At 64.7% G+C, this 112,194-nt stretch carries 111 protein-coding genes, 3 tRNA genes, 3 pseudogenes and 1 CRISPR repeat array (2 of these 118 cut by a window edge); of the genes and pseudogenes, 64 read left to right on the top strand and 53 right to left on the bottom strand.

Features of this window, described 5'->3' with window-relative positions; genetic code table 11:
- Positions 1 to 148: transfer RNA gene (locus A6E15_RS20895), tRNA-Trp, on the top strand (it extends 27 nt beyond the left edge of the window).
- Between the two features lie 50 nt (positions 149 to 198).
- A complete protein-coding gene (locus A6E15_RS08440; RefSeq protein ID WP_245800548.1) occupies positions 199 to 414 on the top strand; it encodes a DUF7563 family protein in 216 nt (71 codons plus the stop codon).
- Between the two features lie 147 nt (positions 415 to 561).
- Here A6E15_RS08440 and A6E15_RS20890 read toward each other — a convergent pair whose 3' ends face one another.
- Positions 562 to 792: a hypothetical protein gene (locus tag A6E15_RS20890; RefSeq protein WP_076145469.1), complete on the bottom strand. Its 231-nt coding sequence runs from the start codon at positions 790 to 792 to the stop codon at positions 562 to 564.
- Positions 793 to 1,017: 225 nt separating this feature from the next.
- Here A6E15_RS20890 and A6E15_RS08430 point away from each other — a divergent pair.
- Positions 1,018 to 1,230 (top strand): annotated as a pseudogene (locus A6E15_RS08430) (hypothetical protein); the annotation flags it as partial.
- Positions 1,231 to 1,316: 86 nt separating this feature from the next.
- Here the strand turns inward: A6E15_RS08430 and A6E15_RS08425 are convergent.
- Together A6E15_RS08425 and A6E15_RS20345 are read right to left on the bottom strand one after the other, a co-directional pair.
- Positions 1,317 to 1,541, bottom strand: a complete 225-nt coding sequence (locus tag A6E15_RS08425; RefSeq protein WP_076145468.1) for a helix-turn-helix domain-containing protein — start codon at positions 1,539 to 1,541, stop codon at positions 1,317 to 1,319.
- 65 nt (positions 1,542 to 1,606) lie between these two features.
- Complete coding sequence (locus tag A6E15_RS20345; protein WP_006651221.1) at positions 1,607 to 1,744, bottom strand: antitoxin VapB family protein; 138 nt, start codon at positions 1,742 to 1,744, stop codon at positions 1,607 to 1,609.
- Positions 1,745 to 1,946: 202 nt separating this feature from the next.
- On the opposite strand from A6E15_RS20345, the gene A6E15_RS08415 reads away from it, so the two are divergent.
- The 4 genes from A6E15_RS08415 to A6E15_RS08405 all read left to right on the top strand — a co-directional run bounded on the left by A6E15_RS08415 (position 1,947) and on the right by A6E15_RS08405 (position 3,540).
- Complete coding sequence (locus A6E15_RS08415) at positions 1,947 to 2,324, top strand: helix-turn-helix domain-containing protein (RefSeq protein WP_076145466.1); 378 nt, start codon at positions 1,947 to 1,949, stop codon at positions 2,322 to 2,324.
- A complete protein-coding gene (locus A6E15_RS21675) occupies positions 2,321 to 2,446 on the top strand; it encodes a hypothetical protein (RefSeq protein ID WP_277612906.1) in 126 nt (41 codons plus the stop codon). The genes A6E15_RS08415 and A6E15_RS21675 overlap by 4 nt, the downstream gene beginning before the upstream one ends.
- 152 nt (positions 2,447 to 2,598) lie before the next feature.
- Positions 2,599 to 3,033, top strand: a complete 435-nt coding sequence (locus A6E15_RS08410; RefSeq protein ID WP_076145464.1) for an SPW repeat domain-containing protein — start codon at positions 2,599 to 2,601, stop codon at positions 3,031 to 3,033.
- Positions 3,034 to 3,147: 114 nt separating this feature from the next.
- Complete coding sequence (locus tag A6E15_RS08405) at positions 3,148 to 3,540, top strand: SPW repeat domain-containing protein (protein ID WP_076145463.1); 393 nt, start codon at positions 3,148 to 3,150, stop codon at positions 3,538 to 3,540.
- Positions 3,541 to 3,636: 96 nt separating this feature from the next.
- Here A6E15_RS08405 and A6E15_RS08400 read toward each other — a convergent pair whose 3' ends face one another.
- Positions 3,637 to 4,626, bottom strand: a complete 990-nt coding sequence (locus A6E15_RS08400) for a nucleoside recognition protein (RefSeq protein WP_076145461.1) — start codon at positions 4,624 to 4,626, stop codon at positions 3,637 to 3,639.
- Between the two features lie 111 nt (positions 4,627 to 4,737).
- Between A6E15_RS08400 and A6E15_RS08395 the strand changes: the two genes are divergently transcribed.
- The gene (locus A6E15_RS08395; protein WP_076145460.1) at positions 4,738 to 5,331 is read left to right on the top strand and encodes an NADPH-dependent FMN reductase; all 594 of its coding nucleotides are present in this window, start codon (positions 4,738 to 4,740) and stop codon (positions 5,329 to 5,331) included.
- Position 5,332: 1 nt separating this feature from the next.
- Here the strand turns inward: A6E15_RS08395 and A6E15_RS08390 are convergent, their stop codons facing one another.
- Entirely contained in the window at positions 5,333 to 5,974 is a 642-nt protein-coding gene (locus A6E15_RS08390; protein ID WP_076145458.1) for a hypothetical protein, read from the bottom strand.
- A 463-nt stretch (positions 5,975 to 6,437) separates the two neighbouring features.
- On the opposite strand from A6E15_RS08390, the gene A6E15_RS08385 reads away from it, so the two are divergent.
- From A6E15_RS08385 to A6E15_RS08360, 6 genes are all read left to right on the top strand, one after another.
- On the top strand, positions 6,438 to 7,007 hold the full coding sequence (locus tag A6E15_RS08385) for a hypothetical protein (protein ID WP_076145457.1): 570 nt from the start codon (positions 6,438 to 6,440) through the stop codon (positions 7,005 to 7,007).
- 138 nt (positions 7,008 to 7,145) lie between these two features.
- Complete coding sequence (locus A6E15_RS08380) at positions 7,146 to 8,192, top strand: DNA-methyltransferase (protein WP_076145455.1); 1,047 nt, start codon at positions 7,146 to 7,148, stop codon at positions 8,190 to 8,192.
- 75 nt (positions 8,193 to 8,267) lie between these two features.
- Complete coding sequence (locus A6E15_RS08375) at positions 8,268 to 11,432, top strand: PAS domain S-box protein (protein ID WP_076145453.1); 3,165 nt, start codon at positions 8,268 to 8,270, stop codon at positions 11,430 to 11,432.
- A gap of 106 nt (positions 11,433 to 11,538) precedes the next feature.
- On the top strand, positions 11,539 to 11,838 hold the full coding sequence (locus tag A6E15_RS08370) for a HalOD1 output domain-containing protein (protein ID WP_076145452.1): 300 nt from the start codon (positions 11,539 to 11,541) through the stop codon (positions 11,836 to 11,838).
- Positions 11,839 to 11,941: 103 nt separating this feature from the next.
- Positions 11,942 to 12,820 carry a universal stress protein gene (locus A6E15_RS08365; protein WP_076148264.1) on the top strand — a complete coding sequence of 293 codons (879 nt, stop codon included), beginning with the start codon at positions 11,942 to 11,944 and terminating at the stop codon, positions 12,818 to 12,820.
- Between the two features lie 129 nt (positions 12,821 to 12,949).
- Complete coding sequence (locus A6E15_RS08360) at positions 12,950 to 14,383, top strand: aryl-sulfate sulfotransferase (protein WP_076145450.1); 1,434 nt, start codon at positions 12,950 to 12,952, stop codon at positions 14,381 to 14,383.
- Positions 14,384 to 14,482: 99 nt separating this feature from the next.
- On the opposite strand, the gene A6E15_RS08355 is transcribed toward A6E15_RS08360, so the two are convergent.
- On the bottom strand, positions 14,483 to 15,007 hold the full coding sequence (locus A6E15_RS08355) for a DedA family protein (RefSeq protein WP_076145449.1): 525 nt from the start codon (positions 15,005 to 15,007) through the stop codon (positions 14,483 to 14,485).
- 126 nt (positions 15,008 to 15,133) lie between these two features.
- On the opposite strand from A6E15_RS08355, the gene A6E15_RS08350 reads away from it, so the two are divergent.
- Entirely contained in the window at positions 15,134 to 15,586 is a 453-nt protein-coding gene (locus tag A6E15_RS08350) for a metal-dependent hydrolase (RefSeq protein ID WP_076145447.1), read from the top strand.
- Positions 15,587 to 15,616: 30 nt separating this feature from the next.
- On the opposite strand, the gene A6E15_RS08345 is transcribed toward A6E15_RS08350, so the two are convergent.
- Positions 15,617 to 16,087 (bottom strand): metal-dependent hydrolase, encoded by a 471-nt coding sequence (locus tag A6E15_RS08345; RefSeq protein ID WP_076145445.1) that lies wholly within the window; start codon positions 16,085 to 16,087, stop codon positions 15,617 to 15,619.
- A gap of 70 nt (positions 16,088 to 16,157) precedes the next feature.
- Positions 16,158 to 17,177, bottom strand: a complete 1,020-nt coding sequence (locus tag A6E15_RS08340; protein ID WP_076145444.1) for a lysylphosphatidylglycerol synthase transmembrane domain-containing protein — start codon at positions 17,175 to 17,177, stop codon at positions 16,158 to 16,160.
- A 121-nt stretch (positions 17,178 to 17,298) separates the two neighbouring features.
- Here A6E15_RS08340 and A6E15_RS08335 point away from each other — a divergent pair, with 121 nt between their 5' ends.
- The 5 genes from A6E15_RS08335 to A6E15_RS08315 all read left to right on the top strand — a co-directional run bounded on the left by A6E15_RS08335 (position 17,299) and on the right by A6E15_RS08315 (position 22,556).
- Positions 17,299 to 18,894: a sulfatase gene (locus tag A6E15_RS08335; RefSeq protein WP_076145442.1), complete on the top strand. Its 1,596-nt coding sequence runs from the start codon at positions 17,299 to 17,301 to the stop codon at positions 18,892 to 18,894.
- 136 nt (positions 18,895 to 19,030) lie between these two features.
- Positions 19,031 to 19,894, top strand: a complete 864-nt coding sequence (locus tag A6E15_RS08330; RefSeq protein ID WP_076145440.1) for a hypothetical protein — start codon at positions 19,031 to 19,033, stop codon at positions 19,892 to 19,894.
- A 69-nt stretch (positions 19,895 to 19,963) separates the two neighbouring features.
- Complete coding sequence (locus A6E15_RS08325) at positions 19,964 to 20,950, top strand: glycosyltransferase family 4 protein (protein ID WP_076148262.1); 987 nt, start codon at positions 19,964 to 19,966, stop codon at positions 20,948 to 20,950.
- The gene (locus A6E15_RS08320) at positions 20,947 to 22,044 is read left to right on the top strand and encodes a glycosyltransferase (protein ID WP_076145439.1); all 1,098 of its coding nucleotides are present in this window, start codon (positions 20,947 to 20,949) and stop codon (positions 22,042 to 22,044) included. The genes A6E15_RS08325 and A6E15_RS08320 overlap by 4 nt, the downstream gene beginning before the upstream one ends.
- Positions 22,045 to 22,289: 245 nt before the next feature.
- On the top strand, positions 22,290 to 22,556 hold the full coding sequence (locus tag A6E15_RS08315) for a hypothetical protein (protein ID WP_076145437.1): 267 nt from the start codon (positions 22,290 to 22,292) through the stop codon (positions 22,554 to 22,556).
- 909 nt (positions 22,557 to 23,465) lie between these two features.
- Here A6E15_RS08315 and A6E15_RS08310 read toward each other — a convergent pair.
- Positions 23,466 to 23,948, bottom strand: a complete 483-nt coding sequence (locus A6E15_RS08310) for a hypothetical protein (protein WP_076145435.1) — start codon at positions 23,946 to 23,948, stop codon at positions 23,466 to 23,468.
- Positions 23,949 to 24,116: 168 nt separating this feature from the next.
- Between A6E15_RS08310 and A6E15_RS20340 the strand changes: the two genes are divergently transcribed.
- The gene (locus tag A6E15_RS20340) at positions 24,117 to 24,779 is read left to right on the top strand and encodes a hypothetical protein (RefSeq protein WP_139326584.1); all 663 of its coding nucleotides are present in this window, start codon (positions 24,117 to 24,119) and stop codon (positions 24,777 to 24,779) included.
- A 125-nt stretch (positions 24,780 to 24,904) separates the two neighbouring features.
- On the opposite strand, the gene A6E15_RS08305 is transcribed toward A6E15_RS20340, so the two are convergent.
- From A6E15_RS08305 to A6E15_RS20330, 3 genes are all read right to left on the bottom strand, one after another.
- The gene (locus A6E15_RS08305; protein ID WP_076145434.1) at positions 24,905 to 25,099 is read right to left on the bottom strand and encodes a hypothetical protein; all 195 of its coding nucleotides are present in this window, start codon (positions 25,097 to 25,099) and stop codon (positions 24,905 to 24,907) included.
- Positions 25,100 to 25,414: 315 nt separating this feature from the next.
- Positions 25,415 to 25,786 carry a hypothetical protein gene (locus A6E15_RS20335; protein ID WP_139326583.1) on the bottom strand — a complete coding sequence of 124 codons (372 nt, stop codon included), beginning with the start codon at positions 25,784 to 25,786 and terminating at the stop codon, positions 25,415 to 25,417.
- 26 nt (positions 25,787 to 25,812) lie between these two features.
- Positions 25,813 to 26,460, bottom strand: coding sequence for a hypothetical protein (locus tag A6E15_RS20330; RefSeq protein ID WP_139326582.1), 648 nt, complete (start codon positions 26,458 to 26,460; stop codon positions 25,813 to 25,815).
- Positions 26,461 to 26,503: 43 nt separating this feature from the next.
- Here A6E15_RS20330 and A6E15_RS08300 point away from each other — a divergent pair, with 43 nt between their 5' ends.
- A complete protein-coding gene (locus A6E15_RS08300; RefSeq protein ID WP_076145431.1) occupies positions 26,504 to 27,496 on the top strand; it encodes a transposase in 993 nt (330 codons plus the stop codon).
- Positions 27,497 to 27,630: 134 nt separating this feature from the next.
- Here A6E15_RS08300 and A6E15_RS20325 read toward each other — a convergent pair whose 3' ends face one another.
- On the bottom strand, positions 27,631 to 28,092 hold the full coding sequence (locus A6E15_RS20325; RefSeq protein ID WP_139326581.1) for a hypothetical protein: 462 nt from the start codon (positions 28,090 to 28,092) through the stop codon (positions 27,631 to 27,633).
- Between the two features lie 221 nt (positions 28,093 to 28,313).
- Here A6E15_RS20325 and A6E15_RS08295 point away from each other — a divergent pair, with 221 nt between their 5' ends.
- A complete protein-coding gene (locus tag A6E15_RS08295; protein WP_076145429.1) occupies positions 28,314 to 28,505 on the top strand; it encodes a hypothetical protein in 192 nt (63 codons plus the stop codon).
- Between the two features lie 113 nt (positions 28,506 to 28,618).
- Here A6E15_RS08295 and A6E15_RS20885 read toward each other — a convergent pair.
- Positions 28,619 to 28,770: transfer RNA gene (locus A6E15_RS20885), tRNA-Met, on the bottom strand.
- A gap of 102 nt (positions 28,771 to 28,872) precedes the next feature.
- Here A6E15_RS20885 and A6E15_RS08290 point away from each other — a divergent pair.
- Entirely contained in the window at positions 28,873 to 30,012 is a 1,140-nt protein-coding gene (locus A6E15_RS08290; RefSeq protein ID WP_076145427.1) for a DUF7115 domain-containing protein, read from the top strand.
- Here A6E15_RS08290 and A6E15_RS08285 read toward each other — a convergent pair.
- A complete protein-coding gene (locus A6E15_RS08285; RefSeq protein WP_076145424.1) occupies positions 30,009 to 30,404 on the bottom strand; it encodes a DUF5830 family protein in 396 nt (131 codons plus the stop codon). The genes A6E15_RS08290 and A6E15_RS08285 overlap by 4 nt on opposite strands.
- A gap of 189 nt (positions 30,405 to 30,593) precedes the next feature.
- Between A6E15_RS08285 and A6E15_RS08280 the strand changes: the two genes are divergently transcribed.
- Together A6E15_RS08280 and A6E15_RS08275 are read left to right on the top strand one after the other, a co-directional pair.
- A complete protein-coding gene (locus tag A6E15_RS08280) occupies positions 30,594 to 31,565 on the top strand; it encodes a transcription initiation factor IIB (RefSeq protein WP_076145422.1) in 972 nt (323 codons plus the stop codon).
- Positions 31,566 to 31,823, top strand: coding sequence for a hypothetical protein (locus A6E15_RS08275; protein WP_076145421.1), 258 nt, complete (start codon positions 31,566 to 31,568; stop codon positions 31,821 to 31,823). It abuts the gene before it with no gap.
- 148 nt (positions 31,824 to 31,971) lie between these two features.
- On the opposite strand, the pseudogene A6E15_RS20080 reads toward A6E15_RS08275, so the two are convergent.
- The 3 genes and pseudogenes from A6E15_RS20080 to A6E15_RS08260 form a co-directional block, all read right to left on the bottom strand.
- Positions 31,972 to 32,769 (bottom strand): annotated as a pseudogene (locus A6E15_RS20080) (multicopper oxidase domain-containing protein); the annotation flags it as partial.
- Positions 32,770 to 32,979: 210 nt separating this feature from the next.
- The gene (locus tag A6E15_RS08265; RefSeq protein WP_076145418.1) at positions 32,980 to 34,056 is read right to left on the bottom strand and encodes a S1C family serine protease; all 1,077 of its coding nucleotides are present in this window, start codon (positions 34,054 to 34,056) and stop codon (positions 32,980 to 32,982) included.
- A 107-nt stretch (positions 34,057 to 34,163) separates the two neighbouring features.
- Positions 34,164 to 35,525 carry an NAD-dependent succinate-semialdehyde dehydrogenase gene (locus A6E15_RS08260; protein WP_076145415.1) on the bottom strand — a complete coding sequence of 454 codons (1,362 nt, stop codon included), beginning with the start codon at positions 35,523 to 35,525 and terminating at the stop codon, positions 34,164 to 34,166.
- A 179-nt stretch (positions 35,526 to 35,704) separates the two neighbouring features.
- On the opposite strand from A6E15_RS08260, the gene A6E15_RS08255 reads away from it, so the two are divergent.
- On the top strand, positions 35,705 to 36,016 hold the full coding sequence (locus A6E15_RS08255; RefSeq protein ID WP_076145413.1) for a cupin domain-containing protein: 312 nt from the start codon (positions 35,705 to 35,707) through the stop codon (positions 36,014 to 36,016).
- Positions 36,017 to 36,082: 66 nt separating this feature from the next.
- On the opposite strand, the gene A6E15_RS08250 is transcribed toward A6E15_RS08255, so the two are convergent.
- The gene (locus A6E15_RS08250; protein WP_076145412.1) at positions 36,083 to 36,721 is read right to left on the bottom strand and encodes a uracil-DNA glycosylase family protein; all 639 of its coding nucleotides are present in this window, start codon (positions 36,719 to 36,721) and stop codon (positions 36,083 to 36,085) included.
- A gap of 125 nt (positions 36,722 to 36,846) precedes the next feature.
- Between A6E15_RS08250 and A6E15_RS08245 the strand changes: the two genes are divergently transcribed.
- Positions 36,847 to 37,338 carry a metal-dependent hydrolase gene (locus A6E15_RS08245; RefSeq protein ID WP_076148260.1) on the top strand — a complete coding sequence of 164 codons (492 nt, stop codon included), beginning with the start codon at positions 36,847 to 36,849 and terminating at the stop codon, positions 37,336 to 37,338.
- Between the two features lie 50 nt (positions 37,339 to 37,388).
- Here the strand turns inward: A6E15_RS08245 and A6E15_RS08240 are convergent, their stop codons facing one another.
- Positions 37,389 to 38,267, bottom strand: coding sequence for a COX15/CtaA family protein (locus tag A6E15_RS08240; protein WP_076145409.1), 879 nt, complete (start codon positions 38,265 to 38,267; stop codon positions 37,389 to 37,391).
- A gap of 209 nt (positions 38,268 to 38,476) precedes the next feature.
- Between A6E15_RS08240 and A6E15_RS08235 the strand changes: the two genes are divergently transcribed.
- Positions 38,477 to 39,610 (top strand): M24 family metallopeptidase, encoded by a 1,134-nt coding sequence (locus A6E15_RS08235; RefSeq protein ID WP_076145407.1) that lies wholly within the window; start codon positions 38,477 to 38,479, stop codon positions 39,608 to 39,610.
- 12 nt (positions 39,611 to 39,622) lie between these two features.
- On the opposite strand, the gene A6E15_RS08230 is transcribed toward A6E15_RS08235, so the two are convergent.
- From A6E15_RS08230 to cas6, 13 genes are all read right to left on the bottom strand, one after another.
- Positions 39,623 to 40,246, bottom strand: coding sequence for a helix-turn-helix domain-containing protein (locus A6E15_RS08230; protein ID WP_076145406.1), 624 nt, complete (start codon positions 40,244 to 40,246; stop codon positions 39,623 to 39,625).
- A 54-nt stretch (positions 40,247 to 40,300) separates the two neighbouring features.
- Entirely contained in the window at positions 40,301 to 41,383 is a 1,083-nt protein-coding gene (locus tag A6E15_RS08225) for a glutamate--cysteine ligase (RefSeq protein ID WP_076145403.1), read from the bottom strand.
- A gap of 86 nt (positions 41,384 to 41,469) precedes the next feature.
- Positions 41,470 to 43,062 carry a fatty acid--CoA ligase gene (locus A6E15_RS08220; RefSeq protein WP_076145402.1) on the bottom strand — a complete coding sequence of 531 codons (1,593 nt, stop codon included), beginning with the start codon at positions 43,060 to 43,062 and terminating at the stop codon, positions 41,470 to 41,472.
- A gap of 498 nt (positions 43,063 to 43,560) precedes the next feature.
- Positions 43,561 to 44,250 carry a fibrillarin-like rRNA/tRNA 2'-O-methyltransferase gene (locus A6E15_RS08215; RefSeq protein WP_076148258.1) on the bottom strand — a complete coding sequence of 230 codons (690 nt, stop codon included), beginning with the start codon at positions 44,248 to 44,250 and terminating at the stop codon, positions 43,561 to 43,563.
- Positions 44,243 to 45,142, bottom strand: a complete 900-nt coding sequence (locus tag A6E15_RS08210) for an NOP5/NOP56 family protein (protein WP_076145400.1) — start codon at positions 45,140 to 45,142, stop codon at positions 44,243 to 44,245. Before A6E15_RS08210 ends, A6E15_RS08215 begins: the two co-directional genes overlap by 8 nt.
- Positions 45,143 to 46,129: 987 nt before the next feature.
- Positions 46,130 to 54,682: direct repeats of the CRISPR family, unit length 30 nt; unit sequence GCTTCGACCCCACAAGGGTCCTTCTGAAAC.
- Positions 54,683 to 54,794: 112 nt separating this feature from the next.
- On the bottom strand, positions 54,795 to 55,058 hold the full coding sequence (gene cas2 / locus A6E15_RS08200; protein ID WP_076145397.1) for a CRISPR-associated endonuclease Cas2: 264 nt from the start codon (positions 55,056 to 55,058) through the stop codon (positions 54,795 to 54,797).
- 2 nt (positions 55,059 to 55,060) lie between these two features.
- Entirely contained in the window at positions 55,061 to 56,053 is a 993-nt protein-coding gene (gene cas1b, locus A6E15_RS08195) for a type I-B CRISPR-associated endonuclease Cas1b (protein ID WP_076145394.1), read from the bottom strand.
- Between the two features lie 2 nt (positions 56,054 to 56,055).
- Positions 56,056 to 56,616 carry a CRISPR-associated protein Cas4 gene (cas4, locus tag A6E15_RS08190; RefSeq protein WP_076145393.1) on the bottom strand — a complete coding sequence of 187 codons (561 nt, stop codon included), beginning with the start codon at positions 56,614 to 56,616 and terminating at the stop codon, positions 56,056 to 56,058.
- On the bottom strand, positions 56,613 to 59,192 hold the full coding sequence (locus A6E15_RS08185) for a CRISPR-associated endonuclease Cas3'' (protein ID WP_076145391.1): 2,580 nt from the start codon (positions 59,190 to 59,192) through the stop codon (positions 56,613 to 56,615). Before A6E15_RS08185 ends, cas4 begins: the two co-directional genes overlap by 4 nt.
- Entirely contained in the window at positions 59,192 to 59,980 is a 789-nt protein-coding gene (gene cas5b, locus A6E15_RS08180) for a type I-B CRISPR-associated protein Cas5b (RefSeq protein ID WP_076145390.1), read from the bottom strand. The genes A6E15_RS08185 and cas5b overlap by 1 nt, the downstream gene beginning before the upstream one ends.
- A gap of 3 nt (positions 59,981 to 59,983) precedes the next feature.
- Positions 59,984 to 61,036 (bottom strand): type I-B CRISPR-associated protein Cas7/Csh2, encoded by a 1,053-nt coding sequence (gene cas7b, locus A6E15_RS08175; protein ID WP_076145387.1) that lies wholly within the window; start codon positions 61,034 to 61,036, stop codon positions 59,984 to 59,986.
- A complete protein-coding gene (gene cas8b, locus A6E15_RS08170; RefSeq protein ID WP_076145386.1) occupies positions 61,029 to 63,149 on the bottom strand; it encodes a type I-B CRISPR-associated protein Cas8b/Csh1 in 2,121 nt (706 codons plus the stop codon). The genes cas7b and cas8b overlap by 8 nt, the downstream gene beginning before the upstream one ends.
- Positions 63,142 to 63,948, bottom strand: coding sequence for a CRISPR-associated endoribonuclease Cas6 (cas6, locus tag A6E15_RS08165; RefSeq protein WP_076145385.1), 807 nt, complete (start codon positions 63,946 to 63,948; stop codon positions 63,142 to 63,144). Before cas6 ends, cas8b begins: the two co-directional genes overlap by 8 nt.
- Before the next feature lie 393 nt (positions 63,949 to 64,341).
- Here cas6 and A6E15_RS20320 point away from each other — a divergent pair, with 393 nt between their 5' ends.
- Positions 64,342 to 64,701, top strand: a complete 360-nt coding sequence (locus tag A6E15_RS20320; protein WP_139326580.1) for a hypothetical protein — start codon at positions 64,342 to 64,344, stop codon at positions 64,699 to 64,701.
- A 417-nt stretch (positions 64,702 to 65,118) separates the two neighbouring features.
- Here the strand turns inward: A6E15_RS20320 and A6E15_RS08155 are convergent.
- From A6E15_RS08155 to A6E15_RS21670, 5 genes and pseudogenes are all read right to left on the bottom strand, one after another.
- Positions 65,119 to 65,385: pseudogene (locus tag A6E15_RS08155) on the bottom strand (nucleolar-like protein); the annotation flags it as partial.
- A 75-nt stretch (positions 65,386 to 65,460) separates the two neighbouring features.
- Entirely contained in the window at positions 65,461 to 66,588 is a 1,128-nt protein-coding gene (locus A6E15_RS08150) for a DUF63 family protein (protein ID WP_076145380.1), read from the bottom strand.
- A 95-nt stretch (positions 66,589 to 66,683) separates the two neighbouring features.
- Positions 66,684 to 67,481, bottom strand: coding sequence for an inositol monophosphatase family protein (locus A6E15_RS08145; RefSeq protein ID WP_076145378.1), 798 nt, complete (start codon positions 67,479 to 67,481; stop codon positions 66,684 to 66,686).
- Between the two features lie 367 nt (positions 67,482 to 67,848).
- A tRNA-Leu gene (locus A6E15_RS08140) sits at positions 67,849 to 67,931 on the bottom strand.
- A 111-nt stretch (positions 67,932 to 68,042) separates the two neighbouring features.
- On the bottom strand, positions 68,043 to 68,171 hold the full coding sequence (locus A6E15_RS21670; RefSeq protein ID WP_277612904.1) for a hypothetical protein: 129 nt from the start codon (positions 68,169 to 68,171) through the stop codon (positions 68,043 to 68,045).
- A gap of 101 nt (positions 68,172 to 68,272) precedes the next feature.
- Here A6E15_RS21670 and A6E15_RS08135 point away from each other — a divergent pair, with 101 nt between their 5' ends.
- Both A6E15_RS08135 and A6E15_RS08130 read left to right on the top strand, forming a co-directional pair.
- Positions 68,273 to 68,758 (top strand): DUF309 domain-containing protein, encoded by a 486-nt coding sequence (locus A6E15_RS08135; RefSeq protein ID WP_076145376.1) that lies wholly within the window; start codon positions 68,273 to 68,275, stop codon positions 68,756 to 68,758.
- A gap of 84 nt (positions 68,759 to 68,842) precedes the next feature.
- Positions 68,843 to 70,267 (top strand): amidase, encoded by a 1,425-nt coding sequence (locus A6E15_RS08130; protein ID WP_076145375.1) that lies wholly within the window; start codon positions 68,843 to 68,845, stop codon positions 70,265 to 70,267.
- Between the two features lie 24 nt (positions 70,268 to 70,291).
- Here the strand turns inward: A6E15_RS08130 and A6E15_RS08125 are convergent, their stop codons facing one another.
- Positions 70,292 to 70,894, bottom strand: a complete 603-nt coding sequence (locus tag A6E15_RS08125) for a trimeric intracellular cation channel family protein (protein ID WP_175607285.1) — start codon at positions 70,892 to 70,894, stop codon at positions 70,292 to 70,294.
- 196 nt (positions 70,895 to 71,090) lie between these two features.
- Between A6E15_RS08125 and A6E15_RS08120 the strand changes: the two genes are divergently transcribed.
- The 4 genes from A6E15_RS08120 (at position 71,091) to A6E15_RS20315 (ending at position 74,090) form a co-directional block, all read left to right on the top strand.
- Entirely contained in the window at positions 71,091 to 71,927 is an 837-nt protein-coding gene (locus A6E15_RS08120) for an aldo/keto reductase (protein WP_076145371.1), read from the top strand.
- Between the two features lie 104 nt (positions 71,928 to 72,031).
- Positions 72,032 to 72,799, top strand: a complete 768-nt coding sequence (locus tag A6E15_RS08115) for a hypothetical protein (protein WP_076145370.1) — start codon at positions 72,032 to 72,034, stop codon at positions 72,797 to 72,799.
- Between the two features lie 83 nt (positions 72,800 to 72,882).
- Positions 72,883 to 73,071, top strand: a complete 189-nt coding sequence (locus A6E15_RS08110; protein ID WP_076145368.1) for a DUF7333 family protein — start codon at positions 72,883 to 72,885, stop codon at positions 73,069 to 73,071.
- A 152-nt stretch (positions 73,072 to 73,223) separates the two neighbouring features.
- On the top strand, positions 73,224 to 74,090 hold the full coding sequence (locus tag A6E15_RS20315; protein ID WP_139326579.1) for a hypothetical protein: 867 nt from the start codon (positions 73,224 to 73,226) through the stop codon (positions 74,088 to 74,090).
- Between the two features lie 87 nt (positions 74,091 to 74,177).
- On the opposite strand, the gene A6E15_RS08100 is transcribed toward A6E15_RS20315, so the two are convergent.
- Entirely contained in the window at positions 74,178 to 75,149 is a 972-nt protein-coding gene (locus tag A6E15_RS08100) for a phosphoadenosine phosphosulfate reductase family protein (protein ID WP_076145365.1), read from the bottom strand.
- A 358-nt stretch (positions 75,150 to 75,507) separates the two neighbouring features.
- On the opposite strand from A6E15_RS08100, the gene A6E15_RS08095 reads away from it, so the two are divergent.
- Together A6E15_RS08095 and A6E15_RS08090 are read left to right on the top strand one after the other, a co-directional pair.
- Entirely contained in the window at positions 75,508 to 76,620 is a 1,113-nt protein-coding gene (locus A6E15_RS08095) for a glutamate-cysteine ligase family protein (RefSeq protein ID WP_076145364.1), read from the top strand.
- 92 nt (positions 76,621 to 76,712) lie between these two features.
- Positions 76,713 to 77,453 (top strand): SDR family oxidoreductase, encoded by a 741-nt coding sequence (locus A6E15_RS08090; protein WP_076145362.1) that lies wholly within the window; start codon positions 76,713 to 76,715, stop codon positions 77,451 to 77,453.
- Here the strand turns inward: A6E15_RS08090 and A6E15_RS08085 are convergent.
- The gene (locus tag A6E15_RS08085) at positions 77,450 to 77,962 is read right to left on the bottom strand and encodes a hypothetical protein (RefSeq protein WP_076145361.1); all 513 of its coding nucleotides are present in this window, start codon (positions 77,960 to 77,962) and stop codon (positions 77,450 to 77,452) included. The genes A6E15_RS08090 and A6E15_RS08085 overlap by 4 nt on opposite strands.
- Before the next feature lie 117 nt (positions 77,963 to 78,079).
- Between A6E15_RS08085 and A6E15_RS08080 the strand changes: the two genes are divergently transcribed.
- Entirely contained in the window at positions 78,080 to 78,646 is a 567-nt protein-coding gene (locus A6E15_RS08080; RefSeq protein WP_076145359.1) for a hypothetical protein, read from the top strand.
- Between the two features lie 101 nt (positions 78,647 to 78,747).
- On the opposite strand, the gene A6E15_RS08075 is transcribed toward A6E15_RS08080, so the two are convergent.
- The 4 genes from A6E15_RS08075 to A6E15_RS08060 form a co-directional block, all read right to left on the bottom strand.
- Complete coding sequence (locus A6E15_RS08075; protein WP_076145357.1) at positions 78,748 to 79,332, bottom strand: DUF7110 family protein; 585 nt, start codon at positions 79,330 to 79,332, stop codon at positions 78,748 to 78,750.
- Positions 79,333 to 79,453: 121 nt separating this feature from the next.
- A complete protein-coding gene (locus A6E15_RS08070; RefSeq protein WP_076145355.1) occupies positions 79,454 to 79,798 on the bottom strand; it encodes a glutaredoxin family protein in 345 nt (114 codons plus the stop codon).
- A gap of 124 nt (positions 79,799 to 79,922) precedes the next feature.
- On the bottom strand, positions 79,923 to 80,720 hold the full coding sequence (locus tag A6E15_RS08065) for a M14 family metallopeptidase (protein ID WP_076145354.1): 798 nt from the start codon (positions 80,718 to 80,720) through the stop codon (positions 79,923 to 79,925).
- A gap of 109 nt (positions 80,721 to 80,829) precedes the next feature.
- Complete coding sequence (locus A6E15_RS08060; RefSeq protein ID WP_076145352.1) at positions 80,830 to 81,576, bottom strand: proteasome assembly chaperone family protein; 747 nt, start codon at positions 81,574 to 81,576, stop codon at positions 80,830 to 80,832.
- Positions 81,577 to 81,695: 119 nt separating this feature from the next.
- Between A6E15_RS08060 and A6E15_RS08055 the strand changes: the two genes are divergently transcribed.
- From A6E15_RS08055 to A6E15_RS08045, 3 genes are all read left to right on the top strand, one after another.
- Positions 81,696 to 81,947, top strand: coding sequence for a hypothetical protein (locus tag A6E15_RS08055; protein ID WP_076145349.1), 252 nt, complete (start codon positions 81,696 to 81,698; stop codon positions 81,945 to 81,947).
- Positions 81,948 to 82,087: 140 nt separating this feature from the next.
- On the top strand, positions 82,088 to 82,996 hold the full coding sequence (locus A6E15_RS08050; protein ID WP_076145348.1) for an RsmB/NOP family class I SAM-dependent RNA methyltransferase: 909 nt from the start codon (positions 82,088 to 82,090) through the stop codon (positions 82,994 to 82,996).
- Entirely contained in the window at positions 82,996 to 83,511 is a 516-nt protein-coding gene (locus A6E15_RS08045; RefSeq protein ID WP_076145345.1) for a DUF7122 family protein, read from the top strand. The genes A6E15_RS08050 and A6E15_RS08045 overlap by 1 nt, the downstream gene beginning before the upstream one ends.
- Positions 83,512 to 83,549: 38 nt before the next feature.
- On the opposite strand, the gene A6E15_RS08040 is transcribed toward A6E15_RS08045, so the two are convergent.
- Positions 83,550 to 84,002 carry a response regulator gene (locus A6E15_RS08040; protein WP_076145343.1) on the bottom strand — a complete coding sequence of 151 codons (453 nt, stop codon included), beginning with the start codon at positions 84,000 to 84,002 and terminating at the stop codon, positions 83,550 to 83,552.
- Between the two features lie 87 nt (positions 84,003 to 84,089).
- Complete coding sequence (locus A6E15_RS08035) at positions 84,090 to 85,661, bottom strand: DUF790 family protein (RefSeq protein ID WP_076145341.1); 1,572 nt, start codon at positions 85,659 to 85,661, stop codon at positions 84,090 to 84,092.
- A gap of 116 nt (positions 85,662 to 85,777) precedes the next feature.
- Between A6E15_RS08035 and A6E15_RS08030 the strand changes: the two genes are divergently transcribed.
- Positions 85,778 to 86,359 (top strand): diadenylate cyclase, encoded by a 582-nt coding sequence (locus A6E15_RS08030; protein ID WP_076145340.1) that lies wholly within the window; start codon positions 85,778 to 85,780, stop codon positions 86,357 to 86,359.
- Positions 86,360 to 86,476: 117 nt separating this feature from the next.
- Here A6E15_RS08030 and A6E15_RS08025 read toward each other — a convergent pair whose 3' ends face one another.
- Entirely contained in the window at positions 86,477 to 87,943 is a 1,467-nt protein-coding gene (locus A6E15_RS08025) for a DEAD/DEAH box helicase (protein WP_076145338.1), read from the bottom strand.
- Positions 87,944 to 88,022: 79 nt separating this feature from the next.
- Here A6E15_RS08025 and A6E15_RS08020 point away from each other — a divergent pair, with 79 nt between their 5' ends.
- The 9 genes from A6E15_RS08020 to A6E15_RS07985 all read left to right on the top strand — a co-directional run bounded on the left by A6E15_RS08020 (position 88,023) and on the right by A6E15_RS07985 (position 96,396).
- Positions 88,023 to 88,598: a DUF7342 family protein gene (locus A6E15_RS08020; RefSeq protein ID WP_076145336.1), complete on the top strand. Its 576-nt coding sequence runs from the start codon at positions 88,023 to 88,025 to the stop codon at positions 88,596 to 88,598.
- A complete protein-coding gene (locus A6E15_RS08015) occupies positions 88,595 to 89,038 on the top strand; it encodes a hypothetical protein (RefSeq protein ID WP_076145334.1) in 444 nt (147 codons plus the stop codon). The genes A6E15_RS08020 and A6E15_RS08015 overlap by 4 nt, the downstream gene beginning before the upstream one ends.
- A 96-nt stretch (positions 89,039 to 89,134) precedes the next feature.
- Positions 89,135 to 90,226 (top strand): nucleotide exchange factor GrpE, encoded by a 1,092-nt coding sequence (grpE, locus tag A6E15_RS08010; RefSeq protein ID WP_076145332.1) that lies wholly within the window; start codon positions 89,135 to 89,137, stop codon positions 90,224 to 90,226.
- A gap of 229 nt (positions 90,227 to 90,455) precedes the next feature.
- A complete protein-coding gene (dnaK, locus tag A6E15_RS08005; RefSeq protein ID WP_076145330.1) occupies positions 90,456 to 92,435 on the top strand; it encodes a molecular chaperone DnaK in 1,980 nt (659 codons plus the stop codon).
- Positions 92,436 to 92,509: 74 nt separating this feature from the next.
- Positions 92,510 to 92,758, top strand: a complete 249-nt coding sequence (locus tag A6E15_RS20310; protein ID WP_139326578.1) for a hypothetical protein — start codon at positions 92,510 to 92,512, stop codon at positions 92,756 to 92,758.
- Positions 92,755 to 93,939 (top strand): molecular chaperone DnaJ, encoded by a 1,185-nt coding sequence (dnaJ, locus tag A6E15_RS08000; RefSeq protein WP_076145328.1) that lies wholly within the window; start codon positions 92,755 to 92,757, stop codon positions 93,937 to 93,939. The genes A6E15_RS20310 and dnaJ overlap by 4 nt, the downstream gene beginning before the upstream one ends.
- Before the next feature lie 93 nt (positions 93,940 to 94,032).
- Positions 94,033 to 94,710, top strand: a complete 678-nt coding sequence (locus A6E15_RS07995; protein ID WP_076145326.1) for a sensor domain-containing protein — start codon at positions 94,033 to 94,035, stop codon at positions 94,708 to 94,710.
- 158 nt (positions 94,711 to 94,868) lie between these two features.
- Positions 94,869 to 95,462 carry a DJ-1/PfpI family protein gene (locus A6E15_RS07990; RefSeq protein ID WP_076145324.1) on the top strand — a complete coding sequence of 198 codons (594 nt, stop codon included), beginning with the start codon at positions 94,869 to 94,871 and terminating at the stop codon, positions 95,460 to 95,462.
- Between the two features lie 187 nt (positions 95,463 to 95,649).
- Complete coding sequence (locus tag A6E15_RS07985) at positions 95,650 to 96,396, top strand: hypothetical protein (RefSeq protein ID WP_076145322.1); 747 nt, start codon at positions 95,650 to 95,652, stop codon at positions 96,394 to 96,396.
- Positions 96,397 to 96,572: 176 nt separating this feature from the next.
- Here the strand turns inward: A6E15_RS07985 and A6E15_RS07980 are convergent, their stop codons facing one another.
- The gene (locus A6E15_RS07980) at positions 96,573 to 97,781 is read right to left on the bottom strand and encodes an MFS transporter (protein WP_076145321.1); all 1,209 of its coding nucleotides are present in this window, start codon (positions 97,779 to 97,781) and stop codon (positions 96,573 to 96,575) included.
- Between the two features lie 314 nt (positions 97,782 to 98,095).
- On the opposite strand from A6E15_RS07980, the gene A6E15_RS07975 reads away from it, so the two are divergent.
- The gene (locus A6E15_RS07975) at positions 98,096 to 98,377 is read left to right on the top strand and encodes a ubiquitin-like small modifier protein 1 (RefSeq protein WP_076145319.1); all 282 of its coding nucleotides are present in this window, start codon (positions 98,096 to 98,098) and stop codon (positions 98,375 to 98,377) included.
- A gap of 32 nt (positions 98,378 to 98,409) precedes the next feature.
- On the opposite strand, the gene A6E15_RS07970 is transcribed toward A6E15_RS07975, so the two are convergent.
- On the bottom strand, positions 98,410 to 100,080 hold the full coding sequence (locus A6E15_RS07970; RefSeq protein ID WP_076145317.1) for an aldehyde ferredoxin oxidoreductase family protein: 1,671 nt from the start codon (positions 100,078 to 100,080) through the stop codon (positions 98,410 to 98,412).
- Positions 100,081 to 100,190: 110 nt separating this feature from the next.
- On the opposite strand from A6E15_RS07970, the gene A6E15_RS07965 reads away from it, so the two are divergent.
- The 4 genes from A6E15_RS07965 to A6E15_RS07950 all read left to right on the top strand — a co-directional run bounded on the left by A6E15_RS07965 (position 100,191) and on the right by A6E15_RS07950 (position 103,646).
- Positions 100,191 to 100,844 (top strand): HAD family hydrolase, encoded by a 654-nt coding sequence (locus tag A6E15_RS07965; protein WP_076145316.1) that lies wholly within the window; start codon positions 100,191 to 100,193, stop codon positions 100,842 to 100,844.
- A gap of 78 nt (positions 100,845 to 100,922) precedes the next feature.
- A complete protein-coding gene (locus A6E15_RS07960; protein ID WP_076145313.1) occupies positions 100,923 to 101,849 on the top strand; it encodes a hypothetical protein in 927 nt (308 codons plus the stop codon).
- Between the two features lie 123 nt (positions 101,850 to 101,972).
- On the top strand, positions 101,973 to 102,935 hold the full coding sequence (locus A6E15_RS07955; RefSeq protein WP_076145311.1) for a M48 family metallopeptidase: 963 nt from the start codon (positions 101,973 to 101,975) through the stop codon (positions 102,933 to 102,935).
- A gap of 129 nt (positions 102,936 to 103,064) precedes the next feature.
- Positions 103,065 to 103,646 carry a GNAT family N-acetyltransferase gene (locus A6E15_RS07950; protein WP_076145309.1) on the top strand — a complete coding sequence of 194 codons (582 nt, stop codon included), beginning with the start codon at positions 103,065 to 103,067 and terminating at the stop codon, positions 103,644 to 103,646.
- 17 nt (positions 103,647 to 103,663) lie between these two features.
- On the opposite strand, the gene A6E15_RS07945 is transcribed toward A6E15_RS07950, so the two are convergent.
- Entirely contained in the window at positions 103,664 to 103,924 is a 261-nt protein-coding gene (locus A6E15_RS07945) for a hypothetical protein (RefSeq protein ID WP_076145307.1), read from the bottom strand.
- Positions 103,925 to 103,980: 56 nt separating this feature from the next.
- On the opposite strand from A6E15_RS07945, the gene A6E15_RS07940 reads away from it, so the two are divergent.
- From A6E15_RS07940 to A6E15_RS20880, 4 genes are all read left to right on the top strand, one after another.
- Positions 103,981 to 104,340, top strand: coding sequence for a hypothetical protein (locus A6E15_RS07940; protein ID WP_076145305.1), 360 nt, complete (start codon positions 103,981 to 103,983; stop codon positions 104,338 to 104,340).
- Between the two features lie 168 nt (positions 104,341 to 104,508).
- Complete coding sequence (locus A6E15_RS07935; RefSeq protein ID WP_076145303.1) at positions 104,509 to 106,194, top strand: acyl-CoA mutase large subunit family protein; 1,686 nt, start codon at positions 104,509 to 104,511, stop codon at positions 106,192 to 106,194.
- A gap of 64 nt (positions 106,195 to 106,258) precedes the next feature.
- Complete coding sequence (gene mce / locus A6E15_RS07930) at positions 106,259 to 106,642, top strand: methylmalonyl-CoA epimerase (RefSeq protein WP_076145300.1); 384 nt, start codon at positions 106,259 to 106,261, stop codon at positions 106,640 to 106,642.
- Positions 106,643 to 106,724: 82 nt separating this feature from the next.
- Positions 106,725 to 107,018: a hypothetical protein gene (locus A6E15_RS20880; protein ID WP_175607227.1), complete on the top strand. Its 294-nt coding sequence runs from the start codon at positions 106,725 to 106,727 to the stop codon at positions 107,016 to 107,018.
- Between the two features lie 13 nt (positions 107,019 to 107,031).
- On the opposite strand, the gene A6E15_RS07920 is transcribed toward A6E15_RS20880, so the two are convergent.
- Entirely contained in the window at positions 107,032 to 107,673 is a 642-nt protein-coding gene (locus A6E15_RS07920; protein ID WP_076145298.1) for a ferredoxin--NADP reductase, read from the bottom strand.
- A gap of 267 nt (positions 107,674 to 107,940) precedes the next feature.
- Between A6E15_RS07920 and A6E15_RS07915 the strand changes: the two genes are divergently transcribed.
- Together A6E15_RS07915 and A6E15_RS07910 are read left to right on the top strand one after the other, a co-directional pair.
- The gene (locus A6E15_RS07915; RefSeq protein WP_076145296.1) at positions 107,941 to 109,695 is read left to right on the top strand and encodes a 2-oxoacid:acceptor oxidoreductase subunit alpha; all 1,755 of its coding nucleotides are present in this window, start codon (positions 107,941 to 107,943) and stop codon (positions 109,693 to 109,695) included.
- Positions 109,695 to 110,561: a 2-oxoacid:ferredoxin oxidoreductase subunit beta gene (locus A6E15_RS07910; protein WP_006650815.1), complete on the top strand. Its 867-nt coding sequence runs from the start codon at positions 109,695 to 109,697 to the stop codon at positions 110,559 to 110,561. Before A6E15_RS07915 ends, A6E15_RS07910 begins: the two co-directional genes overlap by 1 nt.
- Before the next feature lie 184 nt (positions 110,562 to 110,745).
- On the opposite strand, the gene A6E15_RS07905 is transcribed toward A6E15_RS07910, so the two are convergent.
- Positions 110,746 to 111,408, bottom strand: coding sequence for a DUF6517 family protein (locus A6E15_RS07905; protein ID WP_084177349.1), 663 nt, complete (start codon positions 111,406 to 111,408; stop codon positions 110,746 to 110,748).
- A 146-nt stretch (positions 111,409 to 111,554) separates the two neighbouring features.
- Here A6E15_RS07905 and A6E15_RS07900 point away from each other — a divergent pair, with 146 nt between their 5' ends.
- On the top strand, positions 111,555 to 112,194 hold the 5' portion of the coding sequence (locus A6E15_RS07900; protein ID WP_076145292.1) for a pyridoxal phosphate-dependent aminotransferase. 482 nt of this gene lie beyond the right edge of the window; 640 of the gene's 1,122 nt are visible here — the first part of the coding sequence; the start codon lies at positions 111,555 to 111,557; its stop codon lies off the right edge, out of view.

The raw sequence follows: 112,194 nt of genomic DNA, 5'->3' as shown, positions 1-112,194 counted from the left end.
GCTGACTCCAGAGGCAACGCGCCCGGGACGACACTCCAGACTGATATACTGATCGGGCACCTGATCAGTGTCCGTGTGATGACCCTCTGGAGTTCCGAGGCGCACCGGAGATATCAGTAGATCGGGGGTTCAAATCCCTCCGACCCCATTTCTCGCCGCTCGCAAACTCGTGAGCGGCGCGTATTGGACGAGGAGAATTTGAACGAGACTGATCACTCGACGTGCCAGCACTGCGGAGCCCACGTCACGGATCGATTCCGCCGCGTCTTCGGCGACGACGAGGACCGGGCCCACCGCTGTGGTGACTGCGATACGTACGCCCGACTGAGCCGCGGCTCCGCTGTTGGTATCGACGTGGCGGTTCCCGATCCGGAGACATTCGAAGGCCGCCACGGAGGTGAGGCCGATGCGTAGCGGGTTCGTCCGAGCAAGCGAGTTGTACGATGTCGACAGCCGGACTCCCATCCGGCCCATCGAGCGACCGACGCCGACGTTCGCCGCGCGCTCGAGGACCGAGAGGTCTGTACTGACGGCGGACAGCCCTCGAGCGGTATTGACCGATCAGGGAGCGGATTTCAACCGCTTGAGATTGCTAGCCACGACCAAGAGCAGGTAGACTATCGCGAACCCCATTCCCATCCAAATGCTCTCTATCAGAACTCCCGGATCGTCCATTTCCCCGGCGAGAGAGAAACCAAGAACCGCGAAAGAGCCGATAATAGTGATTACCGTATTACTATACTCGGTAGTCGTAGACTGGTTGGGCTGAGTGGGCTCTTCTTCAGTAGCCATAGAATTAAAACTACACTAGATAGTTATCGATCTAACGCCCCACCTATTAAACTTCTAATAGTAGTTGGTCACTACAACCGGGTAGCGTCCGCACAGACGGTGGTTCTCGATGAACCGACTCGTCGAGGCCGACGAGTGCGAACGATGCGATGATCGCCTCGACGCGCTTCGCCGACTCTGCCCCGAGTGTACGCGCGCGGTTCGGAACGTGCGGGAGGATCCGCTATGAGTTCTCGAGCGTCGGAACTCGAGAGTCCGACGGCCAGCGGTGACGCCCTCGAAGGCACGATCGTCCTGACCGTCGACGCCTTGGAGTACGTCGGTGATCGGACCGCGACCTAGCACGACGCTCGAACCACTGCTGTCCTCGAGCCGGATCGGTCGCTGCCGTTCTACGGGATCGTCCTCGTCGAGCCCAGTATCCCTGTCGAAACCAAGGTGCACAAACTTCGTCAGATCGACCAGGACTCGGTCGGTATCACGATGCCGAACGTTCACTCCGTCCGTCGAGACCAGTAAACCGATCACTCGGTATCCGGCTCGAGGTCGTCCGCATCGAAATCTCCCTCGAGATACTGCTCGCCGAGGTCCGTGATTTCGTAGTATCCGCGTTCAACGCGAGAGACGAGTCCATCGGTTACAAGATCCGAAAGGCGACGTGTTACCTCTTCTCGGCTCCTGTCGATATTCTTCCCAATCACTGCTGAAGAGAGAATTATACCCGACGAGTTCAATGCCTCGAGAATCATAGGTTTTGACCGTCGTCTTTCATCGTTCGAAAGGCTCGAGGCTGAGAGCAGTCCGCGACTATGAGTCAGTCGCCGTCCGTGTCTTCGACTTCGTCGAGCAGGTCGGTGATCACGTCGTCGAAACTATCGCCCGGATCTTTTCGCATCGTAAGCCGCTTCCAGGTCTCCGTCGACACCGTTACCGTCGTCTTCTCATCGGCCATGGGCTAGCTATGAAAGTCCGATTTCAAAGCTTCCCGTATATCATGGCCTGACTATCTCATTGTCCCATGGTTTTATTGACTCATGAGATTATGGTGTATGTGGGGAGCGATATACGGACCCACCGCTTACGGGTCCGAAAGCCGCGGGCCGGTGTTGCACCACCGGCCCGCGATCGGCTCCCAAAACCACCCTTCGGAAGCCATGCACGACGACGATTCGCGGGGCCTTGAAAGCCCCGACAGCGCGACCGCATTGCCCGACGACCACGACGCGAGCCGGCGCTGGATCCAGTGTACCGCCCTCCAGCGCGACTGTCTCGAGGCCCTCGTCCGCCTCGAGCGCACGCGGACGCCGAACCCGATCGACGCGATCGCCGGCGAACTCGAGCGGCGCTATCCGAGCGTCAGTCGCGCCAGGCTCGAGCGGAACCTGCGGGCGCTGGTGGGACGCGGTCTGCTCGACACGTGCGAGCGCGCCTACCGGCTGACGGACGCCGGTCGTGCGCTGATCATCCAGCGGGCCGAACGCCTCGCGGCGGCCTGCGACCTCACGGTGGTCGCTCGAGGGGCCGACCGATGACCGGGGACCGCCAGCGGTGTCCGAGCTGTGGCGTCCCGCTCGAGCGTGACCCGCTGGTGGGCTGGTGGTGCTGTGACGACTGCACGTTGGCGGTCGCTGCGGACGGCCGGCGGCTGGGGTGACTCGACGGATCGAGCGGTCGTCGGGCCGGCGCTTCGTTCTCCCGCACATGACGGTCCCGGTCGGCCCACACTCCCCTGTGACGCTATGAACCGCCCGACGACTGCAGGCGTTGTCGTTATTCCCCGACCTCGGCTACTGAGGGGTGAGACCCATGAGCAACGCATCCGACACCGACCCCGAACGCCGGACCCGCACTGATTACAACTCGCTCAACACCGACGTGATGCAGTGGGTCAGCGCCCTCGCGGCGCTGCTTGGCCTGTATCTGGTCGCGTCGCCGTTCCTGCTCGAGTCGACGGACGCGGCGGTCTGGAACGACACGCTGGTCGGGACGGCGATCTTCCTGACGGCCGGCTACAACTTCTACCGGCTGTCGAAAGGCCGGTTGGCCAGCGTCGGCGTCGCGTCGTTGACGGTCCTGCTGGGGCTGTGGGCGCTCGTCTCGCCCTCGTTCATCGACATGGGCGCCAGCGCGCTCGCGACCGGGACGGCCATCTCGGGGCTGCTCGTCGCGGCCCTCGCGGCGTACAACGCCTACGCCAATAACAAGGCCGACACGCCGGAACGGGCCGGTGCCCGTGCCTGATACGGTCCCGGCCGGCAACCGCCGTGGCTCTGCCGGAGTCCGACGCTACTCCGATGGTCAGTTCCGGGGAACCGTCGCTACCCTCATATATGTGGCCGTCGCTAGTGTCAGAATATGAGTACGCAATCGGCGGACGATGCGGCGGTACTGGTCGAACGAACGGCGGGACTGACCGCGGTTCTGGGGGCGTTCGTCATGGTTTCGACGGCGGTCTTCACGATTACCGACACGCTCGGCATCCACAACGTCGTCGTCGGCGCGCTCGTCGCCCTATTGGCGTCGGTTCACGCCTACCGGACCGGCGAGCAGCGATCGCCGAGTGTCGTCCTCGCCGCGGTGTTGACGCTGCTCGGTATCTGGATCGCGGCCGCGCCCTACGTGATCGATTCGTCACAGACCCTCGCCGTCGGGATCAACGGGCTGGCCGGCGTTTTCATCGCGATCCTGTCGCTGGTCGGGATCTACGGGAGCGTTCGGACCTCGAGCGCCGGCGCGGCGAGCGCGTAAGCCGGCGATGCGATACTGAACTCGCCGAACGATTTTTCAGTGCTATCGTAGCCAGCAGCGGATCCGGTCGACGGCTCGAGTTGCCGGGTCGATCGGTCAGGCGACGAAGAAGACGGCGATGGCGACGACGATGAAGGCGGCTTTCAGTCCGACGTTGACGACGATCACCTTCGCTCCGAACGACGCGCCCCAGATGCCGAACTGGAACGGGATCGAGCGCTTGACGGTACCGATCGTCAGCGACACGAGACTGCCGACCAGCAGCGTGATCACCGCCTGATCGGGGGTCAGGACGTCACCGAGCAGCGGTGCGACCGTGATCGCACCGGTCGTCGGGTCGACAAGCGAGACGAGGATCACCGGCACCGCCGCGCCCGGCAGTCCGAGTAGACCGGCGATCGGGTCCACAATCGCGGCCGGCTCCGTTATCCCGACCTCGGCGAGGGCTTCCAGAAGCCGATCCGAGTACTCGAGCGCGAGAAAGACCAGCGAGTAGACGACGGCCAGCCGGGGGACGATCGAGCGGAGTCGCTCGAGCGTACTCGCGCCGGCGGCGCGGAGCTTGTCGCGGGTCGTCCGGACCTCCTCGTCGGGCGTCTCGGGATCGAGGGCGTGGGGGTCGTACTCGTAGCCACGGAGGAGGACGGCACCGGCGAGTAGGCCCACGAGCGAGATGCCGAGCGAGATCCCCGCACGCGCGCCGACGTACATGAGCCCGACCTGCAGCCCCAGAATCGGCACGAGGACGGGGCCGTAGTAGGTGAAGATGTGCTGTACGAATCCGAAGAAGGTGTTGATGACGACGGCGATCAGCGTCGCGCGGTCGTCCAACAGCCCCTCTTCGCGGAACTCAGCGAGCATGCCGTAGCCCGCGGTCACCGAGACGGTGTTCGTGAGGACGGCGGTGCCGACCTCCGGGGGGAGGTTCGCCGGCTCCGTGAGATAGCGCCCGACCCGGGCGACGACCGTGACGAGACCGTACTCCACCGCGAGGTTCGCCAGTCCGACGCCCGCCCCGATCAACAGCGTGATCGTCAGCACGCGCGGGAGCGCTTCCTCGAGGAGGACCGAGACGACTGCCTGCACGGCGACCGGTTGGGAGTCCGGGAGCAAAGGGCCATCGGATCGCGCGGCCGGTTCCTATCAACGATATTCTCTTTCGGACCGTTTTTCCCACTTCCGGTCGTCCGACGACCCATGAGCGACGACGACGTTCGCGTGATCGCACTGTGTGGCAGCCTCCGCGACGCGAGCCGCACCCGGACCGGACTCGAGCGGGCCCTCGCGGCCGCCGAGGGTGTGGGCGCGAGTACCGAGCTACTGGACCTCCGCGAGTACGAACTGCCGGTCTTCGATGCGGACCGGGACCGGGAAGACGCCGGCGACGCCGCGGCACTGGCCGCGCGGGTCCGGGACGCGGAGACGGTCCTGTTGGGGTCGCCGATGTATCACGGCTCGTACTCGTCGCCGCTGAAGACGGCGCTCGATTACTGCGGGTTCGACGAGTTCGAGGACACGACGGTCGGTCTGCTCGCGGTATCGGGCGGTGCCTTCCCCGTGACGGCCCTCGAGCACATGCGGTCGGTCTGTCGGGCGCTGAACGCGTGGGTGATCCCCCACGAGGCGGCGATTCCGAACGCCCACGACGCGTTCGCGGACGGCGAGTTTGTCGATCCGAAACTGGCCACGCGGGTCGAGACGCTAGGACGGCGGGCGGTCCAGTACGCGACGATCGAGCCGGACCCGGACTCCTTCGAGAGCCATCAGAACGTCGGTGCGGAAGGGAAGTGAATCAGGACTCGAGAAGTCGCTGGAACCGGCGCTGGTGGGCGAGAACGGCCGCGAGTCCGAACGCCACCGCGCCGAAGTGGACGGCCTCGAGTCGGACGACGACTGTCGTGGCCCCGATCGATACTGGCCCCGAGGAGAGCGTCCAGCCGGTGAACCAGGCGGAGGCCAACAGTGCGCCGGCCCCGAGCGCCAACAGCAGGCCCGGGCTGACGAGCCAGCCCGTTCGGTGGCGCGCGTAGCGATCGCAGACGCGTCGCTCGAGGCGACACTGCGCGGTGAGGACCGCGGTCAGGACGATGGTCGCGACGGCGACGCCGATCGCGTCGCCGATCAGTTCGGCCACGAGCAGCCAGACGATCCAGCCGGCGGTGAGAAGAAGCGGCGCGGCGAGTCGGTGCGGTTGCAGGAGATCGCCGAGGTCGCCGATCGTCGCGTCGACGACGACCGTTCTGAGGAGTGCGCCACAGAACAACACCCCGAGCCCCGCGAGCGCGGTCGTCGTCGTTCGCGAGTCGACGACCAATCCGAACCAAATCCCGACCCCGAGCGTTTCGACGGCCGCGGCCGAGAGCGCGGCCGTCACCCCCGCGACGCGTCGTCGCGTCGTCCGGCCGAGAACCTCCGTCCGACGGATAACGCTCATGTCCGGTCGACTTTCGGGGGAGCCCTTTCGTTATGGAACCCGTTCGATGCGGCGACCCGCCGGGAGGCGGCCGGCTCAGTTTTATAGGTCGGGCAGGAACGGCTTTCCCGGCCCCTCGAGGGTGCCGGGCTGACGCGCGGGGACCAGCGCCGCCTTCGCTGGCCGTCGGGATCGTCGTCCGCCGCCTCGCCCGGTCGAGACGTGACCGCGCTGGCGGTCGGCGGTTCGGACGTGACGTGTGCGGGCCGCCTCGCCGGGTGGCAGTCTCGGCTCACTTTTCGAGCCGGTCGCGGTCGCCCTGTCCGTTCGCGACCGTGCGCGAAACGCCGCGGTCGGTCCGGCGGTAGCCACCGGTTGTTTCCCTACTCCGGTCGGTTAGTCGGTGTCTAACGCGGGCGGACCGCGTTCGAATCGAGGGAAACAGTGGATAGAACTATGTACGGCGGAGTGGTCGTGGCGGATTATGCCCGAGACGGAGCAACAGGACAGGACGTTATCGGAACTCGTCGTCAAAGAAGCGGTTACCAAGGGGATGGACTCGCCGATGCGCGAGTCGATCCTCGAGGCCGTCGAAGAGTCGGAGGGCGGACGCTCCGGCGGGCGGCTGCCGCTCGCGGGGGCCCTGTTCGGCCTCGGTGCGGCGCTTGGCTTTCTGGCGGGACGGAACTCGCCCGACCTCGAGGAGTCGCCGATCGAGGACATCGAGGAACCCGAGATCATCGAAGACGTGATGGAGACGACGACCGGAACGAGCGAACCGACCGGGGAGACGGCCGGGACGACGGACGAATCCGATGGCGGCTCCTCGATGCTATCGCGGCTCCTGCTCGGCGTCGGACTGCTTGCTGGGGCCGCGATCCTCCGGCGGCGACTCGACGGCGACGAGGACGCCGAGTGGGAGCCGATCGAGGAGTTCGAACCGGCCACAGGCGACGAGAGCGACGAGGGTAATGAGGGTGACGAGGGCGACGAGGCGGCCGAGGTCGAGAACGCCGAGGCCGAGTCGGAGACGGAAGAAGCGACCGAAGAGTAAGCCGCGAGCCGACCGCCGTACCCGTTTTCGCACGCCGTCCGTTTCCGCCCGCGATCGGTTCGTCAGCCTCGCCGCCGAGGCCTGCGGTCGCGGCGGTGACGAAGGAGCTAAGGGCGCGACGCTGACAGTGTGTAGCCAATGGAAACGACCCATCGCGTGTTCGTCGGCGACGCTCGCGATCTCTCCGCGGTCGACGACGCGTCCGTCGAACTCGTCGTCACGTCCCCGCCGTACCCGATGATCGAGATGTGGGACGACCTCTTTACCGATCTCGATCCGGCCGTCGGGGACGCGTTAGACGCCGGCGACGGGCGGGCGGCGTTCGAGGCGATGCACGCCCAACTCGATCGGGTCTGGGACGAACTCGAACGGGTGTTGGTCGACGGTGGGATCGCCTGTATCAACGTTGGCGACGCCACCCGATCGATCGACGACAGCTTCCGGGTCTATCCGAACCACGCTCGCGTCCTCTCGGCGTTCGAGGAGCGGGGGTTCGACCCGCTGCCGGACGTCCTCTGGCGGAAGCCGGCAAACAGCGCGGCCAAGTTCATGGGCAGCGGGATGATCCCGCCCAACGCCTACGTCACGCTGGAACACGAGTACATCCTGGTCTTTCGGAAGGGCGGACAGCGGCGCTCGTTCGAGCCGGGTGCCGACCGCCGGTACGAGGCCGCCTACTTCTGGGAGGAGCGCAACCGCTGGTTCTCCGACGTCTGGACGGAGGTCACCGGCGAGTTACAGGCGCTCGAGGACGGCGAACTCCGGGAGCGGTCCGCGGCCTACCCCCTCGAGATCCCATACCGGCTGATCTGTATGTACTCGGCCTACGAGGACACCGTTCTCGACCCCTTCTGGGGGACCGGGACGACGACGCTGGCGGCGATGTGTGCCGGTCGCAACTCCATTGGCACGGAACTCGAAGCGGCGTTTCTCGAGACCTTCGACGATCACCTCGCGGAGGTACCGGCGCTGTCCCGGTCGGTCGGCCGGACGCGACTCGAGCGCCACCGCGAGTTCGTCGAGCGCCGCCGGGCGGCGGGCGAGTCCCTCGAGTACGAGGCCGATCACTACCAGACGCCGGTCGTAACGGCGATGGAACGAGCGGTTCGGCTGTGGGAAGTTAGCGAGGTCGTCGACACCGCCGAGGGGTACCGGGCCGAACACGCTCCGCTCTCCCTCGAGTAGGCGAGTCGACCGGCGCGAGCGAACCGGTGTCGTGACCGACACGAGTTTTTTACGCGCTGCGCTCCCAGCAGGAGTATGACACGCGGTTTCGCGGCGTCCGAACCGACGCCGGTTCGCGCGCTCGTCGTCGGTGCGTCCGAGTGGGCCCGGTCGGCGGCGGGGCTCGCGGACGAACGGCTGACGGTATCGGGGCCGGTCACGGCGATCGACGACCTCGCCGACGACCGACTCGAGGCGGCCGACTGCGTCCTGACCGACGATCGGAGCGTCGTCGACGCGCTCGGTGGGTCGCGCCCGATCGTCTACGCCCTCGACCCGACGGGGGACGAATCGATCGACGACGTCCGGCGAGAGGCGACCGACGTGATCGCCGCGACGACCGCCCGGAACCCGGCGCTGCTGGCCCATCGGCTCGAGCGGGCGGTCGCCGCCGACGGGCGGGCAGCGACGGCGGACGGACCGCCCGATCGGGGACCGGAGTGGTACCGGACGATCCTCGAGTGTTCCTCCGAGGTGGTACTCACGATCGACGCCGGCGGGGAGATCTCCTACGCCAGTCCGGCGGTCGAAGTCGCCGGCGGCTACGATCCCGCGTCCCTCCGCGGGGATCACTACCTCGAACACGTCCACGAGGACGATACGGCGACGGTCGCGGCCGAGTTCGAGGCGGTCTGTGAGGCCGACCTGGGAATCTCCCGAACCGTCGAGTACATGTGCCGGCACGCGGACGGCGCGTGGTACGTCCACGAGGCCGTCCTCACCAATCGGCTCGGGGACGGCGTCGTCGACGGCGTCGTCGCGTCGATTCGGGACATCACGGAGTACCACCGCATCGAGCGGGAACTGAGCGAGTCGTTCAAACGCGTCACCGACGCCTTCTACGCCCTCGATTCGGACTGGGAGTTCACCTACGTCAACGACCGCGCCCTCGAGATCCTCTCGGCCGACCGCTCCGAACTGCTCGGCCGACACATCCTCGACGTGTTCCCGGAGATGATCGGGACGGCGTTTCAGTCCGCGGCCCTCGAGGCGATGGACGAGCAGGAACCCCGGACCGTCGAGGGCTACCTCGACGCCTACGACGCGTGGATCGAGGCGCGGATCTACCCGTCGCCGTCGGGGATGTCGGTCTACTGGCGGGACGTCACGGACCGCGTCCAGCGAAAGCGGGACCTGACCGAACGGACCGAGCGGTTACAGACGCTGGTCGAGAACGTCCCGGTCGTCCTGTTCGTCCTCGACGAGGACGGGACGTTCACGCTCTCGGAGGGGCACGGGTTCGCGAACCTCGGCACCGATGCCGGCGAGGTCATCGGCGACTCCGTTTTCGACCGGCTCGCGGACTATCCGGCCATCTGCGACGACGCGAGACGCGCCCTCGAGGGCGAGGACGTCCACGCCCGGCGGGAGCTCTCGGACCGGGTCTTCGAAACGTGGTACCGGCCGATCACCGACGGCGGCGACGTCGACCGCGTGATCGGCGTCGCGAGCGACATCACCGAACGGGTGCAGTATCAGGAGGCGCTCAACGGGCTCCACGAGGCCAGCAGCCGTCTGTTGACCGTCGAATCGAAGGCGACCGCCTGCGAGTACATCGTCGACGTCGCGACCGCCGTCCTCGGTCTCGACAGCGTCGTCTACCGGTTCGACGAGCGCGCGAACGAACTCCGGCCGGCGGCTCACGCCCCGGCGTTCGAATCGACCTTCGGCTCGCCGCCGCGGATCGAGCCGGACGGGAGCGTCGTCTGGGAGACGTTCGTGGCCGGCGAGACGGCGGTCGACGACGACGCTCGGGGTTCGACCGCGGTGTACGACGGGGAAACGACCGCGCGGAGCGTTCTCTCCGTTCCGCTAGGTGAACACGGCGTGATAGTCGCGCTGTCGACCGACCGGGCCGCCTACGACGACGAGACGGTCGAACTCGCGGAACTGTTCGCTCGAGCCGCGGAGGCGGCGCTCGATCGGATCGGTCGGACGCGTCGGCTCCGCGACCGCGACCGCGAACTCGAGGCACAGAACCGCCACCTCGAGCGGCTCAACGACGCTAACGAGATCCGACAGTCGATCGAGGAACTCCTGTTGAAGGCCGACTCCCGGGCCGAAATCGAACGCGGCGTCCCCCGGCGGCTGGCCGCCCTCGAGTCGTGTTCGCTGGTCTGGTTCGGGGAGCCCGACCCCGGCGGGAGCCACCTGCAGGTGCGGGCCAGCGAGGGTTCCGATCGGGGGTATCTCGAGGGGGTGACGGTGACGACGGTCGACGATTCGGCGGCCGAACCCGCGGGGCGGGCGGCGCGAACGCAGGCCCCGGTCTACGTCGAGAACGTCGCCGACGCGGTCCACGACGGGCAGTGGCGACGGGAGGCGCTCTCCCGGAACTTCCAGTCGGTGTATGCGGTGCCGCTGGTCTACGACGGGTTCTGCTACGGCGTCGTCTCGATCTACGGCGAGGAGCGCGACGCCGTCGACGAGACGCTTCGATCGATGCTGTCGGAACTCGGCGAGACTATCGCCTACGCGATCGACGCCGTCAAACGCAAGAACGCGCTGTTTGGCGACGACCGCACCGAGATCGAACTCGAGGTCGCGGCCGACGCGACGCTGTGTCAGTTGGCGGCGCGTCTCGGATCGCCCGTGGGATACGAGGGAGCGACGGCACCGGACGACGGGTCACAGCTCGTCTTCGCAGCGATCGAGGAACCGATCGACGATCCCGCGTCGGCCGTCGACCTCGCCGCGGTCGACGGGATCGGCGAGATCACGACGATCGCCGACCACGAGGGGGAGACGCTCGTACAGCTCCGGATGACCGATTCGTTCCTCGGCTCGATCGCCGGCACTCACGGCGCGCAACTGCGCGAGTTCGCGGTCGACGAGTCGGGCGGTCGCGCCGTCGTCGACGTTCCCGACGCCGTCGAGGTCCGCGAACTGCTGGCCGACATCACCCGCAGCGGCCCCTCGGTGTCGATGGTCGCGCGACGCGAGATCCCGACCGACGACCCCGCGACGGTCGGCGGGGCCGCGCGGACGGCCCTGCTCGAGTCCTTTACCGATCGCCAGCGGGAGGTCGTCCAGACGGCCTATCACGGCGGGTTCTTCGAGTGGCCGCGTCGGGCGACCGGCGAAGAGATCGCCGACTCGCTTTCCATCTCCTCGCCCGCGTTTCACAAGCACGTTCGATCGGCCGAGCGGAAACTCTTCGCGGCGCTTTTCGAGGGGACGACCACGGAGGGGATTAACTGATTAACCACGTCACGAAATCATCATTATACAGTTAACGATCAAGTTCTTTGCAACCACTCGTGAATCGGGGGACGAGTTCCCATCGATCGCGTTGGGGGTACGATACATGACTGAAACGAGTTCACGACCGCAGTCGACCGCACACGGGGATCACTACGCCGTTCAATACGATAGACTCGACGACGAGCCGCTCAGCGTTACCGTCGCGGACGCCGTCGCAACGTTCACGGGGGTCGACGTTACCGATCTCGAGCCGCTTCACTACTCGATCAACGCCGACGCGCTCGAGCGGTTGTTCGAGCCGCGGGCGGACGGCCTCCGCGCCGACGGCTCGGTGACGTTCGAGTACAGCGACTGTCGCGTCACGGTCACGGCGGACGGCGAAGTCCGCGTCGCGTCGGTCTGAGACGCAGTCGATCCGCTTTTTCCCGAGCCATTCGTCCGCTCCCGATCGGCTCCGGGCCGGGAGATCCCACAACGGTAAGCGGATGGCGGCCGAACCCCGACCCATGGCGAGTCGAATCCTCGTACCGACCGACGGGAGCGACGCCGCGACGGCCGCCCTCGACCACGCGCTCGACATCGCGGCCGACCGGGGACTGACGGTCCACCTGCTCTCGGTCGCGGACACGAACCAACCGAGTATCACGCGCCTCGGCACCGAGGTCGTCGACGCCCTCGAGCTGGAGGGGGCGGAGATCGTCTCGGACGCCGCCGAGCGAGCCGACGAACGGGGCGTCTCCTCCGTGAAGGACGTCGCTCAGGGCGACCCGCGGGACGTGATCACCGAGTACGCCTCCGGCGACGAGTTCGACCGCGTCGCGATGGGGACCCACGGCCGGCGCGGCCTCGGGGAGTACGTCCTCGGAAACGTCACCGATCACGTCGTCAATCGCAGCGACGTGCCGGTCCTGACCGTTCGCGCCGCCGAGGACGCGAGGACGACCTATCCGTACGAGACCGTCTTGGTGCCGACCGACGGCAGCGACCACGCCACGGCCGCGCTCGAGGAAGCCGCGGCGGTCGCCGCCGACTGCGGCGCGACGCTGCACCTGCTGTCGGTCGTCGACGAACTCCCGGAGGTCCTCGACACGGGGTCGGCTGCCCTCTCCGAGGCGGTCGAGGAGAACGTGCAGGCGGTCCTCGACGAGGCCGCGGCGACCGCTCGAGAAGCCGGCGTCGACGACGTGACGACGACGATCGAGTCGGGACCGGTCGCCCGGAAGATCACGGCCGTCGCCGACTCCACGGGAGCGGATCTCATCGTGATGGGGACCCACGGACACACCGGCCTCGACCGACACCTGCTCGGGAGCTTCACCGAGCGGGTGATGCGCACCGCACCGGTCCCGGTTCTCACGACGCGCCTCGCTGACGATCGGGACTGACTGCCCGGTCTCTGCTGAATACAGGCCCTGAAATCACGCCACTGGATCGGTTAGAAAAGGTACTAATGCCTCGGCTCTGAACCGGCATTCAATGGTACCCCAGACAGTAGCCGCACTGGTGATCGCACCGTGACCGAGCGCTCGCTGCCGTCGGCCGGCGAGGTCCGTTCGGGACTCGCCGACGCTCGAGCGGCGGTCTCGAGAAACCACGTCCGCGTCGCGTTCGTCGTCCTGATTCTCGTCTCGGCGGCCGTCGTCGCGAGCGCCGCGGGGGAGGGCGTCTCGACGGCGTCGAAGGAAGACGTCCCGGACGCCCCACCGACCGATAACCACACCGTCGTCACCGAGTCCGGCCGCGCCGGAACGATCACGGCGTACCAGCCCGACGGCGAGGTCCTCTACTACAACAACTCGCGGACGAAGTACTTCGACGCCGACCCCGTCGAAGGCGACCCGTTGACCGTCGAGTACGCCGCGACGGACACGCTCCACACGGAGGGGCCGAACTGCGGCGCTCCGCCGTGTACCCGTAACGTCATCGAGCGCGCCGACCTCGAGACCGGCGAGGTCGAGGTCCTCTACGAGCGCTACGACTACAAGGAGTACGCCGGCGAGTGGCACGACGTCGACCGCATCAACGAGAGTCACTTCGTCGTCGCGGACATGGTCGCCGACCAGGTGTTCATCGTGAACACCGAGACCGAAGTCGTCGAGTGGCTCTGGGACGCACAGAGCGACTTCCCGCTCGAGGGCGGCCACTCCTGGCCCCGCGACTGGGCCCACATCAACGACGTCGAGTACATCGAGAGCGGCGAGATGGAAGGGACCATCATGGCCAGCCTGCGCAATCAAGATCAGGTCGTCTTCCTCGATCGGGAGGAGGGCCTGCTCGAGGACTGGACGCTCGGCAGCGAGAACGAGTACGACGTCCTCCACGAGCAGCACAACCCCGACTACATCCCCGAGAGTCAGGGCGGACCGGCGGTCCTCGTGGCCGACTCCGAGAACGCCCAGATCAAGGAGTTCCAGCGCGAGGACGGCGAGTGGACCCAGACCTGGCAGTGGGAGGACGATCGGATCCAGTGGCCCCGCGACGCCGATCGACTGCCCAACGGCAACACGCTGATCTCCGACACCCACGGCAACCGCGTCATCGAGGTCAACCAGTCGGGTGAGATCGTCTGGGAAGTCGGGTCGTCGCTCCCCTACGAGGCCGAACGCCTCGAAACCGGCGACGAAAGCGCGGGTGGGGAAAGCGCCCAGTCGCTCGGCCTCGAGAACCGCACCGCGGCCGACACCGGCGGTGACGGCGGTGACGGCGGCGGTGGCTTCGGCTTCAACCCGCTCGCCTTCCTCGGCGATCTCATCGAGTCGATTCTGCCACACCGGATCTACAACGCCCTCCTGTTCGTGAGCCCGGTCTGGATGGGGTCGACCGAGTTCGCCGCCATCGGCGTCGCCCTCTTCTCGGGGCTGGCGTGGATCGCCCTCGAGATCAGGTGGAAACTCCGGGACGCCGGCGTCCGGTTCCGGCTGCCGTTCTACCGGACCCGAAGCGAGTAGTCGATCGGAGCCGCGACCCGTCACGCGCTCTCAGAACGCCTCTCTCGTCTCTTCTCCCTCGCTGTGTCACCGCTGCTCGCGTGATCTCTCGATCGGGGACTACAGCGCTAACAGGTGCCCACCGAGCAGGTACAGCGCCGCGAGGATCGACTGGAAGGACAGCGACCCGATCGCCGACAGGGCGAGGAACGTTTTCGCGTCCATCTCCGAGAGGCCCGCGGGGACGGTCAGCAGTCCGCGAACGAACAGCATCGTGTTGCTCACCGCCACCGCGATCGCACCCCAGCGGTCGAACCAGCCGTCGAACCGCTCGAGGCGCGACTCGGTGAGCGGGAACCACCCCTTCTGGATGACGTACTCCCGGCCCGCTCGACGGACGAGGAGGAACAGAAGGAGTTGGCCGACCGTCGTTCCGACGACCGCGATCGCGACGATCGTGACCGTCTTCGGGATCGTCGACCCGATCAGCGCCAGCGCGGCCGGCACGACGAGTTCGCTCGGCATGAACCGCAACAGCATCGCTCCCTCGAGAACACAGATTCCCAACAGGACGGCGAACGCGAGTTCCGACGTCAGCATCGACTCGAGCCAGGGCGGCGTCCCCTCGAGTTGCAACGGACCCATTAGCGGTCCGTATTCGACCCCGGAGGTAAGTCCTGTTGGTTCGACCGATATAGTGATATATTAGTTATGGAAACGATGTTCAGCGAACCGAAACCTATCTGAGGGCGGTGACCAAAGGAACGTCCGATGGAACTCGGGCGAGTCCTCTTTCTTACCGGCGCGTTCGCGACCCACGCGCTGGTCGGCACCGCGCTCGTTTACGGGTTCACCGACGCCGATCCGCGGCTCGGGATCGCCTTCGGGCTCCTGCCGGACGCCGATTTCCTCTTCCCGGCGGCGGTCGGCTGGCCGTTCGTCCACCGCGGGATCACCCACACGCCGCTGTTCGCGCTGACCGTCGTCGTCGGCTGCTACGCGATGATCCGCGAACGGGCCGTCGCGGCCGCGCTCGCGCTCGCGGTCGGGTCACATCTGGCGATCGACTCGCTCTCGCCGAAGGGCATCGAGTGGCTGTTTCCGCTGCGAACCGACTGGAGCCCCGGCCTCGCGGTCCACGGACCGACCGCGACGCTCCTGCTCTGGACCGCATCGATCGGCCTGCTCCTGTGGCGCGCCGACGGCCGCCCCTCGCTGCGGTGAAGTTGCGTTGCCGGCTGTCGGACTGTGCGGTCACCACACCGCGACCAGCAGCGACATCGACAGCGCGGCCGTCCCCGCGAGCAGGAACCCGCGGTTGATCCGTTCGTGTTTCGATTTGAACCACTCGAGGGTGACGTGGGCCCGCCACAGCGGGGCGAAGGGGCTGATCCCCATCGGCGTCACCACGTCGCCCGCGAGGTGTGCGAGGATCCCGCAGGAGCCGACCAGAAAGCCGAACGCGAACGCGGCCGGCGTCGCGGGGACGGCGATCGCGGTCCCGACGCCGGCGATCAGCCCGACGAGGGCGGCGAACCAGACGGTGTGGGTCGGCCCCCGATGGCGAATCCGCGGCAGCGGCTGATCTATATCCGGGAGGTTCGCGGCGGCGAGGGCGACGACCGCGCCGACCAGCGCCAACTCGAGCGACCAGCGGCCGCTGACGACCGGGAGGAACGGAGCATACAGCAAGGCGTTGAACCCGGCGTGGCCGTCGCGATACATTCGGACGCCAGTCGGCGACCGACGGCTATGACGCTGTCGGACGAACGGCAGCCGACGATCGGTCGTCCGATCACCGTAGCGCCCGGACGCCGAGGGCCGACACCGATAGCCCGCCGATCAGGACGGGCATCCAGTAGATCGCCCCCCGGAAGATGAGGACAGCGGCGGTGATGGTCGACGCCGCGATGCCGGTCGTGGGGACGAGCAAGGTGACGAACGCGGCCTCGATTCCCCCGAGCCCGCCCGGCAGGGGCGCGGCCCCCGCGAGGTTCGCGAGCGGGATGACGAACAGCAACACGTACGGCGGGACGGCATAGCCCAGCGCGGCGAAGGCCGCCGTCAGCGCGGCCACCTGAAAGAGCCAGCCACACAGCGACAGGCCGACGACCGCCGCCAGCCGCCAGCGGTCCGTCGCCACGCGCTCGATGTTCTCGAAGAAGCGGCCGAGCCGGTCCTCGATGTCCGACTCGAGGGTGTCTGACTGGAAGCGCTCGATGCCGAGTTTCCCGAGGCGGGGCGCGACGATCCCGGGGAGGCGGTCGATGATCGTCTGGTGGTATCGCCAGACCAGCCACATCGCGACGACGATGCCGGCGATCAGGACGATCGCGGAGCTGACGGCCGTCTCGAGCGTCTCGCCGAGCGCGGCGGTCGTCGCGTAGTAGCCGACGCCGACGAGGATCAGCGAGATCGAGGGGACCACGTTCAGGACGTCGACGCTGGCGATGCCGACCAGCCCCGTCTCGTAGCGGGCGTCGGAGACCTTCGAGATGAGCAGGGCGGCGATCGGTTCGCCGCCGGCCTGGCCGAACGGGGTGACGTTGTTGGCGAAGACGGCACCGGAGTAGACGAGGAAGGACTTGCCCACCGGCACGCGGATCCCGAGGCCGGCGAGGACGGTCCGGAGCATGAGGCTCCAGGAGACCAACCAGGCGACCGCGAGGACGAAGGTCGCGACGACTAGCGACGGCCTCGCCGACAGCAACGAATCGACGATGTCCCGCGCGCCGACGGCGAAAAACAGGACCGCAAAGACCGCGATCGTCCCGACGGCACCGACGAGAAACGCGCGCCGATTTCGCTCGTCCATGGCTGGTATGAATCGTCATCGAACTTGAAACGTCTGATCGACGCCGGCGGCCGACCGCTCGCGATCGGTGGCGATCCGTCGTTCAATCGATTTATTTGGGTGGAGGGAGGTGTCACGCGTAATGGATCACACCCCCCAGTCGAACGTCCTCTTCGTCGTGCTTGATACGGTTCGGAAGGACCACCTCGAGCCCTACGGCTACGAGCGGCCGACGACGCCGGCTCTCTCCCGGTTCGCCGAGGAGGCGACCGTCTTCGGGTCGGCGGTCGCCCCCGCACCGTGGACGCTGCCGGTACACGCCTCGCTGTTTACCGGGCTGTACCCGAGCGAACACGGTGCCGACCAGGGGAGTCCGTACCTCGACGACGCCACGACGCTCGCGTCGTCGCTGTCGGCGGCCGGCTACGACACGGCCTGTTACTCCTCGAACGCCTGGATCACGCCCTACACGAGCCTGACCGACGGCTTCGACCGACAGGACTCGTTCTTCGAGGTCCTGCCCGGCGACGTCCTCTCGGGGCCGCTGGCCAGCGCGTGGCAGGCGGTCAACGACAACGCCTACCTCCGCGAACTGGCGTCGTCGATCGTCCACATCGGGGCCAAGGCCCACGCCAAACTCGCCAGCGGCGAGGGGGCCGACTCGAAGACGCCGTCGGTCATCGATCGGACGAAGTCCTTCATCGACGAGAGCGACGGCGACGAGGGGTGGTTCGGCTTTATCAATCTGATGGACGCCCACCTGCCGTACTACCCGCCCGCCGAGTACCGCGAGGAGTTCGCACCGGGCGTCGACCCGAGCGAGGTCTGCCAGAACTCCAAGGAGTACAACGCCGGGGCCCGCGACATCGACGACGACGAGTTTTCGGACATCCGCGGGCTCTACGACGCCGAGATCGCCCACATGGACGCCGAACTCGGCCGGCTGTTCGACTGGCTGCGCGAGACCGACCAGTGGGACGACACGACGGTCGTGGTCTGTGCCGACCACGGCGAACTCCACGGCGAACACGACCTCTACGGCCACGAGTTCGCCCTCTACGACCAGCTGATCAACGTGCCGTTGCTGGTCAAACACCCCGACCTCGATGCCGACCGACGCGACGACCTCGTCGAACTGCTGGACCTCTATCACACGATCCTCGACGCCGTCGGCGTCGATCCCGCGGCCGCGGTCGGGACGACCGGCGACGACGCGCCCGTCCCCCGCGACCCGACCCGGTCGCTGCTGTCGGGGGAGTACCGCGCCTTCGAGGGGGCGAGCGAGCCCGATCCCGGCCAGCGGGCCGTCCTCGAGGGCGACACGGCGTCCGCCGACACCTCGAGCCACGACTACGCGTTCGTCGAGTACGCCCAGCCGGTCATCGAACTCCATCACTTAGAGGAGAAGGCCAGCGAGGCGGGCATCGAACTGCCGGACGATCACCGCGCGTACTCGCGCCTGCGTGCGGCCCGCAGCACCGACGCCAAGTACGTCCGCGCGGATCGGATTCCCGACGAGGGGTACCGCCTCGACGAGGATCCGGCCGAGGAGTCGCCTGTCGGTCCCGACGATGACGAGGTCGTCGCCGCGACCGAGCGGGCGCTGGCACGCTTCGAGGACGCGGTCGGCGGCGCGTGGGACGATCCCAGCGAGGCCGACCCCGACGAGGCCGACGCGCTGGCCGAGGCCGACGAAGAGACCCAGAAGCGACTGCGCGAACTCGGCTACCTCGAGTGACCGTCCCGGGAACTGTCCTCGGCGGCGGACGCCCCGCCGACGGTACAGGGACTGAGCCACCGGAACGGACGGGTCGCGGTGACTTTCCGGGAACCAATAAGAATACGTAGGTCGACTCGAAAGGTAGCCGCAACTAATGGAGGACCAGCACTTCCTCGAGTCGGAGTGGGACTACTGTCTCGTGCTGGATGCGTGTCGGTACGACGTATTCAGCGAAGTATACGACGAGTATCTCGACGGAACGCTGGAGAAGCGATGGAGCGTCGGCTCGTCGACGCCGGAGTGGGCCTATCGGACCTTTACCGAGGACCACGATATCGCCTATTTCTCGGGGAACCCCTTCATCAACGACCTGGGGATCCCGCTGAACGAACTCAAGTGGGGGGCCAGTTGCGACTACGAGTGGACGGCCTCCGACCACATCAGCGATATCCACGACGTCTGGAAGTCCGGCTGGGACGACGATCTCGGAACGGTGCCGCCGGACAGCCTCGCCGAGGCCTATTACAACAACCAAGACGCCGTCGAGCGGGCCGATCGGACGGTGCTGCACTACATGCAGCCCCACGCGCCGTATCTCTCCCGCGGGAAGGGCCAGAAGCTCAAACAGATCCAGAAGGGGATCCGGAAACAGGAGGAAGCCGAGAAGGACGACGGCGACGCCGGCGGCGGCGCGCTCTCGTCGCTCGGCGACACGATCCGACCGAAAGTCGAGGAGAAACTCGACGGCAGCGAACTCGCCCAGAAGGCGGGGCTCTGGCTCGAACTCGATCCGGCCGACCTCGTCAAGAACGGCACCCGGGAGGCGGCGCTGGCGCTGTACGAGGAGAACCTACGGATCGCCTTGGAGTCGGTCGCCGAACTGATCCCGGAACTGGACGGCAAAGTCGTCGTGACCGCCGACCACGGGGAAGCCTTCGGCGAGGAGGGAGTCTGGGAACACCACATCGAGACGCACATCCCGCCGCTGATGGAGGTGCCCTGGCTCGAGGTCGCGTAGTCTGCGGGGGGACGATCGGCGAATCGGATGGGTGACGACTGCGGGGACGACAGCCACAGGGAGTCGGGCATGAAAATCAGCCACTACTTCGAACTCGAGGATCACGTCACCGGCGGCATCAGCGAGTCCGTCGCCCACCAGCGGGCGATGCTGGATCGGCTGGGACTGCAGTACACGACCGAACCGACCCTCGAGGCCGACGTGTTCCACTGTAATCTGATGGGGCCGCGATCGGTCTGGTACGCGCGACGGGCGCGTTCGAAGGGGATTCCGGTCGTCGCGAACACCCACGTCACCGCCGAGGACTTCGGCGACAGCTTTCGCTTTACGAACGCGCTCGCCAAACCGCTGAAACCGTACCTGCGGTGGGCCTACGGGCTGGCCGACGCCCTGGTCTGTCCTTCCGAGTACAATCAGGAACTGATCGAGGGCTACACCGACACCCCGACGACCGTCATCTCGAACGGCGTCGATCGCGGGAAACTCGAGGGGTTCGAGTCCCTCGAGGCCGAGTACCGCGACCGGTACGACCTCGAGCCGCCGACGGTCTTTCTCGTCGGCCACGTGATCAAGCGCAAGGGCCTCGAGACGTTCGTCGAGTTGGCGCGGCGGCTGCCCGACGTGGACTTCGCGTGGTTCGGGCCGCTCGATCTCTCCCTGAAGGGCCGGGAGACGACGCGACTGATCGAGAACGCCCCGAACAACTGCACGTTCACCGGGTTCATCGACGACATCCGCGGGGCCTACGCCGCGGGCGACATCTTCTGTTTCCCCACCCACGAGGAGAACGAGGGGATCGCGCTGCTGGAGGCGATGGCCGCCGGCAAACCGGTGCTGGTCCGGGACATCGAGACGTTCTCGTGGCTCGAGGACGGCGCGGACTGTCTCAAGGCGTCGGGCGACGGCGTCGCGCCGTTCGTCGACGCCCTCGAGCGGCTTCGGGATCCGAACCTCCGGGACCGACTCGGATCGAACGCGGCCGACCGCAGCGAGGCGTTCTCCCTCGAGGCGGTCGCGAACCAGTACCAGTCGCTGTACACGGCGGTGACACCATGAAGATCGGATTTTTTACGGACAGTTACTTCCCCGAGATCGACGGCGTAACGTATACGATCAAACTGTGGCGTGAGGAGTTAGAGCGGAAGGGACACGAGGTCTACGTCGTCTATCCAGACGGCGACTACGACCCCGGCGAGCGCGAGATTCCCGTCACATCGGTGTCGAACCCGTTCTATCCCGGCTATCGGATCCCGCTCACTCGGCGGCCATCGACGCTACCCGATCTCGACGTCGTCCACTGCCACGGCCCGGCCCCCGTCGGCCTGCTCGGTCGGTATTACGCCCGCAAACACGATCTGCCCTCGATCTACACGCACCACACCCCTCTCGAGGAGTACTTCCATCAGAACGTCAAGTTCGAGTCGGTCGCCAACGCCCTCTCGAAAGTGTACGTCCCCTTCGAGAACGCCTTCCTCGAGGGCTTCGACATCGTCACCGCCTCGACCGAGCGAATCGAACGGAACGTCGAACACGTCCAGCTTCCGGTCGGCATCGACATGGACTTCTTCCAGCGGACCGACGAGGACTGGTATCCCGACCGGACGGTGATCGGCTACAGCGGCCGACTCAGCATGGAGAAAAACGTCAGCGAGATTCTCCGGGTCGCCGAGGAGCTACCCGAGTACGACTTCGTGATCGTTGGCGACGGCCCCTATCGGACCTGCCTCGAGCGGGACGCTCCCGACAACGTCGAAATCCGCGGCTTCCTCCCGCGCGAGGAGTTGCCGATCTTCTACTCCTCGATCGATGTCTTCCTGACCGCCTCGACCGCCGACACCCTCGGGCTCTCGACGCTCGAGGCCAACGCCTGTGGCACCCCCGTCGCGGCCACCGACGTGTTGCCCTTCGAGCAGACCATCGGCGAGGACAACGGCGAACGGTTCGCGTACGGCGACCTCGAGGCGATGGTCGACGCCATCGACGCCTGTCTCGAGACCGACCGCGACACCCGGGCAGCGGTCGAACGCTACTCCGTCGAGTACACGATGGAACACCTCGAACAGCTGTATCACAACGTGCCGCTGGCGAAAGACGAGTCGCCGGTCGACGCCGACGCGCCGTGGCGCTTCTCCGACGAGGAACGGAGCTAGCCGCACATCCTCGCTTCGACTCGCAGCTCCGTCGAGCCCGGCCGAAACCGATTCCCGACGTTCGGCCGAGTCCAGACGGCGCGTTCGATACGAACCGGTCGTGACCGGCGACGGAACGGCCGCGATCGGCGCGATACGCGATCGGTTTCTCGAGGCCGACGATCGGGAAGGCCGAAGTGGCTGCCCCCGGTAGTGCCGTCCATGCCTACCGACGACCGGGACCGGCTCGAGACGGGTGTTCGACTGTGACCGACGGCCGACTCTCCCGGCTCCGACGCCGCCTCGAGGCGGCCGTCCGGGAGCGACTCGAGAACCTGCGGTGGTGGTACGCGCTGCGGATCGGCGGTGCCCCGCGGTGTGGTGAGTGCGGCGACGAAGCGGCCTGGATCGCCGAAACGGAGGGCGAACCGCGCTGTTTCAAACACATCCCGAGCGAGGGGATGGAGGCCATCCGCGACGTCCGTCCGGCGGACTGTTTTACCGACTGGAGCGAGGACCACGGCGACGCCTGATCGCGGTCATCTCGACTCCCGATAGCGACACCTTGTCTAATCCGAGGCGTCGGATCACCAACACCGTGACGACCACGACGAGGGCGAGTCCACGGTACCACCGACGACGTTCGCGACGATACCGACGTGGGAAACCCGTGGTATCAGACGGCGGACATCGAATAAGGAGCGGACGGTCGCTCGAGCGATGAGATAGCGGATAACGCCGAATCCGGCTCCCTCGAGCGCGAAAATCGTGATATGTCGGTTCTACATACCGTACTAGCGTCAGTGGACGATAACAAACGTCATCGCAGTATATCCAATCTTCGTCACTATTCGGCGGCTGGCCGGATCACGGACTCGAGGTCGGGGTCGACCCGGGTGTCGCGACACTCAACGGCGAACAGTTCCCGCTCGGCGATCGGTGCGCGTCGAAAAGACCGCAGAACCCGCCCGGATGGGCACAGGGGGACGGCCGCCGGGCGGAAACGGGACAAGATCGGGGTGGATGCTGATTGGATCGTCACTGTCGCGCGAGGAACGCGACGGTGAAGATGTTCGGCGAACTGATTATCAATCTCGTTCCGATTCCAAGGGACTCGGAATCGTCCCGGTGACCGCTGTAATGACGACGTCGAGTCCGCGGAGGGCGTCGACGCGCTCGAGATCGGATAACTATCGCTCGGGTTTGATCGCCTCGAGAAGACCTCAAAAGGCCGGTCGGATGGGCACAAGGCGGCCGCCGGAAGTCGGCGAACGTCCACCCCGACGGTGACGATCTCGATGTCACCGAGTACAAGCGGGTCCAGAAGGCGAAAGACGCGATGCTCGAGGAGCATCCCGCAAGTATGAGTAGCGCCGCCAGCGACTGATCGGCTATCCTTTCTCCCCACGCCGGACCAGCGGGAGGTTGGTCGCGGCGAGCAGTCACTCCTCGTCGGTAGACTCGGCAAACCGTATCGGTCGGTTGAACTCCTCTTGTGTCTCGTCGGTGACCCCATTTTTGTACGGTATGTCAGCGATAATTTCATAATGTGTTGCCTGCCGCAGGTCCTCGGGTTCGAGTCCCATGTCGAACGTCAGGTCGAACTCCTCGGTCGTGTTTGCCGACATGGAGATAGTCCTGTACTCCCCAGCGACTAGCGTGTCGTCGTCATCGTACACGCGACATTCCAACTCTCCAAGTTCGAAAGCAGCGTCACGACTGTTGCGGATTGTCACGAACAGTCTCGGGCCGATTTCGTCGTGGTCCTCGAAATGATGCCGTACAAACGAGACCCCGCCACCGCTGTCACCGACCTCCACAGGGTCTTCGGCATCCTCATCGTCACTGTTCGAATCGGAACCGGTACAGCCGGCAAGACCGACGAGCACGGTCGCACCGATCAGCTTTCGACGCGCCAGAAGCATTATTCGCTACGACTTTCATGAGCATCAAGAAACTAGTGGTAGCGGGCATCGGATCGTGTTCTGCTCAGCAAAGCGTCCTGGGCGTTGAGCCGCGCGAGGCCGTCGACGCGCTCGAGATCAACGAATAGTGGCGACAATATTATCACCGAACCATCCAATTGCGGAGATATGAACCGGCGGAGCCTTCTTCTCGGGAGTGGGATGGCAATCTCAACAGCGCTCGCAGGCTGTTCAAGCGACGAAGCGAATGACGGGAACGGTAATGAAGAGGAACAACCCGGACGGAACTCCCCAAAAGAGCCACTCGAGTCGATGCAGTGGTTGGGGTCCGCCTCCCATACGGTAGACCCCGTCTCGATCGGGAGTGGTCTGACAGTTTTTGACGTGGAGTACGAAGGCGACGATTTCGATCTACGGGTGTCCCCGCTCGATAGAGGGGACGCCTACGAGCTCGAGATAGATCACGAGTACGACGGGACATCTGCCAGGCTATTCGAGGGTGGAGACTACGTCTTTCACGCCGACGGCAACGGCGCACAGTGGAGTGTCGAACTCCGCCACCCTCGAGCGGAGAGTGGCGACATACCAGAGACCATCTCCGATGAGCGGCCCGTCGTTGCTGGGCCGTTTGAGTTCGACTCGATAGAGACTGCATACTTATCTCCTCGTCCCCAAACAGAGTTTGCAGCGACTATCTATCCGCCAGAGGGAGACTCTGGAGAACGTTTATCCGCCGGACAAGAGGGAGGTGGAGATGTCCCTGTCGACTTTGACGGTGTCGGATGGGTTGCTGTTCAGTCGCAGTTCCCCTGGCAGATCGTTTTCGACTGATCTCACTTCTGTTAGTCGCCGGTCCCGACCTCTCGAGCAAAGCGTGGCAGTTTGCAGCGGACCACTTCGTCGATCACGACGTCGGGCCCGCCGAGGCCGTCGACGCACTCGAGATTGGGAAATAGCTACACGATCGGTGCGATCTCGATCGAGGCCTCGTAGAATGCGTCGTTGAGCCACTCTGTTTCCCACTCTATCACAGCGAAGTCCCCAGATGAGATCCCGTCACCGGCGTTATTAGGAACAGTGAGCGAGATCGTGTTCTCCGTTGCAGCATCGCTGACAAAGTTCGAGCCATCCGGAACCTCGCGGATCGTCACGGCCGCCTGCTTTGAGGCCTTCTCCTCGAGGATCCGAACCTGTCGCGGCTCTCGGCGTGTGCCTGCTCGCCCGGGAGTACCGTGATCCAGAGGTCGTCGCAGTACTCGATTTACTCGGTATTGACGATCTCACGGTGCAATCTGGAACGTGTTCGTTGCGCTCTGCCTACGGCTCGTCGTTGCAATCACCAACTACGAACGAGGAAACGAGCCGGGCCGTGAGAAGCTATGGGGTAGATTCTATGACACGCACCAACGAGGTGACCTAAATCCAGAACATTGGTAATTGTATATTATAATAATCTAGTATATTAATCAACTACAGACGTTATTTCCGAAATCTACGGATTTATCTCTGAGAATACTGACTGTAAGCATCTGTTCCTCACATCCTTGCATTTCTAACGTATGCGTGTACCAATCGGACTTATTTACAGTTGCAGTTACAGTATAACGTCTTCCAGTGGCAATACTATTTTCGCGTATTTCACTACCGGGTTCTAAACTATAATTGTTCGAATAAATTTCTTCTCCTTCATGAGATAGTGATATCTGCAGACTGATTTCTTCGTCTAATCTATTCATTATTGCAATAGATACGGAACTCTGATCAAAATAACCGCATCCTCCGAGAAGAGAGCATACTGATACCGAACCTATTTTTTTGATTGTCTCTCTGCGATCCATGTGAAATACTACTTTTGATCCTACTTCTATCCGTCGTTTAATGGCGTGACATCAACATCAAGATCAAATGTTCTTCCTTCACCACGAGTGAACAACGTTTCCTGCCCACTCCTAGTAGTTTTGGTTACGTAATATCCACGATTCCACTCTGCAGTCATCTCTGCTGTTACATCATTATTCCCTCCGACAACGTCAAATACAACGCCTGCAGCATTGTCTTTACCATCTGGCATATTATTCACCGCGTAATCCCATTCAGTGTAGGAGTTATCTTTATGATCAAAACCAATATTCGTTGTACCAGTTATCGCTTTACCTACACCCACTGAGACCGGCCCGAACCCAGCTCCAATAGAGACCGAGATCCCGGGATCAGAGGTATCCTTAGTTGGGAAGTGATTATCTGTATTTAGGTCATCGTCAAAGGTATTATCTCCGAAGTCAAGTTGGAATTCTGCTCTGTGTGTCTTAATATCATAATAAGGCATCTGGGGCATATCTCCAGGAGCATATTCGTCACTAAGCTCAGGCGGATCTTCATAATGCCACATGAGTGCCCACCTATTGGATCCATTCGCCCAAGAGACTGATGGCTTTAGTGGGTCATCAAAAGAATCAACATCGCTCCTTCCTAGAATATAAGAAACAACTTTAGCATTCCCCGAGGGTGTCATAGAACGAGTAGCACACCAAAGAGCAGGGTGAACGCTGTGGTGGATGAGCCCAGCGACCCTGCAAGATGATCCTTCGGTAGAGACGTTCTTCAATGTCGTGGAGACAGAGACGCTCGCGTTGTTTGAGCATCTCTCCTTCGAGTTTCTCGAAGAGTTCGACGTGTTCGCCCCGGCGGAGACGGGGCGAACACGAGATCACGAGCCACCAGAGCTGATGCGTGGCTTTCTCCATTGCTACTATAAAGACATCTACGGCATCCGCCCCGTTGAACGAGAACTTCAGAATGCGGTTGTCTGGCTCAGTTGTGGCTTCGATCGACCGCCGTCGAGAGACGCGGTCGATCGCTTTCTCACCGATCTCGAACACGTCGTTGACGAAATCTTCGACCACCTCGTCGAGCAGGCCGCCCGCCGCGGCCTGCTCGACTTGACCTACTGCATCGATTCGACTGACGTGAGGACGATGCCAGCCGATCAAGATGCGTCGAAATGCTACGATCCAACCGCCGAAGAATACTACTACGGCTACGGCTGCACGATCGTCTCGACCGGACAAAAGATCCCTATTGCCGCGGAATTCACCGAGAGCAAACAAGCACCAGAAGAGACGGCGATGCGCGTCACGCGTGACGCGCTCGCCGTCGCCAAGCCGATCTGGATGGTCGGTGATAGTGCCTACGACACGCTTGACTGGCACGACCACCTGCTGGCCGCAGGGGTCGTGCCAGTCGCTCCGTACAACGCACGAAACACTGACGACCCGAAAGATATCGAGTACAGGGTCGAAGACCGCATCACTGAGCACAGTAAGGACGTTCAGTTGAAGCAGTCGACGTTAGACGAGACGTACAACCGCCGCACAGGAGTCGAACGAACCAACAATGCAGTCAAAGACTGCGGCCTCGGGCACGTCCGAGCCCGAGGCCGCGTCCATGCACGAGCGCAGGTGTTTCTTGCTCTATGTCTCCGTCTCGTCGTTGCGATCACCAACTATGAACGTGGAGACAACCCAGGAAGTACCGTGATCTCGGTGTGAGAAGACTTCTATGACACCCTAATTCCCCTGAATGTAATCAGTACTATGATGAGACTTATAAGTGACCCCATAATCTATTTCCTTATAATCTCCAGGGATCTCTTTGAAATCACCATCGTCATAATTCGACATTGTTATTCACCTCCCTCCTTGAGAAAATTAATAATACGATCATGAGAACCGGTTTGTTTTCCTTCAAGTGCGAATGCTACCCTATCAAGCGATTCAGGTGACCGAACAAATCCAGTAATATTTGAATTATTACTTGATCTTACTTCAATAATCCTATTATACTCTTTATTACTAATTTTATTTATATCCCTGTATGTTCTGGATTTCATGTCGCCTTCTTCGTTTTCTTCAAAAAGTTCGGGCTGATTCATATTGTATTTCTTCCCGTTGACTCTCAAATTCCCGACAAAGTTCTCTTTTCGCTCGTTGAATTGTCCTGATGCCTCACCTAGAATCTCATGAGTAAAGGGGTCGTATGCAACACCTTCCTTTCGTGCGCCATTGTTAGCAGAAACTGTGGTCGTCAGGCCAGCACCGGTGACTGTCGATACCGCTATGGTCTTTAGTGCTCTCCGCCGATTCATATTGCCTGGGTAATTATTCTCTATATCCACAAATTGTTTAGTTTAGTATTAAATACTTGCTAGTAGGAAACATCTTCCGACTAATGAAATACTATTAAAAATATATTATCAGTATATAAATACTATTTATAGATAACCAAATCTTATTCCTAATTAGATAAATATATGATTAGCAAATAGTCCAGCGAGGGTTTTCAGGGAAGCCGCGGCCAACGGCAGTGATGTCTCTGGACGATCGTCGCGAAGACCTCCTGATCGCAGTCGCACTGACCGAGTTCTCAGTTCACTACGAGCAAGCCGATCCCGAACTCTCGAGCGAAGCGTGGCAGCTGGCCGCCGACCGTCTCGTCGATCACGACGTCGAACCCGCGGAGGCCGTCGGTCGCGGAACTCACGCCACGACACCCCGTTAGAAGTCGCTATCGCAGGATATGGTTCATCCGCTACAGGAGCTGATGAAGCAGAAACGGAGTGCCCACGCCCTTGAGAGAGGGTTCTTACGCGGGCATGTGAAGAATTTGATGAGTGCCCGGGGAGGGCTCCGAACCCTCGATCTCCGCATGTCCCAGGTTCGAGGCTCGGCAGTCCTCTGTGGGACACGGAGGCTTCCAAGGCGAAACCGCACCGAATCTCTGAACCCTATGAGTGCGGCGCTATGTCCAGCTAAGCCACCCGGGCTCAGTTACGGATAGTGCGGTCCGTTTCTTTAACCTTCTCATTCGAATCCGGCGTGCAACGTGGACCCACGGATTTATCACACGGTGTTACGAAGGGCGCGGCATGAGCGTTCCCGGCATCGTCGACGCTTCTCTCGATGGCGAGGAGATCGCGGCGCGAGTCTCTCTTGGCAGTGACGACGAACTCTTCATCACGCCGACGAGGACGATCGTCTACCGTGCCGACGGCCTCCTGAGCGACGAATCGGCCGACGAATACCCCCACGACGCCGACCGGCTGACCATCTCCGAGGGCCGGCGAAAGACCAAGTTCGCCCTCGAGTACGCCCTCGAGGGCGAACGGGAGTTCGCCGTGCCCGCGAAAAAGACCGACGACGTCCTCCATCCCGTCCTGGCGGGCGTGTTGAACGGCAACGGGATCACCGACCCCGGCGAGACGGTCGTCAAGACCTACCGTTTCAGCGAACTGACGCTGATCGTCACGAGCGACCGACTCGTCAAACACATCGGCGGCGCGGTCTGGGACGGCGACTACGAGGAGTACCGCTTCGAGGACGTGACGAACCTGACCTTCGAGGACGGCAGCGTCGCGACCCAGATCGTCCTCACGGTCGACGGCCGCCCACAGCGGATCAAGGCCCCAAACGAGGAGGCAAACGACCTCCGTGAACGGCTGCAGCGGGCGCTATTCGACTACCACGACGTCGAATCGCTCGAGGAGTTCAACCTGACAGTCGGCGACGACGAGGACGAGGCGGCCGCCGACGAGGGATCGATGGACTTCGGCGGCGGCGTCGACCCGCTGAACGCCGATCCGCCCGAACCGGACGATCGCGAGACGGCGGGGACCGGCGACGCCGGCCGGACCGGGTCGGCGGATCCCCTCGCCGACGGGACGACGGACGACGCCGCCGCGAGCGGGGCGGCGTCGACGGGGGCCGCGGCCGGCAGCGGATCGGCGGCCCAGTCGGCGACTCGCGGGGCGACCGGCGACGGGCGTGTCGACGCCGGCTCGTCGGAGGAAAGCCGTGCGGAAACCGGGTCGGTCTTCGAGTCGGCGAGCGACGACGAGTCGGTCGCCGAGGCGACCGGGCAGACGCAGCGACCGCCGACCGAAACGGATCCCGAACTCTTAGAGCGGATCGAGTCCCTCGAGGCGGCGGTCGAACGGCAAAGCGAGATCATCGAGCGACAGGAGGAGACGATCGAGCAGTTGATCGCGGAACTCCGGCAGGGCCGTTAGTCGTCCCGGCCGGTCACTTTTCGGATACACGAGGAGCCGAAGGGGCCGAGTTCGCCCGCCTCGAGGTCGATGAAGTAGCCGGTCTTCAGCCCCGAGCCACAGCGCCGACAGGAGAAGTCCCCCTCTTTCGTGATGACGTCCCGCTCGAAGCGGACGTACTGGCGACTTTTCGGTCGGACGATCCCGTCCTCGCGTTCGATGATGCCGTGGAGTTCGGCCCGATCGAGGATCGTCCTGGTCACCGTCGGATCGGACGTGACCGTCTCGATCCGATCGACTGCGTCGGGAAGTGGCAACTGTTCGTGTTCGAGACGGGCCAGCAGTGCGAGGCCGCGTTCGACGCGGTCGTCGTCGATCTCGATGTCCTCGAGCGGGTCCCCCTCGTTCGGCATTCGTCAGTGGTGACGGCTCGCAGCGAATAAACGTTGTTCTTCTCGAACTCACGGCAACGTGATCGGGGCACGAGGGTGTGGACCCGTTCTCAGGCCGTGGGAATCCGCCGGTCGTTGATACCGTCCGTTCCCTCCGTTCCAAGGGAAGACGGCACACGGTCCGGGGGCAACTCCGGCGGAGACAGACACATGACTGGAACGAGCGTCGACGCGACCGACCAGCGGACGGCCCGAAACGATAAGCGCAACGCCGCTCCCGAGCGGGAGCGAACGGAGTGTCCGGAGTGTACCGGCCGGATCGCCGACGACGAGGAACGCGGCGAGCGAGCCTGTATCGACTGCGGGCTCGTTCTCGATGCCGACGGGATCGATTACGGACCGGAGTGGCGACGCTTCGACGACGGCGACGACCGGCGTCGAGTCGGTGCGCCGGTCACGGCGCGCAAACACGACAAGGGCCTCAGCACGACGATCGGCTGGCAGGACGAGGACGCGTACGGGAACCGCATCTCGGGGCGGAAACGCCGCCGACTCCAACGGCTGCGAACCTGGAACGAACGCTGTACCTCGAAGAACGCCCGCGAACGGAACCTCAAACAGGCACTCGGCGAGATCGAGCGCATGGCGTCGGCGCTCGGCCTCCCCGACCCGTGTCGCGAGACGGCCAGCGTCATCTACCGCCGGGCGCTCGAGGAAGAGCTGTTGCCGGGCCGGTCGATCGAGGCGATGGCGACCGCCTGTCTGTACGCGGCCGCCCGCCAGCAGGGCACCCCGCGGACGCTCGTCGCGTTCGCGTCGGTCAGCCGGGTCGAGAAACTGCCCGTCCAGCGGGCATATCGCTATCTCTCGAGCGAACTGGGGCTCAAAATCGAGCCCGCCGACCCGATCCACTACCTCCCGCAGTACGCCTCCGAAATGGGCGTCGGCGACGAGACCGAACGCCTCGCTCGGGAGATCCTCGAGGCGGCCAAAGAGCGGGATCTCCACAGCGGGCGGAGCCCGGCCGGACTGGCCGCGGCGGCGATCTACGGGGCGGGTCGGCTGACCGACGAGGAACTCACACAGGAACGGATCGGCGAGGAAACCGGTGTCAGCGACGTCACGGTCCGGAACCGCTACCGGGAACTCCTGAACGCCTACGGGGCCACCCGTGATCGATAGATGACCGGGGACGACCGCCCGGTTCTCGAGACGCTGGCCGCGGACGGGCCGCTGGCCGCCGTCGATCTCGCCGCGGCGATCGACGCCCATCCGGTGACGGTCGATCACGTCTGTGACCGACTCCACGAGCGGGACGAGGTGCGACTGATCGGCGGCCAGCGGTACGAGATCACGGCCGCGGGTCGGCGGCGACTCGCCGACGAGACGCCGGTCGTGACCGACCCCGACGTTCGGACCGGAACGGAAGGCCGTCCCTGACTCCTTGCGACAGCGGTCGGCGATGGCAGCTGGTTCATCGAGGTACCAAGCAGACGGAGAACAGCGTCTCGAGTCCAGTCCGCGCCGTCGGACTCGGAACGAGAAACCGACGCTCGGTCTCGACGGGAGACCGCAGCCACGGTGATCGGCCGCGATCGGCGGTGACCTCGAACTCTATCGTGTGACGTTCCGCCGGCGCGATGTTGGTAACGTCCTCCTCGTACTGGGCCGCGTCGGCGATCTGTCCGCCGTCTTTTTCCACGGGCCGGAACCGGTGATTGTGCGTGTGCATCGGGTGGGACATGTAGCCCGCGTTGACCATGTGGAGGCGGACGGTGTCGCCGCGGTCGACGATGATCGGGGAGCCCTCCCCGGGGTGGAGCGTCCGCGGGGGGCTCTTGCCGTCGATCGTGAACGCGTCGGGGTTGCGGTTCCGGGGGCTGTCGTCGACGTCCTCGCCGGCGAACTGGCGGTTGACCCGCGAGTCCCAGTCTTTCAGCGTGAAGAAGTACTCCTTGTCGGCGGGCTCGTACTCCTTCGGATCGACGCCGAAGATGCCGTCCATCTCCATGTCGATGTGGCGGTGGGTCCGGTAATGGCAGTGATAGCGGTGCGTCCCCGGGACGGTCGCCGGGATCGTGTCGGTGTGTTTCTCGCCGGGGTTGACCGTGATCCCCGCCGTCGTCGGGACGCCGTCGTTCTCCCAGATCTTCTGTGGCCCGTGAGTGCAGCGTGTGCGGGTGGTCGTTGTTGTCCAGCGTCACCTCGATGTCGTTGCCCGCCGTCGTTCGGAGGGCGGGCCGGGGACGCTCGGGTCGCCGTCGTCCCCCTGAGTGCCCCGGCTCACACAGTCGGCCATGCCGGTCAGTGCCGCCACGTCACCGGTCGCAGCAACGAATTCGCGTCGCGATAGCCCCAGTCCGGGTGCGCCGATTCGATCGCTCATGACAGTCCGTCCTAAGAATAGCCGGCGTATAACGGATTGACATCCTCCCCGCCCTGAAGGGCGGGGCTTTCTCCTCGATACCCCGTAAATCAGTTCTTACCGGTCGAGAAGACTTAGGAACACGTTCTCGTGTGGAACTCAAATGGCGGTCCGTGCGTGCCCGGGGACCACGGCTGGTCGAGAACCGTGACACGGCACGGGGCCGTCCCGCTACCGGTACGGCCCGCGACGCGCGGGCCGGGTCCCGAGTTCGAGCGAGACGGACCATTCGGTGCCGTCACGGCCGACGGTCAGTTCGACGGTATCGCCCGGCCGCGTCTCGAGCGCGAGATAGCTTCCGAGGTCCTCTTTCGTCGCCAGTGTCGGCCCGTCGGCGGCGAGGAGGACGTCGCCGCCGACGGGCACTCGTCCCCGACCGGTGTACTCCGTCCCGGTACTCGGCTCGAGGACGCCGGCCGCCGGCCCGCCGTCGACGACGTCGACGACGAGCAGGCCGCCGCGGTCCGCGAGGTCGTTCGCCGACGCGACGGCGGGCGTGACGTCGGTGAACGACACGCCGAGAAACGAGTGGTCGTACGCCCCGTCCTCGACGAGTTCGGGGACGACGCGTTCGGTCAGTGCCGCGGAGATGCCGAAGCCGACGTTGTCCCCGCCGCCGGAGTTGACGACCGCGGCGACCGCGCCCTCGAGGGTCATCAGCGGACCGCCGCTGTTGCCCGGGTTGACCGCGGCGTCGGTCTGGATCGCGTCGGGGATGCTGTAGCCGGTCGGTGCCGGGATCGATCGGTCGACGCCGCTGACGATCCCCGTCGTGACCGTGCCCTCGAGATCGAAGGGGTTGCCGATCGCGACGACCTCGCGGCCGACGGCCGGCGACTCGTCGACGAAGGGAAGCGGCGTCGCCGCCGACGGCCGGTCCTCGATCTCGACGGCGGCCAGATCGCTGTGGGGATCCGTCCCCGCGACCGATCCGGACCGCCACTGCCCGTCGGAAAACCGAACCTCGACGGCGCTCGCGTTTCCGACCACGTGAGCGTTCGTGACGACGTGGCCGTCGTCGAACGCGAACCCGGTCCCGCTACCCTGCGGGGTCCGTACCTCGACGACCGAGTCGATCGCGTCCTCGTACACGGTTCCGTACGCGTTGTCGGCCGCACTCGCGGCCGTCGATTCGGTCGGGTTCGGCGGCTCCGAACCCGCCGATCGGGCGAGACAGCCGGCGGTTCCTGCGACGACTGCACCACAACTGGCCGTGAGAAGTCGCCTGCGGGAGACGCTCGGCGTCATGGCTCCGTTCGAACCGTTTCGGCTCGAGCCACGTATATGTTGGTCGTCAGGAGAGTCAGGGACACGGACGGGACAGTCGAGTCGGTCCGGGCAGGTGCCTCAGCGGTTCACTCGACCCAGACCGTCTTCCGATTGACGAACTCGAGCATGCCTTCGCGAGCGAGTTCGCGGCCGTAGCCCGACTCGGCGACGCCGCCGAAGGGAACCCGCGGGTCGGACTTGACGAGTTGGTTGACGTAGACGCAGCCGGCCTCGATTTCGCGGGCGAGCCGCCGGCCGCGCTCGCGGTCTTCGGTCCAGACGCTCGCCCCGAGGCCGAACTCGGTGTCGTTGGCCTTGGCGACGAGAGCGTCCTCGTCGTCGATCTCGTAGACCGCGGCGACCGGGCCGAACGTCTCCTCGCTGTCGGCCGGACAGCCCTCCGGAACGTCCGCGAGGACGGTCGGCGGGTAGAACGCGCCCTCTCGGTCCAGCGGTTCGCCGCCGGTGAGCAACTCGGCACCGGCTTCGACGCTCGCTTCGACCTGTGCGTGAAGCTCGTCCATGAGGTCCGCGCGGGCCTGCGGGCCGATGTCCGTCGCCTCGTCCGTCGGATCGCCGACGGTCAACGACTCGACCTCGTCGACGAAGGCCTCGAGGAACTCGTCGTAGACGTCGGTGTGGACCAGAAAGCGCTTGCCGGCGATGCAGGACTGGCCGCCGTTCTGGTTGCGCGCCCACGCGCCCGTCTCGGCCGCGGCCTCGATGTCGGCGTCGTCGAGGACGACGAACGGGTCGCTCCCGCCCAGCTCGAGGACGGACTTCTTGAGCTGGTCGCCCGCCGTCGAAGCCACGGCGCGGCCGGCCGGGCCGCTGCCGGTGACCGTCGCGGCCTCGACGCGGTCGTCCTCGATGACGCCGGCGACCAGATCGGAGGGGATCAGCAGCGTCTGGAAGACGTCCTCGGGGTAGCCCGCCGCCCGGAACACGTCCTCGATCGCCTGCGCGCAGCCGGGGACGTTCGAGGCGTGCTTGAGCAGTCCCACGTTCCCCGCGGTGAGATGCGGGGCCGCAAAGCGGAACACCTGCCAGAACGGGAAGTTCCACGGCATCACCGCCAGGACCGGGCCGAGCGGATCGTAGACCGTCTCGACCGACGAGCCCGCCGGGCTCGGGTGGCCGTCCGCCGAGAGGTAGGCGCTACCGTGTTCGGCGTAGTGATCACAGACCCAGGCGCACTTCTCGACCTCGGCGATCCCCTGCGAGATCGGCTTGCCCATCTCGCGGGTCATCGTCTCGGCGTACTCGCGTTTGTTCTCCCGAAGCACGTCCCCCGCCGCCGCGAGCAGTTCCTCGCGCTCGCGGATCGGCCGGTCGCGCCACGCCTCGTAGGCCGCCGTCGCCCGCTCGAGGGCGTCGTCGACGTCGGACTCGGTCTGCGCCTCGATCGTCCGCTCTCGCTCGCCGGTGGCCGGATTGATTACCTCCATACGAAAGTCATCCGCCACGTACACAGTTTAACTTTTCGCGGATAACGGAGACTTCATCCGAGTAAAATTCCTGAATATGGTGAGAATACAACTCAGTACCGGATTCGCCGCCGGCCGCGTCGGTCGGGTCGAACCGATTCGTCCGGAGGTATAAGTCCACGACCCGTTTCGATTCGTGTATGCCCGAAGTCACGTCGCTCGAGCGCCTCGACGACGCGCCGCACGCGGAGGTATTCGACGACCAGACCCCGCGAACCGTCCGTCTCGAGTTGACCGAGGACCAACGCGTTCCCGAACACCGCCACTCGGAGTCGAACGTCGTCCTCTACCTCCTCGAGGGTGCTGTCGAACTCACCCTCGGAGACGAGGTCTACGACCTCGAGCCGGGCGACGTGGCCCGGTTCGACGGCGATCATGACATCTCGCCGTACGCGCGCGAGGCGAGTACGGCACTGCTCGTTTTCGCCCCGAAGACCGACGATAGCTCCTGACAATCAACGTCCACCCGGTCGCAGGACGGCGGTGCGATCGGTGTGTGAGTCGTTTCGAGCGCGCCGCTAGCCGACCGTCGTCGCGACCCCTTTCGTCTGCCGGTAATCGCTCTCGAGCAGCGCCTCGAGCCGTGCGACGATCGCCTCGCGGTCGCCGTCGCCCCACTCGCGCGGGTCCCTGATCGGGACGACGAGAAACCCTCGCCCGCGGATCTCGGAGGCGTGGAGCGCGGCCATCTCGAGGGGGTCGTCGTACCGACGGCGCTGGGTCGTGTACTCACGGAGAACCCGGTCGGTCGGGCGCGCCCCGACCGGCAGGAGTATATGCGCGTTGATCGCGCGGAGTTCGGCGTCGAAAAAGCGCTCGAGGTCGTCGTAGTCGTCGTCGGTCGGCGTCTCGCCCGCGGGCAGGCTACAGGGATGGACGTAGCTCCAGAAGCAGTTCTCGAGTACTGGTTCGTCCCGCGGGCCGCTCGCGAAGCCGACCGCACGAACGACGTCCTGCACGGCGAGTCCGGCCTCGGTTTCGGTGAACGGGACGCCGGTCGTTTCGCCGCCGTGGACGCCGGGGTAGTCGCCGATCACGTGGAAGTCGGCGTTGGCGTCGCCGTAGCCGAAGACGGCGGGCCGGTCACCGGGGTCGGAGCGATCGAACGGCGCTCGCAGTCCGAACGGGTTGCTCGTCCTGTCCGTAACGTTTCGCACAGCCGTTCGAAGGGGGGTCACGACGAAAACCGCGTCGGTCGCGGCGAACGGGGTCGTCTCGCGCCGGCTGTCGCTCGCGACCGGATGGCGGTGGCTTTATGCTCCGCTGGCCGATCATGTCGTATATGTATCAGGTGGGCCACTACGGCGGTGCGCTCACGGCGTACGCACCGCTTGGCACCATCGTCGCCCTGGGTGGCTACGGCGAAGTCGCGATCGTCGGCGGCCTCGTCTGCGTTTCGCTCTCGACGCTGCCGGACTACGATCACCGACTCCCACTGGTCGACCACCGCGGGCCGACCCACACGATCCCGTTCGCACTGTTAGTCGGCGTCGGCCTCGCGACGATGACGGCCGCCCTCGTCGACGCGTCCTCGGCCTTCGCCGACGCCGGCTTCGTGACCTTCGCCTTCCTCGTCGGCCTCGTCTCGGTCGGCTCACACCTGTTCGTCGACGCGCTGACGCCGATGGGCGTCCGCCCGTTCTGGCCCCTCTCTCGGCGGCGCTACTCCCTCGAGGTGACGACCGCGGCGAACCCGCTGGCGAACTACGGACTGTTGGGTCTGGGCGTCGGTTCGATCCTCGCCGGAGTCGCGACCGTGATGGTTCTCGGCTGATCGGACGGATAACACAGTACCGCGAGCCGCCCGTGGCGGGTAGTGCCCGGTCAGGGTGAGAGCGCGTCGGCGTCACCGCCGGCCGAGTCCGCGCCGCGGGCGAACGCCAGTCCGGCGAGGAAGGTAACGAGCGAGACGGCCACCGCGACGAGATACGGCACCTCGAGCGCGGGGTTGACCGCCTGCCGACCGAAGAAGAGGACGGCGACGACGATCGGCGGTGCTGCCAGTAGCGGAACGACGGTTCGACCGCTCAGTCGGCGACGACCGACCATCGCGGCGACGATCGCCGCTCCGAGCAGCGTCAGGGTCACGCCGTACTGAGCCATCTGCATCGTCGGCGAATAACTCGAGATCCCCGAGCCGACGACGGGGCTAAGCACGACGTGTGCGGGTAAGGCGACGAGCCCCAGCACGAGCGCGGCGGTGACGTGGCGGCCGGTCAGTCGGTGGGCCCACACGAGGACGGTCGCGACCAGAAACAGCGTGAAGATCAGGACGGCCGTCCAGAAGTGCAGGGAGAGGATGTTCATCGTGTAGGTCGTGACGGTCTCGCGGCCGAGCGCGACCTGCACGGGGGTCAGGACCATCCCGAGGACGACCAGTCCAGCGATTTTTCGGTCGATATCGGGCAGTCGCCAGGCGGCGATCGCGGAGCCGATGATGGCGAAGCCGGCGAACATCGCGACGAAGCGGTGAAACCACTCGTAGAAACTCGGGAGATTCGCCGGGAACAGGTTAAACGGTCCGGCGTCACACTGCGGCCAGTTGGCCTCGCAGGCCAGCCCCGAGCCCGTCGCCTTCGCGGCGATCCCCAGCAGGATCGTCGTCGCGACCAGCGCGAGCGTCGCCGTCAGCAGGTGCGGGAAGCCGAACCGATCGATCAACGATCGAAACCTCGAGTCGGGCGTGTGATTATCGTACGACACGGTCTCTAGCCGAGGTTAGGACGGCCCCTATTTATGTTGACCGAGTCGTCCAACCCGCTGAGAATCGTGGCCGAGACGGTCGTCGCGACGGCCCGATCGACCCCCGACACGTCGGTTCCGTCCCCGATACTGTCCGCGCAGTGACGTCTTACGGGAACCGGCGGGTCGGCGTTCGCCGCATTCAAGACGCGGCCTCGCAAGCACCCGACATGGACAAACGCGACCGACTCGAGGCCCACCTCGAGTCGAACGGACTCGACTCGGTCTGGTTCGCTCGACCGAACGCGTTCGCGTGGCTCACCGGCGGGAACAACGTCGTCGACCGCGAGGGAGACACCGGCGTCGCCGCGGTAGGCTACGACGGGGCCGAGATCACGCTCGTGGCGAACAACATCGAGGCCGATCGCATCGCCGCCGAGGAACTCCCCGACCTCGAGGCCGACGCGGTGTCGGTCGTCGAGTTTCCCTGGCACGCGTCGTCGCTGGCCGCGGCGATCGCCGACCGCGTCGGACCGGACGAACGGGCCGCCGCCGATATCGAGGTCCCCGGGCTCGAGCGCGTCGACCCGACCGCGCTGCGCCAGCCCCTGACCGAGCGCGACCGGGAGCGCTACCGCGACCTCGGCGAGGAGACGGCGACCGCCGTCGAATCGGTCTGTCGGGAGCTACAGCGCGGCGATACGGAACACGAGGTCGCCTCGGCCCTGCGAGTCGCGCTGTCGGCCCGGAACATCGAGACGCCGGTGGTCCTCGTCGGCGGTGCCGAGCGCGTCCAGCGCTACCGCCACTACACTCCGACCGAGGCCGAACTCGGCGACTACGTCCTCGTCTCCGTGACCGCCGAACGGGGCGGGCTCCACGCGAGCTGTACCCGAACCGTGGCGTTCGACCCGCCGGCCTGGCTCGAGGAGCGACACAGAGCGGCGGCTCGCGTCGAAACGACGGCGCTGGCGGCGACGCGGGTGGCGGCCGTCGGTGGCGATGTGGACGGCAGCGACGGGGGCACCGGCGACACTGCAGGAGACGTGTTCGGTGCCATACAGGACGCCTACGACGCGGTCGGCTACGAGGGCGAGTGGCGACACCACCACCAGGGCGGGGCCGCCGGCTTCGCCGGTCGGGAGTGGATCGCCACGCCGGGTCACGACGCGCCCGTCGAAGCGCCGATGGCCTACGCGTGGAACCCGACGGTACGGGGCGCGAAAAGCGAGGACACCGCGCTCGTCACCGACGACGGGATCGAACTCCTGACGGCGACCGACCGCTGGCCGACCGTGACCGCCGCGGCGGTCGATCGTGACCTCGAACTCGAGCGGCCGGTCCCGCTCGTCCGCGAGGCGTAGGTCGCGCTCCGGCTACTCGTCGCCGTCCGCCGGGCCGTCGGCGTCCGTCCCGACGGTGTCCGTGTCCGTCTCGTCTTCGAACTCGATGACGTCGGTATCGGTCTCGTCCGACTCGTCGGACTCGAGAATCGGTGCCGTATCGTCGATCGTGATCGTCACCGGTTCGGCTTCCGCCTCGAGATCGGGCGGCGTCTCGCGGTCGACGATGCGATCGAGCGCGAAGATCGTGTTCAGTTCCGCCTGAACCTGATCGACGACGCCGCCGACGAGTTCGCTGGGCTGGATCGCGGTGTACTCGTAGGGGTTGTTGCCGGCCCCCTCGTTCTCCCGTTTCTCCCGCGTGACTCGCTCTTCCTCGTGGAGTTCCGCCAGCGCCTCGCGGACGGTGCTTGGATAGAGGCCGGTCCCTTTCGCGACCTCCTCAGACGTACTCCCCTGGTTGGCCAGCAGAAACACGTAGATCTTCGCGCGGGTCTCCGTATCGAGGATCCACGAGAGCAGGTCGATCAACCGCTGGTCGAGTTCCTCGACCGTCGGACTGCGGCGCTCGGTCCCCGGCTCGACGACGTCGCGGTCCTCGAGCGGTTCGTCTCCATCGCCGTCGACCGGACCCTCGTCAGTGTCGTCGAAACTCATGTGTTTTCTCGTACAGGACGAGGCTTCCCGCGGAGTTAAACCTTTGTGAGGACGTTACTCGGTCTGCAGAAACAGCGAGTCACACAGCGCGTCGGGTCCCTCGTCCTCGAGCAGTCGGCGCTGGCGGTCCGCGCCGCTCTCGCGCTCGTAGACCCGCTTGATCCCGTCGATGCCGAGTCGCTCGCACTCGCGGTCGACGACTTCGCCGAGGTCGACGGTCCCCTCGAGGTCGCGGTCGATGAAGGATGCGTCCTGTCCGTACCGGATCGCGCGCCACTTGTTCTCGTCGAGCAGTTCCCGTCGGTGGTCGTGGCCGGTCGCGCCGTCCTCGTAGGCCTCGGCCAAAGCCTCGACGAGCGCGTGGGCGTACTCGACGAACGCCAGCACGACGCCGGGATCGGCCTGGCTATCGGGCGTGCGCAACTCGACGGTTCCGTGGGCGGTGTGGGGCCGCACGTCGTACCAGAGTTCGCCCCGATCGTTGATCGAGTCGGTCTCGAGCATCCGGCGCTCGAACCGGTCGAAGGCCTCGAAGTCCTCGAAGTGGGTCGGCATGCCGGTGTTGGGCAGCGCCTCGAAGATCTTCGCGCGGGCCGACTGGAGCCCGGTGTCGAACCCGTTCCAGTACGGCGAGTTCGCGGACAGCGCCAGCATGATCGGCACGTACCACCGCAGTTCGTTGGCGATCCAGACCGCCTTGTCGGCGTCGTCGACGCCGACGTGGACGTGGACCCCCGCGGTCGTGTTCCGGTGCTGTGGGTACTGGATCCGGTCGAGCTGTGCCCGATAGCGTGGCTTCTCGGCGTGTTCGAGTTCCTGCCACTTCGCGAGCGGGTGGAGGCCGGCGGCGGCGATCCGGTAGCCGTGGGCCTCGGCGTGGTCGACTAACGCCTGTCGGATCGCAAGCAGCGCGTCGCGGGCGTCGTCGGGGTCCTCGATCAGCGGCGTCTGGGTCTCGATGACGAACTTGAACAGTTCGTGATCGAGTCGGCCCTCGAGGATCTCGGGCGGGTCGTGTTCGTAGACGAGGTCGTCGGTCCCGCTGGTGGGGCGACCGTCCTCGTCGACGACGAAACACTCCTCCTCGATCCCCACCGTACCCATGCGCGTAAACGACTCTCGGGACCCGCGTTCCATCGTATCGCCTTTTCGACGCCGACAGTAAATACGGTTTGGAGTCGGAGCGTTCGGCCGGAACGTGGGTCAGCCGCGCGCTCGTGCGATCAGGACGTGACGGTCTCGGGTTCGGGCTCGTCGGCGGTCTCGTCCTCGCGGAGTTTGAACTTCTGGACCTTCCCGCTGGGGTTCTTGGGGAGTTCGTCGACGAAGTAGTAGGTCCGGGGGCGCTTGAAGTCGGCCAGCTGGTCGCTCTCGCGAACGAACGCGTCGAGGTCGGACGCCTCGACGCCGTCGGCGACGACGTAGGCAGCGACTCGCTCACCCCACTCGTCGTCGGGTTCGCCGACGACGGCCGCCTCCGCGACGGCGTCGTGGGCGAACAGCGCGTCCTCGACCTCGGCGGGGTAGACGTTCTCGCCGCCGGAGACGATCATGTCGTCCTTGCGGTCGACGACGTAGAGGTAGCCGTCGTCGTCGCGATAGCCCAGATCGCCGGTGTAGTACCAGGTCGTCCCGTCGGCTTCGCGCAGCGACTCCGCGGTCGCCTCCGGCCGGTTCCAGTACTCGCGCATCGTACAGGGACTGGCGATCAGGATCTCGCCGATCTCGCTCGGCTCGACTTCGGCGTCCGGCTCCGCGTCGGGCTCGACGATGCGCAGCCGGTGGTTGAGCGCCGGGAGGCCGGCCGAGCCCTGTTTCGAGAGCTGGTCCTCCGGGGGCTGGAAGACGCCGGCGGGGCCGATCTCGGTCATCCCGTAGGCCTGGAGGTAGTCCTCACAGAGGTGTTCTCGGCAGTTCTCGAGGACCTGCTCGGGCATCGGGGCCGCGCCGTAGAGGCCGAGCCGGAGCGAGGAGACGTCGACGTCCGCTTCGGCGGCGGTTATCGACAGCGCGTTCCAGGCCGTCGGGGCCGCAAAGAGGAGCGTGACGCCGTGTTCCGCGACCGCCTCGAGGGCCGCCTCCGGATCGAACTCGTGGTGGATGACGCTGGTCGCGCCGCGGTGGACCCGCGGGAAGAGGTTGCAGTGGAGTTCGGCGCAGTGATACAGCGGCATCACCGACAGCCCGACGTCGTCGCGAGTCATCTTTCCCTCCGCGATACACAGGAGGTTGTGCTCGACCATGTCGCGGTGTTCGTGGACGACGCCCTTCGGCCGGCCCGTGGTGCCGGAGGTGTAGATGAACGCGTACACGTCGTCCTCGGCGACGCGAACGTCGGGCCGCTCGGCCGAACCCGACTCGAGCAGGTCGTAGAACCCGCGGGCGTAGTCGGGAGCCGCTTCGCGGTCGTCGTCGATGAACACGTACTCCGAGACGGTCTCGAGGTCGGGCTTTGCGCCCTCGACGGCCTCCCGGGTGTCGGCCTCGAACAGCACCAGTTCCGCCTCGGCGTCGGTGACGATGTACTCGATCTCCCCCGCCGGCAGCCGGAAGTTCAGCGGGGTGAAGACCGCGCCGATCTTCGCGCAGGCGTAAACGGTCAGGGCCATCTCGGAGCCGTTGTACAGTACCGTCGCGACCCGATCACCCTGCTCGATGCCAGCCTCGAGCAAGGCGTTGGCCAGCCGATTCACCCGCTCGTCGAACTCGGCGAAGGTCCAGCGCTGGTCCTTGCGCGGATAGACGATCGCGTCCTGGTCCGGGTGGCGGTCGACCGTCCCCTCGAGCGTGTCGCCGATAGTAGGATGTTCTGACATACCACGGTCGCGTACCACGACCGACCTTATAGTAGTTAGCACGCCGTCAGCGGGCCGTGGCTCTACGGATCCGACTCGTCGGGAGAGAGCGACGACAACAGGGCCGGGGTGGCCCGGGTGGGACTTAGTAACTCCGTGACTGGTTGGAACCGCTCCCACGAACGGCTGCGTTACCACGCCACACGAACGGACATGAGTGTCCCGGATACGTTCGTCCCTCGAGCGGGGAAAGAAAGACTGTAGTTCGTTATATCATCTGCCGTTCGAGGTACGAGCCTCGGTCTCGAGGGGGACCCACTCGAGGCCGACCGAAGCGCGCGGCAGTCACGTGACTCGCGTTCCGTCGTCGGTGAAAACCGTCGCACATCGGATCGGAAACGGCGTCGATATCGATACGTGAATCGTTTCAATGGCGACTACAGCTCGATAGATTTAATAACTACTGTCACACGGCCGACCAGCGTGGCGATACCAGACTCAAATCGCAGTGGGGCACCCTCACAGCGGCCGCGCAACGACCCCGAGGTGATCCGTATGATAGCGCTCGAGTCGTTCCGCCTCCACGATCTCGTACCCCTCCTCCAACTCCGTTCGAACGTCCTCGAACACCGCCTCGGGCTCTCGAGTCACGTCCTCGCTCCGTGCCTTCACGGCCAACAGTAATCGCCCGTCCTCGGCCAGGAACTGCCGGTTCTCGAGGGCCACCCGCGCTTGCCCCCTCGTCGCCACGTCCTGGACGATGACGTCGACGTCGGACTCCACGACGTGGGCGTAGGTCTCGGGCTTTCGCGCGTCTTTCAGCAGCAGGAAGAGCCGCTCGCGCGACTCTGCAGCCTCGAGCAGGTCCCGGGCGGGCCGCGCGGCGAACTCGACGGCGTAGGTCGGGCCGGCGAAGTCGGCCACGTGGCTCACCGTCGTCCCGCTGGCGGCCCCCAGATAGAGGACCGTCTCGCCGCCCGCGAGGCCGGTGTCCATGCCCAGCTCGAGCATCGCGCCGAGCTTCGAGCGGTTGGGGTTCCACGCGCGCCACTCGCCGTCCTCAGAACTCTCCGAGTTCTGATGGGCTGCAGCAGACTCCGTCTGCTGAACGTCGGTGGGCTCGCCGTAGACCGGTTCCCCGCGGGTCGCGAGGCGCTCGGCCCCGTCGAAGGTGCGGCGCTGGACCCCCGTCGGGAGGTCCTCACTCATCGTCGGCACCTCCGTCGGTCGCCGCGTCGTCCCCGACGTCACTGTCCGCGTTCCGGGCTTGAATCGTCTCGATCCGCTCTGCGAGTTCCGCCTCGAGTTCCGGTTTCAGTTCGCCGGAGTAGTGATCGACGCGGGCGGCGATGGCGAGTTTCCCGGCCACCGCACGCGCCGCGGAGCCGCGCTCGCCGGGGTTGGTCCCCCGAACCGCGTCGTGGGTGTAGATGATCCCGTGTTTGGGCGAGGGCGCGTGACCACGCAGGTGGGCAAAGAGGGCGTCCTCCGCGCCCAACACCTGAACCGTCCCGCTGGGCTTTTTCGCGAGTTCCTCGAGGCCGCCGGCCAGCGAGATCAGCCGCGCCGCCAGCACGGGGTCGGCCAGCGCCGAGAGGTTCGGCGCGACCGCGGGCGTCCGCCGCTGGACGAACTCGCGGAGGTCGTCGGCCTCGTCGGCGAGCCCTGCCACGCGTTCGGCGAGCGAGCGTACGGCCGGTTCCTCGAGGTCGTCGCCGGCCTCGCCGCTGGCCAACTCCCGCGCGTACTCGACGCCGGTCCCGGCGTCGGGGTCGACGGTCCCGGCCCACTCGGCCAGCCGCTCGGCGAGTTCGTTGGCCGTCCGCTCGCAGTCGTCCATGGCTCGAATACTATGTTTTAGCTGTTGATCATCTGCCGTTTCTCGCTCTCTGACGGCTTCGCGGGTGGATTCGACCGTGGACTCGTGGAGTTTGGTGTAGTAGTCGGCTTCGTCGTCCGCGAAACCCGCGTCTACGGCTTCGGCAGGCCAATCTCGAGGTTCCTCAGCAGTCTTCTCCCGAATAGCCTCTGTAGCCGCTTCTACATCCGCTGGATCGATGTCCGCGAACCACCCCGCACTCGTGACACTCCTATCGTTCATGTCCTTCCTAAGAGACCGGTCCCGTATATGCGTTCTCGAAATGCGAGGCTGTCCGCCCTTCGTAGTGGTTTCCGTATCGACGTTCTCCGTGAATCGCGGTAAAAGATCGATCTACGATGTGCTGGTAGACACCGACGATGTCCCTAAATCTACAAGACCACGAATATCCGAATGAAGAGGCGGGTCTCCTCTATTACCAGTTCCGATTCGGAGGTTGCGACCTCGTCACACTCCTAATTTGAAGATACGTTCCCGATATACCGGTTCGATGTCCTCGTAGTAACTGTGGATGTAGTGGTCGATGCCTCCGGCGGGATCGTTCACACCACCTGCCGACGTATCGCCCCGCATGTACTTAATTAACTCTCGGTTGAGATCCTGCTCAACACGCCAGTAGGTCGTAAACCGATGACGGCCGTAGTGTGATGTCACGGCTCTATGATGTGGAGTTTCCTCGTACGCTCTTCCGTCGGAGATTGTTGATACAACTCTCCAAAGAAGGGTTGGAACAGAAACCGGCCGTTTGATCGCCTATCGACCAGATACTATCCTCGCTCAATTCCCCGCAGAAGCGCAAGACGGCTCTCCATCAACAATGTGCTACGCAAGAGCGTTAGTCGAAACCGGATTTTGGTATCGTATATCGTTCCCCCTTCACGGCTAAACAACCTTTTCAACCGACTGAAATGCCCGTATTTGGTTCTGAAGAGATCAGAGACTCCAACGTCTTTCGCCGGCCAGGTTAGTCGGATGCCGTGGAGATCGTCAATTGGTCGGCACTATCAGGATAACGGTGTCGCGGGGCTGGTACGAGTAGAACTGACCGGAAATCTGTTCCTATTTTCCTTCCTTTAGAGGCTTCGACCCACAAGGGTCCGTCTGTAACTGTTTACCGAGACGAATTCCGAACTGTTCAAGTGGAAACTTCAACCCCACAAGGTCCGTCTATAACGGATGCCGGTGGGCCAACTTCACGACGTGATCGCGGCTTCGACCCCACAAGGGTCCTTCTGAAACACAAGCAACCGGAGTTAGTCGCAACACTCCAAACGCAGGCTTCGACCCCACAAGGGTCCTTCTGAAACCGGCGTCCTCCTGATCCTGATCGGGCTCAGTGCCCGCTTCGACCCCACAAGGGTCCTTCTGAAACATGAACTGCGCCACCACGAATCAGCCGACCCGCGACGCCTTCGACCCCACAAGGGTCCTTCTGAAACACTCACCGAAACGGAGGAACGGTACTACACCGTCTCGAATCTTCGACCCCACAAGGGTCCTTCTGAAACGAACGACGACCCACTCACCGTTGAAGAGGCAGTTACGTCTTCGACCCCACAAGGGTCCTTCTGAAACTCGACAAGGGCGAGAGTACGGTCGACACGCAGTACCATCTTCGACCCCACAAGGGTCCTTCTGAAACGAAGCGGGCGGCGTCGGCAAATCATCGCTGACAGCTCTTCGACCCCACAAGGGTCCTTCTGAAACGCGGCATCGAGATCGAGATCGACACCGAGGGCCCTCTTCGACCCCACAAGGGTCCTTCTGAAACCGAGATCGACGGCGACGTTGACCTCGGGCTCGGTCGGTTTTCGACCCCACAAGGGTCCTTCTGAAACAATCACCGATCCGCCCAACCTCGAGGTTGATCTCGTCTTCGACCCCACAAGGGTCCTTCTGAAACTCGAACTTGTCGCGTCAATATCCTCGAGCAAGTCCCTCTTCGACCCCACAAGGGTCCTTCTGAAACTCGAGTCCGGGACCAGATGTTCGGGCTGGGGTGTCTGTCTTCGACCCCACAAGGGTCCTTCTGAAACGACGGATATGAATGCTGGTCAACCACAGCAAACCGTTCTTCGACCCCACAAGGGTCCTTCTGAAACAGCGACGATGTACTTTCCCGTCGCGCACGGGGAAGCTCTTCGACCCCACAAGGGTCCTTCTGAAACCTGAGGAATACGACGGCGATCGTGTCCGGCTGCATTCTTCGACCCCACAAGGGTCCTTCTGAAACGAATATAAGTGGCCGGGTAATTAGATAGACACCTCTCTTCGACCCCACAAGGGTCCTTCTGAAACGGTTCATCGTCATACCATCCGCCGCTGGATGAGAGGGTCTTCGACCCCACAAGGGTCCTTCTGAAACGGTTCATCGTCATACCATCCGCCGCTGGATGAGAGGGTCTTCGACCCCACAAGGGTCCTTCTGAAACCCCGTATGGACCTGTCCATGACACGATGGACATAGCGTCTTCGACCCCACAAGGGTCCTTCTGGAACCGTTGAAACCGTCCGTGTCAACGCCGGTCCGCTCGACTCTTCGACCCCACAAGGGTCCTTCTGAAACCACCGGGTCCGTGCCGTCCGTACTCTCAACGGGAGTCTTCGACCCCACAAGGGTCCTTCTGAAACACGTCGTAGGTCAGCGACTGGGGCTCGTCGGCTTCTCTTCGACCCCACAAGGGTCCTTCTGAAACTCTCCTTCAACCCCGGGTACTCGTCGCCGTCGAACCGGTCTTCGACCCCACAAGGGTCCTTCTGAAACCTTCTGAACGGTGGGGTTGACCCGGAGGAATTTGAGTCTTCGACCCCACAAGGGTCCTTCTGAAACATCCACGCGAACAGTAACACAGCTACTGCGAGCAGTATCTTCGACCCCACAAGGGTCCTTCTGAAACCAGTCTTCGCTACGATGTGCCAAAGTGATTCGGACTCTTCGACCCCACAAGGGTCCTTCTGAAACTCGCACAGGAGTCGGTGACGACGATCGACGAGTCTCTTCGACCCCACAAGGGTCCTTCTGAAACGGAGGACGACGCTCTGGTAGCGCCCAACGCTCGTGTATCTTCGACCCCACAAGGGTCCTTCTGAAACGCGGCGGGCTTTCCAGACGCCGCCGTTTGGCGCTTCTCTTCGACCCCACAAGGGTCCTTCTGAAACCATGAGCGATACCGAGACGGGCGATACTGATCGATCTCTTCGACCCCACAAGGGTCCTTCTGAAACCCCGACAGGTCCTCGACGACGAGCCACTCACTCGCATCTTCGACCCCACAAGGGTCCTTCTGAAACGTGTCCCGCGACCTCGCGAGCCTCGTCGCGATCGCTCTTCGACCCCACAAGGGTCCTTCTGAAACTTCCTTCGTAGACAGCATCTCCTGGAGTTCCTTCGTTCTTCGACCCCACAAGGGTCCTTCTGAAACGGTCTCCTGAGCGAGGATGGATCCCTGCGGGTGATCGTCTTCGACCCCACAAGGGTCCTTCTGAAACACAACCCACTCCGACAGACCAATTCAACGCCCGTGTATCTTCGACCCCACAAGGGTCCTTCTGAAACTTGCTGATTTCCTTCCCGCACGCCGTGCATTGGTGCTTCTTCGACCCCACAAGGGTCCTTCTGAAACCTATCCCAAACGCGCCCTCGAGCGCACTGAGTTGCTTTCTTCGACCCCACAAGGGTCCTTCTGAAACTTTCCTTTGCCCGTTCATCCAACCCCTTCCAGTCCGTTCTTCGACCCCACAAGGGTCCTTCTGAAACAACGGATTGAAACGACCGTCGTAATGGCGTGGCAATCTTCGACCCCACAAGGGTCCTTCTGAAACGATGCCGACGTGCTACCACGCCGGTCTCGAGTTGCGTCTTCGACCCCACAAGGGTCCTTCTGAAACCAATCTCACCCGTTAACCAGTGGATTTTCTCACGGTCTTCGACCCCACAAGGGTCCTTCTGAAACCGGTCCATTTGGGTTCGGATCGTGCCGACCAAGATAGCTCTTCGACCCCACAAGGGTCCTTCTGAAACTGAACCGCAGTCTCGAGCGCGAGGCGCCCGCGCGGTCTTCGACCCCACAAGGGTCCTTCTGAAACCGTTCAGCCCCTGAGTCTACTGAGCGGACTTCCCAGATCTTCGACCCCACAAGGGTCCTTCTGAAACTGCTGTCTACCGGCGGATGGTCAAACACGGCGTCCACTCTTCGACCCCACAAGGGTCCTTCTGAAACGGGAGAGCCATATCACAATGTGACACGGCTGAAACATTCTTCGACCCCACAAGGGTCCTTCTGAAACCACACTCAGACGGCCGTTCCCCATCCGATACGTCGGGTCTTCGACCCCACAAGGGTCCTTCTGAAACGCGCGACCCGTCACTCGGAAAACGGCTCAAAGAGCCGGCTTCGACCCCACAAGGGTCCTTCTGAAACCACCCGGGCGCTGTCACCGACGGAACGATCGTCGTCGCTTCGACCCCACAAGGGTCCTTCTGAAACCATCGGCTCGGTGGCCTACCACTCGCTGTTCGTCGAGCTTCGACCCCACAAGGGTCCTTCTGAAACGAGATTGGTAGATTTAGGACCGGCGGGTTTCAGTACAGCTTCGACCCCACAAGGGTCCTTCTGAAACAGTCCGGAGATCGCCACTGACGGCGGAGAGCGTCGGGCTTCGACCCCACAAGGGTCCTTCTGAAACTGCTCAGGTGGATCGCTAACCGAGCGTCACACGGTCGCTTCGACCCCACAAGGGTCCTTCTGAAACTGTGGAAGTAAGTGTACTCTCGGCTTGGATAAAGAGGCTTCGACCCCACAAGGGTCCTTCTGAAACGATTCTGACCGGGTCGCAGTCATCGACTCCGACACCGGCTTCGACCCCACAAGGGTCCTTCTGAAACGACGGCGACGACGACGCGATCTGCATCCCCGGACAGCTTCGACCCCACAAGGGTCCTTCTGAAACCAAGTTCTGTCTCGATGGTCGAGACGAGTTCGTGCTTCGACCCCACAAGGGTCCTTCTGAAACCATTGACTTCGATACTATCGGTTGAGTTCTCAATTGTGCTTCGACCCCACAAGGGTCCTTCTGAAACCCACGTAGGGGTTGTCACACCCGTCTCGGTGGAGCTTCGACCCCACAAGGGTCCTTCTGAAACTCGGCCCACTCTTTCAGCGGTTGCACTGGGGGATAGCTTCGACCCCACAAGGGTCCTTCTGAAACGAGACCTCGAGACGCTGGCCGACGCGGAGGACGACCAGCGCTTCGACCCCACAAGGGTCCTTCTGAAACGTATGGGTCACCCGGTGGCTGGTGGAACGTGATCGGGCTTCGACCCCACAAGGGTCCTTCTGAAACTCGCATACAACTACGTCGATGAGGAGACCGGCGAGAAGCTTCGACCCCACAAGGGTCCTTCTGAAACCGGTGTCCTCGACGTGGACCACCAGGACGTGAGCCGCTTCGACCCCACAAGGGTCCTTCTGAAACCGGTGTCCTCGACGTGGACCACCAGGACGTGAGCCGCTTCGACCCCACAAGGGTCCTTCTGAAACTCGGACCCGTTACGCGCTGTCATTTCGCACACCTCGCTTCGACCCCACAAGGGTCCTTCTGAAACCATCACCGACTCGGAGGGCCGAGACGTGCACGCTCGGCTTCGACCCCACAAGGGTCCTTCTGAAACTGTAGAGGTTGATGACCTTGTCCTCGGGGATCTTGCTTCGACCCCACAAGGGTCCTTCTGAAACAAGATATATTCTCAGAGGCTTCGCGACTAAGTCGAGCTTCGACCCCACAAGGGTCCTTCTGAAACACCCGCGACCTCGGGTAGGCGTCGCGAGCATACCGCGCTTCGACCCCACAAGGGTCCTTCTGAAACGGTGTCGTCAGAGTCCAGCCGGTACAACCAGACAGGCTTCGACCCCACAAGGGTCCTTCTGAAACCTGTCACTGTCCCATCGCCGCGCTTATCGTCGTCGCTTCGACCCCACAAGGGTCCTTCTGAAACGCTGGTGCGCCTCGAGGCCTTGGATGTCGAGATCGCTTCGACCCCACAAGGGTCCTTCTGAAACCAACACACTGTGGACTCAAGTTAAACGATTTGTAGAAGCTTCGACCCCACAAGGGTCCTTCTGAAACTCGGCGCGCTGTTCGCCGTCGGCCAGGTCCTCAACGTGCTTCGACCCCACAAGGGTCCTTCTGAAACACGTACAACGGTGCTAAGCCGCGTGGCGCGTATACGCTTCGACCCCACAAGGGTCCTTCTGAAACGTCGCTAACGAAGTCGGCACAGACGGGGAGAACGTCGCTTCGACCCCACAAGGGTCCTTCTGAAACCGCGGTGGCCAGGAGCCACATGACGCCCGACGCGCCGCTTCGACCCCACAAGGGTCCTTCTGAAACGCCGGTCTGATAAAGCGGTGGAGTGGTCTGACCAAGGCTTCGACCCCACAAGGGTCCTTCTGAAACCCCGAGCGCACCGAGGACGATGACCATCGTCTGGCCGCTTCGACCCCACAAGGGTCCTTCTGAAACGCTCATTCCGAACCACCCCAGCGTAGATCCTCAAACGGCTTCGACCCCACAAGGGTCCTTCTGAAACTGGTCGACCGCTTCGACGGGTACGACGGACAGCGATAGCTTCGACCCCACAAGGGTCCTTCTGAAACGAGCTGACCGCTGACATGGACTACCCGGCGACCATCGCTTCGACCCCACAAGGGTCCTTCTGAAACGAGCTGACCGCTGACATGGACTACCCGGCGACCATCGCTTCGACCCCACAAGGGTCCTTCTGAAACGCTGCCGCTGACCAACCCCCACCTTTCTGATAAAAGCTTCGACCCCACAAGGGTCCTTCTGAAACATTCACGGACGACACGGTCGCCCCGGATCGCGAGTACGCTTCGACCCCACAAGGGTCCTTCTGAAACGGCGTCACCCCGAAACAGGACCTTGATGCCGTCCGGCTTCGACCCCACAAGGGTCCTTCTGAAACGGGCTGTTGCTTGTCGAGCGAGGTGGCGACGATGCCTGCTTCGACCCCACAAGGGTCCTTCTGAAACGCTATCGACTTTTAGAGACAGCCTCTATATACCGTAGCTTCGACCCCACAAGGGTCCTTCTGAAACGCGATCCGACGGGCTACTCGCTGGCGATGGCGTATGCGCTTCGACCCCACAAGGGTCCTTCTGAAACGCGACTCGTCGAGCGACGCCGGCGACGACGACGGCGGGCTTCGACCCCACAAGGGTCCTTCTGAAACTTGCTGGCCGTCGCGCCGAGTAAGAGCGTTATCGACGCTTCGACCCCACAAGGGTCCTTCTGAAACACCCTCGAGATCGACGAGATCGAGGTACGGGACCCGCTTCGACCCCACAAGGGTCCTTCTGAAACTCGTCGGCGTCGTCGCCACCATCATGCCGCCCGATCGGCTTCGACCCCACAAGGGTCCTTCTGAAACCGGACTGTCTGTCGGGGGAGTCGGAAACGACGCTGGGCTTCGACCCCACAAGGGTCCTTCTGAAACTCAGCGATCGTGACCGGTTTCGACGCGACGGTCTCGCTTCGACCCCACAAGGGTCCTTCTGAAACCTTGGCCTCCTCGAGGTCGCGGTCGTCGGCGTTCATGCTTCGACCCCACAAGGGTCCTTCTGAAACTTGGTGCGGAACGGCTCACCGGCCCCACCTCCATCGCTTCGACCCCACAAGGGTCCTTCTGAAACCGTCTTACTCTGGCTCCCCGGAGTATGACACGTAGCTTCGACCCCACAAGGGTCCTTCTGAAACTCGATCTCGCTGGCCCCAACATGCAGCGGCCGGTCGCTTCGACCCCACAAGGGTCCTTCTGAAACTCGCGCAACCCGAGGACGGCAAACCGCCCTTCGAGGCTTCGACCCCACAAGGGTCCTTCTGAAACCCGTCGACGGGACGAGCGTCTCGACGTACGAGTTCGCGCTTCGACCCCACAAGGGTCCTTCTGAAACGGCCGAGACGTGCACCTGCCCGGATCACGAGTACCGGCTTCGACCCCACAAGGGTCCTTCTGAAACACGAGTTCGCGAAGCTCAAGCCGAACACGCACTCCTGGCTTCGACCCCACAAGGGTCCTTCTGAAACGAGCATCCGCTGAGCGATGACGTGATCGCGCAGCGCTCGCTTCGACCCCACAAGGGTCCTTCTGAAACACCTGGGGCAGCGGCGTCTACGGCGACGTCCCGTTCACCGACGCTTCGACCCCACAAGGGTCCTTCTGAAACTCCCGCTGAACCTGTGTATAATCAGTTGTCCACAGCTTCGACCCCACAAGGGTCCTTCTGAAACACGGCTTTGCAGTTCGATATCTCGCTGGTGCTTCCCCGCTTCGACCCCACAAGGGTCCTTCTGAAACTCGATGTGAACGTTCGTGGAGATCGTTCGATCAGTCGCTTCGACCCCACAAGGGTCCTTCTGAAACCAGGTTTGACGGGTTCTCTCCTTCCTCAAGGTGGAGGCTTCGACCCCACAAGGGTCCTTCTGAAACAACGTTCACATCGAGGGGACACATGGAAACGGCACGCTTCGACCCCACAAGGGTCCTTCTGAAACCACAGCAGGGAAATCGATAGACCTGCCCGACGCGGCAGCTTCGACCCCACAAGGGTCCTTCTGAAACCACTTGCATAGGTATCGTTGCTTGCTGTATAGTTGCTTCGACCCCACAAGGGTCCTTCTGAAACTGATCTGGCGCTCCCAGCCCTCGAGGCGCTCGCGCTCGCTTCGACCCCACAAGGGTCCTTCTGAAACACGAGGCATCGAACGGGGATAAAATCCTTCTCGAGCTTCGACCCCACAAGGGTCCTTCTGAAACATCGACGGCCCCGACGGCGAGACGGTGACATATTCGCTTCGACCCCACAAGGGTCCTTCTGAAACCGTCTGCGGAGACCTCGCTTGCATCGACTCCGGAGATAGCTTCGACCCCACAAGGGTCCTTCTGAAACCCGTCCTGCGTGAGAGGGCGCGTGAGCGCTTTGTGGAGCTTCGACCCCACAAGGGTCCTTCTGAAACACAGGCCCGGAACATCCTCGGGAGACTCTACCGGGCCGCTTCGACCCCACAAGGGTCCTTCTGAAACGAACAACTCGGACTTATCGGTCACGACAGAGAGTTAGCTTCGACCCCACAAGGGTCCTTCTGAAACGGGGCCGCTGATCGAGGCCGCGGTCTCGACCGATGCGGCTTCGACCCCACAAGGGTCCTTCTGAAACAGGGCCACTGCGGAGCCGCGGAGCATGCGTCGACGGGGCTTCGACCCCACAAGGGTCCTTCTGAAACCGGTGCGGACGCGTTCACGAAGGACGGCAGGGGCCTCGAGCTTCGACCCCACAAGGGTCCTTCTGAAACCCGGGTGAGCCGACGGGTCGTACTCTCGAGCCGCGCTTCGACCCCACAAGGGTCCTTCTGAAACTGTCTGTGGGACCGCGTTGATGAGGATAATGACGCGCTTCGACCCCACAAGGGTCCTTCTGAAACGAGGCGGACGCTACCACCGGATCAGGACGAACGGCGCTTCGACCCCACAAGGGTCCTTCTGAAACATACCTTTGATAACCCCGTCCGAACCCGGTTGCATGCTTCGACCCCACAAGGGTCCTTCTGAAACTATCTCCGGTGGGATTGGACCACGCTCGAGAGTTGGGCTTCGACCCCACAAGGGTCCTTCTGAAACCGCGTCGCCGATCGGCACGACTCCGCGGAGGTCGTGCTTCGACCCCACAAGGGTCCTTCTGAAACCATGGCCAGTTAGACCACGTAAACAGCTCTATTGGCCGTTCACACTTCATCGTTTCCGTCGACCCTCGATAACCTCTGAACCCCCCGGGGTCGATGGAACAACCGGGGACGGTTAGAGGAACTGATCGTCGGCGGCAGGATCGTCACCGAAGACGGTTCTCTCAACCATCTTCTCAGAGGAAACGCGGTAGATGATCGTCGATTCTCCGGGTTTGAGCATTTCGTCGACGCCGGATCGGATCTTTTCGAGGTCGCCCTCAGTCACGTCCCCCTCGAGCACGGAGTTTTGGACGTGTGTGAGATATCTCCGAAGGAACTTCAGCATCCTGTGGGTCCGGTCGGCTTCCATGTCGTAGACCACGACGATGTAGACCACACTCACCACCACCGTCGGAACGGGACGTATTCCTCGCCGGTCAGGAGATGTTTTTTCAGTTTGTACGCTTCGACACGGAGGAGATACTGGTAGCTCACTTTCTTTCCCAAGTCCGGGTGGTCGATCGTTTCGTCGAGAGTCTTCTCGTATGCTTTCGAGTAGGTCTTTCGGCCGGCTTCGTTTAGGAGACAGGAGTTCATATCGTCTTCAAAGTCGTCGGTGGTTAGCTGGCCGCGGTTGACGAGTCTGAAGATGACTCGATCGGCGAGCAGTGGCTTGAACAGGTCGGCGATGTCCAGCGCCAGTGAGTATCGTCGTTCACCGGGTTCATGGAGGTAACTGACCGTCGGATCCAGTGCAGTCGCGCGGATCGCCGAGACGATGTTCGCGTAGACCAGCGAGTTGCCGAAGGAGATTAGGCTGTTGACCTCGTTATTCGGTGGGTTGTACTGCCTGCCACCGAAGACAAATCCCTCGGGAAGGATCTCGTCGAAAGTCGAATAGTACGCCTTCCGGGCACGCGCTTCGACACCCATTGTCTCGTCGATCGTCCCCATTCCGTCGAGCGACGCCCGTGCATCCTCCAGTTCCTCCAGCACATGCTCGAAGTCGTATCCACGCCCGTCGTAGTAGGTGACGTTCGAGCGCATGTTGTGGATGCTGCCGTCGACGAACGCCTTCGCCAGTTTGAGGCGGTGGCCCGGATCGTCGTAGGCCCGGACCTGATCAACAATTGTCTGGCCGGAGGTCTGACCCCTCTTTGGCATGATTGAGCCGGCATAGTGGTCGTGCCAGCCGAAGACGTGGACTGCGACGCCTTCCTGATTGAGGAAGGATACGAAACGAGTGTTGTACTCGAGCTGTCCGTGGAGGAAGATCGCCTCGGCGTTCTCGACCGGGAGGTACTTCTTCTCGCCGTCGTCGGTGACGACACGCACCGTGTCGTCTTGGCGTTCGATCCGTCCGTCGGAAAACACGTGGTAGTTGTCGTTCATGGTCAACAACTCCAGCAGAAGTCGTGATAGGCACACGAGTCACAGACCGGCTTCCCCTCGGCCGGTGGCGGCGATTCTGCGGTGACGACCTCACGGATCCCACGGATAGCCGATTCGACTTCGGCGCTGGTTTCCGGGGTCAGTTCGATCGTCTCGCGTCGTTTCTCTGTCGGATGTGCCAGGACACCGGTCTTCTCAACGCCGGTGACCCGATCGAGATACCAGAGGTAGAACAGCAACTGCAGCCGCGCTGGTTCGGTCATCGACGACGAGGGTTTGACCTCCAGGATCTCGCCGCTGTCCAGTACGTCGATCGCGATGATCCCATCGACACGCACGTCTCGGCGCTTGTCCGAGTAAGCCGAGTCGTCAACGTCGCTGCCGCGAACGATTGATGGCGTGTCACGATCGATCTCTACGTCACGGCTGAGGAACCAGAGTTCTCGCTCACAGACGACGTAGTACTGGAACATAACGCCGGTCAGCCGGAAGGGGAGTTCGGCGGTCTCGTCTCTAGCAGCGTCGAGAAACCGGTCGACAGGGTCAGTCGATGAATCGGTCATAGGAACCGGTCGTCGACGCTCGGCTCATCCACAGCGAGCCCCTTCGTTGTGTCGAAGTACGAGGTCCCCTGTGGCCGCCTGAGTACACAGAGGTCAGTATCACCGAGCGGTTCAAGGTGTCGAGCTGTCTCGGCCTCGGTCGAGTCTTGGCTGTAGATCGGGAGCGAAACAGTGATCTCCTTGGCTTCGTCGCGCCGGTCGTCGAACGCGTCGTAGTCGAATTCTCTCACGGCCAATTCCATCGCATCGACCAAATCACGGTCGGCGTCCGTTCGGCAGACGACCACGTCAACGCTCTCTCGTTGGCCGATCAGCGAGAGTGTGCCGAGCTTCGCTCCCTTCGCCTCATCGACCCACTCGACGTACTGTGGGGATCCCGGATTGCGACCGGCGACGAGACCGTAGTAGTGCTGAACGGCCTCGCGGGTCATCGTCCGTTCGGCGACGGTTCCGTCGTTCGCACCGATCGCGTCGAGTGTTTTGGAAGTCAGTGAAATCGTACTCACTCCCTCAGAGTCGTAGACGGCCTGTGCTGGGGTCTTGGTCGTGCCCGCTGGTGGAGCAAGCCACCAGAGCGTCACCGCTCCGAGATCACTCTCGAACGACCGGTTACACCGACCCGCCGCCTGAACGGCGCTATCGATCGGTGCGATGTCGCGGTACACTCGATCGAAGCTGATGTCTACCCCAGCCTCGATGAGCTGCGTCGACACCGCCACGATCGGAACGTCGTACTCGGTGAGTTGCTTCGTGGCTTCGATGAGCGCAAGCCGGTCCCGCGGACGAAGGCGAGTTGAGAGGTGGACGAGTGCTCGTTCGTTCGAACCGAGCGTCGCCTCGACCCGTTTGACGAGAGCGTCCACGTCAGCTCCGTCATCGTCGAGTTCCAACTCGAGACACCGACCAACGTCGACGACCGCTTCGCGTTCCTCGATCGAATCCGTGAGTTCGGTGGCGCTGTCGATGGTGTTACAGATCGCGAGTACCGACTCGGTCTCGCCGGTCTCGTTGAGGATCGTCCGGCCAGCGGTCTCGTAGTCTACTGTTGCGTCAGTGTCGTCGAACGCGAGTACAGAATCATGAATGTCGTACTCGACTCGTTCGAAGTGATCGAAGTATCTATCCACGTCGTTGACCAGTTCGAACGCGTCGTCGAACAGGGCTTGAGACGCCGCATCCTCGTCGTTTGTCGCCGGCTGGGTCGCAGTCATAGCGATGATCGTCGCGTTGTACTCTTCTGTGAGGATCGTCGTGATTCGGCGGACGAGCTTCCACCACTCCATTGGCAATGCCTGGGGCTCGTCCAGCACGATCACGGAATCGTACAGCGCCGGCAGTTTCATCGACTGGGTGTTACTCGGGCCAACGAGGCTCTCGAAGAGTTGGACGAACGTCGTGAGCGTCATCCCGGAGCGCCAGCTCTCGGCGACCATCTCCGCGAGTCGGGCATGCTCGTCGGGATCGTCATCTGGATCACCGAGTTTCGTCACCGTCTCGGCCAGATGGTGGTGGATCGTCAACAGGTCGTCTCGAGCGTCGGTATCGAACACGTCCGTGAGTTCGTCGGCGACCTGATCGATGACGGAGGTAAAAGGCAATGCGTAGACGACCCGTTCACTCTCGTTTCGGAGTGCGAGAGCAGCATTGAGACCGGTCAGCGTCTTGCCCATCCCGGTTGGTAGTGTCAGCGTTGCGATCGACGTATCCGAGTCGCGGAACTGCTCGACACCGTCGAGTACGTCGTCTCTCGCCTCGTCACGGAGCGTATCGAGAGCGTCCTCCTGACTGTCTCCGTCGGTATCTCCTCCTAGGTCGGCGATGTACTCCGAGAGCGTACGAGTATCCGGCTCGGATGCGTCGAGATCACCGTCCTCGACACCGGCAGCCACCGTTTTGTCGGCGAGAATCAGCCCACTCCAAAGCTGGAGGAGCAGTTCGTAGAACTCGTCGGAAGGTGCCGAGCGGTCGCTGCCGAAACCGAACATGGAGACGTGATCGTAGACGGTATCGAACAGGGAGTCGTCCGCATCGTTGATCTTCTCGGCGAACTCCTCCCACGACCCGTTACCGTCGGTAGCGTCAGAGACGAACGATCGCGCGAACGTCCGGCGACGGTCATTGACATTCTCGACCTGTTCGATCACGACTCGTTGGCGCTCGTTGCTCGCCTCGCTCTTGTTGTCGAAGCGCGAAACTCCTTCGACGTATTCCTCCGTATCGGGGAGACGACCGTGGTGTTTCGCGAGAGCGACGAAGGCCGCGAGACAGTCCTCGCTGTCGTAGCCCAACCGATCGAGGACGTAGTACCCGAGATAGGCCCCGAACAGGGAGTGGTTCGTCCGCTTGCTGGTGTCTCGCTCATCAACCACGTACTCCTGGAACCACGTCGTCGCCTTCCCGAAGTCGTGACATCGTGCCACTATGGCCACCATCTCGGTGAGCGGGTCGTCGCCGATCGTCGTTGCATCTGTGGAGACGACGGACTCGGCCCGCTCGGCCACCTCGTTTAGGTGATCGAGGAGCAAGGTCGCCTCGTCACCGTCCTCGGCGGGATGAGAAATCGGCGTATCCACCATCAGGTGAACACCACGGTCCGATCATCCACTGAGTACGTCGCCACGTCAGTGAATGTGAGCGAGCCACCGTCCGGGTTGTAGGCGTAGGAGACGAACGCGCTGGTCGTCCGACCACCGTCGTCGCGTTCCATGAACGCGGGCGTCTGCTCGATCTGGTAGCGTGTCTCCGGATCGGGAACGATCGAGTCGACGGCTTCGGGGACGGTCGAGTCGATAGCTACCGTGTCACCGTCGGGTCCCTGCTCGATCGGGAACTCACCGTGGTAATCGACTGTCGCCAGGTACTCAGAGAGACCGAGGCTTGGAACGTAGTACGATTCACCCGATTCGAGCAGTGAGCGGAGTTGGTCGTACCGCTCGTCGTTGTCGAGCCACACGTCGATCCGATAGGCAGGATCGACGAGGACCTCGTAGTTGTGCTGCTGTCGGGGCTTGGACGGATCGGGAAGCTTGATGGAAAGTTTTCCGCGAGGGTTTAGCGACGCCATGTGTTCGTCGGCGGTCGAGAGCGTGTTCATCGGTAGCTTCATCGTCCGCAGTTCGCTCGTTGGTTCGATTGCAACTAGCGACTCACCCGGGGCGAAAAGGTCGTAGTAGCCGTCGCGTTCGATGCCCAGCATCGCCGCGATCAAGCCGGCGACAGTGGTCCGCGGGATGACGCGGTACGTCTGTTTCACAATGTTACCCTCGATACGCCGGAAGTGTCCCCAGGGTCCGCTGACCGTGAACGACAGGCACGTCTCAGCGCCATCGGGGAGTTCCGATCCGGCCGGTGCGTGCTCGGTCACAGGTCACTCCTCCGGCGCGGTCGCTTTCGCATCTTCGTACACATCAATCACCCGGACGGATTCACTACCGACCACCGATTCGAGGGCGTCGTAGAGGAACTCGTGGCCGCCCGTCTTACCGTCGACGGAGACTTCGAGGACATCGCTGGCGACGACGTGGACGGTGTCGATCCGATCGGACGCACCGTCGAGGCGCTCGAGCAGTGCCGACATGTCGACACAGATGTCGCGGACATTTCGGAGTTCCTCGATGGGATCGGATTCCTCACTGTCGAGCTTGAGGTCCTGATCGAGCCCGCCGAGATGGAAGCTCTCGTCGGCGTACTCGACTCTGAGGTAGAGCCGGGGCTCCTGTCCGACCTTGCTCCGACTGATCGTCTGATTCTTCAGCGCACGCCAGCACAGCGTGTCCAGCCGCCGCACGTCCCGATCCGACAGGAGCGTGTCTTCGGCCCCGTGTTCGTCGACGAGTCCGTGGAACCCGATGAAGGCGTACTGGATCCGGTGGTCGTCGAGGTCGAACCCGCCCTGTGCCTTGTCGTCGCCGGTCGCGATGACGCTGGTGAGGCTGTTGTACTCCTCGTTCTCCATGACTCGGTGGAGCGACTTGCCGGGTGAGAACTGAACGGGACCAGTGAAGTGATCCGGAAGGTGGTCGACTTTCTCGTCATCCATGTCGACGCTCATCGTCGCGCCGAAGTAGCGGATGTCGGCGCTGTTTTCGAGGAACTGACTGAAGACGGCGTTCTCGATGTCATCCTCGTCGACATCGTCGAGGTCGAGGTCTTTGAGCCGGGCCTTGAGGAGATCCTCGCGAGTCGCCTGATCGCCGTCTTCCTTGACGTTGCGGATGTAGACGCCGTGGCCGTCGTCCTGTAGCTGATCCCGTAGGTAGCGCTTGAGGCGAACGTCGGTGACGATTGCTTGATCCGTATGGGGGTCGATCCGCGGTCGGTTCGCACCGCTGAGGGGGTTGCCGTTGGGGTTCGCGTCGACTGCGTCGTACGCGAAGACGATCTCGGATCTGTTCGAGACAGTGGGGTAGTGTTCACTCATTGGTATCGGGGGATTCGTCGGTGGTTTCGTCGTCGGTCGTTGCGTCGTCCTTGTTCGTCGATCGGTCGTTCATGCCGTAGGTCAGGCCGAGGGCGTAGTAGAAGCGCAGATCGTCGGTGCTGATCTCCCAGCCCGACGGATCGTTTCCGGCCATGGTTTCGACGATGGCGTTCGTGACTTCTTTATACATCGTCGAGTTGATGTTCGATCCTTTCTTGGCCATCTCCCGGGAGTAGACGACGTCTTTGTCGATTACCTCCTGGGTGATACGCTTGACCTTGGTTTTGGTCATCGACTTGATCGGATACTGGTCGATGACGGTCGTCGACCGGTCGTGGTAGCCCTGCTGGTAGGTGCCGACTTGGCCGACGAGCGTACCGAGCAGGAACGCACCCTTCCGTTCGGGGTCGTCCAGACCGTCCGTCTGTTCGATGAACGATTCGAGCTTCTCGGTGCGATCGAGGGCGGCCGTGCCGCCGTCGGTTCGCGCGTGTTCTGGTTCCATGGTGTCGTAATCGGGACCGTCGATCAGTGTCGATTCGGTATCGCCGGCGTCCGTCGTCACGAGATCGGCGTTTTCGAGCGCGCACAACTGTGCGAACTGGGAGGCGATCAGGAGTTCCGGCACGTCGTCACCGTCCCGATCGAGCAGTCGCTCGACGTAGGCGCTGACAAGCTGGGTCCGTGGTACGGGGTCGCCGGCAAGTATCGAGACGTGGACATCGATTCGCTCGTCGTCGACCGTCGCATCGGTGTCCTCGTCGGTGAAGGGGAACGTCCGGTAGAGATAGGCTCCCGATCCGATCATCTCTCGGAAATCCTGATACGTGGTGAGCGACCACTCCTCGTGGGAGGGCATCGGTGGTGTTCGATTTCTGTTCCTGTCGTCGTTCTCGTCGAAGACCCAACTTCCCGTGATCTGTTCGTGTCGCTCCCCGACTTCGGTGGGGTAGTGGATCCGCCCGTTCAGCGTCTCACCGTACACGTCGAAGCGGGACATCTGGTGTTTCATGACCGCTGCGACGTAAAATCGCAGTCGGCCCTCGGAATTCGCTTCGTGATCACCCAACTCGTCGTAGAGCGTCTGGACCGGGCCCATGTCGTCGGCCTGTGTGACGCTGTGAAGCGCCGCATACAGGTTGTAGGCCTCCGCAGGCGTCGGCCGACCGAGGAAGTACGGGAGGTAATACACATCGGCGTTAAACGTCCGGTAGGAACAGGCGTCGACGAACTCCTCGGCGTTCATCAGCGTGACTGCCCCGTCTTCGGAGATAGGGTGGCTCCGCCACGCTTCGTCCGGATCTAATCCCGGGAACTTCTCCATCTGCTTGCCGAGGAAGTAGTTGAGAGGGTCCTCCGCAGTGCCGACGGTTCGGGTGCGCTCACCGCTGATCAGATCGGTGGCCTGACCAGCGGAGTTCGTCGCCTGTCCCTTCGAGACCAGTTTCGAGAGCTTTCGTGCACGCATCGCTTCGTTGAACACTGGTACGTCGCCGGGCCACTCGTAGTCCACACTCGCTTCTCGTCGGACCTGTACGGTTAGGAGTGCCGTAGTCGAACCGCCGAGTTCGGCCTTGACTGCGGACCGGATTCGATCGAGGTTCGATTCCTCTTCGCCGACGGTTGCCAGCCCGCGAATGACCTCTCCATCCGGATGTTCGTCGGCAACATCCTGGACGACATCGTCAGTCGCCCACTTGGTCAGGCGCTCGCAGGCGTAGCGGGCCAACTTCTCAGGATCGCTGTTGCGTCCCGAGCGGTGGGTAACGCTGTGATCAATCCCGCGCGCGGCGTTATACTTACAGTGGGCGACTTTCTGAATGAGATCGTCGGCGTACTGGGTAATCTTGACGGGCTCATCTGCGTCGAGTGCGGGTCGGTCGCCGGAGAGATCGACTCGGACGACGATCAGGCTCTCTTCCGCGCCGATCAGGTCGTTAGCCTGGTCGGGGGTCAGATACGCCGCGTAGTCGCCGCCACCGGCCGTCGCCAGCGTGTACAGGCGACCGTAGAGGTGCTGGATACCTCGGAGCGACGAGATCGGTCGCTCCGGGAGTTCGTCTTCCAGTCGCTCGGGTGGGTACTCGTCGTAGAACTCGTTAGGATCAAGCATCGACGCGTTCCCTCCGGCCCGATCGCTGGTCCTCTTTCTCGGTGATGTTGACGAACCCGAACCCGAGCGAATTCCGTTCGCCGATGCCGGTGTCGAGTGCGAGATTCAGGTGGCGTCGGTGGTGGTCATCGCGGACGGTGTAGTCGAACCGCCATTTGCTCAATACCCACGTCTCACGTTGGCCCTGTGTCACGGTCACCGGGATCGAGAACGTTTTGATCAGGTCCGCGCCATCGAACAGATCGCCGTCGGTCTTGGACGGTCCGGGCAAGTAATCGGGACAAAACAGGTCGTGTTTCTTGTCGAGATTGTTTTCGATCTGGTTGCGGAACGGCTCCATCGTGTGTTCGGGTCGCCAGAACTCCGCCTCGTCGTGGTCGGTGTCGATGCCGTACTCCTCGAAACGCCACGGCGGGATCCGAACCAGCACGCCCGTCCCCGTCTCGATTGTGCCTGACGTACCCGGTTCGCCTACGTCAGTTGCCAGCCCGTTGACCGAATCGACGTGGAAGGGCATCTCGCCGATATTTAACTCCCGGTCGTCTTTGAGATCGGCAGCGACGTTGGCGAGCAGTTCCTCGTGTGGTGACGCCACGAGTAACGTTCGCTGGTCGCCCTCTCTCATGTCTCCCGGCGGGAACGGATTGCTGTACGTGAATCCCTTCGGACGATCCTCATCGTGTATTTCGTCGTATTCAGTCCCGTCAAGCGCGTTCCAGATCCGGCCCCGAAGCTTGTGATGATACGTGTTGTCGTAGGCTGTGTCCGCGCGCGCTTGCAGGTGTGCTATCACTCGCATTCGTGTATCTCCCTATTCCGTGTCATTATGTCATTGTGATACGCTTACTAATTACATCATCATAAATGTGATTGTAGCAGAATGAAGTGAAAACCAAAAAGATCCGTTTGAAACTAGCTTCAGTCACACTAGGGAAAACTCGGAGCGGGACTGAACCACTGATTCGACTCTCTTGAAACCCTATTGGTTAGACACTATTTGGGGTGAAGCAGGCGCTAGTGGGTTGCGAATCTAACGCTGACACTTCCATCAGTTATCGATGATGTTGGTAGAGCCATGCTGAATACATAGCGCATATTGTGCACCAATAGATTCGAGGGGGTTGGGGGTAGTTAGTATGACTCCACGAAGTTCACAAATAGTTTCATAAGCATACCACTCTCCGAATGATGTATGGAGTCCACAGGAGACGAGAACCTAGATGAGTTCCTTGATCAAGTACGAACCAAAGGCGTTGAACCTGTTTCTATAGACCCATACGCTGGAGATCATGGCATCTTTGGTGTGGAGACGGAGCTTACTATTAACGGTGAGAACTTCACTGGTGAAGTAGATTATGAGGTAGGTGATAATGGCATTAAGTGGTATTTCCTTGAGGTCTATCTTGATGAGGATGATGAACGCAAGCCTGTGCTTGATGAATCGAGTGCGGACGAGATCGACCACCTTCTATTCGAGTACAAACCAACGGAAGAGGAGATACAAGACACCTTAGAGGTTCTGAGGGAAGCCTACAAGGAAGCATATAATTGATTTGGGTTTAGGGGTTTTCTGCGAGGTCTTGAGAGGCGGATTGGGTTTTGGGTCGGTATTTCTCGTTGTCTTCTCGTAGACCGTCTTCTAATATGCCGACATAATTGGCGGTCTGTTCAACTCCTCCTCGAATTAGTAGATTGCTCGTTTAGCAGCAGATCTCCAATAGACCGAGTCTAAGTTGTAGGTGTCTCCTCTTTACGTCGTGAATACAACGAGTGGAAAGTTTAGCGCAAATAAATTTGACCTCACGAATTGGTTTGCTGGATAAACGCTCTGTATTCAGCACGCAATTTCTGATAGATTCCAGATAAAGAGATAGTCGCTCCGCTACCTACTTCGCCTGTACTTACCGATCGCTCTCTAATGTATCACCGGTTAAGGCTCTCAACAGAGCCACTGATTCTATAATAGTATTCGTCCCATGTCGTCCATGGCTCTGATCGCGTGGACGAGCTGGCGGTCGTCGGCTCGCTCGCGTTCGGTCACTGCGGTCCGAGTCGCCTCGGTCGTCGCCTCGCGGAGGGCGTCGTAGTACTCGTCGGTATCGCTCGCGAACCCGTCCTCGAGCGCGAGACGCGGCCAGTTGCGGGGCTCGTCGGCGCTTCCCTCGCGGACCGCGGTCGCCGTCGCGTCGTGATCGTCGCGGTCCCCGGCCGCGAACCACCCGTCCGTATCACTCATGGCGAGTCGTTCCGGGCGCGGGCGATTAAAGCCCCCGTTCGCGGCCGCGCCGATCGGAACCGGAAAAGGAGGGGATTAGACGCCGAACGTCGCTCGCAGCATGTCGCGGGTCCCGGGCCCGAGACCGACGGCGACGACGGTGATCATGAGCAAGACGGCGTAGCGCGGGCTGTCCTCGAAGACCGTCTCGTCGAAGATCCAGATGACGAAGACGGCGGCGGCGAGTTTCACCAGCAGGAACGGCCACGCGGAGCCGGTCGCCGACACCACGCCCGCGGGCAACACGTCCGCGGTCGTGTTGGCGATCGCCCGGTTGATCGGGTGTTTCGGGACGAGGTTGGCCGGGAGCCCGAGCGTCGTCGCCCAGTCGAGGCCGATCACGTTCGCGACCCCGTCGACCGCGTGAGCCCAGATGACCACGATCCCCATGTTCCGGGTGCCGCGGTTCAGTTCCGGCGCGTACCGCTTGAGGCCGACCCAGGTGATCGCCGTCGCGACGGTCGCCCCGACGAGGACGACCAGCGGGATCAACGGATAGAACTCCGAATACGGCTCCGTCGCCGCCGTGTAGGCGAGGTGCGCGATCGTGACCGTCAGCACGGCGGTCCCGATGCCGGCCAGGGGATACTCGTAGCCCGAGACGTAGTCGTTGCGCTCGAGCCAGACCGAGGTCACGACCGCAAAGAGCGCGATGAAGAAGACGGTGAAGTAGATCAGCGGGCTGATGATAAAGCCCGACCACGGCAGCTGAATGGCCATCTCGCCGGAGTACTCGTAGGCGGCGGCGTTGGCGTCCTCGACGACCCGCAGGGCCCCGCCAAAGAGCATGAACGGGAACAGGGCGAAAAAGCCCGCACGGTAGCGCTCGATCTCGAGCCGGCGCACGAGGAAGATGATCCCGATCAGCAACAGGACCAGCGTGGGGATGTAGCCGGCGTAGGAGACGAACGTGTAGCCGGGTTCGGCCGTCGGTCCGGCGTCGGCGGCGGCCTCGTTACAGGGAACCTGTTCGCCGCCGGCCCAGGCGACGCAGTTCCAGCTGTGTGCGTCGGCGACGACGGGCCCCCAGAAGTACTGCCAAATAAACTCGACGTACACCCGCTGGGGGAAGACCACTGCCCCGAGGGCGACGACGGCCACGAGCGTGGCGACGGTCGCGGCCCAGACGCGCTCGGCCCCGAACCGGTCGATGAAGTCGTCCATACCGGAACCCGTAGTGGGGGGCGCTTACCGTTTCCGATTTCAGCCAGCCAGACACTTCGGCTCGCCCGTCGACCGGCGCCGTGGGACGGACCGTCTCAGTCGCCGATCTCTCGGGCTGCCGCGAGGACGGCGTCGTGAATCTCGCCGTTCGAGGCGATCAGTCCCTCGCTGTCGTGTCGCCAGCGATCGCCCGCGAGGTCGGTGACGACGCCGCCGGCCTCGCGAACCATGCCGACGCCGGCGACGGTGTCCCAGGGGTTGGCCCGCACGTTGGTCAGCGTTCCCTCGAGCGCGCCCGAGGCGACCATCGCCAGCTCGAGCTGGGCGCAGCCGTACCGGCGCATGTCGTCGAACCGCCGGACGATCGCCCGGGTGGCGGCGGCGTACTCGTCGCGCCGGTCGCGGCCCCACCAGAACGTCGGGCAGACGGTGGCGGCCGCAGGATCGCTGCAGTCGCTGACCGACAGGGGGTTGTCGTTGCGATATGCGCCGCTAGGGCCGACTCGGTAGACGTCCCCGAGCGCGGGGCAATCGAACGCGGCGGCGACCGGTTCGCCGTCGATCACGGCCGCGACGGCGGTGCCGAACGCCCGGGACTCGGCGACGTAGTTGTTCGTCCCGTCGATGGGGTCGACGATCCAGGCCGGCCCCGATTCGGGGACCCGCTTCAACGCGTCTTCCTCCTCGCCGACGACGGGATCGTCCGGGAACGACTCGCGGATCGTCTCGATGACCCGCTCCTGTGCGTCCCGGTCGACCTGCGTGACGACGTCGGTCTCGCGGTCTTTCGACTCGATCTCGAGGTCGGTCCGGAACGAGTCGGCCGCGACGGCGGCTCCAGCCGCGGCTGCGCGAACCGCGACGGTCTCGCGGCGGGATTGACCTTCGCTCATGTCCGTTCTCGGTGACCGGGTCGGAAAAGTGGTCGTGATCTCCCCTGACCGGGGCCACGCGACGGCCTTGCCCTCGTGGCGGTCGGGTCACTCTCCGACTGCGCCCCGTGCCGTCGCTCGGAAGAGGGGAACTCGCTGCTCGTTCGTGAGACCGCCGGGAGCGACCCTCGAGTGGACACCGCTCGCTGTCCGTTCGACGGTCGGCAGAAGTTTGCGAGGGCAAGACGCTCCGTCTTGCCGCGCACTATGGTGAGTGCGAGGGGAGGGGATCGAACAACCTCCGAGAACCTGCGCGATGCGCAGAACCTCGGCGTCGTTCGATCCGCTCCCGTTGCATCTCGTTCGGCGCGTGTGCGCCTCACTGCGATGCGAGGGGAGGGGATCGAACCCACGAACTCCTACGAGAGCGGATCTTGAGTCCGCCGCCGTTGACCGCTTGGCTACCCTCGCACGCGTTTCCTACTGAGGCTGCCCCGGGGTTAAATCGTCCGATTCGAGTCGGGGCGGCCCGAAAACGGATCGTTTCCGGACCGCCGCCGTCGGACCCGAGGACGGCCCGACTCAGGCGGCCCGCGTCTCGAGGTCGGCCTCGGTGTAGCGCCGGTCGCAGTTCGGACACTGGTAGTCGCCCTCGATGTGGGCGTAGAGACGTTCCCCGCAGTGCCGGCAGCGGCCGTACGGATGCTCCATATCGCGATGTAAGGGCTCACATCCGAATAAAGGCGGTGCTTACACGCACGCCGTTTGAAGTGACCGACGGAGGTTTCCGGCGCTCGGCCGTTCGTTCGGGTATGGACGACCATACCCGGGATCCGACGGTCGGCCCGCCCACTGGAACCCCGACCGGGTGGGATCCCGAGGCCGGCCGCTGGGAACACGCGACGCTCCGCCGGGCGACGGTCCACGGCGTCGCGTGCTACAACGCGGGCGCGTACCACGAGTCACACGACTGCTTCGAAGCGGAATGGTACAATTACGGCCGCGGCTCCACCGAGAGCGCCTTCTGTCACGGGCTCGTGCAGGTCGCAGCCGGGGCCTACAAGCACTTCGATTTCGGGAACGACGACGGGATGCGGAGCCTGTTCGAGACCGCGCTGCAGTACCTCCAGGGAGTCCCGAACGACTACTACGGCGTCGACCTCCTCGCCGTCCGGACGACGCTGACCGACGCCCTCGAGGACCCCGCAGTCCTCGACGGCTGGCGAATCGACGTCGACGGGGAGTTCCCGATCGCCACCGACGCCGACTTCGCGTACGCCGCGGGACTCGAGGAGTAGCGGCGATCCGACGGTCGTGCCCCGATGTCCCGCATCTCCGCGTCCCGAACTAACATGTATCACGGCCCGTATGGTTCTCTCGGTATGTCATCCGAGACGGACCTCACGCGACTCCCCGCGACCACCCTCGCGGCCCGCATCCGAAACGGCGACGTCACGGCGACCGAGGCGGTCGAAGCCCACCTCGAGCGAATCGACGAGCGCGACGACGAGATCAACGCCTTCGTCACGGTCTGTGCGGACGAGGCGCGCGAGGCGGCCGCGGAGGCCGACGCCGCGCTCGAGAACGATGCGGACGTAGGTCCGCTCCACGGCGTCCCGCTCGCGCTGAAGGACCTCGGGTCGCTGAAAGCCGGCGTCCGCCACACCTACGGCTCGGCGCTGTTCGCCGATCACGTCGCCGACCGGACCTCGGCGATCGTCGAGCGACTCGAGGACGCCGGCGCGATCGTGATCGGGAAGACGAACACGCCGGAGCTGGGCCACAAGGGGACGACCGACAACGAGGTGGTCGGGGCGACCGCGTCGCCGATCGACACCGACCTGAACGCCGGCGGCTCCTCCGGCGGCTCGGCGGCGGCGCTGGCGTCCGGGATGGCCCCGATCGCGACGGGCAGCGACGCGGGCGGGTCGCTTCGCATTCCGGCGGCGGCCTGCGGCGTCTACGGGTTCAAACCGACGTTCGGGCTGGTACCCGACGACGGCCGCCCGAGCGCGTTCGGGCGCGAACTCCAGCACACGACGAAGGGGCCGATGACCCGAACCGTCGCCGACGCCGCTCTGTTACTGTCGCTGCTGGCCGGTCCGCATCCCGACGATCCCAACAGCGTCCCCGTCGAAATCGACTATCAAGGGGCCGTCGAGCGATCGATCGACGACTACCGGATCGCCTACAGTCCCGACCTCGATGTCTTTCCCGTCGCCGACGAGGTGCGTGCGGTCGTCGACGACGCGGTGACCGCCTTCGCGGACGCGGGCGCGACCGTCGACGAGATCGGCGTCGATCACGGCTACTCGATGGCCGAACTGAGCGAGGCCGCGATGCCGGCCTACACGACTTCCGTCCTCGAGAGCGCGACGGTCATGGAGGAGGCCCACGGCGTCGACTTTCGGGCTCAGTCCGAGGACGTCTCGGACAGCCTGCTCGCGATGTTGCACGTCGCCGACGACCACGGGCCCGCTGACGTCGCCCGGTCGGGGATCGTCAGAACGGGTATATACGACGCCGTGCAGGACGTGCTGGCCGACTACGATTTGCTCGTGACGCCGACGCTATCGCAGGCCGACGTTTCCCTCCACGCCGATCTCGAGGCCGAGGCCTGGGAGTGGCCCATGACCTGGCCGTTCAACTGGACCGGCCACCCAGTCGCTTCCGCCCCCGCCGGCCTGACCGACGGCGGCGGTCCCGTCGGCCTGCAACTGGTCGGTGGCCGATTCGCCGACGACGACGTTCTCGCGGCGAGCGCGGCCCTCGAGCGCGAGCGGCCGTGGGACGAGCTCTACGAATAGTGTCGGTAGTCGTTGCCGGCGGCCTCAGGTCGGTTCGAACTGCTGTGCCGTCGGGAGCGCCCAGCCGTACGTGACCGCGGCCAGCCGCGTGCCGACCGTGATCGCGGCGCAGGCGGCCGCGGCGGTGGTCCCCGACGCGCCGACGGTCGCCGCGATCCAGTAGGTCGTCCCGCCGAGCACGGCGCAGCTCGCGTAGAAGTCCTCGAACAGGATGAACGGCGGGCGGTCCAGCAGGACGTCGGCGATCGCGCCGCCGCCGACGGCGTTGATCGTCGCGACGACGACGACGCCGAAACTCGAGACGCCGGCCCCGGACGCCACGATGGCTCCGGCGGTGGTGAACGCGGCGAGGCCGACGGCGTCCGAGACGAGCGTGACCGGGTGATCGTCCGGCGACTCGAGGGCGATGCTGAGTCCGATCGCCAGGGCGACGCCGAGGAGTCCGAGGCCGATCTCGGCGGGATCGCTCAGTGCGAGCGGGACGCGGTTGACGAGGAGATCGCGCGTCGCGCCGCCGGCGAAGGCCGTGGCGAGGCCGACGACCGCGATCCCGAACAGATCGTACTCCTCGCGGATCGCCTTGCTCGCGCCGACGAGCGCGAACGCGACCAGTCCGATCGCGTTCATCGCGACGAACGGATCGGCGAGTACTGCGGTGGTGACGTCCCGTATCACGAGGAGTTCTCCGACCGGAACGGCCTTGAGCGCTACGCATCGCGCGGGCGGGCGGGCTCGTCGGCGTCGCCCTGACGACCGGCGGCCGACACCCGAATCGCTCTCCGCAACCCAAACCCATTTTCGCTCGCTGCCCCATCGTCCGGACATGGAAGACGCCGACACAGTCGCATCCGAAACGTGTCCGACGACGAACGGCATGCCGATGCTCGGCCTCGGTACCTGGCAGAACGACGATCCCGACCAGTGTGCTGAGAGCGTTCGCACGGCTCTCGAGACGGGGTATCGACACATCGACACCGCACAGGCCTACGACAACGAGGAGGCGGTCGGCGAAGGGATCGCCGCCGCCGACGTCGACCGCGAGGAGGTCTTCCTCGCGACCAAGGTCTGGATCTCGAACCTCGCCCACGACGACGTCCTCGAGACGGCCCGGGCGAGCCTCGACCGGCTCGGCGTCGACTACGTCGACCTGCTGTACGTCCACTGGCCCTCCGGGGAGTACAATCCCGAGGGGTCCCTCTCGGCCCTCTCGGAGCTGTACGACGAGGGTCTGATCGAGAACGTCGGTGTGAGCAACTTCCGCCCCGTGGATCTCGAGGTAGCCGTCGACGTCTGTGACGCGCCGATCCTCGCGAATCAGGTCGAACTCCACCCGCTGTTGCCTCAGGCGGAGATCCGGGAGGCTTGCGAGAACTACGACGTCGAGGTCGTCGGCTACTCGCCGCTGGCCCGCGGGCAGGTGTTCGACCAGCCCGAGATCCAAGACGTCGCCGAGAAACACGGCGTCACCGAGGCGCAGATCAGTCTGGCCTGGGCCCGCGAGAAGGGCGTCACGGCGATCCCGAAGGCGACCAGCGCGGACCACATCGCCGACAACTGGGCCTCGCTAACCGTCGACCTCGACCGGGAGGACATCGACACGATCGACGCCATCGACGAGACGAGCCGCGAGGTCGATCCCGACTTCGCGCCCTGGAACTGATCCGGGCCGCGGTCGCGGGCCGCGTTTTTTCCGCCCGGTATCGACCTGTCGTTCGCGAAGAAAAAGCAGGAAAGTTTACGGTACACCGGCTTTTTGGCTCGCGTATGTCTACCCGCTCACGAAGCGGTGGCGGTGGGTTCGTCGGCGCGGTCAGAGCCGACATACAGCGGTTACACGGAGCCTGGATGGAGATCGTCTTTCCCAGGCAACGCGGCCGCGGCCACTCCGTCATGGGCAAGTGGCAACCCGAAAGCCTTCCCCAGAAGGTGGCCTATCACGGCTGGAGCGCGCTCGGGATCGTCGGCTTGCTCTTCCTCTATCCGCTTACTGTCCTCGGTCTCGCGACCCGCTACTACGCGGCGAAACTCGACTCGACGCGGACCCGCCTGGGTATCGTCGGCGTCACCGGTATCGCCCTGCTCGGCTGGGGTCTCCTGACGATCGCCTGGGGTGCGATGTCGTACATGGAACAGGTCGACATCCCGCTCGAGGCGGTGCTTGCGGTCGCGGCGGCAAGCGGCGTCGCGACGGTCGCGACCGCGCTCGCGGCGACCGCCACGAAGGTCGGCGGCCGGGGGACGACGGTCGTCTTCGCCTACCCCTTCGCGATGACCGCGCTGTTCCTGCCGCCGGTCGTCGCCGCCCTGGTCACGCCGTCGCTGCACCCGTACGTCCTCGACCCCAGCTACGAGTTCGCCGCCTGGGCGCTGGACAACGTGTTGGTCGTCGGCGGCCTCAACGAGTTCCTCCGGAGTAACTTCACGCTCGAGGGGGCGGCCTACGCGGGGATGTGGCTCGGCCTCTCGTTCCCGCTGGGCTGGTTCTTCGGGGTCGTCGTCGCGCTGGCGAACCTCGTTCGCCCGTCGCAGTAGCGACCGTTCGTTTTCTCGCCACCCGACGTGAACGGACTGCCGATTCCCGATACCATTAGGTGCCCCCCTCCTAAGGCTCGCACATGGAGTTCGATCTTCCAAAGACCGCAGTCGCGTTTCTCGTCGTGATCGGGATCGGTATCGGGGGCATGTTCGCTACGCCGATGGGAACGGACACGGTATTGATGATGGTTGCGCCGTCGATGATTGTATTTGGATTAATAATGACTCTTTTGGGCATCAAACACGGCGAGTACCGCGCCACCAACTAGTATACCCTTCTGCATATAGTTGCGTAACAATTTAATTCGGAGTGGTGGATACAATATTTTATTCCGGGGGCAGGGAAGATGGCCCAAACATCATTATAGGCACATATAATAATTAAGAAAAATATAATACCAAAAATGTGTTTATCATATATATGGTTGAAAACAATCCAACCAAGAGGAGAAAAGTAGTGAAGTCGCTTTGCGGTCTTACGGCTGTTGGGCTTCCCGGTGTGGCGTCCGCCAGTGATACTGACGATCAAGGCGAAGAAGCCAAAGAGGAACGGCCCACAGGGACAGGAAGTATTTCTCTCGAATTAAGTCCAGAAAACATGAAATCTCCCGATGAAATGACCAAAGTTGCTCTTGAAGCTACCGACGATACAAACATTTCTCCCACAGCTGTCGCTCCAGGAACTATTAGTGGGAAATCACTACAGGTGCGTCCGACGCAAGAAGCAGCAGATGGTGTGAATAATCTGGATCCTGTCGGTGGTGCAGATTATGATTATTCAATCACTAATGCGCTGGGAGTTGATTACGCTAAGGTGGAAAATACTGCAATGTTGTATAAGTCTCAAGAACGGGATAATGACGGCTATTATCACTATATGATGTGGCTTTGGTCAAAAGCTGAGGCGCAAGAAATCTGGGCCTATACTTCCTTTACAAACAGAGTTAATGTGAAAAAAGATAGCGTGTATTTATCGAATTGGGCGCCGACTAGGACAATAGATAAAAATAACCGTCCCGTTTCTATCGGACTTGAAGTCGGACTTGAAGGCGGACCGACCATTAGTATCAGTGGATCTACCGAGATCCAAGATGGCGAATTCTCTACTAGTGAAATTGATACTGGTCAGTCAGGAAGACATAAAATCAAATTCGATGGAAAAGGGAGTGTATCTAGCACTAATGCAATCAATGGAGTCACCCATTTCCGAAGTCAGAACGATTATGATTTATATCAGGATGAGCTGCCAGCTGGACACTTTAGCGTTTATGCAGAAGGTGAAACATAGTGTTCATATAATCAAAACCGAAAAAGTATAAGTCTAATTATGCATTTGGCGGTGTAATTTGAAGGGTGTCAAGCCGGCCGTACCACCCTACATATAACCCAGATCGCGCAGTCGCTCCATCAGGTCCTCCTTGTCCTGGGCGCGGCCGGCGCGTTCGGTCGTCCCCTCGAGATCCTGAAGCCAGGCGGGGTCCTCGTCGCTCTTTTCCGTGCTGACCTCGCTGCCCAGCGAGCGGAAGCCGGCGAAGTACTTCGGCGAGATCGGAACGTCGTCCTGGGTGACACCCTCGGGGAGGTCGTCATCGGCCTCCGGGACGTAGCCCTCTTCCGGGAACTCGTCGACGGTGTCCGGCACGACGAAGTTCCAGAAGGCCTCCCAGACGGCGGCCTCGTCGAACTGCAGGATGGGCTGGATGCGGTCGTGGGGCGGGTAGATGTCGGGGTCGTGTCGCGGCGAGAAGAACGTCTCGTCGGCGCGGGCCTCCTGTTCGTCCCAGCGGACGCCGGAGATGACGCCGTCGATGTCGTACTCCTCCAGGGCGTCGTTGAGCGCGACCGTCTTCAGCAGGTGGTTGCCGACGTAGGTGTCCAGCAGGAACGGGAAAGTGTCCTCCTCGTACTCGAGGATCTCCCGGACGTGATGTTGGTTGTGCTCGGAGAGTTCGGAGATCTCGATGTCGTCGCCGGGCTCGAGACCGTGTTCGTCGACGTACTCGCCGACGTCTTCGTTGCGCGCGTAAATGACCTCGAGGTCCCACTCGTCGGCCCAGTGGTCGACGAAGTCGTGGATCCCCTCGAAGTGCTGGTAGTGGTCGATAAAGACCGCGGGCGGTACCTCGAGGTCGAAGCGGTCGGCGACCTCCTTGATGAAGTACAGCGTCAGCGTCGAGTCCTTGCCGCCGGTCCACATCACGGCCGGGTTCTCGTAGGCCTCGAGCCCCTCGCGGGTGACCTCGATGGCCTTCTCGATCTTGTCCTGAATGTGCTGGTAGTCTTCGGGGTCTTCGCCGTTGCCGTCGTCGTAATCGACGTCGACGTAGTCGGGGAAGTTCTCGGTCATCTCGTGTAATTAGATGTAATTAGGAACTGTAAATCCTTTGGGTCGTCGGAAACGCCTGTCGCTACTCCGGATCGGGAACGGACGGCGGGGCCACCGCAATCGACTCGAGTGGGGACGACCGTCGGGTACCCGTGGCATTCGTCGCGACGGCGAGCGACCGGCGAGACCGGCGAAGTCACCGATTCCGGCAACGCTTTCCGCACCGGGCGGCCCGGCGGAGCGACCGCGAATATTTCCACTCGCGAAAGCTTCTTGATACCAGTTCTCTCACGTTGGAATGTGGATAGATAGCACAGGACAGTAGCCGGCGGCTGGGTGGGTCGGTCGGCCACCGAGCCGAGATCGCGACTCCCTACACGTGTCAGCACACGAATTACCGCCGATACGACGGAGCATCGAGGTCGAGTACTGGGTCGTCGACGACCGGGGCCGACTCGTCGAACCGGGCGATCTCGTCGAGGCGTCGCCGGGTGCCGAACGGGAGTTCGTCGAACCGTTACTCGAGATCAAGACGACTCCCTGCGAGTCGACCGCCGAGTTGCGCGCGGAACTGTACGAGCGACTCGGGGCCGTCCTCCAGCGGGCGGACGAACGCGGGCTGGGGCTGGTCCCGCTCGCGACGCCGATCGATCACGGCGAGATTGCGGATCGGCCGAGCGACAGGACCCGCGTCCAGGCACAGGTCATCGGATCGGACTTCGAGTACGTCCGCCACTGCGCGGGGACGCACGTTCACGTCGAGCAACAGCCGGGACGGGCGGTCGATCAGTTGAATACGTTCATCGCGCTCGATCCGGCGCTGGCGCTGGTCAACTCCGCGCCGTACTTCCGCGGCCGGTATCTGGCGACGGGCGCGCGTTCGAAGCTCTACCGCTGGATGGCCTACGACGATGTCCCCCATCAGGGACGGCTCTGGCCCTACGTCGACGATACCGAAGAGTGGACGCGCCGCCTCGAGCGCCGATACGAGGACTTCGTGACGGCCGCCGTCGACGCGGGGATCGATCGGGCCACGATCCGGGCGCAGTTCGATCCCGAAAGCGCCGTCTGGACGCCGGTCCAGCTCCGGGAGTCGTTCGAAACCGTGGAGTGGCGCTCGCCCGACACCGCCCTTCCGAGCCAGGTCGTCCGACTGGCGGATCGACTGGCCGACACCGTCGCCCGCCTCCGCGAGAGGGAGGTCCGGATCGAGGGCGAGGCGGGTCGCGTGACCGACGACGAGATTGTCATCCCGACGTTCGACGCCGTCATCGAGTACGTCAACGCCGCGATCCGGGACGGACTGGCCGCGGACGCGGTTCGGTCCTACCTCGAGCGAATGGGGTTCGACGTCGCGACCTACGAGCCGATCGCCCACGACATCGGCGGCCGCGGCCCGGTCGACCGCAAGGCGGCGCGCCGACTCCGACTCGAGTACGCCGAGCGGCTCGAAACCGACGTTCGGCGGGCCGGACGGATACCCGGTGACTGAATCCGGCGATACCAGAGCGCGCTTCGCCTCGGTGACCGATCCGACCGGTCGGGCGAACGTATTACTCGCTGGCCCCGTAACCGATCGGTCACATGACGACGCTCAACGACGAGACGATCATCGTCACCGGTGCGAGCAAGGGACTCGGACGCTCCATGGCGCTTGCCCTCTCCGACCGCGGCGCGAACGTCGTCCTCACGGCCCGCAGCGAGGCCGACCTCGAGGCCGTCGCCGACGAGGCGGCCGACGAGACGCTGGTCGCGCCGGCGGACGTCCGCGAGGCCGACGACGTCGACCGCGTCGTCGACGCCACCCTCGAGCGGTTCGGGCGCGTCGATACGCTGATCAACAACGCCGGCGTCTCCGGGCTCAGCTTCGGCGAGGAGCGCCGCTCGCTCGTGGAGACCGACGAGGAGGAGTGGGACACGATCATGGACGTCAACGTCAAAGGCGTCTCCCTGTTCACGAAGCGGGTCCTCGAGGCGATGCTCGGGGCCAACCAGGACTCGGGCAACGTCGTCAACGTCTCTTCGGGACTGGGCCGGTACGCCATCCCCGACGCCGCGGCCTACATCACCTCGAAGTGGGGGCTCGAGGGCTTTACTCAGGCCGTCGCGCTCGAGGTCGAAGACGAGGGAATCAACGTCAACGCGATCGACCCCGGCGGCCGGGTCAACACGCGCATCTGGGAACACCTGCCCGACGACGAGCGCGAGGAGATCCTTCAGCCCGACGTGATGGACGACGCGGCCGCGCTGCTGGCGGCGCAGGGATCCGACGGCGTCACCGGCGAGTCGATGACCGCCGAGGAGTGGGAGGACAGGCTCGCCTAATAGTCGGCGTCACAGTCGTACGACACGTCCTGAATCGTCGTTTTCTGATGAATGTATATTGGTTCGGAAACGCCGATTCGAAGCGTGACATCACCGGTTCCCTCGGCCGTGGTGGTACCCGAACACGATACCACGACCTCGCCGGTCTCCCCTTCGGGCAAGTTCGTCGGGGCCTCGCTGACCTCGAGGGTATCGTCGGATGCGCCTTCGACGGTGTCGACTTCTATACCGAGGTTTGAATATGCGGTAGCATACCTGTTTTCGAGTCTTGAAACTGTCTGTGGTTGATCGTCTGGAAAACAAATGAAACCCAAAAAACAATCATAATTTGATATTCCTTCGGAATTATACTCCCCTTGGACCGAGAGATATGCCTCGCTCTCTCCGGCGACGTTCACGGAGGCGTCCCGTTCGGCGACGACCTGATCGAACGCGCCGAACTGGACGCTGCCGAGAGCGACGCCGAGAACGATCAGTAGAAGACCGAACGCGGAGATGAGCCGATTCATGTTGAGCCCGGAGTTGCGGCCGTCAGTTCGCGTCCGTGCGTCGTTTCCGACCGATACCGAACGGTTATATATCTATAGTATTAAACTTTGATAGGAGCGCTCGAGAGTGACCACCGAATGAAACGACGCACGGTTCTGGTCGGGTTGGGGGCTCTTACCGCCGGTGGTGGGGTGGCCTTCGGGACCGGTGCGTTCAGCCGAACCGAAGCCGAGCGCGGTGTCACCGTGTCGACCGCAGTCGACGATACTGCACTGTTGCGGCTCGCACCTGGCTCCGGGGACGACGGCGGGTTCGTCACGGCCGAGAGCGACGGGACGATCACCGTCAAGATCGCCGAGGTCGATAACGGTACGTCCGATCCGGGGCTAGGTGTAAACGACGGCTCCGTGACCGGGTTTCCCAAACTCATCGAAGCGGAGAATCGCTCGGAGCGCGCGATCGAGGTGTCCGCGACGGTTTCGCCGACCGGCGGCGTCGTTCTCTTTCCAGACGGCGGCTTCGACGGTCCCGAAGCGATCGACCGACTCGACGATCCGACGAACTACGTGACGATAGCGCAAGGGGAGTCGGCGGAGTTGGGGCTCGCGCTCGATTCCGGATACGGTACGAGACAGATTCCCGGGACAGTCTCCGACGGCGATTCGGTCGGTCTCGAGATCAGCGCAACCGACGCTGAGAACTAATTTGTTACGTCCGTACGATCAGTCGTTATAGCTGTTGCTCTGGGTCTTCAGCGAGGGAAACGCAACGGTCAGTTCTCCGTTCCGTTCTGGTGGAAGCGCTTTCAGTCCGTGATGAACTCGTTGTCCCGCCAGTTAACGCCGCCCTGTCCCGAGCCGGTGTCGCGGGGCCCCTCGACGACTTCGATGTCCGCGGGGCGGGGTTCGCCGTCGACGATCCGGGTCGCCTCGAGATCGCCGTCGTGTTCCGAGATGGCCGTCAGCGTCCCCTTCTCGGCGGTCTCGGCGATCTCACAGAGAACGAGGAACATCTCGTATTGCAACAGCGAGTTCTGGAGGACCGTCTCTCGGTCGCCCTTGAACGCGGCGAACTCGACGAGTTCGGACTCGATCTCCTCTTCCTCTTCTTCGTCCCAACTGAACGATTTCTGTCGCCGTTCGTCGGGGTCTTCCTCGTAGACCCGATTTTCCGTGACGCTGGCTTTGAGCTGGGCCGTCGGCGTGTACTTGCTGACCGACTGATCCTCGGCGACGGCCTTGAGTATCAGCGTGTTGTTGCGTCGCGTGATCTCGACGTCGTCGATTCCGTCGGGATATCTCGCTTCGTCGATGTGTTCGCGAAGGTCTTCGAGGGGCAGTTCAAGGGTCGAGTGCAACCGATATACGTGTCTGGATTCCTCTGTTGACATTGTGGGAAGGTGTGTCCGGCGATAGTCGTGATATGCTAGTACGAGGGCGTGACTTATATGACCTGCTATTAAATGTGTGAGATATCAGCTCGAGTAGACGATTCGTGTCGGCGGCTCGACCTTACGCGGTCTCGAGCGCCGCCTCGAGTTCGCCCCGTTCCTCGAGTTCCTCTAAGACGTCGGAGCCGCCGACGAACTCGCCGTCGACGAACGTCTGCGGGATCGTCTCCCAGCCGCTTTGTTCCGACAGCGCCTGTCGGAACTCGTCGAGGGAGTCGAGGACGTCGACGGTCTCGAACTCGTCGCGGTGCTGGTCGATCAGACCCAGCGCCTTGCGGGAGTAGCCACACTGGGGCATCAGTTCGGTCCCTTTCATGAAGAGGACGACCTCGTTTTCCTCGAGCGCCTCGGCGACCCGTTCGTCTACTTCGTCCTGATCGAGACCCTGGTTCGGTGGGAACTCCATACCCGTCCGTAGGACGGTAAGGGGGATATGCCTTGCGTCATCGGCACTCACGAACGGTCGGCCGCAGTGGTCTCCAGCAGCCGAACTCGACCGGATCCACTGTCGACGCGGTGAGCCGGGCGACCTAATCGGCCGACGCCGGCGTCTCGAGGACGTCGAGTTTCTCGGCGGCGTAGCCGAAGACGTTCCGGTAGCCGTTCGGAGACATCAAGACGGGATAGAACGACTCGTCGGCGACCTGCTCGTCGCCGTCGGCGGCGGCGAAGGAATCGCCGGCCTCGACCTCGGTGAAGTTCTCGACGAACACCTCGTAGGTGTCTGCCTGTTCCTTGCTGATGACGTCCGTGAGCCGATAGATCGGGAGGTCGCGCCGGACCGTGTCGCCGGGCAACACGCCGACGGCGGCCAGAAACGCCCGCGTCAGCCGATCGGCGTTTTCGGCGGCCGTCTCCGAGCCCTGGAGCCCGCACTCGACCTCGACCGTGTCGATCTCGGCGAAGAGCCGTCCCTCCGCGAAGTTGCTCGTCTCGACCATCGCCGTCACGGGTAGCTGTGGCACGATCTCCTCGGCCGTCTCGCTGACGCCGTTGACGACGGCGAACGGTTCGGCGTGGCTCTGGGTCGAGTGCATCGAGAAGGTCAGACAGCCCTCGAGTTCGTCGACCAGTTCGGTGGCGAGGCGGCCCTCGTGGGTCGTCGCGTCCGGGTCGCCGGGGAACGCACGGTTGAGGTCCTCGTCGACGAATCGAACCCGTCGCTCGAGCGCTTCCTCGTTGGCGACGATGAGCTTGACGGGCCGTTCGACGGTCGGGCGCTCCTCGAGCAGCCGTTCGACGGCCCGGACGCCACAGGGTTCGTCCCCGTGAACGCCCGCGACGACTGCGATCTCCGGCTCCCCCGACCCGAGCTGTGCGACTCTCATCACTAGTTAATTCGGCTGAAGAGTCAAAGGCGATTCGGTCTCTCACCCGGCTACTGTGGTTGCATATCCCACGACCGAGGTGGGGTAATGGATCGGTCGGCGATCGATCCTACTGGTACATTCGCAACGGCTGGGCCTGCGAACTCTCCTCCCGTGCGATCGCCTGCATCTGTTGGGCCAACTGTTCCCGTTTCGCCCGGATCTCCTCGGCGCGATCGACCAGTTCGCTCACGTCGATTTCGATGTCGGCAATCGGAGCGATAGCGTCCTCGAGCAGGACGCTCGCGGCCTCCGGATCGGGAAACTGGTGGTCGCACTCGACGACGAAGCCGAGGCTGTCGTCGTTCTCGTGGGCGGCGCGGTTGAGCAGCGCGCCCGTCGGCCCGGTGATGACGCCGTCCTCCGGCGGGGTCGCCATGTCGGTGTCCTCGAGTCGCTCCCCGGCGTCCCCGGTCGCGATCCCGTAGAGATCCGGCCGCTCGCCGTTCTCGCGCTCCGCCGGGAGGCCGCTGAGATACAGCGGGGTCGCCCCCTGCTCGACGATCCAGCCGGTCAGACACTCCGCGACGCTCTCGACGGCCTTGGCGCTGATCGGCGCGTCGCTTCGGAGCGCGAGCAGATCGCGGTCCTCGTCGACGTAGAGTCGGACCGGCGGTCGGACCGTCCGGTCGCCCTCGCGGTAGACGCCGATCCGCGGCAGTCCCTCGCAGTTGACGCTCGCGTAGTATTCCATCTCGAGTTGCTCGATGAGGTGGTCGGTCGCGATCTTGCCCACGAGGCCGACGCCCGGAAACCCTTCGACGAGCGTGGGGTTCTCGAGAGTCACCGATTCGCCCTGAACGCGGATTCCCGTCATGCTCGGACCGACGCACGTCAACGGCTTAAAATCGGGGGCAGGGTGTGCCGACACCGCCGCCGGATTCGTGTCCGTCGCCCGCGAATTTATGTCGATCGCCGTCCATCGTTCGTCCAACGATGACGACGACCGATCCGGAGTCGGGAAAGACACGGGAGGACCGCGACGCGATCGTCCGTTCCGCAGTCGCGGACGCGATCTTCGACGCCGTCGGCACCCTCTCGCTGCTGGGATTCTCGCTGCTGTTTCTGGCCGTCGGCGTGCGGGGGCTCCTCGTCGACGGATCGACGGCGGTTGCCGTCGCCGCGCTCGCCGCCAGCGTCGCGGTCGCCGGGTCGGCGTTCGAACTAATCCCGCCGTCCCGGCACTGAGACGGCCTTCTATAGGTCATTCCCGGTGCAACGCGACCGCGCTGCGATTGCACCGAGACATCGTTACAGCAAACCGCATGGCCCGGGTTGAGCCGGCCGCTTCGAAACCCACAAACGCCAGTCGCGCGAACCCGCAGTCGATGGAGCCACTCGAGCGGTATCGACCGATCATCGACGACTTCGAGGACTTTCTGGCGGCCTGTCAGCGGCCGCTCGGCAACGCCGTCCGCGTAAACACGATCAAGGCCTCGGTCGACCGGGCCCTCGCGGCCCTCGAGGCGGAGGGACTCGCGTACGAACAGGCCGACTGGAACCCCCGCGTGTTGGACCTCGAGACCGACGCGCCGGGCTCGACGTGGACCTCCTTTCACGGCTTCACCCACGGACAGGAGGAGGTCTCGGCGGTGCCGCCGGTCGTCCTCGATCCCCAACCCGGTGAGCGGGTCTGGGACTGCTGTGCCGCACCGGGCGGGAAGGCGACCCAGCTCGCCGCGCTGATGGACGACCGGGGAACGGTCGTCGCCAACGACAACAACCTCGGGCGGATCTCGGCGCTGCGTTTCAACGCCGAACGGCTGGGCGCGACGAGCCTCGCGGTCACGAACGAGGACGCCCGAAATTACTCGCTCGAGCGATTCGAGTTCGACGAATTCGACCGGACCCTCGTCGACGCCCCCTGTTCCTGTGAGGGGACGATCCGGAAGAATCCCGACGCGCTGGACAACTGGTCCGAGGGCCACGTCTCCTCGGTCGCGGGGATCCAGAAGGGGATCATCCGCCGGGCGATCCAGGCCACCCGCGAGGGCGGGACGGTCGTCTACTCGACCTGTACGTTCGCTCCCGAGGAGAACGAAGCCGTCGTGCAACACGCCGTAGACGAGGAAGACTGTCGCGTCGTCGACTTCGCCCTCGAATTAGAACACGCGCCCGGCCTGACCGAGTGGGACGGCCGGTCGTTCGACTCGAGCCTCGAGAAGGCGGCCCGGATCTACCCGCATCACAACGACACCGGCGGCTTCTTCGTCGCGAAACTGGAGGTGACCGCGTGATGAGCCACGACAACGACGGCCAGCGGTTCGATCGGCTGCCGGCCACGGCGGACGAGCGGACCGTCGGGGGCCGAGCAACTCGCGAGGAGGTCGTCGACTACTTCGCCGACCGGTTCGGGATCCCGCCCGCGACGTTCGACGACTACACCTTCTGGGAGAAGGGCGCGGGCAAGATCTGGGTCTACGGCGGCGAGGCCTCGACGCCGCTCGAGATCGAGGCGATCGGGATGACCTGTCTCCGCACCCGCCAGGAACACTGGAAGCCCACGACCGACTTCGTCCAGCGGTTCGGCCGCGCGGCGACGGCGTGTGTGATCGACTTAGCGCCCGCGGAGGCCCGCCGATTCGCCGCGGGAGCGGATCAGGAGATTCCGCGGTGGGACGGCGACTGGGGCTACCTGATCGCCGCCCACGACGTCGCCGGCGAGCGCGAACCGATCGGCGTCGGCCTCTACGTCCACGGCGAACTCCGCTCGATGGTGCCGAAGGGTCGCCAGCGCGACCTCGAGTCGTAGCGGTCTCGACCACCGATATCGTTCGCCGCTCGCCGTCCTTACGAGGGCACCGGCGGCAGCGTCGCCTCCTCGATCCAGAACGCCTCGACCGCGCGGCCGATGTCGGCGAACTCGTCGGGATCGGTCGGTTTCGTAAGGTAGGCGTTCGCACACAGTTCGTAGCTCCGGACGATGTCTTCGGTCGCCTCGGAGCTCGTCAGGACCAGTACCGGCAGCGACGTCAGTTTCGGGTCGTTCTTGACCGTCTCGAGGACCTCGAACCCGTCGGTCCTGGGCAGGTTCAGATCGAGCAACATCAGGTCCAGTTCGGGACCGTCTTCGCTCGCCGCTCGTTCGTGGAGTAACTCGAGGGCGGCGCTGCCGTCGGTGACGGTATGGAACGTCGTTTCGAACTCCGCCGATTTGAACGCCTCCTCGATGAGGCGAACGTCGCCGGGGTTGTCCTCGACGAGCAAGATAGAGACGAGGTCGGTGGAGGGGGAGCGGGTCACTGTCTATCCCTTGGACTTCGGACGCTTAAACCTGCGTACAAAGCACGTTGGGGACCGCGCGTTCGGCCCGGCGGCCGGGTCGTGGCGTCACTTCGGGTCCCGTTCCACGAGCGTCCCGCCGGCCAGCCCGTCCCACTCGACGCGATACCCCAGCCGCGAGAGGACGGCGCTCGCGTCGGCGATCCCATACTCCTCGAGGACCGCCTCGGCGTCCTCGAGGGCCATCCCAGCCTCGATCTCGTCGGCCAGCGACTCGAGGACGGCCGGTCGGACGAGCGTCCGGCCGACTCGTTCGTGGTCGGGGACGGCGACGTCAGCCAGTGCGTCCGCGCTGACGCCGTGGCGCTCGGCCAGCCGCTCGAGCGCGATCGCGTCCTCGTCGGGTCGAAGTTCGTCGGGCAGGGCGGCCGCGCTCTCGGCGACCAGCTGGCGCTCGTACTCCCGGAGGACGCCGGCGACGTCTTTGACCCGCACCGTTCCCGAGTAGGGGATCGCCCGGTGGTCGCGGGCCGCGATCTCCTCGCCGACGCCCAGCGACTCGTCGACGGCCACGAGCATGTCCACGTCCTCGAGGTCGGCCAGTTGCGCGAGTTTCTTCTCGACGTACTCGGGGGTCCAAAAGCCCATGATCTCGAAGTAGAGCCGGAAGTCGCCGTAGGCGTAGTCGAACGCGAAGTCGGGGATCATCACCCGCGTCCCCGTGGCGAGCGGCTCGGGCTCGCGGACGAGGTCCCAGTCGAGATCGAGGTTCGTAAATCGGGCGGCGAAGTCGGCCTCGACGCCGCTGTCGAACGAGACGTCCGCGACCGGTTTGGCGTCGGGCACCCGAACGGGGTCGTCGTGGGAGAGCGAGAGCGTCCGTTCGGTCCCGCGGTCGTCGATCGTCGCCTCGAGCGACCACCGCTCGGCCGACGCCACGGTCCGTAACAGTCGCGCGAAACGGGTGCCGTACCGTCGCGTCGCCCGGAAGAGACGGGTCGGGCCGGTCACGACGACCTCCCGTTCGGCGATCCCGTCCCCGCCCGCGAGATCGCCTCCCGTAGCGTCCCCGCTCGGCGCGGACTCGCCCTCGAGCCGCCGGATCTCGTACAGCAGTCGCAGGCGCTTGATCGCCGAGATCAGGGCCTTCGGATCGCTCGAGCGGAGTCGGACCTCGGTCGCGTCGAACAGCGCCGTCTGGGCCAGCGACAGGTTGTACTGGGCGAGCAGTTCGTCCGGCTCCCAGCGCGAGTCGACCGCGGTCAGGACCCGTCGCTCCTCGAGGTCGGCGTACAGCGCCGTCTCGAGGGCGTCGGCCGAGACGCCGAGCGACTCGCCCGCCCGGATCAGCGCCATCGCGCGCTCGTCCTCGGTGACGACGCCGACAGCCTCGGCGGCTTCGAAGGCGGCCCGGCGGGCCCGCTCGGGATCGATCGCCGCGTCGGTCTCGAACGCTGCCTCGCGCTCGAGCAGCGCCGAGAGCCCGCGGACGAGTTTGAAGTCGTCGGCCTCGCTCTCCAGGGTAGTCAGCGCGTCCTCGAGTTCGCCGCGGGGTTCGCCGACGTGGCCCTGATAGGTGCCGATGACCCGGGCCGCGAGCGGGCGCCGGTCGCGGCCGGCGAACTGCGGGTGGTAGCCGCCGCCGGCCCGCGAGACGCGCAACAGGTCCTTCGTCAGCATTCGTCAGATGTCGGCGCGGCGTCGACAAAAGTGGCCCGGACGAGGCAGCGGCCATCACCCTCGCCGGCCGGCGGTTCGGCCACCGGGATTACGGTCCCCTGATTCCATCGTCCGATATGGACGATTCGTCGCTTCGAATCCCGTACGGAACCCACGACGGGGTTCGAGAACTGATCGACCGTCTGTTACACGCGCTCGAGTCGATCAGCATCGACTTCGATCGCTGGGACGAACAGTACGTCAGGGGCCCCGGGATGTACGTCGCCGTCGTCGTCGGCCCGTCGATCGCGGACTTCGCACACCCGATGGGCGACAACACGTGGCCGACGGACCGCTGTCGCGACGTCCGTCTCGACCTCGACGCCTTCTACGAGACGGCCCGGGAGGTCGCGAGGACCCGCGACGGGGCCGTCGTCGTCAGCGCAGACGGCGTCGTTCAGGAACAGCTGGTCCGGTTTACCGACCTCTCACCCGACGAACTCGAGTGCGGGGCGGGGGACCCGGACGATCCCGGCTACGAGGACTGGATGGGGTCGCGCCACATGAGCGCGCTGGACACCTCGCGGCGGCCGACCGTGGTGTCGACGCTGACGTTGAGCGAAGAGACCGGGCGCGTGACGCGCTTCGAGGACGGCTCGTTCGAGACGACCGGGCGGGGAGACCTCGGCGGGGAGTGGAACCCGGAGACGAGCGATTGATGGGGCCCCACCGCGGACCGAGCGACGCGATACCGCCTCGAGCGCCACTACGGGGCCGACGTGGCCCGGAACGGCCGGCCGGATGCGGTCGCTCGACGCGGGCCGCTCTTCGCCGCGTCACTCTCGCCGCCGAGCGGCGATCCGTTCCTCGCCGGTGTCGGCGGCGACGACCTCGTAGAGGATCGCCCGGCCGCCGTCGGCCGTCGGGCGGAGGATCCGCCCGAGCCGCTGGACGAACTCCCGCTCGCTGCCGCTGCCGGAGAGGACGACCGCGACGTTGGCGTCGGGAACGTCGACGCCCTCGTCGAGGACGTTCGAGGTCGCGATCCGGCTGTAGGTGCCCTCGCGGAACCGCTCCAAGATCCCGCGGCGCTCCGCTGTCCCGGTCCGGTGGGTGATCGTCGGGGTGAGGAACCGCTCGCTGACGTCGTACGCCAGGTCGTTGTGGGCCGTGAAGACGATGACCCGGTCGTCGCGGTGGTCGTCGAGGATCCCCGAAAGCGCCTCGAGTTTGGCCTCGCTGCCGAACATGATCTCCCGTGCGCGCTGGCGCGCGAGCAGCGCCTCGCGGGCCTCGGGATCCGACCCCGACCGCTTGACGAGTTCCTGGTAGTCCGCGCCGCTCCGCATTTCGATGTTCGACTTCGCGAGGTAGTCGGTGAAGACCTCCTGGTCTCGCTCGTACTCCGTCCGCTCCTCGGGAGTGAGCGACACCTCGAGGCGTTTGAGATCGTAGGCCGCGAGGTGGTCGCCGGCGAGGTCGTCCACGTCGACCCGGTGGACGAGCGGCCCGACGAGGCCTTCGACGACTTCGTGTGCGCCGTCGGGCCGCTCGAAGGTGGCGGTCAGGCCCACGCGTGCGGGGGCGGCCAGCAGCCGCGCGATCTCGCGGTACCCCTCGCCGCCGAGGTGGTGAGCCTCGTCGAAGACGGCGAACCCGAACCGGTCGCCCACCGAATCGGCTTTCAGGTACGCCGAGTCGTACGTCGAGACGGTAATCGGCTCGAGCCGCTGTTCGCCGCCGCCGAAGCGCCCGATGGGGCCGCCGAACTCGCGCTCGAGCTCTCGCTCCCACTGCTCTACGAGGTCGATCGTCGGAACGACGACCAGCGTCGGGACCGAGAGCCGCTCGATCGCCTGCAGCGCGATAACGGTCTTGCCGCTGCCGGTCGGCAGTTCGAGGACGCCGGCGGGCGCTCGAGCGGCCGGTTCGGGACCGGGCGCGTCGGTCCATCGGTCGGTGTCGAGCCACGCCTCGAGCGCCCGTTCCTGGTACGGCCGGAGTTCGTAGGCTGACGCGAGGTCCCCGACGGACTCGAGATCGAGGACCCGGTCCTCGAGTGCAGCGTCGGCCCGCCACAGCGCCGCCCGCAACTCGGCGTATCGGTAGGCGGGGACGCGCCAGCCGCCGGTCCGGGAATCGGCCTCGAGTTCCGGAACCGACTCCCGGAGCGACGACGGCGAGAGTGGCACGGCCTCGAGGCCGTCGATCCGGATCGTCCCGTCCTCGTACCGGCATTCGATTTCGGGGGAGTCGCCGTCGGGGCTCCGCGTCACGGCTTCCAATCGAGGGCAGACGCACATATACGGTCGGATGTCCCGGGCGGAAGCGATATATTTCCATGACGAAAGGATTTATTCCGTATCGCGGGCTAGGACGGGTATGAAAGAGCCGGATCCGGAACTGAAAGCGAGCGCGGACGAGCGCGAGGAGCGACCGGATTTCGACGCGCTGACGCCCCCCGAAGCGGTCGCTCGCGGCGATCGCACGCGCGACGATTTCTTCGATGCGGCCCTCGAGTTAGACGCCCCGACGACGGTCGGTGACGTCGCGGAACGCGCCGGCCACGGCGTGGACGCGGCCAGGGAGTATCTCGAGTGGTTCGAACGCATCGGGATCGTCAGGCGCGTTACCGAGTCGCCGGCGACGTACGAGCGAAATCGGGAGTACCTGATCTGGCGTCGCGTTCAGCGTCTCCGGGAGCGGTACGATACCGCCGAGTTGGTGGACTCACTCGAGGCGGAGACGGATCGCGACGAGGCGTTCAGCGAGGCGTTCGACGCCGCCGATCCGAACGAGGTTTCGATCGCGGCCCACGCGTCGGCGACGGACCGGTCCGTGGAGGACGTGTGGGAGGACGTTTCCGCGTGGAAGACGGTCCGCGATCGGATCGCCCTGCTCGAACGTGCGTTGGCGACCGCTCCCGGCGATACCGCCGACGGACGATCCGCCGTATGACCGACCGGAGCGGCGAGGGTCCCGAGGGCGAGAGCGGCGCACCGGTCGACTTCGATCGCCTCGACCGTATCGCGGCCCGGCTCGCTACTGACGATCGGTTCGACCGGATCGAAGCGGAACCCGAGTTCGCACCGGGTCGGATCGTCGGTCGATACGATTCCGGGTTCTATCCGAATCGGATCCGCGCCGCCCATCTGGAAATCGTTTGGTTCGAGAACGGCGATTTCACGTTCCACTATCACGAGGATCACGAGGGGAGGACGTTCGATCACCGATGGGACCGGCATCCGTCGGACCACAACGCACGGGACCACGTTCACCCGGGCCCCGACGCGCCGACACCGGGGTCCGACGCGTCCCACCCGTCGGACTGGCGTGACGTCCTCGCGATGGTCCTCACGGAAATCGAAACTCGACAGCGCGGTTTCTGGACCGAGTGAGGTGAGCGGTGCAAACGACGCGGATGACAGAGTCGGTTCGACGGCACCGACACGGGTACCTCAACCCTTTTATTACCGCTGTTCGTTGACAGCCATATGAGCGAAGACGAGGGCACGGAGCGGTTCGCCCAGGGTGTCCCGTCCGAGGAGGAATCCGACGACGGCGAGACGACCGCGGCGGATCCCGACGTCTCGACGGATGGGGAATCGGAGCCGGCTTCCGACGACGAGGAGTCGGACGTGGAACCCGCGGCAACCGACGATGCGGATCAGACGCCGACCGACGCCGATGGGGACGGTGCCGAGGCCGAGTCGACTCCCGAGGCGGACGAGACCAGCGCACCCGAAACTAGCGAGGACATCCAGCGCGTCCTCGATCGGATTACCGAGTACGACGACGAACTCGCACGGAAGGTCAACTCGATCGTCGAGGAGGCCCGCAACCTGAACGGCACCGTCAAACACCAGCGCGACGAACTCGAGGATCTCGAGGAACGCATCGAGTCCCAGGCCGAGACCATCGGCGAACTGCAGGACGAACTCGAGGCCCGGGACGAGCGACTCGCGGAGTACGAGGAGGAAGTCGAGGACTTGAAGAGCCGGCTCAAGCGCAAACAGGCCGACTTCCAGAACTACAAGAAACGCGCCAAGAAGCGCCAACAGCAGATCAAAGACCGCGCCACGGAGGATCTCGTCGAGCGGCTCATCACCGTCCGGGACAACCTCAAACGCGCCCTCGAGGAGGACAGCGACGACGTCGAGAGCCTGCAAGAGGGCGTCGAGATGACGCTCAAGGAGTTCGACCGGGTCCTCGAGGACGAGAACGTCGCCGAGATCGACCCCGAGCCCGGTACCGAGACCGATCCCCAGCGCCACGAGGTCATGATGCAGGTCGACAGCGACCAGCCCGAGGGGACGGTCGCCGACGTCTACACGCCCGGCTACGAGATGGGCGACAAGGTCATCCAGAACGCGCAGGTGACGGTCTCGAACGGGGAGTCCGCCGACGACGAGTCCTCGAGCGACGACACGGTCGCCGGTTCGGACGGCGACGCCGACGGCGACGAGTCCGGGACCGACGAGGGGCCGGCCGAGTCAGACGACGGGACGACCGAGGACGGCGAAGACGACGCAGAGGCGATCGAACTCGGCGGCGAAGTCGCCGGCGACGCGACCGACGAGGAGTAACCAGCGCTCTCGGTTCGTCGTCGCTTCGGCCCGCGGCGACGACGCGATCGGCCGTCTCACACCCAGTCACTGATCCGGCACGGGGGCCGATCGACCGATCTTCCCCGCTCGTTTTTACTGTCTCCCAACTGGCGTGAGCGAGTCGCTACGCCCCCGTCTCGGGCTTTTATTCGGTGTTCGCGCCCGGCTAGTAACCTTTAAAACAAAGTGCGCACAATACCCCTCCACGATGGCGAGCAACAAGATTCTCGGAATCGACCTCGGCACGACGAACAGCGCGTTCGCGGTGATGGAAGGCGGCGATCCGGAGATCATCGTCAACTCCGAAGGCGAACGGACGACCCCTTCCGTCGTCGCCTTCTCCGACGACGAGCGACTCGTCGGGAAGCCGGCCAAGAACCAGGCCGTCCAGAACCCCGAAAAGACGATTCAGTCGATCAAGCGCCACATCGGCGAGGAGGACTACACCGTCGAGATCAGCGAGGGATCGGAAGATCCCTCGAGCAGCCGGACGGAGTCCGGTGACGACGACGAGGAGTACACGCCCGAAGAGATCTCGGCGATGATCCTCCAGAAGATCAAACGCGACGCCGAGGACTATCTGGGCGACGAAGTCGAGAAAGCCGTCATCACGGTCCCCGCCTACTTCTCGGACCGACAGCGCCAGGCGACCAAGGACGCCGGCGAGATCGCCGGCTTCGAGGTCGAGCGCATCATCAACGAGCCGACGGCCGCCTCGATGGCCTACGGCCTCGAGGACGACCAGGACCAGACCGTCCTCGTCTACGACCTCGGTGGGGGGACCTTCGACGTCTCGATTCTCGACCTCGGCGGCGGCGTCTACGAGGTCGTCGCGACCAACGGCGACAACGACCTCGGCGGCGACGACTGGGACGAGGCCATCATCGACTGGCTCGCCGAGGAGTTCGAGGCGGAACACGGGATCGACCTCCGCGAGGACCGTCAGGCCCTCCAGCGGCTCAAAGACGCAGCCGAGGAGGCCAAGATCGAACTCTCCTCGCGCAAGGAAACCGAGATCAACCTGCCGTTCATCACGGCGACCGACGACGGCCCGATCCACTTAGAGAAGTCGCTGACCCGCGCGAAGTTCGAGTCGCTGACCAGCGACCTCATCGAGCGGACCGTCGAACCGACCGAGCAGGCCCTCGAGGACGCCGGCTACGAGAAAGACGAGATCGACGAGGTGCTGCTCGTCGGCGGCTCGACCCGGATGCCCCAGGTTGGCGAGAAGGTCGAGGAGCTGACCGGCAAGGAGCCCCAGAAGAACGTCAACCCCGACGAGGCCGTCGCGCTGGGCGCGGCGATCCAGGGCGGCGTGCTGGGCGGCGAGGTCGACGACATCGTTCTGCTCGACGTCACCCCGCTCTCGCTGGGGATCGAGGTCAAGGGTGGTCTCTTCGAGCGACTCATCGAGAAGAACACGACGATCCCGACCGAGGAGTCGAAGATTTTCACCACCGCGGCCGACAACCAGACCACGGTCCAGGTCCGGGTCTTCCAGGGCGAGCGCGAACTGGCCGAGGAGAACGAACTGCTCGGCGAGTTCCACCTGACCGGCATCCCGCCGGCACCCGCCGGAACGCCCCAGATCGAGGTCACCTTCTCCATCGACGAGAACGGTATCGTCAACGTCTCCGCCGAGGACAAAGGCAGCGGCACCACCGAGGAGATCACCATCGAGGGCGGTGCCGGCCTCTCCGACTCCGAGATCGAGAAGATGCAGCGCGAAGCCGAGAAACACGCCGAAGAGGACCAGCAAAAGCGCCAGCGGATCGAAGCCCGGAACAACGCCGAGGCGACGATCCAGCGCGCCGAGACGCTGCTCGAGGAGAACGACGAGCAGGTCGACGACGACCTCCGCGCCGACATCGAGGCCGAGATCGAGGACCTCGAGGCGACGATCGACGACGACGAGGCCGACGCCGACGACATCGAGACCGCGACCGAGAGCCTGAGCGAGGCGCTGCAGGAGATCGGCAAGCAGGTCTACCAGCAGGAAGCCGGTGCGGGCGCTGCCGGCGCTGGCGGTGCGGCCGGCGGCGCAGCGGGTGCCGGCGGTGCCGGAATGGGCGGCATGGGCGGCGGCCCCAACCCCGGCCCCGATGCGGGCGCTGCCGGTGACGAGGGTGAGGAGTTCGTCGACGCCGACTTCGAGGACGTCGACTTCGAGGAAGACGACGAGGAGTAACGACCGCTAACTCGCCACTCGGCTCCGCTTCGATATATGGTGGCGGTTTTGCTGTGAAATGAAGTAGTACCACGGTGAGCATCCGCGAGCGTAGCGAGCGGTTCCCCGCCGAAGCGGACGAAGTCCGCGGAGGCGGTCTTTTTTCATCGAAGTTTTTGCGCCGAGTGGTTCCGAGCGGTGCGCGGTTCGGAGCGAACGGAGTGAGCGAGAACCGCGACGATGCGAACGGCGAAGCCGTGAGCATAGCGAGGGACCCGAGGCGCAAAAAGTTCGGAACGGTCGTTTCAAGTGCCTCAGACGAGTATCGGTTGCACAACGAATGAGCGAGGACTTCTACGACGTACTCGGCGTGAGCCCCGACGCCTCTACCGAGGAGATCAAGCAGGCGTATCGGACGAAGGCCACCGAGTACCACCCCGACGTCAGCGACGACCCCGACGCCGAGGAGAAGTTCAAGAAAATCCAGAAGGCAAAGCAGGTCCTGACCGACGAGGAGAAGCGCGAGGCCTACGACCAGATGGGCCACGAGCGCTACGAGCAGGCCGAGAAACACGGCTTCGACGCCAGCGAGTCCGGCGGCGCGGGCGGCATGGGCGGCGGCCCGTTCGGCGGCGGCATGGGTGGTGGCGGTATGGGCGGCATGGGCGGCGGTGGCGGCGGCCTCGGCGACCTCTTCGAACAGGTCTTCGGCGGCGGTGGCGGCGGCCGCGGTCGCCGTCGCCCCCGCAAGGGCCGCGACCTGCGGACCGAACTCGAGATCGACCTCGAAGAGGCCTACGAGGGCGCGGAAAAGCAGTTCTCGCTCGAGCGGCCCGAGGAGTGTGACGTCTGCGAGGGCGAGGGCCACCCGCCGGAGGCCGACGCCGAGACCTGTCCGGAGTGTCAGGGCCGCGGGCAGGTGACGCAGGTTCAGCAGACGCCGCTCGGTAGGGTCCAGCAGACGACGGCCTGTCCCCGCTGTGAGGGCGAGGGGACGCTGTACTCCGAGACCTGCGACGAGTGTCGCGGCGAGGGCTACGTCCGCACCGAGGCGACGCTGACCGTCGAGGTCCCGGCCGGCATTCAGGAGGGCCAGACGCTGCGGATGGAAGGCGAGGGCGCACCCAGTCCCGAGGGCGGCCCCCGCGGCGACCTGCTGATCGACGTCTCGATCCGCGACCACGAGGAGTTCGAACGCGAGGGCGACGACCTGCGTTACCGGCTGCCGATCTCGTTCCCGCAGGCCACGTTCGGCGACACCGTCGAGGTCCCCACCCTCGAGGGCGGCGCGGAGTTCGAGATCCCCAAGGGGACCCAGAGCGGCGAGACCTTCCGCCTCGAGGGCAAGGGAATGCCCCGACTGCGCGGCCGCGGGCAGGGCGACCTCTACGTCAAGGTGCAGGTCGTCACCCCCGAGAGCTTAAACGAGGACCAGCGCGAGGCCCTCGAGGAGTTCGCGGAGGCCGGCGGCGACGAGATCGAGGTCAAGGAAGGCTTCTTCGAGAAGATCAAGCGGGCGTTCTGATCGAGCGCGATACTCGTACGGCGGCCGGGTCCGTTTTCTCGCTCGGAAATCGGTCGGGACTACTTCTTGTTCGCGTTACAAGTATCGGGTGAGATGGCGAGGTCAGCACGTGCGGGTGCAGATCGGTCCGTAATCAGTACCGTTCTCGGGGTCATCGCCGATCGACAGGCGTACAAGAACCTGTGTTACGTGGTCCTCGCGGGACCGCTCGGGATGGCGTACTACGCGTTCGTCACGATGGGGCTCGTGGTCGGCGCGGTCCTCTCGCCGGTCGGGATCGGGCTCGTCGTCCTGTTCGTGACGCTTCTCCTCGCTCGGCTCGCCGCGGGCGTCGAGCGGTGGCTCGCGAACGCGCTGCTGGGCCTCGAGTTGCGGACTGACGACACCGACATCGCGTCGGGACGCGGCGTCCGGGCACGGATCGGGACGTCCCTCGAGGCGTCCTCGACCTGGCGCGGACTGGGATTTCTCATGGTCAGGTTCCCGCTCGGAGTCATCGCGGTCGTGTTGCTGATCCCACTGTCGACCGCCCTTTCATTGGTATCCGCGCCGCTGCGGTACCCGTACGCGCCCGAACTGGTGACCGTCAACGACGAGCCGATCACGTGGCCGATCGAAACGTTGCCGGAGGCCGTCCTCGCCGCCGCGGTGGCGGTGGCGATCGGCGTCCTCGTCCTCCACCTCTCGAACGCGTTCGCGTACGTGGCCCGGCAGATGGCGACGGCGCTGCTCGACGATCCGGCGTCCGAGCCCGGCGGCGGAAGGACGTAGGTCGAGACGGCGCTCGCGGTCTCTGCGGGAGCTGACGCGCCGTCGGGACGGCCCGCGGCCGGGCGCCGACCGATGCCGAATCCCGCGTTGAATATGTGTCGTGACAACATCCACCATATCTATGCTCGCCGACGTCGAACGAGCAAGCGGGGATATCCATGACTAGCAAACGAATCCTGCTCCTCGCGGGCGACTTCGTCGAGGACTACGAGGTAATGGTCCCGCATCAGGCACTGCAGATGGTCGGCTACGAGGTACACGCCGTCTGCCCGGAAAAGGAGGCCGGCGACACCTGTCCGACCGCCGTCCACGACTTCGAGGGTGACCAAACCTACACCGAGAAGCCGGGCCACCAGTTCGAACTGACCCACGACTTCGACGCGGTCGAGCCGTCCGAGTACGACGCGCTGGTCGTCCCCGGCGGGCGCGCGCCCGAGTACCTCCGAACCTACGACGCGGTCCTCGAGATCACCCGGCACTTCTTCGAGGAGGACAAACCCGTCGCGGCGCTGTGTCACGGCCTCCAGATCCTCGCCGCGGCGGACGTCCTCGAGGGCCGGACCTGTACCGGGTATCCGGCGCTCGAGGCCGACGTCCGCGGCGCCGGCGCGGAGTGGACGAATGAGGTGACCCGCGACGGGAACCTCGTGACGGGACAGGCCTGGCCGGACCACCCCCAGTGGCTCGCCGAGTTCCTCGAGGTCCTCGGGACCGACGTGGATCACGCCGAGCCGGCGGCCGCCGACGACTGAGACGATTTGCTGTCCCGATGTCAGGTGGGGCCGCAGGACAGTCGCGGTCCCGCCGGCAATGACTGACAGGAGACCGTATGGGAGGGGCGGCCGACGGGAACCGAACCCCGCCGTATAGCGGGAATCGACGGCGAAACGGACGACGCGAGTCGGCGTGCTTTTTCCCCCGCGGTCCCCAGTCTCGAGTATGAACGCTGGGACGGTCGACGACCTGCTGACCCGCGAGCTGCGGGACGACCGGATCGCCCTCGTCGACGCGACGGGGCGGGAGTACGACTACCACTGGCTGTGTACGACCGCGTGGAAGGCCGGCAACTTCCTGCGCCACTCGGGCGTTCGCGAGGGCGTCACCGTCGGCGTCGTCGGCGACGGCCCCCTCGCACTGCTTGCCTGCTTCGGGACGACGCTGCTCGAGGGGACCACCCGCTTCGACCCCCCGACGGATCTCGCGGCCGAGGACGACTTCCGGACGCTCGTCGCGCCCGTCGACCGTCTCGAGTCCTACGACCTCCCCCAGGGGGCCCAGCGGGTCGGGTACGGTGACAAGCCCGACGCTCCGGACGTCCACCACTTCGACGCGGGGCTGTGGAGCGAGAACCCGTCGTTCCCGCCGCTCTCGATCGATCCCGACACTGCGATCCTGGCCGACGGCGAGCGAACGGTCACGCACGGGCAGGTCCTCGAGGCCGCACACGGCGTCCTCGAGGGGACCGACATCGGGCCCGACGACCGCGTCGTGGTCCGGGGACCGCTGTCTGACCCTCGGACCGTCGTCGCGGGCGTGATCGCGCCGCTGCTCGCGAAGGCCGTGATCGTGCTGCCGGGCGACGCAAACGACGGTGAGAAACTGGGCGACTACGCCGTCTCGAGCGAGTCCGACGCGTCGGTTCCGGAGTCGGGCCGAATCGACCTCGAGTCGGTGTCGCTCGAGTAGGCGGTCGCAGGGGGTATTCGGCCCACGCAGTGCGGGTCCGTTCACCGTTCCGAACTGCTGAGGGCAACCGGCAGCGACCGTCACACCTGTCCGGACGGCCTCGAGCGGGCCGTACTCTGTCGTGGGGTCGTGCGAGTCACAGCGACTCGAGACTCGAGGTGTCGAACGAGGCAGATTCAGGACGCCGCGCCGCGGAACCGGCTCGCCCCCAGTCCGACGGCGGCGATACCGGCGGTCGCTGCGGCGGCGGCGAAGACACCCTCGACGCCCGCCAGGGGGGCGAGCGTCCCGAACAGGACCGGCGAGAGGAACTGCCCGGTGTAGCCGAAGGAGGCGATGTAGGAACTGAACTGTCCCTGTCGGTCCGGCGGCGCGAGGGCCTCGACCCACGCGAACGTCGACGGGAAGACCAGTCCGATCCCGAGTCCGAACAGGACCACCGGGAGGGCCGCGCCAGCGGCGGTCTCGACGACCGTCGCGGTCGCGAGCCCGCCGGCCCAGAGGCCGAGGGCCGCGAGGACGAGCGTCGACCGGTCGGCGTAGCCAAGCAGTCGGTCGTAGGCGATCGCCGAGACGCCGCCCGCAGCGCCGTTGGCGGCCAGATAGAGGCTGATCCGCAGTGACGAGGTCACGCCGATGCCGGAGAGCAGCTGTGGATAGTAGACGACGATCACGTACAGCAGGGCGTTCGCCCCGAAGTACAGCAGGTAGACCAGCGGGAGCGCCGGCCGGTCGCGGAAGACCGCGAGGACGTCCCCAGTACCCGTTCCGGTCTCGCCGTCCCGTCCGCTCCCGTTCGCGGCCGTCTCGGGGTCGTCGCTCGAGGCCGCTAGCTCGGGAACCGTCGCCGCGGCCAGCAGGCCGAGCGGCACGGCGACGAGATAGATCCCGAAGGGGGCGTTCCACGCGAGGGTCCCGACCGCGCCGCCGACGAGCGGCCAGACCGCCGCGCCGGCGCTGTTCGCGCTGCTTCGATACCCCAGCGCGCGCTCCATCGCTTGTCCCTCGTAGAGATCGTAGATGAGGACGGTCACCGACGTGTACACCGCGGCGGTCCCGAGTCCGAGGACGACGCGGGAGGCAAGCAACGGGCGGAAGGAACTGACGAGCAGTCCCGCGCCGCCGCCGAGGCCGTAGACGAGCAGGCCGCCCACGAGGGGGCGACGCGGCCCGACCCGGTCGACGAGCGATCCCACGAGGGGGCTCGCGAGGACGATCACGCCGCCGTGAGTGGTGATGATCAGGCCGGCCGCGGACCCCGACACCCCGAGTTCGTCCCGTATCTGGGGGACGATCGGGCCGAGGATCGCCCCGGCCATGACCGTCAGCGTCGCCGCGGCCACCACGACCCAGAGCGTCCGTCGGAGTTGCGTCGACGTTGCCACTGGCCGGGTCTCCGAAGGGGACGCCCAACAGGATTGTGATCGCGGCCGACGCTGCCGACGAGTCGGCGTCGGTCCGACGGCGACCGGCTCCGGCCTCGAGTCACCGCGCTATAGTAGCCGCTGAAACGATTTACACACTGATCGCAACGCTATCGTGCGATCAGGTGCGCAATGACTCTCAGCGGCTACTGTAGTCCCGCCCACTCGTACCCGCGTGTTCGTCGGCCACGACCGGGCGAACCCGGAAGTGGCGAACGCTCGTCTCCCGCTCGCTGACCGTCGATTTCAAGACCCGCGCCGTCGAACGTGACGCCATGCAACTCGAGTGCGTTTTCTTCGGCCCCTTTCGCGACGCGGTCGGCGAGAAGACCGTCAGCTACGAGACGGAGGCCGAGACCGTCGGCGATCTTCTGGCCGACCTCGAGGCGGCGTTTCCGGGCCTTCAGGGGGAACTCGTCGCCGACGACGGGGCGGGGCTGGCCGGGGACACGGTCGTCACGAAAGCGGGGCGCAACGTCGTCCACCTCGAGGGGCTCGAGACCGAACTCGAGCCCGACGCGGTGATCCGGCTGGTGCCGTCGGTGTACGGCGGCTGACGGAGGCCGGCGAAAGTCCGTGCAGCGACGGCTCAGTCGGCCGACGGCGCGGGCGGCGACTCGATCGCGTGGGTCGGGACCGTTCCGTCGTCGTTCCAGCCCCGCGCCGCGTAGTACTCGCCGATCGCTTCGTCGAGGTCGGGGATCTCGTAGGGGAGGTCGTCGTCCGCCCGGTCGAACCCCCGCCGGTTGTTGAAGTGACGTTCCAGTTCTACCGCCCGGGCTCCGACCTCGAGCAAGTCCTCGTACTCGGCGTCGAACAGCGCCTCGAGGCGGTCGGGGGTGGCGTAGTCGCGCCCGAAGACGCAGACGATACCGGTATCGAGGAAGGCGGCGAGATCCTCCCGCTCGACGAGGCGCTCGGCCTTGCCGAGCGTCCCCTGCGGGTCGAGTTCGCCGCTGTACTCCAGCGCGAGCATGCTGGCGTAGAGGTGGTCGGCGCCGCGGTTCGCGACGGCGTAGGACAGCCCCTGCCCGTGGAGGACGCGGCCGTCGTGGGCGGCGAACTCCATGCCCTTCACGGTGTAGTTCTCGACCCCCAGCTCGTCGTGGGCGCGGTCGACGCCCTCCGCGAGCAGGTCGCCGATCCCCTCGCGGCGGGCGATCTTTTCGGTGACCTCGTGGGCGAGGTCCGAATCGCCGAACGCGTCCTCGCTCTCGAGGTAGGCCGCGACCGTGACGCCCGCGGAGATGGTGTCCATCCCCAGCGTGTCACAGAGTTCGTTCGACTGCATGACGTCGACGATATCGTCGACCCCCTGCATGGAGCCGAAGGCGTAGATCGTCTCGAACTCCGGCCCCTCGGTCTCGAGGCCGGTCTCCTCGTCGCGGGTGGGGAGCTTGCAGGCGTAGGCGCAGGCCGAACAGGCCCCCTTCTTGTACTTCTTCGCCTCGACGGCGTCGCCGCCGATGTCGGCGGCCCCCTCGAACTCGTACTCCCGGAAGTACCGCGTCGGCAGCGAGAAGTTGTCGTTGATGAACTCGGTGCCGCCCGCGGTGCCTTGACTGCGCATCCGATCGTCGGCCGTCGCGGCCTCGCGGTGGATCTCCGACTCGGGCGGGTCCGGGATCTCGACCGGCGGCTCGGCGTCGCCCGCGAAGGTGACGCACTTGACGTTTTTCGCGCCCAGCACCGCGCCGAGGCCGCCGCGGCCGAAGGCCCGCGAGTCGAAGGTCATCGCCGCGGCGAAGCGCACCCGATTCTCCCCCGCCGGGCCGATCGCGACGCAGTGTTCCGGGCCGAGATCGTGGCGCTCGCTCATGTAGTCGGAGGTCTCGGGGACCGTCGCCCCCTCGAGGTCGGGCACCGGCTCGAACTCGACGCCCGAGTCCGTGACGTGGACGGCGAGCAGTTCGTCGCTCTCGCCGACGACCTCGAGTGCGCTGCACCCCGTTCCGACGAAGTTCCGCGAGAGATACCCCCCGGCGTTGGCCGAGACGAGGCCGTCGGTCAGCGGCGAGAGCCCGGTCATGTTCATTCGGCCGGTAAAGGACATTCGGGACTGCTGGAGCGGGCCGGTCGACACGTAGACCCTGTTTTCCGGGCCGAACGGATCGGCGTCGAAGGGGATCCGTTCGTGTGCAAGCGCCGTCGCGGCCGCTCGACCTCCGATCGCGTCCGCGAGCAATTCGTCGATTTCCGTCCTGCGTGCGGTTCGCTCGCCCACGTCGACGGTGAGCAGCGGGCCTTTTGCGTGGAGCATGGGACGCAATAGCAGGGGCAGCCTCTTAGCTTTGGGTCGTCGTGACACGACGGTTCGACCGGTTCGGATCGGACAGATTTACGATCTCCGAGCGGACACCTCCGAGACGAATGCAATACGACGCGGTCCTGTTCGACTTCGATGGCGTCGTCGTCGAGACGCCCTCGCGCCGGCGACTGGCCGAGGCCCTGTCGCGGACGTACGAGCGGCTGGGCCGGTCGGGCCCGGCGACGGAGACGGTCCGCGAGTTGATGGCCGGCGACTTCGACGCGGTCGCCACGCGGTGTCGGGACCTCGGTATCGAGACCGACGCCTTCTGTGCGCGGGCGGCCCGCGAGATGGTTCGGACCCAGCTCGAGTCCGTCGAGCGGGGCCTGCGCTCGGCCTACGACGACGTCGCCGCGGTCCGATCGCTCGAGGTTCCGCTCGGGATCGTCAGCGACAACCATCCGACCGTCGTCTCGACGCTGCTCGACCGGTTCGGGGTCCGGTCGCCGTTCGAGACGGTTCGGGGCTGTCCGCTGACGCCAACCGGACTGGCTCGGCGCAAGCCCGATCCGACGAACATCGAGGCCGCGCTCGCCGACCTCGAGGCCGAGTCGGCGCTGTACGTCGGCGACAGGGTCGTCGACGTGCGGGCGGCCGACAACGCGGGGATCGATTCGGCGCTGCTCTCGCGGCCCGACGCGGACTCGGTGGACGCGGCCGTCGACCCGACCTATCGCCTCTCGTCGCTCGCGGCCGTGCCCTCGATCGTCGACTGACTCCCGTCGATCGCCCGGCGAGAGGCCGGTGGCAGATTCGTGGTCGCGCTTTTTCAGCCCCGTCCACGTAGCCGGCGTATGGAACCCGACGACACCTGGACGAGCCTCCGGCGACGGTGCGAGGCCCTCGAGCCGGGTGCGGAGCTGCTGACGCCGGTCTCCGAGCGCCCCTTCGAGATCGAGCGCACCGACGACGACCGACTCGTCGTCCGATTCGGCGACAGCGGCGAGACGCGGCCGCTGTGGCGCGAGCAGTTCGTCGTCTTCCTCGAGGAACTCGACGAGGGCGCGGTCCCCCTCGAGGGGCTCCAGCCGGGCGTCGAGCCCTACGCAAGCGTCCTGACGCTGGTCGCGGCGTACACGGCCGACGGCGACGCGATCCGGTACGATCCCGACGCCGCCGGCGGGGAGAGCCCGTTTCTCGTCTCGGCGGCGGCCGCGCGGGACCCGCCCGAGCGCGTCCACGACGACGCGCTCTTGCTCGCCGCCGTCCTCGAGCGGATCGACGCCGACGATCCGGCCGCCCTCGACACCGAGGCGCTGACTGACCTCTACGTGCTGGCCTCCGATGCCCAGCACGGGGCCGACCGCCTGCGGCGCTCGGCGCGGGACCCGCTGCTCGAGCGGCTCGGGCCGGACCAGCGGCTGCACGGCCGGTACGGCACCGTCCGCCGGACGACGCGGGAGCGCCAGCGCCCGAAAGACGAGGCGGCGATCTTCGAGGCGCTCGACGACCACGGCATCCCCCGCGAGTGGGTCACCGGCATCGACCGGGACAAACTCGACGTCGTACTCGCCGTGACCGACCTCGAGGAGGACGCCGTCTACGACGTCGAGGAGGACGTCTACGTCCAGAAGGTCGGCGTCGACGAGGACGAGAAGTACACCCGCCTGCAGGGACTGGCCGACCGGATCGACGACCTCGCGGACGCCGAGGGCGAGGAACTGCGCGCGGAACTCGACGCGCTCGAGGATCGGCTCGAGGAGGCGCTGTCGGCGGGGTAGTGTCGGCGGTGACGGCGGACCGGCGCTCGCCGGGGCGATCGGGAGCCGGCGAGCGACGATCGATCGCGTCGGACCGTCCCGATACCCGTTTTAATCGGCCGTCCCTATACGCAGTCGACAACGATGTCCGTCCCTCGAGCGGGAAGCGGGACCCGGCTCCTGATGGCTCTCGTCGGTCTCGCCCTCCTGGTGTGGTACCTCGCGCTTGCCGCGGTCAGCTACTGGGCGCTGTCGGTCCTTCGGGTGACCGCACCGGGGCCTCTCGGCACGCTCGCGCTGATCGCCGCCGTCGCCGTCGTCGGCGGCGTGCTGAGCTACCGGTTCGGCACGTCGCAACTGCTCTCGAGCCTCGAGGCGGTCGAACTCCCCCGATCCCACGCGCCCGGCCTCTTCCGGCGACTCGATCGCCTCGAGTCGCGGATGGACGTCGACTCGCCGACGGTCCTGCTCGCTCGATTGCCGATGCCCAACGCGTTCGCGCTGGGCACGGCGGGTAACGGGACGGTCGTCCTCGATCGGTCGCTGTTCCGGCTGCTCTCGCCCGACGAACTCGAGGCGCTGGTGGCCCACGAACTCGCCCACCTCGAGCGCTACGACGCGTTCGTCCAGACGCTGGCCTACAGCGGTTTCCGGACCCTCGCCGGGCTCGGCTTTCTGGTGCTCGCCCCGGTCCTGTTGCCGATCGCGGGGGTCGCCCGGGCGATCGCGTGGCTGCGCGGGCGACCGGGATCGTGGCAGCGAACGGCGTTCGGCCGGCTGCTGGTGGTGCTCGAGTCCGGCGCGGTCCTCGCGTTCCTCGCCGTGACGCTGCTGGTCCGGGCCCACTCGCGCCGCCGGGAGTACGCCGCCGACGATCGGGCCGCCGCGGTGACCGGCAAGCCGGTCGCGCTGGCCCGCGCGCTTCGGCGGATCCAGCGGGCCGCGGAGCCCCCGCGCGGGCTGCTCGCACCGCTGTACGTCACCACCGACGACGAGGACGCACTGACCCGGCTGCTGTCGACCCATCCCTCGACGGACGACCGGGTCGAACGGCTGCTCGAGCGCGCTCGAAACGGGGGTCGGGAAGCGCGGCGAGCGACGGACTGACTCGCTCGGCTCACGGTGTCGCGGTTCCGGCGGCTCGCTATCGACCGGTGAATCGGCCGTACTCGACGCCCGCGGAGCGGTCCTGCCAACCCACAAACGCTTTTGCCCGCACGTCACCTACGTCGAGGTATGTACGTGCGGGACGCGAAAAACAGGGAAGAGGTCTGGCTGCTCGACCACATCGAGTCGATGGGGCTCGACGAGACGGCGTTCCGCTCGCGCGACTACGTCGTGGCGATCGACGAGGAATCCGGCGAGAAGGCCGGCTTCGGCCGCATCCGGGTTCACAAGCCCGACGACGGCGACGACGTCTGTGAACTGACAAGCATCGGCGTCCTCGAGGGCTGGCGCGGACAGGGCGTCGGTGCCCACGTCGTCGAGCGGCTCGCGGAGTACGCCGGCGACGAGGGGTTCGACACCGTCTACGCTCTGACCGGCGAGGGGGCCTATCTCGCCCAGTTCGGCTTCCAGCGGGTCGACGAGTCGGCGCTGCCGCCGGTCCTCCGGGAGCGACTCGAGGCCAAGCGCGAGGGATCGGATCCGGACGCGAAGCCGCTGGCGATCGACGTCGCCGAGTTTCGGGTGCCCGACCGGCTCCGCGAGGCGTTCAAACGCGCCCCGGAGGGCCGGGCCGAAGCCGACGACGAGTCGCCCGAGGACTTCGGTATCGACCCCGAGTCGGCAACGTACAAGTACGATACCGGACGCTAAGTCGAACGGCGCGCCCGTCAACGACTCGAGCCCGGCCGGCCGGCGCGCTCGTGGAACCCGTGACGGAACGCGACCCAGCAGATCCCGCAGAGAAAGAGGATCGGCGGCGCGACGGCGAAGGCCCACAGCGGGTCCAGCCCCCACACCAGCAAGAGCAGGAGGTTTCCGAGCCCGATCGCCAGAAACGGCGCGACGTAGCGGGCCGCGCGGCGACGGTCGCCGCCGCGGCTCGGGGCCGACCGCTCGGTGGATTCCTCGAGCGCGCGCTCGTCGGACATACGCGTGCCGTCGACGCCTCGAAAGATAAGTGGCTGTTGCGACGCAAGTGACTCTCATGGAGACGCACGGATCCGACGAGACGGCGGGCCGAACGGACGCGGCCGGGACGACCGATCAGGCCGACACAAACGAGTCGTCCGACGACGACGGAGTTCGCGTCTGGCTCGTCGAGCGAACCTACGGCGACGACGAACTCAACATCGTCATCCTCGTGTACGCGACCGAAGACGGCCGGCAGTATCACCGGCGCGAGCGGGCACTGACGAGTTTCGGCGGCCCCGCTCGAGAGACGAAGGCGAGCCTGGTCGTGCCGCCGAACTCGCTCGGCACCGTCGACGACGCGGCGACCCGGGAACGCTACGCCGAGGAGGCCGCGCGGATGGCCGCCCGACACGATCCCGACGACAGCGTGTGAGACGGTCTCCCGTCCGTCAGTACCGGCGGGACCGCGACCGTCCTGCGGTCCCACCGGGACATCGGGACGGCAAACCGTATGCGCCGCCGGCGGCGCGACCGCGTCGCCGACCGCACGCCTCGCCGTGTTCATCAAAGTTCAAGCCCCGCCCGGTCCTCGGTAACCATAATGTTCGATCCCGACGAACTCGAGGAGATCCGTGCCAGCAAGGCGGAGTGGCACGAGGCGGAAGTCGAACCGGTCCTCGAGCGCTTCGGCGAGCGCAAGGAAACGTTCACGACCGACACGGGGGGCCAGGAGGTCGACCGGCTCTACACGCCCGACGACGTGGGCGATCTCGACTACGAGGAGGATCTCGGTAATCCGGGCGAGCCGCCGTACACGCGCGGCGTCTACTCGACCGGTTACCGCGGCCGGCTCTGGACGATGCGCCAGTACGCCGGGTTCTCGACGCCGGAAGACACCAACGAGCGATACCACTACCTGCTCGACGAGGGCCAGACGGGGCTGTCGATGGCCTTCGACCTCCCGACCCAGATGGGCTACGACTCCGACGCCGACATGGCCGCCGGCGAGGTCGGCAAGGCCGGCGTCGCGATCGACTCGCTCGAGGACATGGAGACCGTCTTCGACGGCATCCCGCTCGACGAGGTCTCGACCTCGATGACGATCAACGCGCCCGCGTCGGTGCTGCTGGCGATGTACATCGCGGTCGGCGACCAGCAGGGGGTCGACCGCTCGGAGCTGCGGGGGACGATCCAGAACGACCTCCTGAAGGAGTACATCGCGCGCAACACGTACATCTACCCGCCCGAGCCCTCGATGCGGATCATCACGGACATCTTCGACTTTTGTGCCTCCGAGACCCCGAAGTTCAACACGATCTCGATCTCGGGCTATCACATCCGCGAGGCCGGTTCCACGGCCGCTCAGGAGCTGGCGTTCACGCTCGGTAACGGCATCGAGTACGTCGAGACGGCGATCGAGGCCGGCCTCGACGTCGACGACTTCGCGCCGCAGCTTTCCTTTTTCTTCAACGGCCACAACAACATCTTCGAGGAGGTCGCGAAGTTCCGCGCGGCCCGTCGGATGTGGCACGATATCATCGAAGAGCGGTTCGACCCGGACGACCCCACGTCCAAGCAGCTCAAGTTCCACACCCAGACCGCCGGCTCGATGCTGACCGCCCAGCAGATCGAGAACAACGTCGTCCGCGTCGCCTACCAGGCGCTGGCAGCCGTTCTCGGCGGCACGCAGAGCCTCCACACCAACGGGAAAGACGAAGCGCTTGCGCTGCCGACCGAGGAATCGGTCCGGACGGCGCTTCGCACCCAGCAGATCCTCGCCCACGAGTCCGGCGCGGCCGACACCATCGACCCGCTCGCGGGCAGCTACTACGTCGAGTCCCTGACCGACGAAGTCGAGGCGGAGGCCTACGAAATCATGGACGAGGTCGAGGACCGGGGCGGCATGTTGGAAGCCGTCGAGCAGCAGTGGGTCCAGCGCCAGATCCAGGATACCGCCTTCGACCGCCAGAAGGAGATCGAGGAGAAAGAGCGCGTCATCGTCGGCGTCAACGAGTTCGAGACGGACGACGGGGAGCCCGAGATGGACGTTCAAGAGATCACCGAGGAAGACCAGCAGCGCCAGATCGACAGCCTCGAGCAGACCCGCGAGCGTCGGGACGACGAGGCCGTCGACGCGGCCCTCGAGGCGCTGCGTGACGCCGCCCGCGGCGACCAGAACCTGATGCCCTACATCATCGACGCCGTCAAGGCCTACGCGACGGTCGGCGAGATCTGTAACGTCATGCGCGACGAGTTCGGCGAGTACCAGCCCGGCGCGGCAGTGTAGGTCCTCGACGCTCCCTCGGGAAAAATCACAACAGTAACACGGCCATCGGCCGGAGTACAGGCCGATGCATTTCGATCACGCCGGCATCGCGACCGACGATGCACAGGGACTGGCAACGCTTTACGGCGATCTCTTCGATCTCGAGGTCGCCCGCGAGGAGGAGTTCGACGGCATGCGCGTCGTCTTCCTCGACTGCGGTGACGGCTACTTCGAACTGCTCGAGCCGATCGAGGAGGGGACGATCGCGCGCTATCTCGAGGACAACGGAGCGGGGATCCACCACCTCGCGCTCGCGACCGACGACATCGAGGGGGCCCTCGAGACGGTCCGAGACCACGACGTGGCGTTGATCGACGAGGAGCCCCGGCCGGGCGCGTGGGGGCATTCGGTCGCGTTTCTCCACCCCAAGGACACCGGCGGGATCCTGCTCGAACTCGTCGAACACTGAGACGGGCTGCCGTACCGACTTCTCGGTGCGACCGCGAGCTGGTCGCGGTTGCACCGGACACGATGTCCGATAGGTCGTATGCGTGGCCATCGGGCTACTCCGCGGCGTATTCGGCCGTCGTAACCCGTCGCCGTTCGTCGCCGGCCGCGTAGACGACCGCGACCCGGTCGGGGTACCGTCCCTCGAGATCGATCCGGGCCTCGTAGTCGGCGGCCCCGAGACAGTCGGCGCAGGTCTCGGACTCCTGCTCGCCGACGGCGACGCTGACCGCCAGCAGGTCGCGGGTTTCGTCGTCGGTCGCGTCGGCCGCAGCCGCGATCGCGGTCCCGAAACCCGCACTGCCGGCGGAGTCGCCTCGAGCGGTCGGCCGCGCTGAGTCGGCCGGCCCGTTAGCCGAAGTTCTCGATCAGCGCGTCGTCGGGATCGCCCCCCGCGGCCTCGATCGCGTCCGCGACGGCGGTGACGAAGCCGTCGAAGCCGAAGGCGTAGAGTTGGCCGTTTTCGCGGTGGGTTGCGACCGCGTCGGCCAGTTCCTCGGTCGCGCCGTCGTCGACGAAGACCACGGTCGCGCCCGCAGCGGACAGCGCCTCGAGCCGATCGGAGTGGGCGGGCTCGTCGGCCTGATAGATCACGGTGGCGTCGTGACCGGCACCGCGAGCGGCCTCGGCGACCGCGATCCCCGCACCGATTCCCGGGCCGCCAGCGGCGGCGACGACGTCGCCGTCGTCGTCGTCGTAGGCGATCCGGCCGAACGGGCCTTCGACGTGGACGGTCTCGCCGCCCTCGAGGCCCGCGAGCCACGGCGAGAGGTCGCCCTCCGGATCGATTCCGACGGTGAGTTCGAACGTCTCGCCGACCGACGGCGAAGAGAGCGTGTAGTGGCGGGCGATCTCCTCGTCCTCGGGGGCGGCCCGCAACAGAACGAACTGCCCGGGGCGGGCATCGAACCCTTCGGGCGTCTCGAGTTCGAGCGCGACGGTGTCGGGACCGACCTCGCTGACCGATGCGACCGTGACTGGCGTCCCATCCATGTCGAACCCGTTCGTCGGCGGGTTGAAAAGGCGTTCCGTTCTCCGCGACCCTCGCGAGCGGCCGTTTCGACGGGGACGATATCGTATGTTTTTCACAAACACATTCACTCGATTCCGTGTTTCTTTCTCTCGTAAACTCTCGCCGTGTAATTCTTAACGATTAATAACCGACTGTCCCGCCGTCCCGAACATATCCACCACCGATGCGGTGGTCAGCTTGGGGTTTCAGAAGCCTTTTCATTTATCGGGGGCAAGGTGCCTCATAACATGGCTGAGGATCTCAACTGGGCGATCGGAGGCGAAGCCGGCGACGGTATCGACTCCACCGGTAAAATCTTCGCCCAGGCACTGTCCCGGGCCGGAAGACACGTATTCACCTCCAAAGACTTCGCGTCGCGAATCCGTGGGGGCTACACGGCCTACAAGATTCGCACGTCCGTCGAGCAGGTTCAAAGCGTCGTGGACCGCCTCGACATTCTCGTCGCCCTGACACAGCGGACCATCGACGAGAACTTAGACGAACTCCACGAGGGCAGCGCCATCATTTACGACGGCGAACGCTCGTGGGACGCGGAGATCCCCGACGAGATGACCGCGGTCGACGTCCCGCTGAAATCGCTGGCCGAGGAGGCCGGCGGCGCGATCATGCGAAATATCGTCGCGCTGGGCGCGGCGTGTAAGATCACCGGCTTCGACGTCGAGTACTTAGACGAGGCCCTCGAGAAGCGCTTCGGCGGCAAGGGCTCGAAGATCGTCGAGAACAACAAGGAAGCCGCTCGAGCGGGACAGGAGTACGTCGAGGAGAACTACGACCTGAGTCACCTCGGCTACGACGTCGAGACGACCGACAACGACTACGTCCTGCTCAACGGCAACGAAGCGGTCGGCATGGGCGCGCTCGCGGCCGGCTGTCGGTTCTACGCCGGCTATCCGATCACGCCCGCGACTTCGATCATGGAGTACCTGACGGGTCGCATCGAGGACTACGGCGGCCACGTCGTGCAGGCCGAAGACGAACTGTCGGCGATCAACATGGCGCTGGGTGCCGCTCGCGGCGGCGCGCGCTCGATGACGGCGACCTCCGGTGCCGGGATCGACCTCATGACCGAGACGTTCGGGCTCGTCGCACAGAGTGAGACGCCGCTGGTTATCGCCGACGTCCAGCGGTCCGGTCCCTCGACGGGGATGCCGACGAAACAGGAACAGGGCGACCTCAACATGGCGCTGTACGGCGGCCACGGCGAAGTCCCGCGGTTCGTCGTCGCCCCCACGTCGATCACCGAGTGTTTCTGGAAGACCGTCGAGGCGTTCAACCTCGCCGAGAAGTACCAGACGCCGGTCTTCCTGGTCTCCGATCTGGCGATGTCGGTCACCGAACAGACGTTCCCGCCGGAGGCCTTCGACATGGACGAGGTCGAGATCGACCGCGGCAAGCTCGTCGACGAGGACGAGGCCGACGAGTGGCTCGACGCACAGGGCCACTTCCGGGCCCACGCCGTCACCGAGGACGGCGTCAGTCCGCGAGCCATCCCCGGCACGACCGACGCCGCCCACATGTCTACCGGCCTCGAACACGACGAACTCGGTCGCCGGACCGAGGAAGAGGACGAGCGCGTCCAGCAAGTCGACAAGCGCAACCGCAAGGTCGAGACCGCACGCGAACAAGAGGACTGGGACTACCGCGAGTTCGGCGATCCGGACGCGGACAACCTCGTCATCTCGTGGGGCTCGAACGAGGGCGCGCTCGTCGAGGCGCTCGACTACCTCGAGGCCGACGGGATCGACGTCCGCGTGATCTCGGTGCCCTACATCTTCCCGCGGCCCGACCTGACCGAGGAGATCGAGGCCGCCGACGAGACGATCGTCGTCGAGTGTAACGCGAACGGCCAGTTCGCGGACGTGATCGAACACGACGTGCTGACCCGCGTCAAGCGCATCAACAAGTACACCGGCGTGCGATTCAAGGCCGACGAACTCGCAGACGACATTACCGAGAAACTCACCGAGGAGGTACCCGCATAATGAGCTCCGACGTCCGATTCACCGACTTCAAATCCGACAAGCAGCCAACGTGGTGTCCCGGCTGCGGCGACTTCGGGACGATGAACGGCATGATGAAAGCGCTGGCCAACACCGGCAACGATCCCGACAACACGTTCGTCGTCGCCGGGATCGGCTGTTCCGGAAAGATCGGGACCTACATGCACAGCTACGCCCTCCACGGGGTTCACGGTCGCGCGCTCCCGGTCGGCACCGGCGTCAAGATGGCCCGGCCCGACGTCGAGGTCATGGTCGCCGGTGGCGACGGTGACGGCTACTCGATCGGTGCCGGCCACTTCGTTCACGCCGTCCGCCGGAACGTCGACATGACCTACGTGGTTATGGACAACCGCATCTACGGCCTGACCAAGGGCCAGGCCTCACCGACCTCGCGGTCGGACTTCGAGACCTCGACGACTCCCGAAGGACCCAAGCAGCCGCCGGTCAACCCGCTGGCGCTCGCGCTGGCCTCCGGCGCGTCCTTCATCGCCCAGTCCTTTAGCTCGGACGCGATGCGCCACGCCGAGATCGTCGAGAAGGCCATCGAACACGACGGCTTCGGCTTCGTCAACGTCTTCAGCCCCTGTGTCACGTTCAACGACGTCGACACCTACGACTACTTCCGCGACAGCTTAGTCGACCTGCAGGAAGACGAGGACCACGACCCCCACGACTACGAGGCCGCCAAGGAAGTCATCCTCGACAGCGAGAAGGAGTACCAGGGCGTCATGTATCAGGACGAGAACTCGGTTCCCTACCACGAGAAACACGGCGTCACCGAGGACATGTCCGAGATTCCCGACGGCGCGCCCGAGGACGCGATGGACCTCGTCCGCGAGTTCTACTGAGGCCGCCGTCGATTCCGACTGATTCGCGCTTTTTCGGATCCCGATCGCGGTATCCGCGATCCTCTCACGCCCGCCATAGCGTTTTGATCCCGTGACTCACGCATCGCGGCAACTGATATCGAACACTCGAGTCGCGGGACGGCACCCGAAACCGGACCAGAGTCGCCGGCCAGGGCGACGATCGTCAGGCCGGGTGTTCGACGGACTCGAGCAGGACTTCGGCGTTGGCCGACTCCTCGGTGAGCAGTTTGGGATAGGTGCCGAGCAGGACGAGCAGGTCGCCCTCGTGGTCGAAGGAGGTGAGTTTGATCTCGACGTCGATCGGTTCGCCGCCGAGTTCCGACTCGCCGAGGAAGGCATCGACCTCCCGGCCGTCCCCGAGGATGTCGAGGCCGAACGTCTCCTGGTGCTGGATGTCGCTGATGTCGCCCTGTCCCCCTTCGAACCCGCCGAGGAACCGGTCGATAAGTTCCTCGTTGGAGAGGTCGTCGATCGGATTGAGCGATCGGCCGGCGACCTCCATTCCCGGGATCGAAACGGCGGCGAAGGCGGCCCCGTCGCGTTCTTCGCCCTGGTACTCGACGGCCTTCGAGTAGACGGCCGTCGAAATCGACGCCTCGACCCGACGCTCGACGCCGCCGGGGAGTTCGACCGAGCGGTCGATCGTCCGCTCGCTGATGTCGTCTTCTGCGTAGCCGGTCTCCTCGAGTGCGTCGTCGGTCGGGCGAACGGCGTCCGAATCGAACGCGAGCGGTTCGTTCCCGAGGACGACGTCGATACAGCCGGCGGTGAGCGCGATCGTCCCGGTCGCGCCCGCGGCGAGCAGCGATCGTCGAGAGAGAGTCATTACAGGTGGGTACGTTACGAGCGGCATATTCCTTGTGGCTTCTTCAGTTTCGCAGACAAGACTATCAGGCCTCGTTGAACGTCGAGAGCGGATGATAGCGGACAGACACATCAAGAGTTATCGGGGTCGGCATCCCCCATCTAGCCATGACTGACTTTGCAGACCGCGTCGAGCAGGTGTCGATCAGCGGTATCCGGGAGGTCTTCGAGGCCGCTGGCGAGGACGCTATCAACCTCGGCCTCGGCCAGCCGGACTTCCCCACCCCGGCCCACGCCCGGCGCGGGGCCATCGAGGCCATCGAGTCGGGACGGGCCGACGCCTACACCTCGAACAAGGGGACCGAACAGCTCCGGGAAGCGATTTCCGCGAAGTACGACCGCGACTACGGCCTCGCGGTCGATCCCGCCGACGTGATCGCGACCTCCGGGGGGAGCGAGGCCCTGCATCTGGCGCTCGAGGCCCACGTCAATCCCGGCGAGGAGGTCATCTTCCCCGATCCGGGCTTCGTCTCCTACGACGCCCTGACCCGCATCGCCGACGGCACGCCGAAGCCGGTCGGGCTGCGGGAGGACCTCACCCTCGATCCCGCGACCGTCGAGGACGCTATCACCGAAGAGACTGCGGCGTTCGTCGTCAACAGCCCCGCGAACCCCACCGGGGCCGTCCAGAGCGAGGCCGACATGCGCGAGTTCGCCCGCATCGCCGACGAACACGACGTCCTCTGTATTTCCGACGAGGTCTACGAACACATCGTCTTCGAGGGCGAGCATCGTTCGCCGCTCGAGT

It is taken from the genome of Natrinema saccharevitans, assembly GCF_001953745.1.
GTDB classification, from domain to species: domain Archaea; phylum Halobacteriota; class Halobacteria; order Halobacteriales; family Natrialbaceae; genus Natrinema; species Natrinema saccharevitans.
The sequence above is the reverse complement of the archived record's forward strand: the minus strand, read 5'-3'. Positions and strand labels throughout refer to the sequence as shown.

Coding starts and splice junctions, on each gene's coding strand:
- A6E15_RS20890 (WP_076145469.1), bottom strand. CDS start 792: ATGGCTACTGAAGAAGAGCCCACTCAGCCCAACCAGTCTACGACTACC.
- A6E15_RS08425 (WP_076145468.1), bottom strand. CDS start 1,541: ATGATTCTCGAGGCATTGAACTCGTCGGGTATAATTCTCTCTTCAGCA.
- A6E15_RS20345 (WP_006651221.1), bottom strand. CDS start 1,744: ATGGCCGATGAGAAGACGACGGTAACGGTGTCGACGGAGACCTGGAAG.
- A6E15_RS08415 (WP_076145466.1), top strand. CDS start 1,947: ATGCACGACGACGATTCGCGGGGCCTTGAAAGCCCCGACAGCGCGACC.
- A6E15_RS21675 (WP_277612906.1), top strand. CDS start 2,321: ATGACCGGGGACCGCCAGCGGTGTCCGAGCTGTGGCGTCCCGCTCGAG.
- A6E15_RS08410 (WP_076145464.1), top strand. CDS start 2,599: ATGAGCAACGCATCCGACACCGACCCCGAACGCCGGACCCGCACTGAT.
- A6E15_RS08405 (WP_076145463.1), top strand. CDS start 3,148: ATGAGTACGCAATCGGCGGACGATGCGGCGGTACTGGTCGAACGAACG.
- A6E15_RS08395 (WP_076145460.1), top strand. CDS start 4,738: ATGAGCGACGACGACGTTCGCGTGATCGCACTGTGTGGCAGCCTCCGC.
- A6E15_RS08390 (WP_076145458.1), bottom strand. CDS start 5,974: ATGAGCGTTATCCGTCGGACGGAGGTTCTCGGCCGGACGACGCGACGA.
- A6E15_RS08385 (WP_076145457.1), top strand. CDS start 6,438: ATGCCCGAGACGGAGCAACAGGACAGGACGTTATCGGAACTCGTCGTC.
- A6E15_RS08380 (WP_076145455.1), top strand. CDS start 7,146: ATGGAAACGACCCATCGCGTGTTCGTCGGCGACGCTCGCGATCTCTCC.
- A6E15_RS08375 (WP_076145453.1), top strand. CDS start 8,268: ATGACACGCGGTTTCGCGGCGTCCGAACCGACGCCGGTTCGCGCGCTC.
- A6E15_RS08370 (WP_076145452.1), top strand. CDS start 11,539: ATGACTGAAACGAGTTCACGACCGCAGTCGACCGCACACGGGGATCAC.
- A6E15_RS08365 (WP_076148264.1), top strand. CDS start 11,942: ATGGCGAGTCGAATCCTCGTACCGACCGACGGGAGCGACGCCGCGACG.
- A6E15_RS08355 (WP_076145449.1), bottom strand. CDS start 15,007: ATGGGTCCGTTGCAACTCGAGGGGACGCCGCCCTGGCTCGAGTCGATG.
- A6E15_RS08350 (WP_076145447.1), top strand. CDS start 15,134: ATGGAACTCGGGCGAGTCCTCTTTCTTACCGGCGCGTTCGCGACCCAC.
- A6E15_RS08345 (WP_076145445.1), bottom strand. CDS start 16,087: ATGTATCGCGACGGCCACGCCGGGTTCAACGCCTTGCTGTATGCTCCG.
- A6E15_RS08340 (WP_076145444.1), bottom strand. CDS start 17,177: ATGGACGAGCGAAATCGGCGCGCGTTTCTCGTCGGTGCCGTCGGGACG.
- A6E15_RS08335 (WP_076145442.1), top strand. CDS start 17,299: ATGGATCACACCCCCCAGTCGAACGTCCTCTTCGTCGTGCTTGATACG.
- A6E15_RS08330 (WP_076145440.1), top strand. CDS start 19,031: ATGGAGGACCAGCACTTCCTCGAGTCGGAGTGGGACTACTGTCTCGTG.
- A6E15_RS08325 (WP_076148262.1), top strand. CDS start 19,964: ATGAAAATCAGCCACTACTTCGAACTCGAGGATCACGTCACCGGCGGC.
- A6E15_RS08320 (WP_076145439.1), top strand. CDS start 20,947: ATGAAGATCGGATTTTTTACGGACAGTTACTTCCCCGAGATCGACGGC.
- A6E15_RS08310 (WP_076145435.1), bottom strand. CDS start 23,948: ATGCTTCTGGCGCGTCGAAAGCTGATCGGTGCGACCGTGCTCGTCGGT.
- A6E15_RS20340 (WP_139326584.1), top strand. CDS start 24,117: ATGAACCGGCGGAGCCTTCTTCTCGGGAGTGGGATGGCAATCTCAACA.
- A6E15_RS20335 (WP_139326583.1), bottom strand. CDS start 25,786: ATGGATCGCAGAGAGACAATCAAAAAAATAGGTTCGGTATCAGTATGC.
- A6E15_RS20330 (WP_139326582.1), bottom strand. CDS start 26,460: ATGACACCCTCGGGGAATGCTAAAGTTGTTTCTTATATTCTAGGAAGG.
- A6E15_RS08300 (WP_076145431.1), top strand. CDS start 26,504: ATGAGCCCAGCGACCCTGCAAGATGATCCTTCGGTAGAGACGTTCTTC.
- A6E15_RS20325 (WP_139326581.1), bottom strand. CDS start 28,092: ATGAATCGGCGGAGAGCACTAAAGACCATAGCGGTATCGACAGTCACC.
- A6E15_RS08295 (WP_076145429.1), top strand. CDS start 28,314: ATGTCTCTGGACGATCGTCGCGAAGACCTCCTGATCGCAGTCGCACTG.
- A6E15_RS08290 (WP_076145427.1), top strand. CDS start 28,873: ATGAGCGTTCCCGGCATCGTCGACGCTTCTCTCGATGGCGAGGAGATC.
- A6E15_RS08285 (WP_076145424.1), bottom strand. CDS start 30,404: ATGCCGAACGAGGGGGACCCGCTCGAGGACATCGAGATCGACGACGAC.
- A6E15_RS08280 (WP_076145422.1), top strand. CDS start 30,594: ATGACTGGAACGAGCGTCGACGCGACCGACCAGCGGACGGCCCGAAAC.
- A6E15_RS08275 (WP_076145421.1), top strand. CDS start 31,566: ATGACCGGGGACGACCGCCCGGTTCTCGAGACGCTGGCCGCGGACGGG.
- A6E15_RS08265 (WP_076145418.1), bottom strand. CDS start 34,056: ATGACGCCGAGCGTCTCCCGCAGGCGACTTCTCACGGCCAGTTGTGGT.
- A6E15_RS08260 (WP_076145415.1), bottom strand. CDS start 35,525: ATGGAGGTAATCAATCCGGCCACCGGCGAGCGAGAGCGGACGATCGAG.
- A6E15_RS08255 (WP_076145413.1), top strand. CDS start 35,705: ATGCCCGAAGTCACGTCGCTCGAGCGCCTCGACGACGCGCCGCACGCG.
- A6E15_RS08245 (WP_076148260.1), top strand. CDS start 36,847: ATGTATCAGGTGGGCCACTACGGCGGTGCGCTCACGGCGTACGCACCG.
- A6E15_RS08235 (WP_076145407.1), top strand. CDS start 38,477: ATGGACAAACGCGACCGACTCGAGGCCCACCTCGAGTCGAACGGACTC.
- A6E15_RS08230 (WP_076145406.1), bottom strand. CDS start 40,246: ATGAGTTTCGACGACACTGACGAGGGTCCGGTCGACGGCGATGGAGAC.
- A6E15_RS08225 (WP_076145403.1), bottom strand. CDS start 41,383: ATGGAACGCGGGTCCCGAGAGTCGTTTACGCGCATGGGTACGGTGGGG.
- A6E15_RS08220 (WP_076145402.1), bottom strand. CDS start 43,062: ATGTCAGAACATCCTACTATCGGCGACACGCTCGAGGGGACGGTCGAC.
- A6E15_RS08215 (WP_076148258.1), bottom strand. CDS start 44,250: ATGAGTGAGGACCTCCCGACGGGGGTCCAGCGCCGCACCTTCGACGGG.
- A6E15_RS08210 (WP_076145400.1), bottom strand. CDS start 45,142: ATGAACGATAGGAGTGTCACGAGTGCGGGGTGGTTCGCGGACATCGAT.
- cas1b (WP_076145394.1), bottom strand. CDS start 56,053: ATGAACGACAACTACCACGTGTTTTCCGACGGACGGATCGAACGCCAA.
- cas4 (WP_076145393.1), bottom strand. CDS start 56,616: ATGACCGATTCATCGACTGACCCTGTCGACCGGTTTCTCGACGCTGCT.
- A6E15_RS08185 (WP_076145391.1), bottom strand. CDS start 59,192: ATGGTGGATACGCCGATTTCTCATCCCGCCGAGGACGGTGACGAGGCG.
- cas7b (WP_076145387.1), bottom strand. CDS start 61,036: ATGAGTGAACACTACCCCACTGTCTCGAACAGATCCGAGATCGTCTTC.
- cas8b (WP_076145386.1), bottom strand. CDS start 63,149: ATGCTTGATCCTAACGAGTTCTACGACGAGTACCCACCCGAGCGACTG.
- cas6 (WP_076145385.1), bottom strand. CDS start 63,948: ATGCGAGTGATAGCACACCTGCAAGCGCGCGCGGACACAGCCTACGAC.
- A6E15_RS20320 (WP_139326580.1), top strand. CDS start 64,342: ATGGAGTCCACAGGAGACGAGAACCTAGATGAGTTCCTTGATCAAGTA.
- A6E15_RS08150 (WP_076145380.1), bottom strand. CDS start 66,588: ATGGACGACTTCATCGACCGGTTCGGGGCCGAGCGCGTCTGGGCCGCG.
- A6E15_RS08145 (WP_076145378.1), bottom strand. CDS start 67,481: ATGAGCGAAGGTCAATCCCGCCGCGAGACCGTCGCGGTTCGCGCAGCC.
- A6E15_RS21670 (WP_277612904.1), bottom strand. CDS start 68,171: ATGGAGCATCCGTACGGCCGCTGCCGGCACTGCGGGGAACGTCTCTAC.
- A6E15_RS08135 (WP_076145376.1), top strand. CDS start 68,273: ATGGACGACCATACCCGGGATCCGACGGTCGGCCCGCCCACTGGAACC.
- A6E15_RS08130 (WP_076145375.1), top strand. CDS start 68,843: ATGTCATCCGAGACGGACCTCACGCGACTCCCCGCGACCACCCTCGCG.
- A6E15_RS08125 (WP_175607285.1), bottom strand. CDS start 70,894: ATGAACGCGATCGGACTGGTCGCGTTCGCGCTCGTCGGCGCGAGCAAG.
- A6E15_RS08120 (WP_076145371.1), top strand. CDS start 71,091: ATGGAAGACGCCGACACAGTCGCATCCGAAACGTGTCCGACGACGAAC.
- A6E15_RS08115 (WP_076145370.1), top strand. CDS start 72,032: ATGTCTACCCGCTCACGAAGCGGTGGCGGTGGGTTCGTCGGCGCGGTC.
- A6E15_RS08110 (WP_076145368.1), top strand. CDS start 72,883: ATGGAGTTCGATCTTCCAAAGACCGCAGTCGCGTTTCTCGTCGTGATC.
- A6E15_RS20315 (WP_139326579.1), top strand. CDS start 73,224: ATGGTTGAAAACAATCCAACCAAGAGGAGAAAAGTAGTGAAGTCGCTT.
- A6E15_RS08100 (WP_076145365.1), bottom strand. CDS start 75,149: ATGACCGAGAACTTCCCCGACTACGTCGACGTCGATTACGACGACGGC.
- A6E15_RS08090 (WP_076145362.1), top strand. CDS start 76,713: ATGACGACGCTCAACGACGAGACGATCATCGTCACCGGTGCGAGCAAG.
- A6E15_RS08085 (WP_076145361.1), bottom strand. CDS start 77,962: ATGAATCGGCTCATCTCCGCGTTCGGTCTTCTACTGATCGTTCTCGGC.
- A6E15_RS08080 (WP_076145359.1), top strand. CDS start 78,080: ATGAAACGACGCACGGTTCTGGTCGGGTTGGGGGCTCTTACCGCCGGT.
- A6E15_RS08075 (WP_076145357.1), bottom strand. CDS start 79,332: ATGTCAACAGAGGAATCCAGACACGTATATCGGTTGCACTCGACCCTT.
- A6E15_RS08070 (WP_076145355.1), bottom strand. CDS start 79,798: ATGGAGTTCCCACCGAACCAGGGTCTCGATCAGGACGAAGTAGACGAA.
- A6E15_RS08065 (WP_076145354.1), bottom strand. CDS start 80,720: ATGAGAGTCGCACAGCTCGGGTCGGGGGAGCCGGAGATCGCAGTCGTC.
- A6E15_RS08060 (WP_076145352.1), bottom strand. CDS start 81,576: ATGACGGGAATCCGCGTTCAGGGCGAATCGGTGACTCTCGAGAACCCC.
- A6E15_RS08055 (WP_076145349.1), top strand. CDS start 81,696: ATGACGACGACCGATCCGGAGTCGGGAAAGACACGGGAGGACCGCGAC.
- A6E15_RS08050 (WP_076145348.1), top strand. CDS start 82,088: ATGGAGCCACTCGAGCGGTATCGACCGATCATCGACGACTTCGAGGAC.
- A6E15_RS08045 (WP_076145345.1), top strand. CDS start 82,996: ATGAGCCACGACAACGACGGCCAGCGGTTCGATCGGCTGCCGGCCACG.
- A6E15_RS08035 (WP_076145341.1), bottom strand. CDS start 85,661: ATGCTGACGAAGGACCTGTTGCGCGTCTCGCGGGCCGGCGGCGGCTAC.
- A6E15_RS08030 (WP_076145340.1), top strand. CDS start 85,778: ATGGACGATTCGTCGCTTCGAATCCCGTACGGAACCCACGACGGGGTT.
- A6E15_RS08025 (WP_076145338.1), bottom strand. CDS start 87,943: ATGTGCGTCTGCCCTCGATTGGAAGCCGTGACGCGGAGCCCCGACGGC.
- A6E15_RS08020 (WP_076145336.1), top strand. CDS start 88,023: ATGAAAGAGCCGGATCCGGAACTGAAAGCGAGCGCGGACGAGCGCGAG.
- A6E15_RS08015 (WP_076145334.1), top strand. CDS start 88,595: ATGACCGACCGGAGCGGCGAGGGTCCCGAGGGCGAGAGCGGCGCACCG.
- grpE (WP_076145332.1), top strand. CDS start 89,135: ATGAGCGAAGACGAGGGCACGGAGCGGTTCGCCCAGGGTGTCCCGTCC.
- dnaK (WP_076145330.1), top strand. CDS start 90,456: ATGGCGAGCAACAAGATTCTCGGAATCGACCTCGGCACGACGAACAGC.
- dnaJ (WP_076145328.1), top strand. CDS start 92,755: ATGAGCGAGGACTTCTACGACGTACTCGGCGTGAGCCCCGACGCCTCT.
- A6E15_RS07995 (WP_076145326.1), top strand. CDS start 94,033: ATGGCGAGGTCAGCACGTGCGGGTGCAGATCGGTCCGTAATCAGTACC.
- A6E15_RS07990 (WP_076145324.1), top strand. CDS start 94,869: ATGACTAGCAAACGAATCCTGCTCCTCGCGGGCGACTTCGTCGAGGAC.
- A6E15_RS07985 (WP_076145322.1), top strand. CDS start 95,650: ATGAACGCTGGGACGGTCGACGACCTGCTGACCCGCGAGCTGCGGGAC.
- A6E15_RS07975 (WP_076145319.1), top strand. CDS start 98,096: ATGCAACTCGAGTGCGTTTTCTTCGGCCCCTTTCGCGACGCGGTCGGC.
- A6E15_RS07970 (WP_076145317.1), bottom strand. CDS start 100,080: ATGCTCCACGCAAAAGGCCCGCTGCTCACCGTCGACGTGGGCGAGCGA.
- A6E15_RS07965 (WP_076145316.1), top strand. CDS start 100,191: ATGCAATACGACGCGGTCCTGTTCGACTTCGATGGCGTCGTCGTCGAG.
- A6E15_RS07960 (WP_076145313.1), top strand. CDS start 100,923: ATGGAACCCGACGACACCTGGACGAGCCTCCGGCGACGGTGCGAGGCC.
- A6E15_RS07955 (WP_076145311.1), top strand. CDS start 101,973: ATGTCCGTCCCTCGAGCGGGAAGCGGGACCCGGCTCCTGATGGCTCTC.
- A6E15_RS07950 (WP_076145309.1), top strand. CDS start 103,065: ATGTACGTGCGGGACGCGAAAAACAGGGAAGAGGTCTGGCTGCTCGAC.
- A6E15_RS07945 (WP_076145307.1), bottom strand. CDS start 103,924: ATGTCCGACGAGCGCGCGCTCGAGGAATCCACCGAGCGGTCGGCCCCG.
- A6E15_RS07940 (WP_076145305.1), top strand. CDS start 103,981: ATGGAGACGCACGGATCCGACGAGACGGCGGGCCGAACGGACGCGGCC.
- A6E15_RS07935 (WP_076145303.1), top strand. CDS start 104,509: ATGTTCGATCCCGACGAACTCGAGGAGATCCGTGCCAGCAAGGCGGAG.
- mce (WP_076145300.1), top strand. CDS start 106,259: ATGCATTTCGATCACGCCGGCATCGCGACCGACGATGCACAGGGACTG.
- A6E15_RS07920 (WP_076145298.1), bottom strand. CDS start 107,673: ATGGATGGGACGCCAGTCACGGTCGCATCGGTCAGCGAGGTCGGTCCC.
- A6E15_RS07915 (WP_076145296.1), top strand. CDS start 107,941: ATGGCTGAGGATCTCAACTGGGCGATCGGAGGCGAAGCCGGCGACGGT.
- A6E15_RS07910 (WP_006650815.1), top strand. CDS start 109,695: ATGAGCTCCGACGTCCGATTCACCGACTTCAAATCCGACAAGCAGCCA.
- A6E15_RS07905 (WP_084177349.1), bottom strand. CDS start 111,408: ATGACTCTCTCTCGACGATCGCTGCTCGCCGCGGGCGCGACCGGGACG.